Consider the following 115,343-nt stretch of genomic DNA (forward strand, 5'->3'; position numbering starts at 1 on the left):
GTAGCTATGTGCGGACGGGATAAGTGCTGAAAGCATCTAAGCATGAAGCCCCCCTCAAGATGAGATTTCCCATAGCGTCAAGCTAGTAAGATCCCTGAAAGATGATCAGGTTGATAGGTCAGAGGTGGAAGCGTGGTGACATGTGGAGCTGACTGATACTAATCGATCGAGGACTTAACCATAACGAAAAGCGGAGGCGACTTTTCAACTTTGAGAGACGTTGGAGAGCCGGCACTGCAAATCCTGCCTTTTGGATTTGTAGGGACGGATCGAAACGGCCGAAAAGTTAGGAGCCGAAGCTAGACATGTCTTAAGGTGAACTCGTTTTTACTAAAACTTCTTCTGTATTATCTAGTTTTGAGGGAATGAAAAAAATAAATTTACCTCTTGAAAAATCTTAAAAAGACATTATAATAAAATAGTGTCTGATAAATAGTCTGGCAATAATGGCGAGAAGGTCACACCCGTTCCCATACCGAACACGGAAGTTAAGCTTCTCAGCGCCGATGGTAGTTGGGGGCTGTCCCCCTGTGAGAGTAGGACGTTGCCAGGCTTTGTATAATGGAGGATTAGCTCAGCTGGGAGAGCATCTGCCTTACAAGCAGAGGGTCGGCGGTTCGATCCCGTCATCCTCCACCATGATTTTTTCATGAATGTGAAAAAAATCTCCAGTAGAGGGTCGGCGGTTCGATCCCGTCATCCTCCACCATGATTTTTTCATGAATGTGAAAAAAATCTCCAGTATATGCCGGTTTAGCTCAATTGGTAGAGCAACTGACTTGTAATCAGTAGGTTGGGGGTTCAAGTCCTCTAGCCGGCACCACCTTTATTTTTAGAGCCATTAGCTCAGTTGGTAGAGCATCTGACTTTTAATCAGAGGGTCGAAGGTTCGAGTCCTTCATGGCTCACCAGAGTTTTTTGCGGTAGCAAAATAACTTTCAATATTGCGGGTGTGGCGGAATTGGCAGACGCACCAGACTTAGGATCTGGCGCCGCAAGGCGTGGGGGTTCGACTCCCTTCACCCGCACCATTTAAGTTAAATATATGCGGAAGTAGTTCAGTGGTAGAACACCACCTTGCCAAGGTGGGGGTCGCGGGTTCGAATCCCGTCTTCCGCTCCACTCTTGCCGGGGTGGCGGAACTGGCAGACGCACAGGACTTAAAATCCTGCGGTAGGTGACTACCGTACCGGTTCGATTCCGGTCCTCGGCACCAAGTTTTTTGCGCAAGCAAAATAACTTTCAATAATGCGCCCGTAGCTCAATTGGATAGAGCGTTTGACTACGGATCAAAAGGTTATGGGTTCGACTCCTTTCGGGCGCGCCATTATCGGGAAGGAAGTAGCTCAGCTTGGTAGAGCACTTGGTTTGGGACCAAGGGGTCGCAGGTTCGAATCCTGTCTTCCCGACCAGTATCTTTAACTATATTATGGGGTCTTAGCTCAGCTGGGAGAGCGCCTGCTTTGCACGCAGGAGGTCAGGGGTTCGATCCCCCTAGACTCCACTTATCTAATAATATTTTGGCGGTGTAGCTCAGCTGGCTAGAGCGTACGGTTCATACCCGTAAGGTCGGGGGTTCGATCCCCTCCGCCGCTACCAAAAGAGGGACCTTTAGCTCAGCTGGTTAGAGCAGACGGCTCATAACCGTCCGGTCGTAGGTTCGAGTCCTACAAGGTCCACCAATAGATTTGATATATTACGGAGGAATACCCAAGTCCGGCTGAAGGGATCGGTCTTGAAAACCGACAGGCGGGTTAAACCGCGCGGGGGTTCGAATCCCTCTTCCTCCGCCATATGATTTTATCTTCAGCATTTAGTTTTGGCTTTAATTTCTATTATCGCGGGGTGGAGCAGTCTGGTAGCTCGTCGGGCTCATAACCCGAAGGTCGCAGGTTCAAATCCTGCCTCCGCAATTTGGTCTGGTAGTTCAGTTGGTTAGAATGCCTGCCTGTCACGCAGGAGGTCGCGGGTTCGAGTCCCGTCCAGACCGCCATATGTTGGCTCAGTAGCTCAGTCGGTAGAGCAAAGGACTGAAAATCCTTGTGTCGGCGGTTCGATTCCGTCCTGAGCCACCATTTAAACTTTAGATTAACATGATTCCTTTTATGGCGGTTGTGGCGAAGTGGTTAACGCATCGGATTGTGGTTCCGACATTCGTGGGTTCGATTCCCATCAGCCGCCCCATAAAATGCGGGTGTAGTTTACTGGTAAAACCTCAGCCTTCCAAGCTGATGTAGTGGGTTCGATTCCCATCACCCGCTCCAAAATATGGGCCTATAGCTCAGCTGGTTAGAGCGCACGCCTGATAAGCGTGAGGTCGATGGTTCGAGTCCATTTAGGCCCACCATATTTCAATTGTTCCGCAGTAGCTCAGTGGTAGAGCTATCGGCTGTTAACCGATCGGTCGTAGGTTCGAGTCCTACCTGCGGAGCCATATAGAGAAGTACCCAAGTGGCTCAAGGGGCTCCCCTGCTAAGGGAGTAGGTCGGGTGACCGGCGCGAGGGTTCGAATCCCTTCTTCTCTGCCATAAAATTTAATTGGCCCCTTGGTCAAGCGGTTAAGACACCGCCCTTTCACGGCGGTAACACGGGTTCGAATCCCGTAGGGGTCATATTGTAAAGCTGATGATTAAGTTCATCAGCTTTTTTGTATTTTAGGGATCGTTTTGGAAAAATAATGGCGAATAAGCTTTTGGAAGATGTTTTGGTAAAAAGTCCATAAGGCTATCAATGCTGCATTTATAATGGGGCACTTTATTTTGCATCTTCCTTATAATACTTTCCAGTTCCCCCTGTTTATTTTCCGGTTTCAGCAAAATACTTTCCACTTAAGAAGATTTACTATCCAATTAGCTCAAAGTCCCGTAAAACTGGACTGTAAGCGACCAAACAGATGATTTATAAAGGATTTTCTGTATTAAATACAAAGTTAAATTGTGTTTTTAAATTTATTATCCACTTTTCCAAAAATACTTTCCGGTTCCGCTTGTTTACTTTCCAGTACTAATAAAATACTTTCCACTTAAAGTGATTTACTACCAACTTCCTCCAAATACTTTCCGCTTTCTACGTTTTACTTTCCGATTAAATTGATTTACTATCAAACTACCTTCAAAGGCACATAAAACCATAATATTGCCTGTGGAATAGGAGGGATTTAAGGAGGATTCACCATATGTATTACATATTTTAGTACAGGTTTTAACTTTACTTTCTTCTTCCCCGAAAATACTTTCCAGTTGCCATGATTTACTTTCCACCGACCTACCAAAACTTATCGTCCACCTTGATCCAAACCGATCCGCTCTCCAATAATATTTTCCTCAATATACCTTCCACTTCATCAATCAAAAAATGTAAACGTTGCCATGCAGAAACTTTTTTTAAGAGATTTCATCTGTTTTTGTCGAGGAACGTTATTTTCTTTGTCTGTTGCGGTCGAATTCCGTCGAAATAACAAGCAATATGGAGTTTGATAATAGTTATTGTCAGAAAACATAAAAAAGTATTTCAACGAAAATACAATAATTACAATTATAATTGTACTTTGTAATACATATTTTCAATGGAGATGAGAAAAGCCATGGCAGTGAATACATTTTTTCCTACTGACTATCAGTTGCATTTATTTCATGAAGGAAGCTTTTTTCAAAGTCACCAGCTTTTTGGCGCTCATATCTATAAAGATTCCGATAAAGTATATACACGGTTTTGCGTATGGGCCCCTAGGGCACAAGAGGTGAGGCTAGCTGGCGATTTTAATAATTGGAACGGTAAGGGATATGAACTACAAAAAGTGAATGATGATGGTGTCTGGATTCTCATAATGGACCAAGATCTTGAAGGACGCCTTTATAAGTACGAAATTATTACTGAAAATGGTGAGGTCATCAAAAAGGCTGATCCATATGCATTTTATTCAGAACTTCGTCCGAATACTGCATCAGTTGTTTATTCATTAGAAGGCTATATGTGGCAGGATGAACAGTGGATGAATCAGAGAAGGAAAAAAAACTTTCTATCAGAGCCTTCTGTTATCTATGAAGTTCATTTAGGGTCCTGGCTGAAGAAGCAGGATGAAGAATTTTTATCCTATAAAGAATTGGCAGCAGAACTTCTTCCCTATGTACTTGAACATGGGTTCACACATATTGAGTTATTACCCCTTGTTGAACATCCGCTCGATGCGTCTTGGGGGTATCAGGGTACAGGTTATTATTCTGTAACTTCAAGATATGGTAAACCGGAAGATTTCATGTATTTTGTTGACCAGTGCCACCAGCAAGGAATAGGAGTTATTCTTGACTGGGTACCAGGGCATTTTTGTAAAGATGCACATGGTTTATATCAGTTTGATGGTTCGCATCTATACTCTTATAGTCATGAACATGATCGGGAAAACCCGGTATGGGGGACAGCGAATTTTGATTTAGGAAAAGCTGAAGTGCAGAGCTTCCTTATTTCAAATGCCTTTTTTTGGATGACATACTACCATATTGATGGTTTTCGAATGGATGCGGTTGCCAATATCATTTATTGGCCGAATGCCGATGGAAAAATTGAAAACCCATATGGGATTGAATTTTTAAAGAAATTGAACAAAGAAATCCACGAATATGATCCATCCTTCTTGGTGATTGGAGAGGACTCAACTGATTTTCCTCGTGTCACCACACCGGTTTGTTATGGAGGATTAGGCTTCGATTATAAATGGAATATGGGCTGGATGAATGACATGCTTGAATATATGGAGACACCCCCTTATTCTCGTTCAAAAGTCCATTCAAATGTATCCTTTTCGCTTTTATATGCATTTTCAGAAAACTTCATGCTTCCATTCTCTCACGATGAAGTTGTCCACGGAAAAAAATCATTATTAGACAAAATGCCAGGTGATTATTGGGATAAGTTTGCACAATTACGACTTTTATTGGGCTATATGTACGCCCACCCTGGAAAGAAACTGTTATTTATGGGATTTGAACTGGGGCAATTTTCCGAATGGAAAGATAAAGAACAGCTTGATTGGAACTTGCTGGAGTATGACATGCATCAAAAAATGAATGTGTATGTTAAAGAATTAACAAAGTTTTACAAACGTTCAAAACCTCTTTTTGAATTAGACCATCTTCAGGACGGATTTGAATGGATTGATGTAGATAATCATCACCAATCAATCTTTTCTTTTATCCGAAAAGGCAAAAAGGTGGAAGAGTCATTAATTATTATTTGTAATTTTACAGGGGTTGGTTATGAAAATTATCGGATTGGTGTTCCGTCCCCTGGAGAATATCGGGAAATTTTTAATAATGATTATGAAATATTCGGCGGTGCCGGATGGATGAATAAAAAGAAAATCATCTCTAAAGAGGAGCCGTTTCATGGTAGGGGATACTCTGTTGAAGTGACCATTCCACCATATGGATTCCTCATTATTAGACCTGTTAAAAAACGAAAGGAGCGAAAAGGAAATGGGAAAGAAAAAGTGCGTAGCCATGCTATTGGCAGGAGGAAAAGGGAGCAGACTTAATTCTCTCACAAAGGACCTTGCAAAACCGGCTGTACCTTTTGGGGGGAAATACCGGATTATTGATTTTCCCTTAAGTAACTGCTCCAATTCCGGTATCGATACCGTTGGTGTTTTAACACAATATCAGCCATTACTGCTCAACTCGTATATAGGAATTGGCAGTGCCTGGGATCTTGACCGTAAGGATGGCGGTGTAACTGTTTTACCTCCATATAGTGAATCGTCTGAAGTGAAGTGGTACACAGGTACGGCTAGTGCTATTTATCAAAATTTAAATTATCTTAAACAATACCAGCCGGAATATGTGTTAATTCTTTCCGGAGATCACATTTATAAAATGAACTATGAAAGCATGCTTGAATATCATATTGAAAAAAGGGCGGATGTCACGATTTCCCTAATTGAAGTGCCATGGGCAGAAGCAAACCGCTTTGGCATTATGAGTACGAATGAGGATATGAGAATTACAGAGTTTGAGGAAAAGCCAAGCAGTCCTAAAAATAATCTTGCTTCCATGGGCATTTACATTTTTAGCTGGAATATACTGAAAGAATATTTGGAAATGGATGAAAGAAATCCTCATTCCAGTCATGACTTTGGAAAGGATGTTATTCCGTTATTACTAGATGAAAAGAAGAAACTTTTTGCCTACCCATTTAAAGGATACTGGAAAGATGTAGGTACGGTCCAAAGCCTTTGGGAGGCCAATATGGATTTATTAAATGATAAGTGTGAATTAGATTTATTCGATCTTGACTGGAGAATTTATTCAGTTAATCCGAATCAACCACCTCAATATATTGCTCCAAATGCCATCGTAAAAGAATCACTTATCAACGAGGGCTGCACCATTGAAGGGGAGATTGAAAAGTCAGTTCTTTTTCAAGGGGTAAGTGTGGGGCAAGGGACAATTATAAAAGAATCAGTCATTATGCCTGATGCAATTATTGGTAATAATGTTTTGATTGAAAAGGCAATTGTTCCAAGTGAAGTTACGGTTCCGGATGGAACAGTCATTCGTTCATATGAAGATGAAATTATTCTTGTGACAGAAGAAATGTTAAGTGGGCTATATCCTGCGTTTTAAATAATTAAGGAGGGAATAAGGTTTGAAAAGAAAGCTATTAGGAGTAATTGACGCAACAACCTATCATGAAGATTTAGAGGACTTAATCACACACCGCTCACTTGCAGCCCTTCCTTTTGGCGGGCGCTATCGAATAATTGATTTTATTCTTTCCAACATGGTTAATTCCGGAATCCGCAGCGTGGCGATTTTTCCGAAGCAACAATACCGATCATTAATGGACCATTTAGGTTCAGGAAAGAATTGGGATCTAAATCGAAAACGAGATGGACTGTTCTTTTTTCCTTCGCCCATTCTCGAAAATGATCAAAACAAAGTCGGTTCATTTGATCATTTTGCGGCTAATATGGACTATTTTTATCGCAGCACCCAAGAATACGCGATTATTGCTAATTGCTATACTGTTTTTAATATGAACTTTAAACCTCTTTTGGATTGGCATATCCGTTCAGGTTGTGATATCACAGAACTCCATCACAAAGATGGCCAGCCGATGGAGATTTACTTAGTAAAAACCTCCCTGCTTATGAAATTAATTGAAGCCAGAAATGAAACAGGGTATACCTGTATGAAAGACGTTGTTAGGGATATTTATCATGAATACACAGTTTGCCACCATGTATATGATGGATATGCAGTAATGATCGATTCATTCCAAAACTATTATTCTACGAGTATGGAAATGTTAAACCCGGCTGTTTGGAAGCAGTTATTTTTAAAAGACCTGCCAATTTTAACAAAGGTAAAGGATGAGCCGCCATCTAAATATATCAAAGGCTCAAGCGTAAAAAATACGATGATTGCCAATGGCTGCTTAATCAACGGTACAGTTGAAAATAGCATTATCTCCAGGGGCGTTAAAATTGGTAAAGGATCAGTTATTAAAAACTGTATTATCATGCAGAAGTGTCAAATCGAGGATAATTGTTACCTAGATTCGGTGATTTTAGATAAGGATGTCAAAGTTCAGGCTGGAACCCAATTAACGGGTACAGCTCAGAATCCATATGTTATTCGTAAAGGTACGAAACAAGGAGTGTTGATTAATTCGTGAAAGTTTTATTTACAGTTTCTGAGTGTGGTCCGTTTGTAAAATCTGGAGGGCTTGCAGATGTTGCTGGCTCTCTTCCAAAAGAATTAAAAAGTCTTGGTACAGATGTAAGAGTGATCCTTCCTAAATATGGTACAATTTCTGATGAATTTAAGAGGGAAATGAAAAAGATAAAGGAATTTACTGTTCCAGTAGGCTGGAGAAATCAATATTGCGGGATTGAAGAGCTGGTTTACCAAGGACTTACCTTTTATTTTGTCGATAATGAATATTATTTCAAACGAGAAAGCCTTTATGGTTTCTTTGATGATGGTGAAAGATTTGCTTTCTTTAACCGGGCTGTGTTAGAAGCCTTATCACACCTTAATTTCTTTCCAGATGTCCTCCACTGCCATGACTGGCATACAGCGATGATTCCTTTCCTTCTAAGAAAGGAATATTATCAACGAAAAGGGTACGGTAAAATCCGCACCGTCTTTACGATTCATAATCTTCAATTTCAGGGAATTTACCCAAATGAAGTATTAGAGGATTTATTTGGAATGGACCGAAAGGCTGTCGATTTGGGACAACTGGAGTTTTTCGGAAATGTTAATTTTATGAAAGCTGCTATTGTTGCCGCCGATAAAATTACGACAGTCAGTCCTACGTATAAGCAGGAAATACAAACACCAACCTATGGTGAAAAGTTGAACGGTCTCTTGAAAACAAGGGAAGAAGACCTTCTTGGAATCCTAAATGGGATTGATGAGGATTTTTATAATCCGGAAAAGGATCCATTTATTTATCAAACCTACACGGCCAATAATCATGAGAAAAAGTCTGTTAATAAACGCGAGATTCAAAAGCTCTTTGGACTGCCGCAGTCCTCTGGGACTCCGCTAATGGTGATGATTTCCCGACTTACGAAACAAAAAGGGCTTGACCTGGTTAAATGCGTCCTTAGGGAAATCCTGCAAGAGGATATACAATTAATTGTTCTTGGAACAGGCGATTACGAGTTTGAGGAATATTTTAGACAGGCTGCAAGGGTTTATCCTGAAAAGTTAAAGGTATATACCGGATTTAGTGAAGAACTGGCTCATAGGCTGTATGCTGGGGCAGACCTATTTTTAATGCCGTCACTATTTGAGCCGTGCGGGCTTGGTCAGATTATTGCCATGAAATACGGTGCCATCCCGATTGTCAGAGAAACTGGAGGGTTGAATGATACCGTTCAATCCTGGAATGAAACAACAGGTGAAGGAAACGGCTTCTCCTTCAGTCATTTTAATGCACATGATATGCTTTATACGATTCAGAGAGCCATTCATTTTTACCATAATCAGAATATATGGCCAAAGCTCGTAAAGAGGGCAATGGAGACGGATAATAGTTGGGCACAGTCAGCATTCAGATATAATCAACTCTATGCAGAGCTCATCTCAAGGAGTGAAACTCATGTTTTCTAATAAAACCGAGTTTAAAAGAACGTTTTTAAAAAGAGTTGAGATGGTGTGTGGGACTAGTTTTGCTGAGAGTACGGAGCAGGCTCATTTTCAGACCCTTGGAAATATGATTCGTGAATATGTCAGTAATGATTGGATTAAAACCAATGAACGATATCGAGAAACGAAGGGAAAGCAGGTTTACTATCTCTCTATCGAGTATCTTCTTGGAAAACTATTACGACAAAATTTAATCAATCTTGGGATCGAAAATGTGGTCCAGGAGGGGCTTGGGGAACTTGGGATTGATTTAAGCGAGTTAGAAGAGTTTGAAGCGGATGCAGGCTTGGGAAATGGTGGCTTAGGAAGGTTAGCCGCCTGTTTTTTAGATTCCCTCGCTTCGCTTAATCTCCCAGGTCATGGATATGGAATCCGTTATAAACACGGGTTGTTTGAACAAAAGATTGTCGACGGATACCAGGTTGAACTTCCGGAACAGTGGCTTCGGAGCGGGAACGTTTGGGAAATTCGTAAGGCAGATTTAGCAGTTAAAATTCCTTTTTGGGGGAAGGTAGAATCCAAAAACGAAAATGGCAGGCTTCTGTTTCAGCATTTGAATGCTGAAACCATTACTGCCGTGCCCCATGACATGCCGGTAGTCGGTTATAACACTGACACCGTCAATACATTAAGGCTATGGAACGCCGAGCCTTCACAATTTCCAATCCACCATGATATTTTAAGGTACAAAAGAGAAACAGAGTCTGTTTCGGAGTTTTTATATCCTGATGACACACATGATGAAGGAAAAATTTTACGACTAAAGCAGCAGTATTTTTTAGTTTCTGCGAGCCTGCAATCCATTATTAAGTCCTACCGCCAACAGCATGGAAATTTAGCCCAATTTCATGAGCATGTTTGCATCCATATCAATGATACGCATCCTGTTTTGGCTATTCCTGAATTGATGCGAATATTAATTGATGAGGAGTCATTTGACTGGGATGAGGCCTGGTATATTACCAGAAATACGATTTCCTATACCAATCATACCACCTTGACGGAGGCCTTAGAGAAATGGCCACTCAGGATTTTCCGCCCGCTGCTTCCACGGATTTATATGATTGTAGAAGAGATCAATGAACGGTTTTGCAAAGAACTTTGGGAACGGTATCCGGGTGATTGGGATCGCATCGGGAAGCTTGCGATTATCGCTGATGATCAGGTAAAAATGGCTCATTTAGCCATTGTCGGAAGCTTTAGTGTGAATGGTGTTGCTAAACTCCATACAGAAATTCTAAAAAATCGGGAAATGAGCCAGTTTTATCAATTGTTTCCGGAGAAATTCAACAATAAAACGAATGGAATTGCCCACCGGCGCTGGTTATTAAAGGCAAATCCAAAATTATCGAGCTTGATTACCGAAACGATTGGTACTAATTGGACACAGGCACCGAATGAATTAGTTCGGCTCAGCGAATATGAGAATAATACATCCTTCCTGGAACAGTTAGCGAGGATTAAAAAGGATAATAAAGAAAGACTTGCAGAAATCATCCATGATAAAACAGGAGTGGCAGTTGATACGAATTCTATTTTTGATGTGCAGGTGAAAAGACTTCATGCGTATAAGCGGCAGCTCCTCAATGTTTTACATATCATGTATCTTTATAACCAAATTAAAGAGGACTCAAGTTTTTCGATGGTTCCAAGGGTGTTTATCTTTGGTGCAAAAGCTTCACCAGGATACTATTACGCAAAGAAAATTATTAAATTAATTAATACGGTTGCTGAAAAGGTCAATCATGATCCAAAAATCGGTGATCGTATGAAGGTCATTTTTATGGAAAACTATCGTGTTTCATTGGCGGAGAAAATTTTTCCGGCTGCAGATGTGAGTGAACAAATTTCAACTGCGAGTAAAGAAGCATCGGGAACAGGAAATATGAAATTTATGATTAATGGAGCCCTTACAGTAGGGACACTGGACGGGGCTAATATTGAAATTCGTGAATTAGTAGGGGATTCCAATATCTTTACTTTTGGACTTACTGCCGATGAAGTATTGCATCATTACCAACATGGCGGCTACCAGTCCCTTGAATATTATCATCATGATTGGCGGATTCAGCAGGCCGTGGACCAGCTGGTTAATGGATTCTTTCCGGGAGTATATAATGAATTCGAACCGATATTCGATTCATTACTGGAGGAGAATGATCAATATTTTGTTTTAAAGGACTTTGCCTCCTATGTGGATATTCAAAAAGTAATTGGCAACACTTTTATGGACCCAATTAAGTGGCAAAAAATGAGTTTAGCGAACATTGCCAATGCCGGCTATTTTTCCAGCGACCGAACAATTCAAGAGTATGCAGATGATATTTGGGGAATTAAGTAGTAAAAAAGGGAGACCGATAAAAAAACGGCCTCCCTTTTATTTATGAGAAAAAGTGTCCAATAAAGATTCCAACTGCTAATAAAAATCCAAAGATTGTATTCGTTTGAGCTGTAGCTTTCATGGCCGGTGCCATTTGAATAGGCAGGGTGTTTTCGATAAATCCCTTTGTTGCTTTGATTGCTTTTGGTGCACTAATGATAACAATTGCCACCCAGGCAGGCGTGACTCCGGCAACAATCAGAGCGATCACCCAAAGATAAGAGAATGTAAACATCCCGGCAAGTAAATAAATGGCTCTTTTCTTTCCTAAAAGAATGGCAACCGTTTTTCGACCGTTTTTCTTATCTCCATCAAGGTCACGAATGTTATTGGATAGCATGATTTCACCGACAAGGACCATACTAGGAACAGAAACAAGAATACTAGTACTATTAACTGTACCGGTTTGAATAAAGAAGGAGATTAAAATAATTAACATTCCCATAAAGAAACCAGAAAAAATCTCTCCAAATGGAGTATAAGCAATTGGGAAAGGCCCTCCAGTATAAAAATATCCGATTGCCATACAAATCAATCCAACTAGAGCAAGCCACCAGCTGCTGTTTGCACAAATATATACTCCTAATAATAAAGCAATCCCATAAAAACCAAAGGCAAGATTTAAAACGGTTTTTGGTTTAATTCCATCACGGACAATTGTACCGCCAATTCCGACCGATTCCTCATTATCTAGTCCTCGTTTGAAATCAAAATACTCATTAAACATATTGGTTGCTGCCTGTATTAACAAGCTGGCAATCAGCATAGCAATAAAAAGTCCCACGTGAATTTTTTCATATTTAAGTGCTAGTGCTGTCCCAAGAAGGACCGGTACAAAAGATGCCGTTAGCGTATGGGGGCGGGTCATTTGCCACCAAACCTGAAAACCACGATTTGATTCCACAGCTGAACGCTGTAAATTTGGCTGCATATTTATTCTCTCCCTTTTAAAATTTTATCTATATTCCAAGCTTTATTTCTAATAGGACCAACAATCTTTCCAAATACTAAGTGTAAGAAAACAAAGAGTCAGTGTCAATGGAATTTTATTAGTACCCTAGCAGATAATACCTGTTTGCTTGAAAAGAAGGTTAAATAACATGAGGAAATCCCTAATTGTACTGTTTTTATACGAAAAAGAAATATTTACTATATAATAAGGAATGAAAAAGAAGGAAAAGACATGGATTTATTGACTTTTTTACAATGGGAGTAGTATGTTTAAATAGGCTTGAAAATGAATGGATAACAGCTTTTTCAGCTGTTTTGGAGGGATTTTTTTGGTTACCATTCACGAATTAGAATTAAAGGAAAGAGGGCTTTTGGCTCTTACAAGAGCTAAAAAACTTGGCCGGTCCATTTTAGTCAGTGAAGTTCATCAAATGGATTGGATGAACCCTTTTACATTTTTTATGCTGGGGAAGGAACGCTACCTGGGTGAACGGTTTTTCTGGAAGGACCCGACGGATGAAATGGTGATAGCAGGTATTGGAATATCAAAACAAATTCAGTCGGATCAGGCTACTGACCGCTTTTTTCATGTTGATAAAGAATGGCAGACTTTTTTAAAGGATAGCCTTATTTATAATCCATATTCACAATTGGGGATTGGTCCCGTCATGTTTGGCGGATTTTCCTTTGACCCTCACAAACCAAAAACAAATCTATGGTCAAAATACCCTGATTCACTGTTTCATATCCCAAAATACATGTTAAGTATTATAAAGGGTCAAACCTTTCTAACAACCAACATTGTTTGTACCCCAAATGATGATGAATCATTATTTACAAAGATTCTCGATGAGAGAACTCAGCTTTTACGTTCCAGCAATCAGAAGATCGAAACAAAGTCAGCAGACCTCCTTAAGACGAAAGAAATTTTTCCTGAATCGTGGAAAAAGTCCGTTGATAAAGTTGTAAAGGATTTAAAGACAGGCCCGTTAAAAAAGGTAGTTCTTGCCCGTGAACTCCGTCTGTTATTTAATGCCATGGTTGAACCGGAATCCGTATTAAACCGATTATCTGAGCAGCAACAGGATAGTTACCTCTTTGTGTTTGAATCCAATGGAGATTGCTTTATCGGGGCTACTCCTGAACGGCTGATAAAAAAACAGGATACTCATATTTTTTCGACTTGTCTTGCCGGATCGATTTCGAGAGGCCAGACTGAGGAAGAGGATGAATACTTAGGTGAAACCTTATTAAACGATAAGAAAAATCTAATTGAGCATGAGTATGTTGTGGAAATGATTAAGGAAGCTTTAGAGGAGTCGTGTGAAGAAATAATCCTTCCTGATAAGCCCCAATTAATGAAAATTAGGGATATTCAGCATCTATATACACCAGTTGTTGGAAGAGCTAAGAGCAATGCTGCTTTACTTCATATAGTTGAAAGGCTCCATCCAACACCAGCCCTTGGAGGACTTCCCAAAAAAGAAGCGGTTGAAAAAATCAGGGAAGTAGAAAAACTTGACCGGGGCTTTTATGCAGCACCACTTGGCTGGGTGGATTATCGCGAAAATGGAGAATTTGCTGTTGCCATTAGGTCTGGCCTTATTCAGGGAAAGGAAGTTTCCCTATTCGCCGGGTGCGGTGTTGTTGCCGATTCTGAATCAGAAAGTGAATATTTAGAGACGGATTTAAAATTTAGACCGATGCTTCGTGCTCTTGGAGGAAATTAATATGAGTCATCAAGAATCACTAACTGCCTATATTGCAGCATTTGTTTCAGAGCTTGTTCTCTCCGGCATAACAGATGTCGTAGTCAGTCCAGGCTCCCGTTCCACACCAATGGCTATGGTCATTGCGGAACACCCGGACTTAAAACTTCATATCCATGTAGATGAACGCTCAGCAGCGTTCTTTGCATTAGGGATTGCGAAGGCATCCAATCGCCCAGTAGCGATCCTGTGCACTTCAGGAACGGCCGCTGCAAATTATTATCCTGCAATAGTTGAGGCACGATATGCAAGGGTACCGTTACTCGTACTAACGGCTGATCGGCCGCATGAACTTCGAAATGTAGGTGCACCACAGGCGATTGATCAAATTCATTTATATGGTCATCATGTTAAGTGGTTTTCAGAGATGGCTTTACCTGAAAAAAGTGATGAAATGATTCGCTATGCAAGGACCGTCTGCGCCCGTGCAACAGCTATTGCGACACAAGCTCCAGCTGGCCCTGTCCATTTGAATTTTCCTTTTAGGGAGCCGTTAATACCAAAGTTAAATGATGAGCTGTTTCATGTCACGGAACGCCCGAATGGCTATGTAAACGTCGTTAACGGAGCTTTTACGATAGACGATGAACAATTTACGGCAATCGCCTCGTTGCTTGAGGATAAGGAGAAGGGAATTATTGTATGTGGAAATATAGGGGACAAGGATTTTGCAAAAAATGTGACAAAGCTGGCGGAAACCTTAAACTATCCCATTCTGGTTGACCCGTTATCACAGCTAAGAAGCGGTAAGCATAATCAGGAGCATATCATCGAAGCTTATGATACATTTTTACGGAATGAAGATGCGAAGAATAATCTAAAACCTGATGTTGTAATTCGTTTTGGAGCCATGCCCGTTTCTAAAGCGTTAACAATCTTCTTAAAAGAACATCATAATGCAGTGCAATTTGTAATTGATAGCGGTGGAGGCTGGCGTGACCCGGCAGCATTAACCACCAATATGATTTATTGTAATGAATCAACTTTTTGTGAAAAGTTAGCATCAAGTGTTACGAGAAAATCGACAACCTCATTCTTGGACAGATGGAAAAGCGTTAATCAACTGACAAAGGACCATATGGGAATGATAAGAGATACGACCGAGTTAAGTGAAGCGAAATTATTTTCCCAGTTGGCGGAAATGCTTCCGGAGGGTGCAACTTTATTTGTCGGAAATAGTATGCCTATAAGGGACTTGGATAGTTTTTTCCTTAATAATGATAAATCAATTACCATTATGGCAAATAGAGGTGCGAATGGAATTGATGGTACTGTTTCGACTGCTTTAGGTGCGGCTTTATATTCAAAACCGCTCTATCTTGTATTAGGAGATTTAACGTTTTTCCATGATTTAAATGGATTATTAGCGGCAAAGTTACATGAAATCGACATTCAAATTCTTGTTATTAATAATAATGGCGGAGGAATTTTCTCCTTTCTTCCACAATCGGAACATCCGACTCATTTTGAGCTGCTATTTGGAACGCCAATAGATCTTGATTTTGAATATGCGGTTAAGATGTATAACGGGAATTTTACTAGAATTAAGGATTGGGATCATTTCCATTCGCTTATGAATAATACCAAAACAACTGGTTTAAATGTATTTGAATTCGTGACAAGTAGAGAGAAAAACACGGAGGAACACCGCGAATTTTGGCGTTCTGTTTCCCAGGAAATATCAAATTTTGTCAAAGGTGAACATGAATGGACATAATGGTTGAAAATCTTCAGATTCATGTTCAAATATGCGGTACAGGTTTCCCATTACTTCTGCTACATGGGTTTACAGGAGATGCCTCCACATGGACTCCGTTTTGCTCTGTTTGGGGTGGACATTCTAAATTAATCATTCCTGATATCATAGGCCATGGCAAAACCCATATTAGTGAAGAATTAGACCGCTATACGATTGAGTCAGCTGCAGGGGATTTGAACTTAGTACTTGAACAGCTAGAAATAAATCAGATTGACATTCTTGGATATTCAATGGGAGGGAGACTTGCATTAACCTTTGCCATTCTTTATCCTAAAAAGGTAAGAAAGCTAATTTTGGAAAGTGCTTCACCTGGTCTTGAAACCGAAGAAGAACGGAATAACCGCTCTATGAGTGATTTTAAACTTGCTCGTTTTATAAAAGAAGAAGGAATTCAATCATTTGTTGATTATTGGGAGACAATCCCATTATTCGCAACGATGGAAAAACTTCCGGCTGAAACGAAGAAGTCAATTAGAAAAAAGCGTTTAAGCAACTCCCCGATTGGGCTTGCAAACAGTTTAATTGGAATGGGAACAGGCTCTCAGCCTTCTTGGTGGGAGAAGTTAAATCAGTTATCCTGTGAGGTTTTACTGCTTACTGGTGAAAAAGATGTTAAGTTTTGTCGGATTGCAGAAAAAATGATGAAAAAGCTAGAAAATGGCAATTGGATTGTTGTTCAAAAAAGTGGACATGCAATCCATGTGGAAGATGCTGAAAAGTTTGGTACAATAGTTAGTGACTATTTGTCGAATAAAAACTAAAGGAGGATCAACTTATGACAGTTGAATGGGTTGCAGGTCGCAAGTACGATGAAATTATTTATGAAACCTATAACGGGATTGCGAAAATCACCATTAACCGCCCGCATGTACATAATGCTTTTACACCAAAGACCGTAATGGAATTAATTGATGCTTTTGCTTATGCACGTGATGACTCAAATGTAGGTGTTATTGTTTTAACAGGTGCAGGAGATAAGGCGTTTTGTTCCGGGGGAGATCAGAGTGTCCGTGGACATGGAGGCTATGTGGGGGATGACCAAATTCCTCGTTTAAATGTCCTTGATCTTCAACGTCTAATCCGTGTCATTCCGAAACCAGTTATCGCAATGGTAAAGGGGTATGCAATTGGCGGAGGACATGTCTTACATGTTGTCTGTGATTTAACAATTGCAGCAGACAATGCTGTTTTCGGCCAAACAGGACCGAAAGTAGGAAGCTTTGATGCCGGATACGGTTCAGGCTATCTTGCTAGAATTATTGGACATAAAAAAGCCCGTGAAATTTGGTATTTATGCCGTCAATATAATGCGCAGGAAGCACTTGACATGGGTCTTGTTAACACGGTTGTTCCACTTGAGCAGGTAGAAGAAGAAACCATTAAATGGTGTGAAGAAATGTTAGAAAAGAGCCCAACAGCTCTTCGCTTTATAAAAGCTGCTATGAATGCGGATACCGATGGATTAGCTGGTCTTCAGCAATTTGCCGGCGATGCCACATTGCTATATTATACAACGGAAGAAGCGAAGGAAGGCCGCGATGCATTTAAAGAAAAACGTAAGCCTGGCTTCGATCAATTCCCGCGTTTCCCTTGATTTTATAAACAAATTTTCAAAACAGCTTGATGGCCTCCATCAAGCTGTTTTAATAGAAAGCGGAAATTTAAAAGTTGGTGATTACGATGCAAAATAATATGATGCCTAATTTTTTAAAGAATAGAGCATATTTAACACCTGACCGTGTAGCGGTTTATTTTGATACCAGGCAATTAACTTTTCATGAACTGTACGAACAATCCGTTGAAACAGCAGGCAAGCTTCAATGTCAAGGGGTTGGAAGGGGTAAATATGTGGGGGTTTTATTAAAAAACCACCTGGATACCATTGTGGTATTATTTGCACTTCAACTTCTCGGAGTTAGAGCAGTTATTCTCAATAACCGTTTAACCTCACCTGAAATCGTCTGGCAGCTAAAAGACTCCCAGGCAGCCTTATTGATAACGGAAAAAAGCTTTACCGATAAAGGACTTGAAATCAGAGATATACTTCCAACCCTTTTAAAAGAACAATTGGACAGCCTCCCAATGGAAACTCCCGATATACAAGCGGAAATTAATCTTGAAGATGTTTGTACGATCATGTACACCTCCGGGACAACAGGCAAACCAAAAGGAGTTATGCAGACATATGGAAATCATTGGTGGAGTTCAGTTGGGTCCGCCCTTAATCTCGGATTTAGCGATTCAGATTGCTGGCTTTGTTCGGTCCCTCTTTTTCATATCAGTGGTTATTCCATCCTCATGCGTAGTGTCATATATGGTATGCCAATCGTTCTTCATGAGAGCTTTGATGTTGAAAAAATAATAGAGGATTTTCATAGTAAGCAGGTTACCATTATGTCTGTTGTAGGAACTATGTTAACAAGAATAGTTGATTCTCTAGGCGAAGCAGGGTTGCCGGAATCATTCCGCTGTATGCTTCTTGGCGGAGGCCCCGCACCATTGCCATTACTTCAAGCCTGCGTGGCAAAAAATGTCCCGGTATTTCAGACATATGGAATGACAGAAACCTCCTCGCAAATTGTAACCTTGTCACCTGAGTATAGTATTTCAAAATTAGGTTCTGCGGGAAAACCGCTTTTTCCTTCACAAGTTCAGATTATTCGTGATGATGGTCGAAGAGCAATGGAAGGCGAAACAGGAGAAATTATCGTTAAAGGCCCTAATGTTACACCAGGTTATTTAAACCGCCCAGGAGCAATGCTAGACAGGATGCAGGATGGATGGTTTTCAACCGGTGACATTGGCTATTTGGACGATGAAGGCTTTTTATATGTTTTAGATCGCCGTTCAGATTTGATTATCTCAGGGGGGGAAAATGTTTACCCGGCTGAAATTGAATCAGTGCTCCTATCCCATCCTTTTGTTAAGGATGCTGGGGTAACAGGACAAGCGGACGAACGATGGGGTCAGGTACCTATTGCTTTTATTGTGAAAAAAGAGGGAAACTCTGTATCTGGAAATGAACTTGAACTATTTTGTATGGAGCGGTTAGCCAAATACAAAGTGCCAAAAGATTTTAAGTTTGTTGAAGAGCTCCCAAGAAATGCTTCCAACAAGCTGTTAAGAAGAAAGCTAAAAGGAGAACAGTAGCAATATTAAATAGAACCAGGCAGATCACAAATGCCTGGTTCTTTTCTTTACATTCCCTCTGCTTCAAAGGTTTTACAGTCTGTCTCTTGAGTATTATCTGCTGTTTTTCCTTTATGACTAACAACATATATTTGTTCAGCACTGCATTTATTTCCTTTTGCCCAATAAGTACAGTTATTAACTTCGCATAAAACATCTTGTGCCACTTTGTATCACTCCTTTTCATTTCGTAATACAGCTATAGCTTTTGATGTTTGATATTCAGCCATCCATGGGAGTAAAAGGAATTTTATTTAGATAAAGCTGTTTTTAAAGTCGCTAAATTTTTATTCATTAAAGTAAAATAGGTTTCTTTATTTTTAATATTATCTTCGGTTAAAATAGCCAAATTGTGGATGGGAAGTGCCTTTGCACCAATTTCATTTTTAACAATCTCTCCTAATTTGGAATGAACATTTTGTTCAAAAAGAATATAGTGTAATCCTTCACGGTCGGCCAATGAAATGATTTTTTCTAATTCCTTTTGTGTAGGTTCATTTGTTGTCGATAAACCGGAAATACTAATTTGCTTAATTCCATAACGAGTTTCCCAATAGCCAAATGCAGCATGGGTAACGATTATTTCTTTATGTGGTGCATTTTTTATCGTATCTTGATACTTTGTATTTAGATTATCCAATTGCTTTGCAAGCCTTTGGTAATTTTCATTGAATAATGCTTTATGCTGCGGCATTTTTTTAATTAATGAATTTTTAATGACTCCCGCCATTTCTTTAGAGTATATAGGGTCAAGCCATACATGGGGGTTTATATCACCATGTTGATGGCCATCTTCATCTGCTTCATCAGCATGTTGATCTTTTGGAAGTTGAAGCTGTTCAGCAGCTGCAACTAATGTAACATTCTCGTCCTGCAAGGTGGTTTTTGCCTTTTCTACAAATCCTTCAAGACCTAAACCAATATAGAAAAACAGGTCTGAATCTGCAAGGTTCATCATATCCTTTTGCGATGGTTCAAAGGTATGTTCATCCGCTCCAGGGGGATAAATGGTTTTTACATTTACGTATTTTCCGCCAATTTGTTCAGTAAAATACTGAAGTGGGAATACTGTTGTATATATGGTTAATTGCCCTTTCTTTTTTTGCACTTGGTCATTATTTGATGTACATCCTGACAAAAGCAAACTTAAAGGAACTAGGATTGAAAGAAAAAGAATAAATTTTTTCATAAAAACTCCTTTATTAATTTAATAAATCGGATTAATTACGATTTATATAAGAAAATTTTTTAAAAATTGCATGTATAATACGGAACGATTCCGATTTCCTTATGTATCTTACAAAAAAATAACCTTATTTGCAAGCAAAAAGTTTACTGCAGGAAGCAGAATTTATATAAGATAGAGAAAAGGAAATAGATACGAAAGGTAGATGGCTATGACAGGAAAGAAAATGTTAAATGATATTTTGGAATTTAATAAGCAATTTGTGGAAAATCGAGAATATGAAAAATATGAAACGACCAAATTTCCAAAAAAGAAAATGGTGGTCCTTACCTGTATGGACACCAGATTATTGGAATTATTGCCAAAAGCGCTGAATTTAAATAATGGGGACATCAAACTTGTCAAAAATGCAGGTGCGATTGTTTCCCATCCGTTTGGTAGTATTATGCGCAGCATCTTGATTGCAGTCTTTGAATTACAAGCAGATGAGGTAATGGTGATTGCCCACCATGATTGCGGCATGAGTGGACTAAAAGCAGGCCCGGTAATTGAAAGTATGAAAAAGCGGGGGATTTCAGAAGAAAAACTTCAGACATTAAAATATGCAGGGGTAGATTTTGAAGAGTGGCTGCATGGGTTTGATAACGTCCAAGAGAGTGTTGTTCACAGTGTAAATACCATTAAGTATCACCCGCTAATGCCAGAAGGCGTACCGGTTCATGGCCTCGTTATTGATCCAAAGACAGGAAAGCTTGATTTGATTGTCAACGGATACGAGGACTAATATCCTTTACCTCGTTCTTTTTTTTCAGGAACAGGATCGAAACCGCCAGGGTGAAAGGGATGACATTTTAAAATCCGTTTGATTGTCAGCAAGCCACCCTTTAAAGCTCCAAAGCGTTGAATGGCCTCCAAGCCATAATGGGAACAAGTGGGATAAAAACGGCAGGTTGGCGGTTTTAAAGGTGAGATCACCACTTGGTAGAAACGAATCAACCCAATAAATGTTTTTTTAAACATGCAGTTCACCTCTAGAGAATCAATATCTACAACATATCATAATTTTAAAGTAACGTCTAAAATGTTAATTTGAACTAAGTAGATGTAAAAACTCGGATTTTATAGTATGATAGGGAAGAAATATGTAAAGGAGTGGTATGAATGCCTTCAGTTGAAAGCTTTGATCTAGATCATAATGCTGTTAAAGCCCCGTATGTCCGCCACTGTGGTGTCCAAAAGGTAGGCAGCGACGGTGTTGTTAATAAATTTGATATCCGATTTTGCCAGCCAAATAAAGCGGCCATGAAACCAGATGCCATTCATTCTCTTGAACACCTGCTGGCACATAATATTCGTGAGGCTGCTGAAAAGTTTGATTTCAGCATTATTGATATCTCGCCTATGGGTTGTCAAACGGGGTATTACCTTGTTGTTAATGGAGAACCAACGGTAGATGAAATTATTGACCTTATTGAAGATACAATGAAAATTTCTCTTGAAGCAACAGAAGTTCCTGCAGCAACAGAAAGACAGTGTGGGCAGGCTAAACTACACAATTTAGAAGCGGCTAAAGAGTTAATGCGTGAATGGCTTAAAAACAATAAAGAAGAATTAAAGCAAGTATTTGCATAGACCCAAAAAACTCCTATTCAATCGAATAGGAATTTTTTTATGGCTTATTTTGTTCCTCTTCATGCTTGTTTTCTTTCTCTATATAAGGATTTTCTTCCAATGGGTCAACCGTATGTTTATATGAGTAGGCTTTAGATGTGGTAAGAACTGCAAGCAGTAAAACCACGATTACAATTACAATACATACTACGAATACTGTATACATTTTCTTTCCCCCTTCCCTAAACTATTGTAGCATGCCATCAACTTTTTTTTGTACAAAAAAAAGGAAATTGCCCAAAAGCAATTTCTCTTTATTCTATATGTAAAATTAATGTATATTACGAGGATAAAAGGTATGTGTCCGGTGCTGTCCATATTCTTCTTGTGCAAATTTGCCTTTTAAACTTTCGATTAAATATAAACCCATTAAATCGTAAAGCTCTTGTTTATCCATATCCTGGATTAATGCGAGTAAATCTTCTTGGGACATTTCCTCAAGAAAAGCGAAAGCCAGCATATCAATATCTTCTTCGTCACCAGTCAATTTATTCCGATACATTTCGTATAGTTCATCAACTAATTTCAAATTGTTCACCTCCTATGAGAATATTTTTACCCTAATCATTATTTTATCCCTTTTACACAATTAAAAATCTGTTACCTTAATTTTATGATAATTATACAGCATTCATTTCTAAAAAATGAACCAAAATTTAAAAAAGAATAAAATTCTCTTTTCGGAAAGTATTATTTGGGGTAGTTAGGAAAGGAGTAGTGTTTCACTACCCCTTTTTAGGTTGAAGTTATTTTTAAAAGAAAGCAGGTTCTGCCTTATTGATGAATAATTCCCTAACTTTTACATGGGAAGGAATCAATGGGTGGTTTTGAATAACGTTCACACTTGTATATACATTATCTTTAAATGTACCGCTGCCCTCGAGCCATTCCATTATACTATCAGCTGGATACTCTGGCTTGCAATGTTTAAAAAGATAATCAAATATTTGAATTTTGTTCTGAATTTCTTTGTTTTCGTTTATCTTTTTAACGATTGCCTCTAAGTTATTGTGATTATTTTCTGAAGCTGCCACAATAATTTCATTTACATTCTCCTGGTAAACAGAAAGGATGATGTCCCTCATTAAATCACCGAATGGCGAAATGGCTGGTTGGAAACACTGCAAAATTAAAAAGTTCTCAGGATCCATTTTGATATTTTCTTTAATAAGCCCTTCAATTTTTTGGTCCATTCCAATAACAAAAAGGATTTTTTTCTTTCCATCTATATACATTTCATTCACCTTCTCAAGATAATTTGTTCTCTAAATTATTAGAGAGCTTAAAAACCATGATTCGTTCTCCAGTACGTGTACTAATATCAGTGTAAAAACTAATGACTTCCTGACCCGTAATCGTAAAGATAATCTCCTTTAATTCTTCTATACCTGTTTCCACTAAACTATTTCGGGTCTTCTTAACGGATAGCAATCCCTCTTTGTCCTGACATAATGAATATTCAGCAGGAGATAAAATACCATGCAATACGACAAAAATCATATCCCGTAAGATATCTGATTTAACAGATACTGATCCACGTCCAAGATAACTTTTTTCCCAATGAGTTAAAGCTTTACTTATTTCAGCTTCAACCATTCCTTTTGACTTATCCATATTGGTTCCTGTTCCTTCTCTCTTTTTAAAAGTTACAAATAAATATGAAACATGATAATTGCTTAATGTGAGGGGAAGAGCTGTTATGACCAACTCTCCCAGTTTCCTTCTGGATCAATAGATGCAAGCCGAATCCACCCATTTTGTACTTTTTGATAGAATTCTTGACTCTGGTTAAGTGCTTTTTGCACATATTCTCTTGGCGCTTGAATTACCATTAGAAGTCTCAATGGAGCGTGATAGACCTCTTCATCAGAATGCATAACGGATTGCCATGGAAGTCCGGATAATAAGTCACTGGCATTCCCTTGCATCACTCCGATACCGGCAGTTACGGTTTGGGTTGCTTTATTTCCACTGCCATAATAATGCGGTGCAACAGTAGAGGCATAATACTGCAAGTTGATCCATTGGCAAACTGTTCCAGGACCATTAATGATCGCGGAGAGTAAATTACCATTTTTATCATTTTGCCATTTATAATTTTGCAGAAAAGTTCTTCCGTTCAAATTGCATTCCTTAGTTAGGTTTCGTTCTCCGATAATGAAGGAGGCATTGCGTGCCAGACCCCACTCTGGACGTACTTCACTCCAATCTTCTGCAAAGCGTTCTGCTTCTTTCTTCGGATTTTTGCAAGTTAAGTTGATATTTGGTAATTGTGGTATACGTTCAGCATTGGCTTTTTCACTAACTTTTAACAATATGGACTCTATTTGATCAAATGCTTCCTTAGCTGAATCCGTAAGTTCCGGAACATAAAGCCAATTCAATTTATCCAGTGTAGTAATATGTTCGGCGGCAGCAAAAACCGTATCAACCGGAATCGAAATTCCCTCCCTAGCGAGAGTTTGCCGAACCTTTGGAAGATTACACAAGGATGCAAGCACACGGGCATTGAATCCGCTAGAGGCTCCACCGCATGCACCACAGTCAAGTGCAGAGGCATAAGGATTGTTTGTGCTATGACTTCCATGGCCGCAAATAACCACTAATGGAGCGAAATAATCGGTAAATCCCATCATCTTCAGTGCTTGACGTACGTAGGACACTTTTTCCTCATCAGTAAATCCAACAGGTAACTCAGAATGTAAAGTATACTCACGTTCTAATGAGAGTTTGGTGGAAGGTTTTCGCAGCCAAGTTTTTCGAATCATGCGTAAAGCAGATCCGGCCCCTCTAGGAACAAAACTTCTTACTAACGTTTGTAAGCCCATCCATGGACCGCTAATCTCAGGCAGCAGCATGCTTGAAGGAAGGTTATGTTTCATTATCTTAAATGTTGAATTGAGTGAATGAGCAGCCTTCCTTCTTTGTTGATATTGCTTTAATTCCAGTTCAGATGAAGTTTCTTTAACTTTAAATTGCGGTTTAAACATAACCGGTAAAGAGTTATGGCTGTGATGACATCCAAGTTCAGAGGTTTCGATTGGCAAACCGAAAAAACCAGCAGCTCCCATTGTCTCAAATGGCCCCTCTTGTTCAAGGTTACGGCGAAAAGGCTCAGAGCGTACATCAATACAAAAGATAAATTGTGCCATTACAGGTTTTACATATTTTTCTGAATTCATTTGTTTCGATTCGATTATCTCTTTTAATTGATTTTCGTATGTTTTTTCCCATGCTTCTAACCAGAGGCGCTGGCGGACAACCCGATCAAAACGATGGGCAAGTGTGAAATGGGCTTTTAGTTCTGCTGTAGAAAACTGGGCTAATCTGTTGTATGGTATGCCACCCCACTGGTCCCAGGCTGCAGCCAACGGTTCTATTAAGACTTTATCCTCTATTTTTTTCTCAGGCAAGGGAAGATAAGGTTTAATCAAAGCATATTCCAGAGAAATTCGAACAGCCAAATATTCCTCAAGCAGTGAATTTTCCTGGGATGATTGCTGTGAGCGCCAAAGCATCATTCCCGCCCAGCCTGGAAGTGCAAGCAAATGAGCTTCAAGGTATTCCTGTATCTCATAAAAGGGAATTTCTAGCTTCAACAATGCCTTCATTAAAGCATCTTCAGCCTTTTCAGGTAAATCATTAAGTTCTTCACGTATAGAAGATTTTAATGCCGGGTCATATTTGACTAATTTCCGCCAAGCATGATAGAAACCATCTTCCCGATTCGGCATTGACAAAACAGCCTGAGATTCATCAAGAAATAATTTACACCACTTAATCATGTGGCGATTGAGATCTTTCGCTGTTCCTTCATTTCCGAGTTGTTCCAAGTATTGACTAAACGTTTTAATGGCATGTTTTTCGGCAAACTGATGCTTAAAATGACTTAGTTTTTTTTCGAACCTTCTAAACTCCTGTGTTTGTGGAAGCTTGGAAGGAGGTTGGTCCATTAAAAGTGCAGTGCGACAGAAGCGTTCTGCAACATCACGCGGGACTTCTAAAGATTGTGAATCCAGCCAATTATGTAGCACAATATCGAGAAATTCCTGTTCAATTTCACCCCGTTTACGTGCCGACTTTAATATAGATTCTGTCGGATAAATTTCCACATCACAAACATCCTTGAGCCGGCGAGCGACTTTCTCAAATGGTTGCTGTTCTAATCCCATCCACGGATTTCGCGCAGCAAACGTATTGATTGGTCCAAGGGGTGTAATGACTTCAGTGGCTGATTTCACCAAATCGTTAAGATGCTGGGGATGAGATTCCTTTTCTAAACTGGATGAATGTGCCAATGTTAAGATAGTATTCACCGTAAATTTCCTCCTTGAGACAGTAATCTTGTCAGATACTTTGGATGGCTTTCAAAGAATTTATTTTTCGGTTCACTTAACCGTAAGAGCCACAGATAAATGACAGCAAAGGCCGCAGATGAACGATAATGAAACAGTAATAAACCAAGAGCACTGCAAACTAGCACAAAAATCAGAAGTATAAGGGTTGCAAGGGCAGGAGGCTGTGTTCCAGTTCCAATTTGAACGGTTTCCTCTAACAATCTATAAAAGGCGGTATGCACGAAGTGGAAAACAATACCTGCTCCTGCAAATAGTATAAATCCTGCTACTCGCCCGACCTTACCGTTTGCATGGGCAACAAGCTGTTTCCAGGCTAGTAAGACAGACCATCCTAAAATGATAGCGCTCATTAATTGATATCCGTCTTTAGGGGAAGTTAACCAAAAGACAGCACCCAGGAACAATCCTAAAACACCCCCACTAATTGTCCATAACCAAGATGAAGGTTGTGTTGTCTTGATGATTGATTTACGGTGTTGCACCGCAGCCCCAGCCTGAAGGAAAAGGGTGGCCTTGAATAGACCGTGTAACACAGCGTGAATGATGGCTGCCCAATAAGCCCCTAATGCACATTGAATCAGCATGAAGCCCATCTGTGCGATCGTAGAGCCTACGAGTTGTCGTTTATAGTCAACCTGGACCAGCATTATTCCCGTACCCATTAAAACTGAAAAACTCGATAATGCTAACAGAACCACCTGAGCCACATCTCCACTAAAAAATGGTGTAAATCGGGTTAACATAATTCCACCGGCATTTACAATCCCTGCATGCATTACAGCAGAAATAGGTGTTGGCGCAATAACTGAATCTAATAGCCAGCGGTGGAAAGGCCATTGTGCGGCTGGAATCATAACAGCCACGATTACAAGCAAGCATATACAGGTTTTTTCCCATGAATCAAGTTGCTCAAGACTATTCTCTGAAAGGATCTTTGACAATTGCCACTGTCCTGTTGCCTGTCTAATCCAGAGAAAAGCTGACAATAAGATGATCCAACCAAGGGCGAAAAGACGACCGGAGAGCCTAGAAGCATTTCGGGCAATTTGCCACTCTTTTTTTAATCCGATAAGAAGGGTTAATCCCAGAAGTGTCGCTCCCCAGCAAAGTAATAATAGTCGGGTATCATTACTTAGCCAGGCAAGAGAATCGGCGGCCGTAGTCATGGTAAGCAGTGCAAAATACTTCCGGTATGAATGTTCGCCAAGTAAATAATGAACGGAGTAACGCTGCACAATAAAACTAATCGTAAAGACAAAACATGCAAGCAGCCACGATAATGAATCAAGATGCCACGGGCCGAAATTTACTTCTCCATTTCTAAAAACTAGGGCCATTAGTGCGGAAATCGCGGGCAATATAAGAATTGCAGTATGAACACGTACAAAATTCAAGGGAATTTTCGGATTTAATAGCAACATGGAGCTGAGTACAGAAAGTGCAACCATGAGAAAAAAAATCGTCGGCAGTAAAATCATTTGCATCAATTTCCTCTCTACCTAACATTTTTTTAAACAAAAAAACCGACAATTTATCAATGTATAATAGGTTTGTAATCAAACCATTATACGCTGAAAATTGTCGGTTTACTTTTAACTAGCCTATTTTAGGCTTTTTACTAGTCTACCTTTTTATATAATTGTTCCTTCCTTGTCAAAAAGGAAGCATATTCCGATTTAACCTATTCCATTTTTCATAAAATTATAGATTTCCTTTTTCATATGGTCATTAATAAATGATGAACCTAATGCTAAAGGAAAATGAGTTTTATATATTAATAGAATAAGTTTTATATGGTAATAATGTTACTACTCATTAAACATTCTGTCAAATTGAATACAAACCGATGAAATAAAAAGAATAAAATGTATCACTTTGCGGAAAATGATAATTAGTGTTAAGAAAATTGGGCTGCCTCCGAAATTTCAGAGGAAATGGCCAGGAAAAAGGGGCTGACTGCATGGATGGACAGAAGAAAACCTATTATATAGATGTTGGAACAGGGCATATAACACAAAGTGCCCGGAGCTCAACATGGAGCTATAAAATTCAAGCAACGGATGAAGAAATTACTGAGCTGCGTGAATTATTTGATCAAAACTATTCAACGGAATGGGATAATTTTATCCGCGCCCATATCCCCTATGTTGAATATCACCATGATCGTGAAAACGACCGGTATGATAGTACGATTCAACAGGTTTATGGAAAAATTTATAAACTCGGTGATGAAGAAGCAAGGAATCATATTGAAACAATGAATATCCTGCCAAAAAGTGAATAATAAAAGGAAATCCTTATCCATTTAAGATAAGGATTTTTTGTTTCCCGATTATTGATTATAATAAAAGAATCAACGGTAATAGGCGGTAATGAGATGATAGAGTTTATTGATCAAAATGGGAATCAAGTTGAGTTATTATTTTCTGAAAAAAATTTTCCCGAAAAGGCAAAGCACGTACTGGTTATTTGTCAATATAAAGATTCCTGGTTATTGACGTGTCATAAAAAACGTGGTCTTGAATTCCCTGGGGGGAAAATGGAGGAAGGAGAAACACTGGAAGATACGGCGCGTCGTGAGGTTTATGAAGAAACAGGGGCTATTCTTGGGGATTTAAGGCGAATCGGGGAATACAGGGTAATCGACCCAAAAGGTCCTTTTGTAAAGGCAATTTTTTGGGGAATCGTGAGCACGTTAAACAAAACGAATTCCTATAACGAAACCAATGGTCCTGTTCTTGTGAAAGGGGATCTTTTAAAGCTCCGGTTTGGTGACGAATACAGCTTTATTATGAAAGATCGAGTCGTGGAGGAATGCCTTCAACTTCAAAGTAGAAAAGAATAGCGGCATTGGAAATGATTACTGCTATTCTTTTGTTTTTATCGAAAATTTTGAATTTTCCCTAATAACTGAATTGACAAAGAAACTAGTTTATGAGAATATAATTTTGTGAATCCGCTTTCAATTATTTAATTTTTCGAAAACAATTGAATATCTTACGGTTGATTGTATTGGGAGAGAGTAACGAATGTTGCCGCCGAAGGAGCAAATTCCATAAAAGCCTTGGAATAAATCTCTCAGGTAATAAGGACCAGTACATGACGTAGCTCTGGAGAGTGCATATTTCTTTAAATGCCACCAAAGGGGATCTGCTTTTTTGGCAGGAAACTTTCAGGTAAAAGGACAGAGAAGGTAGTAAAAATGCCTTCTTCTGTCCTTTTTTGTTGTCAAAAAGGGGGTAAAGGAAATAGGGTTGATTTACTGAAACATGATGAGGGTGTATTCACGGTTTGAAAAAATTAGGAAATGAGGGGAAGCAATGCAAGAACAAAAATTAGATAGGGGTTTAAAGAACAGACATGTTCAACTAATCGCCATTGGCGGGGCAATTGGAACGGGGTTATTTCTTGGGGCAGGAAAATCTATTCATTTGGCAGGACCTTCGATTTTATTTGCTTATATGATTACAGGTGTCATTTGCTTTTTAATTATGCGTGCACTTGGCGAACTACTCTTAACTAATTTGAACTATCATTCATTTGTTGACTTTGTTAGAGACTATTTAGGTAATATGGCAGCTTTTATCACTGGTTGGACCTATTGGTTTTGCTGGATCTCGATTGCCATGGCTGACTTAACAGCGGTTGGTCTCTATACCCAATATTGGTTTCCGAATGTACCACAGTGGATGCCAGGATTAATTGCTCTTGTTATTCTGTTAGTAATGAACCTTACAACTGTTAAACTTTTTGGTGAAATGGAATTTTGGTTCGCATTAATTAAAGTAATTGCCATCTTGGCACTAATTTTCATCGGGCTTGTCATGATTATAAAAGGCTTTTCCACAAATTCCGGGCCATCCAGTTTCAAGAACTTGTGGAGCCATGGCGGCATGTTTCCAAATGGAATAAATGGATTTATACTCTCATTCCAAATGGTCGTGTTTGCATTTACAGGGATTGAACTAGTAGGACTTACAGCGGGTGAAACAAAAGACCCGGAAAAAGTAATCCCAAAAGCCATCAATAATATTCCAATCCGTGTTTTTATTTTCTACCTTGGCGCACTATTTGTCATTATGAGTATTTATCCTTGGAATGCCATAAATCCGACAAAAAGCCCATTTGTCCAGGTCTTCGTAGCGGTCGGTATCGCAGCTGCTGCCGGTATTGTTAATTTTGTCGTTCTTACATCCGCAGCTTCAGCATGTAACAGCGCTGTCTTCAGCACAAGCCGGATGGTTTACTCACTAGCCAAGGATAATAATGCACCTGTACCATTCGCAAAACTTACTTCACGAAAAATACCTTCAAATGCATTATTCTTTTCAACCGTTGTCATTCTCATTGCCGTAATTTTAAACTATATCATGCCGGAAGGAGTATTTACACTAATTACAAGTATTTCTACGGTATGTTTCATCTTTATTTGGGGAATTACTGTCATCAGCCATTTAAAATACCGTAAAGTAAGGCCGGATTTGGCAAGAGTAAATAAATTTAAGTTGCCGTTTTATCCTGTTTCCAATTACTTAATCCTTGCTTTTCTTGCATTCGTTCTTGTCGTCCTTGGGCTAGCGGAAGATACGCGTGTTGCCTTGTTCGTAACTCCTGTTTGGTTTATTATGCTAATTGCAATTTATAAGGTACGGAATCAAAAGGAAAATCATACAGATCCAGTGAATCAAGAAAAGATTGCAGAAAATTAATAGAATTATCTTAATTACTTTTTATTGTTATCGCTTTCAAAAAATTTTAAAAAAAGCTTGACGTGAATTATGTTAGCGATTATTCTGAAAATAATAATAAATAGAGCGGATGACGGTTGTGGGAGAGTGCAATTTAACACGCCACCGAAGGAGCAAGTTCCAAAAAGACCCTTGGAATAAATCTCTCAGGTAGATGGAACCATGACTGGACGCAACTCTGGAGAGCGCATAAAAAATTATGCCACCAAAGGGGAAGGTTCTTTTCGTAAAAGAGCTAAACTCTCAGGTAAAAGGACAGAGAAGGGTAGAGCAATCTTTATGCTACCCTTTTCTGTCCTTTTTTGCGTGCAAAAAAGTGAGTGTTTCTATCAGTTTACTTGGAAATAAAAATCTTCGGGGATAAGGAAGATATTCCATGTTTGAAACATCAAAGGGTAGTTGAACCATTAAAAGGAGGACTAGAAATGGGATTACAACAAAATGATTCAACTATTTTTGAAGCAATTAAGAAAGAGCAGGAACGCCAGCATCAAACATTGGAGTTAATCGCTTCTGAAAACTTCGTAAGCCAAGATGTATTAGAAGCAATGGGAAGTGTGATGACGAATAAATATGCTGAAGGCTACCCAGGGAAGCGTTACTATGGTGGGTGTGAATTTGTTGATATAGCAGAAAATACAGCGATTGATCGCCTAACAAAGCTGTTTGGCGCAAAATATGCAAATGTTCAGCCACACTCAGGTGCACAAGCAAATTTTGCAGTATTCTACGCATTGTTGCAGCCCGGTGATAAGGTCATGGGGATGAACCTTTCACATGGCGGGCACTTAACTCATGGAAGCCCTGTCAGTGTTTCAGGAAAATGGTTTGAAATTGTCTCCTATGGTGTGAGAGAGGACACTCAATTGATTGACTATGATGAACTGGAAGTGATTGCAAAAAGAGAAAAACCGAAATTAATAATTGCGGGGGCAAGTGCTTACCCAAGAGAAATTGATTTTGCGCGCTTTAGACAAATTGCTGACAAAGTTGGTGCAAAATTCATGGTTGACATGGCTCATATTGCGGGACTTGTTGCAGCCGGTCTTCATCCTTCACCAATTCCATTTGCCGATGTTGTAACAAGCACTACGCATAAAACGCTCCGAGGTCCGCGCGGCGGAATAATTTTAACCAATGATGAAGACATCATAAAGGCCATTAATAAATCAGTGTTCCCAGGGATACAAGGCGGTCCCCTCATGCACATCATTGCGGCCAAGGCGGTTGCTTTCAATGAAGCACTGCAGCCAAGCTTTAAGGAATATGCAAAACAGGTGATTGAAAATGCAGCAACACTTGGAGAAACATTAAAAAATGAAGGTGCTGCCCTTGTTTCTGGGGGAACGGATAATCATATCGTTCTTTTGGATTTACGTCCGTGGAATTTAACTGGAAAAGAAGCAGAAAAATTATTAGAAGAAGCGGGGATTACCGTAAATAAAAATACGATTCCATATGACCCGGAAAAACCGTTTGTTACGAGCGGAATCCGGATGGGAACTGCAGCTCTGACAACGCGCGGAATGAAGCAGGAAGAAATGGTGGAAATCGGGAAAGTCATTGCCGCTGTTCTGAAGAGTAAAGGGGACAAAGTCGTGCTTGAGAAAGCAAAGGAAACAACAAAAACGATTTGTGGCGCCTATCCGTTATTTCAGCAAGCTGTAACAGTGTAAGAAAGGGGCAAATTGGGATGGAATTTCAGAGTTGTTTTGACATTATCGGTCCGATTATGGTGGGACCATCGAGTTCTCATACAGCTGGAGTCGTATCAATCGGAAAATTTATCTACGAATTGTTAGGAGATTGTCCAGAAGAAGCAAATATTGTATTTTATGATTCATTTGCCGAAACCTATCAAGGTCATGGAACAGATAAGGCACTTCTTGGAGGATTACTTGGGATGGATACGGATGATTCGCGAATTAAATCTTCATCGGATTGGGCTAAAAAACATGGCATGCAGTACCAATTTGATTTTGCAGAAAACTGTGAGTATTACGACCATCCAAATATTGCAATTGTAACAGCAAGGTGCGGTGATTATGTTGTTAAAGTTGGCGGTGTTTCTCTCGGCGGCGGCTTATCCAAGATCTTTATGATTGACGAGAAGATGGTTGATATTCGATTGAGTGCAGGTGATGATTTTGCCACCCTTGCTCGTGATTACCAACCCATCAGGAAAGAGCTTATGGAGGCAATATGATGGGAATTCAGTCTATGAGAGAACTAGTTGAAGCTTGTGAAAAAGAACAAAAAACCATAGGCGAAATGATGTTGATACTGGAAGCAGAAAAATCAGGGAGAGACAAAGAAACCATTATTGGCATGATGAGAGAGCGACTAATCAAAATGAAAGAAGCTGTCGACAGCGGCATCAAAGATGACTCAGCTGCACCAAGTGGGATTTCCGGCGGGGATGCTGTGAAAATGTATGATTACATGAGTCAGGGCAAGGCCCTCTCCGGAAATTATATAAGTAATGCAATGGCCTTTTCATTGGCAACCTCTGAAGGTAATGCCCGGATGGGGGTCATAGTAGCAACGCCAACTGCCGGAGCAGCCGGCATTTTACCTGGAGTTTTGTTTTCGCTTCATAAAAATGATGGTACGCCTCTTATAGATTTAGTTATGGGCTTGTTTACGGCAAGTATGCTTGGTTTGGTTATTGCAAACCGTTCATTCATTTCAGGAGCAGCTGGAGGGTGCCAGGCTGAGGTAGGATCGGCAACAGCCATGGCTGCCGGAACAATCGTTGAGCTAAAAGGAGGAACACCACAACAAGCCGTGAATGCCACTGCCATTGCCATGAAATCACTTTTAGGTTTGGTTTGTGACCCGGTAGCAGGACTTGTTGAAGTGCCATGCATTAAACGGAATGTAATTGGGACTTCCATTGCATTTTCAGCAGCGGATATGGCCCTTGCTGGGATTGAAAGCCGGATTCCTTGTGATGAAGTCATTGAAGCGATGTATAGGGTTGGAAAAGATATGCCTAGGACACTCCGGGAAACAGCTCTTGGAGGACTGGCAACGACAGAAACAGGTAAACAGGTAAAGGAACGGCTATTTTGCAGGAAATAATAGGAGGTATAACAATGGGGATCGATACAGCATTAAAGCAAACACCACTTTTTGAAACTTATGGTAAGCATGGTGCGAAGGTTATTGACTTTGGAGGATGGGCACTACCAGTTCAGTTTTCCAGTATTTTAGATGAGCATGAGGCAGTCCGAACAAATGCAGGACTTTTTGATGTCTCACATATGGGTGAAGTACTTGTTGAGGGAAAAGATGCAGAGAGTTACATTAACTACTTAGTTACAAACGATGTAACAAAGCTTAGCATCAATCAAGCACAATATACCGCAATGTGCTACCCAGACGGCGGAACGGTCGATGATTTATTAGTATATAAATTAGACAATGAAAAATATTTACTCGTCATTAATGCGGCGAACATCGAGAAAGATTTTGACTGGATGAAGCAACAGGCAAAAGGGGAGATGAGGCTCCAGAATATTTCGAATGAGATCGCTCAGCTTGCTATTCAAGGTCCAAAGGCTGAAAGTATCGTTCAAAAATTAACTGACATTAATTTATCAGAAATTGGCGCATTTAAATTTGCTCAACATGTCAATCTAGACGGGGTAACGGATGTACTTGTATCTCGCACGGGTTATACAGGAGAAGATGGTTTTGAACTATATTTAGCTGCTGATCAAGCGGAAACCCTTTGGGAAAAACTTTTAGAAGCAGGAAGTGAGGACGGCTTAAAGCCATGTGGACTGGGAGCACGTGACACACTTCGTTTAGAAGCACGTCTGGCACTTTATGGTCAAGAACTGTTAAGTGATATCAGTCCGCTTGAAGCAGGAATTGGCTTTGCCGTAAAACTAAAAAAAGAATCCGATTTTATTGGGAAGGCTGCACTTATCGCTCAAAAAGAATCCGGTTTAAAACGAAAGCTTGTAGGGATTGAAGTCACTGGACGAGGGATCCCACGTCACGGTTATAAGGTAGTTTCAGAAGGAGGAGAGGAAATCGGTGTTGTTACATCTGGAACCCAATCACCCTCTTTAAAGAAAAGCGTTGGACTTGTTCTAATTTCTGCGAAACAAGCTGAAGTGGGGACACCATTAAAAGTGGAAATTCGTAACAAGATGATTGATGCCGTTGTTGTGAAAACACCATTTTATAAAAGAGGTTAATAGAGTAATAAAGATACTCTGGTAAACTCTCAAATTGGCAGCAGGCAGATGTCTGATCCACAAACATACTTAAAAATGATTTTTAAAACTTATTAAATTCTAATTAACAATTGAAGGGAAGAAAATATGATGACACAAGCAATTGCAACTTTACTATATAGCAAGGAACATGAGTGGGTTTTAAAGTTAGACGGAAATCGAGTACGAATTGGAATTTCTGATTATGCACAAAAACAGTTAGGAGATATCGTATTTGTCGAAAATCCCCAAGTGGATGATGAAGTAACAGCGGATGAATCAATGGGAACAATCGAATCGGTAAAAGCCGTTTCTGAAATTTTCGCTCCAGTATCAGGTACAGTAGTCCGGATCAACGAAGAGTTAGAAGATGCTCCTCAGACAATTAACGAACATCCATTCAGCAAAGGCTGGTTGGTAGAAGTGGAAATGTCAGTTCCTGAAGAGCTTGAATCCCTTTTAAATGAAGATGAGTACAAAGCATTTATCAATGAAGAAGGAGAGGAATAAGATGGCGAATACTTATAGATATCTCCCTGATACGGAACAAGATAAAAAGGAAATGCTCGATTTCTTAGGAATGTCTTCCATTGAAGAATTATTTGAAGATATTCCATCTGAACTTCGTTTAAAAGGTGAATTAACTATTCCAGAAGCGGATCCAGAACCTATTTTAATGAAGAAAATGAACCAACTTGCTGCAAGTAATTTAAATGCAAATCAATATCCAACTTTTCTAGGTGCGGGTACATATGATCATTATATCCCAAGTGTTGTTGATCACATGATTTCACGTTCAGAATTTTATACAGCTTATACACCATATCAACCAGAAATCAGCCAAGGGGAATTACAAGCAATTTTTGAATTCCAAACGATGGTTTGTGAGCTGACAGGAATGGATGTGGCCAACTCCTCCATGTACGATGGCTTTACATCACTTGCAGAAGCTGCCTCACTTGCTGTTGCTTCTACAAAACGTTCAAAAGTAGTTATTTCAAAAGCTGTTCATCCTGAATCACGTGCAATTTTAAACACGGTTGCAAAGGGTCAAGAATATTCAGTTGAAGAAGTAAGTCTTGATTCAGATGTAACAGACTTAGAACAACTAAAAGCACAAGTAGATAAAGGCACGGCTGCTGTTATTGTTCAATATCCAAACTTCTTTGGTTCTATTGAAGATTTAACAGAAATTAAGAAAATTGCTGATGAGGTTGGTGCTCTTTTCATCGTAAGTTCAAACCCGCTTGCATTAGCCCTATTACAATCACCAGGTAAACTTGGAGCAGATATTGTTGTCGGGGATATGCAGCCACTTGGTGTTCCGATGTCCTTTGGCGGCCCGCATTGCGGATATTTTGCTGTTAAACAAAAATATATGCGTAAAATTCCGGGTCGTATTGTAGGACAAACTCATGACCAACAAGGAAGACGCGGCTTTGTATTAACCTTGCAAGCTCGCGAGCAGCATATTCGCCGTGATAAAGCGACTTCTAATATTTGTTCAAACCAAGCACTAAATGCTCTAGCCTCTTCTATTTGCATGTCAGCATTGGGAAAGAATGGTGTCCGTGAAATGGCACAGCAAAATATTGAGAAAGCTGACTACATGGCAAAGTCTCTTCAAAACAAAGGGTTTAACGTTTTAAACAAATCAGCATTCTTCAATGAATTTGTTGTAGAACTACCACTCCCAATTAAAGAAGTTAACACTAGGCTTCTTGAATCAGGGCTCATTGGTGGTTATGACTTAGGACTTGATTACGGATTTGACAATCAAATGCTGATTGCGGTAACAGAACAACGTTCAAAAGAAGAGATAGACAAATTTGTAGAAGCATTGGGGGCTGTTGTAAATGGTTGAATATAATGATCTAATTTTTGAAATTAGTCGTTCAGGTCGTGTAGGTTACAGCCTACCGAAAAGTGATGTTAAAAGTGTTGATTTACAAGATAAATTTCCAAAACATTTAATTCGTGATGAAGCAGCGGAACTACCTGAAGTATCTGAGCTTCAACTTGTTCGTCACTATACTGCACTTTCAAATAAAAACCACGGGATTGATAATGGATTCTATCCTCTTGGATCTTGTACGATGAAATATAATCCGAAAATTAACGAAGATGTGGCACGTCTAACTGGTTTAAGCCGTATTCACCCATATCAACCAAGCGAAACTGTACAAGGTGCATTAGAGCTTTTATATAATCTACAAGAAGAGTTAGCTGTAATCACTGGTATGGATGCAGTAACATTACAGCCTTCTGCAGGTGCTCAAGGTGAATGGACTGGATTAATGATGGTGAAAGCTTACCATGAGCAAAAAGGTGAAGTTAGAAAGAAAGTTCTTGTTCCAGACTCCGCTCATGGTACAAATCCTGCTAGTGCGAGCGTTGCAGGATTTAAGACAGTAACGATTCCATCAAACGAAAATGGATTAGTTAACTTAGAAGAATTAAAGAAACATGTTGATAGTGAAACCGCTGCATTAATGTTAACAAACCCTAATACACTTGGTTTATTTGAACAAGAAATCGCTGAAATTGCTGCTGTAGTTCATGAAGCAGGCGGATTACTATACTATGATGGTGCGAATGCCAATGCGATTTTAGGAAAAACAACTCCAGGATCAATGGGCTTCGATATCGTGCATTTAAATCTTCACAAAACATTTACTGGTCCACACGGTGGTGGAGGTCCTGGTGCAGGTCCTGTTGGTGTTAAGGAATTCCTCCTTCCTTACTTACCTGTACCACGCGTTGAAAAAGACGGCGATAAATTTGTGTTGAATTCAAATTATCCATTATCTATTGGCCGTGTAAAAGGCTATCATGGAAACTTTGGAATTTTGGTTCGTGCATACACTTATATTCGTACATTGGGACCAGTAGGATTGCGTGAAGTTTCTGAAGGGGCTGTCCTTCATGCGAACTATCTTCGTAAAAGACTAGAGCCTTATTTTGATTCACCATATTCACAAATTTGCAAGCATGAATTTGTATTATCCGGTTCAAGACAGAAGAAGTTGGGGGTCAGAACACTTGATATGGCCAAACGTCTGCTTGATTTTGGATATCATCCGCCAACCATCTACTTCCCGCTAAATGTTGAGGAATGTTTGATGATCGAACCAACAGAAACAGAATCAAAGGAAACAATGGATGCATTTGCTGATGTGATGATTCAAATCGCCAAAGAGGTAGAAGAAAACCCAGGTATTGTATTAGAAGCACCACATACAACGGTGATTGGCCGATTGGATGAAGTTCAGGCGGCAAGACAACCGATTTTACGTTATAAAAAAGAGGAATCAGCAGTAAAAGAAAAAGAACCTGTAAACGTATAAAGAAACCTTCCATCTGTGCGGGAATGCTCCGCACAGATAATTTTCAAGTTTAGCAGATTATGTTCCGGTCATAGGAGTGAATAAGATGGCAACTGAGTATGTACGTAAACCAGAATGGCTTAAGATAAAATTAAATACGAATGAGCAGTATACCGGCTTAAAATCGATGATGCGTGAAAAAAAGCTTCATACCGTCTGTGAAGAAGCAAAATGTCCGAACATTCATGAATGCTGGGCATCACGAAAAACGGCAACCTTTATGATTTTAGGAAGTGTATGTACACGGGCCTGTCGATTCTGTGCCGTTCAAACAGGACTACCAACAGAGCTTGATTGGGAAGAGCCGGAACGCGTAGCAGAATCAGTGGAGCTGATGGGATTAAAGCATGCCGTGATTACGGCTGTTGCCCGTGATGATTTAAAAGATGGGGGAGCCGGGGTTTTTGCAGAAACGGTCAGAGCAGTCAGACATCGTAATCCATTTTGCAGCATTGAAGTCCTTCCTTCTGATATGAATGGTAAATATGAAAATTTAAAAACGTTAATGGATGCAAAGCCTGATATTTTAAATCACAATATTGAGACAGTGAAACGTTTATCACCAAAAATACGTGCCCGGGCTACATACGAACGTTCCCTTGAGTTCTTGCGGCGCGCTAAAGAAATGAATCCTGCTATTCCAACAAAATCAAGCATTATGATCGGACTTGGAGAAACACAAGAGGAAATTATCGAAACGATGGATGATCTTCGCACAAACAATGTGGACATTATGACCATTGGACAGTATTTGCAGCCTACTAAACATCATTTAAAAGTCCAAAAATATTGGAGTCCGCAAGAATTTGAAGAATTAAAAATAATTGCGATGTCAAAAGGTTTTAGTCATTGCGAAGCCGGGCCGCTCGTTCGCTCCTCCTATCATGCAGATGAACAGGTCAATGCAGCAAAAGTGAATGTGCAATAAGGGCAAATAGGAGAAAAGGAGAGGCATCCAATGAATTTAAAAGTAACTGAAGCGGCGATGGACAAACTGAAAGAGCTGATTGAGACGGAAGGAAATAGTCCCCGGATTGATGCCGACGTAACAGGGGGATGCGGGATGTCCGTTAAGTTTTCAATTGTTTTTGATGAACCGCGTCGAAACGATTTATGCATTGAGATGGATGGGCTACAAATTCGGCTGGATCGTTTTACTAAACGCTATTTAGATGAAGAAATAGAAATTGATTATCAAGTTGAACAAGGGTTTCTAGTTGGGGACAGCTTTACCTCAAGTGCGTGCGCCATTGAAATCGATTAATGGGAAGCTGATTGTGTCTTAAAAGGCAAGGAGCATCCCCTAATTTTTATTACTTTTAATCTAAGTTTTCCAGTAGGTATTATAGGTATTTTTGTTTGGAAAGGAGAAACGAAATGACAAAAGAATATGACGTGGTTATTATCGGCGGTGGACCTGGAGGATACGTTGCAGCTATTCGTGCCTCTCAATTGGGTTTAACAGTAGCAGTTGTTGAAAAAGGGAAACTTGGCGGAACATGCCTTCATGCAGGATGTATCCCAACCAAAGCATTATTAAGAAGTGCAGAATTATATTCTCAAACAAAAAATGCAGAGCGGTTTGGTGTCATTGCCCCTGAAATTGGGCTTGATTTTTCAAAGGTACAAGCCCGGAAAGAAGAAATTCAGGACCGCCTATACAAGGGGATCCAGCATTTAGTGCAAAAAGGAAAAATCGATGTTTATGATGGAAAAGGCAGTATCTTGGAATCAAAAGATGTATTAGTTGAATTAAACAATGATGGCGGAGAAATCATTATAAGCCCGCGGAATATTTTAATTGCGACAGGTTCCCGGCCAAGAACATTTTATGGCTTGGAGGCAGATGAAAAGTATGTGATGACATCAGATGAAGCCTTAGCAATGGAAACACTTCCAAATTCCATCATAATTGTTGGCGGTGGGGTGATTGGAATTGAATGGGCATCGATGCTTGTGGACTTCGGTACACAGGTTACTGTGCTTGAATATGCCGATCGTATTTTACCGACAGAAGATAAAGATGTTTCAAAGGAAATCCAGCGCTTACTAAAGAAAAAAGGCGTAAAAATCATTACAGGGGCAAAAGTTCTACCAGAAACACTTGAAAAAGGTGATGGTGTTTCGATAAAGGCAGAGCATAAAGGGAAGGAAATTTCATTTTCTGCCGATAAACTTTTAGTTTCCGTAGGGAGATTACCAAACACAGAAGGAATTGGACTTGAAAAAACGGACATTGAAATGAATGGAATTTTTATCAAAACAAATGATTCCTATCAAACAAAAGAACCGAACATATACGCAATTGGTGATGTTATTGGCGGCTTACAGCTTGCTCATGTCGCTTCACATGAAGGAATCATTGCTGTTGAACATATAGCAGGAGAAAGTCCTAATGCACTTGACCCAACTCTTGTTTCAAAATGTGTTTACTGCAGTCCTGAAGTCGCAAGTGTTGGACTAACAGAAGATGAAGCAAAGGAAAAAGGATTTCAAGTAAAAACCGGTAAATTCTCATTTCGTGCAATCGGTAAGGCACTCGTTTTTGGTGAATCAGACGGTTTTGTCAAACTTGTTGTTGAAGAAGGAACCAATAAACTGTTAGGTGCTCATATGGTGGGTCCTCATGTAACGGATATGATCACCGAGTTTGGTCTTGCCCGTGTATTAAATGCGACTGCAATGGATATTGCCCATACCATCCATCCACATCCTACATTAGCCGAAGCAATCGGTGAAGCAGCCTTAGCGGTAGATGGAAAGGCCATTCATGCATAAAGGAAGGTGGGAGAGGAAATGATCACAAAGTTAAAGCTGAATCGTGCGGTACTATTAATTTCTTGTCCAGAAAAGCCAGGTATTATCTCAACCGTAACGAATTTTTTATTAGAACACAAAGCGAATATTGTCCATTTTGATCAACATACAACAGACCCGCACTCTGGTATATTTTTCATGCGGATTGAGTTTGATTTGGAAGAATTTGATTCTGCATTTGAAAAACTTGAACATGATCTTCATATGATAGGGGAGGAGCATGCCTTAGATTGGCAGTTAAGCACGAATAAAAAAAGGAAGCGAATGGCTATCTTTGTTTCCAAAGCAGATCATTGTCTCACCGAGCTTCTTTGGAGGTGGAAATCAAAGGAAATCCCGGTGGACATCCCTTTGGTAATTAGTAATCATCCTGATTTAAAAGAGGAAGTTGAAAGTTATGGCATCCCTTTTTATCATATTCCAATGTCTCATGAGACAAAAGAAGAGGCCGAACATAAAGCATTAGAACTAATAGACGGGAAAGTAGATTTTATTGTATTGGCAAGGTATATGCAAATTCTTTCCCCGAATTTTATTTCTCATTTCCCGAATCAAATCATTAACATCCATCACTCTTTCTTACCGGCATTTGTTGGTGCAAATCCCTACGTGAGAGCATTTAACAGAGGTGTGAAGTTAATCGGGGCAACTGCTCACTATGTAACGAATGATCTTGATGAAGGACCAATCATTGAACAAGATGTACAGCGCATTAATCATCGTTTTACAGTAGAGGACCTAAAGACGGCTGGGCGCCATGTGGAAAAAAGGGTTCTAGCTGAAGCGGTTTCCTGGCATGTCGAAGATAAAGTTCTGGTTCATGGCAATAAAACGATTGTATTTGCATGAGAGGCATGAAAAAACTAAAAAGAATAGCGATATTTTTTCGCTATTCTTTAATCAGTTTTTTCTCAATATAGTCTACTAACTGGTACATAATAGTTGCTAAGACGGCAACAACAAGGAGTGACAGCATCACTAATGTAAAATTAAATACCTGGAAGCCGTAAATAATTAAATACCCTAGCCCTTTAGCTGATACAAGATATTCTCCTACAATTACTCCTACCCATGATAATCCGACATTTACCTTTAAAGTTGAGATAATCGTTGGAAAACTAGCCGGCAGAATCGCTTCTTTAAAGCATTGAAAACGAGTGGCACCAAATGTTTGTAGAACTTTTATATAGTTCGGATCAACTTCGCGAAAGGATGTATAAATTACAATGGTTGTCACTATAACAGATATGATGACTCCCATAGCAATAATCGAAGGATAACCCGGACCTAAAGCGACAATTAAAATTGGACCAAGGGCAACTTTTGGCAACGCATTTAAGATTACTAGATATGGATCGAAAATTTTTGAAATCATCGGGGACCACCATAATATTGCAGCCATAATAGTACCCAGTAATGTCCCTAAAATAAAACCGAAAATGGTTTCAGTTAATGTGACCATCGTGTTATCAAGCAATGTTCCATCTTGAATTTTATCCCAAAATAATAACCCGATTTTGGAAGGGGAACTAAAAATAAGCGGGTCAACCCAATGGAGTCTGCTTGCAACTTCCCAACCTATAAAAAATAAGAGGAAAATTAACAACTGATAAAATCTTACCCATCTATTTTCAACCTTTAAAAAGTGCAGGTATTCCTGGTGAAGCTGTTTTACTTTATGAGGATTCAAGTGACTCCAACTCCTTCCATACCATCTCAAATAAGCTGGAATATAATTCGTGGTTTCGGGCTTCAAGTGGTGATAAATCTTTTAGCTCATTTGGAATTTGAAAAGTTTGATGGAGTTTACCAGGTCTTGCTGAAAACAAAAATACCCGATCACTCATGGCTATGGCCTCACCAATATCATGTGTAACAAGGATAGCTGTTTTGTTTAACTCTGTTAATGTGTTAGAGACTAAATCCTCTAATTTTAATTTTGTTTGATAATCAAGTGCTGAAAAGGGTTCATCAAGCATCAATAACTTAGGCTCTGTTGCTAATGTTCGAACGAGTGCAGCACGCTGCCGCATTCCCCCAGATAATTGTTTTGGCAGTTGTTTCTCCACACCTTTTAGACCGATTTGATTTAAAAGCTGTAATGTTTTCGTTTTCGACTTTTCATTCAGCTGGTTTGATAATTTAAGTCCCAAAAGGACATTTTCCTCAATTGTTTTCCAAGGAAACAGGTAATCCTGCTGAAGCATGTAGCCAATTTCATTGTTGTTCGAGGATATAGGCTTATTTTCGAGAAGCACCGTCCCTTGGGTTGGTTTAAGTAACCCTGCAATAATCGATAGAAGCGTTGTTTTTCCACAGCCGCTTGGGCCGAGAAAGGAGACAAATTCCCCTTCCTCGATTTTTAAAGAAACATCGGAGAGGGCCGTGGTCACAGAGTTTTTTGTCAAATAGGTATGATGGATTTCATTAATGGTTAAGAAACTCATCGGACCGCCTCCTAAAGTAGTTTTAAGAAAATTTAGTGCCTTGATGTTATTTATTTTTGAATAACTTTTTCTGCAACGCTTGTATTCACTAATGTTTTGTAATCAACTTGCTTTGGCAGTTCGCCGGCTTCTTTCATAATGTTTTGGAGATTGTTCCATTCTTCTTCATCGAGAATTGGATCTGTAGCAAAGGACCCTTGATTTTTATAACGATCAACCACCATTTTGATAATTTCAAAGTCAGTATCTTGGAAGTAAGGCTGAACGGCCTTAGCGATTTCTTCTGTACTATGTGTTTTCACCCATTGTTGTGCTTTATAAATGGCTCTCGTGAATTTTTCAACTGTTGCATTATGCTTCTTCATATAGCTTTGCTTTGCCATAAAGGTGGTATAGGGAACATGACCTGATTCCGTGCCGAACGAAGCGATGATATGACCTTTTCCTTCTTTTTCAAAAATACTGGCGGTTGGCTCGAATAATTGGACAAAATCACCGGTCCCAGAGGCAAAAGCACTAGAAATATTTGCGAAGTCAATGTTTTGAATTAAATTTAAATCCTTATGTGGATCGATTCCGTGTTTCTTTAAAACAAACTCCCCAACCATTTGCGGCATACCGCCTTTACGCTGGCCTAAGAAGGTTTTTCCTTTCAGCATATCCCATGAAAAGTTGTCAATTTTTTCTCTGGAAACAAGAAATGTTCCATCTGTTTGCGTTAATTGAGCAAAGTTAATCACCGGATCCTCTGCTCCTTGGGCATAAACGTAAATGGAAGTTTCTGAACCGACAAGTGCAATATCTGTTCCACCGGACAGCAATGCCGTCATCGTTTTGTCGCCACCGAAAGTAGTGGTCAGTTTTACATCCAATCCCTCAGCTTTGAAAAACCCTTTTTCCAAGGCAACATATTCAGGGGCATAAAAAATCGACCGGGTTACTTCAGCTAACCGAACCTTTTCCAGTTTTTTTGTCTTCGTAGTATCATTATTGCAGGCTGCAAGTGAGAACATAAGAATAGCAATGAGAAGTGTTGAGAAACTGAATTTTAACCATTTTTTCATATTAAACCTCCTAATCTTCAAAAGATCTGGGCTGCTTTTTGCCTACGATATCGTATGAAGAGGGAAAAAATGTGTGAATGCCCAGTTACAAAATTTTTTTAAAAAAGGGAGTGGTTAGGGTGAATGTAGAAACAGGGAAAATCATTGAAATGGATCGGTTTCCTTCCCCAAATCCGAATGTTGAGCTAAATCTGGTTACCTACCTTTCCAATGGATTAAAAGTGAAAGGTATGCTGGCAGTGCCGAAATATGAAAAAACAAATGAAGGCTTTTTATATTTACGCGGCGGGATTAAAAATGTTGGAAGAGTTAGACCAGCCAGAATTGCTCAGTTTGCAGCGGAAGGGTTTATTGTTTTTGCACCATTTTACCGGGGAAATCAGGGTGGAGAAGGGAATGAGGATTTTGCCGGTGAAGACAGGGAGGATGCATTTTCAGCTTTTTTGCTGTTAAAATCCCTTCCACAGGTTCAACATATTCATATTTTTGGCTTTTCACGAGGCGGGGTGATGGCGCTATTAACAGGAATTCAATTTCCAGAGGCAGCATCCCTTGTAACATGGGGAGGGGTAAGTGATATGGCCTTGACCTATATGGAGCGCACTGATTTGCGTAGAATGATGAAAAGAGTGATTGGCGGTACACCCGAAAAATTTCCTGAGCGGTATGAGGAACGGACTCCCTTATTTAAAATGGAGGCGTTAGAAGCACCTGTTTTAATTATCCATGGAGTGAATGATCATAATGTTTCGGTTGAACACGCATTTCGTCTTGAACGGAGGCTGAAAGCTGTAAACAAATCTGTTGAGGCATGGTATTTTGAGTCTTACACCCATTACTTTCCTCCGGGGGTAAATCGAAAAATTGTCCAAGATTTAACGAATTGGATGAAAAGGCAAATCAAAAGATGATAGAATGGAAGTAACCAATTAGCAGAGGAGTGGGTCATATGGGCATGCCTCTTGAGTTAAACACGATGATAGTAACAAAAGGAAATGAAAAGCGGGTAGAAGAAAATCTGTTCTATTTAGTAAAAGAAGGATACAGGCTCTATCCAATTGATATTCCGATTGAGGTTCGTAAAACGATACAAAGTGATTCTAATGGAACAGCGGTCATTCGGAAAGTGGAATGGCAGGAGAAAACGACTAAAATTACGTACCAATTAATTTCATTGAATTCAACGAATTAAGCAGGGGGTATTAGACTCCTGCTTTTTCTTTTATTAAAATCAGTTCGCAGATAAAAACGTGTTTATCGCAGAAGCATGATCCAGTAACGCAGATAAATGTTTCCTTATCGCAGATAAAAGTACGTTTACCGCAGATAAACCTAAATCAAGATAAAAAAAGAGATGCCAAACATTTGCGAGTGGCACCTCTTTTTTCATATTATGCGATTGGTCCGCCTTTTTCTTCGATATCGCTTGCGGCAGATGAAAACTTTTTGAAGTTTTGACGGAATTGTTCAGCTAATTCTTTTGCTTTCAGTTCATATGCATGTGCGTCTGACCATGTTTTGTTCGGTTGAAGCACCTCGTCTGGAACTCCTGCAATGTGAAGCGGGATATGCAGACCAAAGATTTTATCCTGAACAGTTTCAACATGATTTAATTCACCTTCAAGAGCTGCCTGAACCATTGCTCTTGTATAGGAAAGCTTCATTCTGTTGCCAACGCCATATTCTCCACCAGTCCAGCCTGTGTTTACAAGGAAAACATTTGCACCGTGTTCAAGGATTTTCTCACCAAGCATCTCTGCATAACGTTTTGCAGGCAGCGGCAGGAATGGCGCCCCAAAGCATGTTGAGAATGTAGCCTGTGGTGAAGTGATTCCACGTTCTGTACCGGCAAGCTTCGATGTATAACCGCTCAAGAAATGGTACATTGCTTGTTCCTTTGTTAATTTAGCGATTGGAGGCAGTACGCCAAATGCATCAGCCGTTAAAAAGACGATTGTATTTGGATGCCCAGCGATGCTTGGCTCAATAATGTTATCAATCGCTTGAATTGGGTAAGCTGCACGTGTATTTTCTGTTAATGTGTTATCATCATAGTCAGGAATTCTTGTTTCAGGATTCGTAATGACATTTTCTAACACAGTTCCAAAACGAATGGCATCAAAGATTTGCGGTTCTTTTTCACGAGTAAGACTAATGGTCTTTGCATAGCAGCCGCCTTCAATATTAAAAACTCCATTGGAAGACCAGCCATGTTCATCATCACCAATTAATTTGCGATTTGGATCTGCAGATAGTGTTGTTTTACCTGTTCCAGATAGACCGAAGAATAAAGCGACATCACCTTCTTGGCCAACATTGGCAGAACAGTGCATGGAAAGGATATTGTTTTCAGGCAGTAAATAATTCATGACAGAGAAAATGGACTTTTTCATTTCTCCCGCATATTCTGTACCACCGATTAAGACAGTGCGGCGTTCAAAAGAAATAATAATAAATGTTTCGGATTTTGTCCCATCAACAGCCGGATTTGCTTTAAAATTTGGTGCGGAAATAACGGTAAAGCCCGTTTCGTGTGCTAATAACTCTTCTGCATTAGGACGAATAAATAATTGATGGGCAAATAGGTTATGCCACGCATATTCATTAACCACTTGGATTGGCAGGCGAGATTTTTTATCTGCCCCGGCGAATCCTTTAAAAACATAGATTTCTTCTTTTGTCTTTAAATAGTCAAGCACTTTATTGTAAAGGTTTGTGAATGCTTCTTCAGAAATAGGCTGATTGTTTCCCCAATCAATTTTATCCTTTGTAGATCCTTCAGCAACAATAAATTTGTCGTGAGGAGAACGTCCAGTATATTTACCAGTTGCTACACTGATAGCACCTGATGAGGTTAAAGTTCCTTCATTACGGCTTAATACTTTCTCTACCAATTGCGGAACGGATAGTTGGATTTGAACATTTTTTTCATCTAATAATTGATTTAATTCATTAGGGATATGAAGAGAATTCATTTGGATGGGACCTTCCTTTTTAGTTTTTTTAGCAGGGACTGCATCTTGATAAAAAGTATAACACATTTAATTTATTAGTCTATACTAATTCGAAAAATAACTAACATTTTATACATTATTCATAAATTAATGCGTTTATTTAGGCAAAATGTTCATTAATATTATTTTTTACAAAAAATGATTTTTTCGCTGATTTTTATTGTTGGTTTATTTTTGAAAAATTGATTGACATCCTTCGACATGGTAGGTTAAGATTTAAAATTGAACGGATACTCTCTTATCCCGAGCTGGTGGAGGGACAGGCCCAATGAAACCCAGCAACCTGCTATTTTCAGGAAAGCAGTCGACAAAAGGATAATCCTTTTTAAACTGGTCATTTTCTAAGCAAAGGTGCTAAACCTGAAGCAAGGCTAGACCTTGAACGATAAGAGTGAAAGGCGCGGAAACAGTATGCTCTTGACCTTTCCTCAAATGGAAAGGTTTTTTGTTTTGGTGCAGTAATCTTTTATTTCTACCCTTGAAAATGTACAATGGGCTTGTTTTTCTCATAAAATGCCCGTATTTATTTCATACTACTAAGGGAATGAGTACCGTATCAGCCCGAGGTTAAATGGAAAAGGTTTAAAAGCCTACACAGATAACCTCATATAATAAATTTAGGAGGAATTCAGATTGTCAACAAAACGTCGTTTGTTTACTTCTGAATCAGTAACCGAAGGTCATCCGGATAAAATCTGTGACCAAATTTCTGATTCCATTTTAGATGCCATTTTAGCAAAGGATGCTAATGCACGTGTTGCAGCTGAAACTTCAGTTACAACGGGATTAGTCCTTGTTGCCGGTGAAATCACCACTTCTACTTATGTGGACATTCCAAAAATCGTTCGTGAAACCATTAAAGGAATTGGTTATAACCGTGCAAAATATGGCTTCGACTCCGAAACCTGTGCGGTATTAACCTCAATTGATGAACAATCACCTGACATTGCGATGGGAGTTGATCAGGCACTTGAAGCCCGTGAAGGTCAGATGTCTGATGAACAAATTGAAGCAATTGGCGCAGGAGACCAAGGTTTAATGTTTGGGTTTGCTTGTAATGAGACAAAAGAACTTATGCCGCTTCCAATCGCACTTGCTCATAAGCTAGCACGCCGTTTAACTGAAGTTCGTAAAGAGGAAATTCTTCCATACCTTCGTCCAGACGGAAAAACTCAAGTAACGGTTGAATATGATGAAAATGATAAACCAGTTCGGATTGATACAATCGTAATTTCAACCCAGCATCATCCTGAAATTGCTCTTGAGCAAATTCAGCGCAATTTAAAGGAATATGTAATTAATCCGGTTGTACCAAAAGAACTAATTGATGAAAATACAAAATACTTCATTAACCCTACTGGCCGTTTCGTTATTGGCGGACCTCAAGGGGATGCAGGTTTAACTGGCCGTAAAATTATCGTTGATACGTATGGCGGCTATGCTCGTCATGGCGGCGGTGCATTCTCCGGTAAGGATCCTACAAAGGTTGACCGTTCTGCTGCCTATGCAGCGCGTTATGTAGCAAAAAATATCGTTGCTGCAGGACTTGCTGAAAAATGTGAAGTACAGCTTGCATATGCTATTGGTGTAGCAAGACCGGTATCCATTTCTGTAGATACCTTTGGAACAGGTAAGGTAAACGAAGAGATTTTGGTTGAATTAGTAAGTAAAAACTTTGATCTTCGACCTGCAGGCATTATCAATATGCTTGACCTTCGCCGTCCAATTTACAAACAAACAGCAGCTTACGGACATTTCGGACGTACAGATGTTGACCTTCCTTGGGAGCGTACAGACAAAGCTGACGCCCTTCGCGAACAAGCAAATCAATAAACATTTTAAGGAAAGAGAGTTACATAACCCTGTAACTCTCTTTTTTTTCGTCACATACATAAACGGTTAGAAGAATAGGATGTTTAAGTCATCCTAAACAGGTGAAAACTGGATAATATCTATTTTTAAAATGAAGCAGGTGAGATACGATGTGCGGATTTATTGGCTGTGTCCATGATCAGCCAAAGGTTTATCGGGATGAACAAAAACAACAATTTAAAACGATGAATGATATTATTACCCATCGTGGACCTGACGATGATGGCTTTTATCATGATGAATATGTTCAATTTGGGTTCCGCCGCTTAAGTATCATTGATATTGAAAGTGGGCACCAGCCATTAACATTTGAAAATGAACGTTATTGGATTATTTTTAATGGTGAAGTATATAACTATGTTGAATTACGTGAAGAGCTTTTAATAGAAGGAATAGAATTTACCACAAGTTCTGACACGGAGGTCATTGTCGCTCTTTACAGTCATTTAAAAGAGCAAGCTGTTGAAAAACTTCGTGGTATGTTTGCCTTTATTATTTGGGACAAACAGGAACAGCGGCTTTTTGGAGCACGGGATCCCTTTGGCATTAAACCATTTTTCTATTTTGAAGAGAATGGAAAAACCTTCTTTGCTTCCGAGAAAAAGAGCATTTTGCTTGCACGTAAAAATGAGGTTCTGAATTATAATGCCTTGCAGCACTACTTTACCTATCAATTTGTCCCCGAACCGGAAACCTTATCAGAAGGAATTAAAAAATTAGAACCTGGACATTTTTTCACAAAAAAAATTGGCACTTCGATGGAAATCAAAAGGTACTGGAAAGCGCAGTTTCATCCTATTACCCGATCGGAATCGGATGTGATAAAAGAAATCAGGGATGTACTAACTGAATCGGTAAAAATTCATATGCGTAGTGATGTTCCAGTCGGTTCCTTCCTATCAGGAGGAATTGATTCGTCTATTATTGTTTCATTAGCAAAGGAATTTCACCCGGCAATTAAGACGTTTTCAGTCGGTTTTGAACGAAATGGATTCAGTGAAATTGATGTTGCCAAGGAAACGGCAGACAAACTTGGGGTTGAAAATATCAGTTATGTGATTCCACCTGAGGAGTATATGGCTGAACTCCCAAAAATCATGTGGCATATGGATGATCCGCTTGCCGACCCGGCCTGTGTTCCTCTTTATTTCGTAGCCCGTGAAGCACGGAAGCATGTGACGGTGGTTCTCTCCGGTGAAGGAGCGGATGAACTTTTTGGCGGATATAATATATACCGGGAACCGCAATCCCTGGAAGTTTTTAATAAAGTCCCAAGAGCGGTGAAATTATTTTTAAAATGGATGGCCTCCGTTATGCCGGAAGGTACAAAAGGGAAAAGCTTTATTGAACGCGGGGTAACTCCAATGGAGGAACGCTATATTGGGAATGCCAAAATGTTTACGGAAGAACAGAAGCGGGAGTTGCTGAATGTTTATCAAGAAGGTTTGAATTATACGGAGATTACTAAACCTTTTTATCAAGAATCATTTGGGTATGCCCCTGTTAACCGCATGCAGTTCATTGATATTCATACATGGCTGCGGGGAGATATTTTATTGAAGGCCGATAAAATGACGATGGCCCATTCCTTAGAGTTGCGTGTTCCCTTTTTAGACAAGTCGGTTTTTGCAGTTGCTTCCAAAATACCTGATAGTCTAAAAACAGCAAATGGAACGACAAAGTATATTTTAAGAAAAGCAGTAGAGGGTATTGTGCCGGATCATGTGTTAGATCGAAAAAAGCTGGGGTTTCCTGTGCCGATTCGCCACTGGCTGAAGGATGAAATGAATGAATGGGCGAAATCTACTATCCGTGAAAGCGGGACCGATCATTTAATCAATAAAAGCTATTTATTGAAGTTATTGGATGAGCATTGTCAGGGTAAAGGGGATTACAGCCGGAAAATTTGGACCGTGCTTATGTTCATGATTTGGCATCAGGTATACATTGAGGAAAAGTACTCATTTCAGAGGGAGTTTGCAAGAGAGCCGGAAGTATTAAAAAACTAAGGGACTTACCATCATCCCTTAGTTTTTTGTTTGCAGTGATTTATAATACTGACCCTTTTCTGCGTATTCCCGAATGATTCTTTCCATGTCTTTAATATCTTCAGCATTTAATTCACGAATGACCTTTGCCGGTCTGCCAAATGCCAATGTATTTGGAGGAATTTTTTTACCTTGCGGGACAAGACTGCCAGCACCAATAAATGCACCCTCTCCAATTTCGGCTTGATCGAGAATAATGGAACCCATCCCGATTAATGCCTTTTTTCGAATAATACAACTATGTAAAATGACTTGATGACCAACGGTTACTTCATCTTCTAAAATGAGCGGATTATTTGGACTTTGGTGCAGGACGGAATTGTCTTGTATGTTTACCTTATTACCAATAATGGTAGGTGCTACGTCCCCGCGGATGGATGTGTTAAACCATATCCCCGATTCTTCTCCGATGGTAACATCGCCGGTGATGGTGACATAGTCAGCGATAAATGCTGAATCAGCAATTTGTGGGTATTTATTTTTAAAAGGATAAATCATTCATTTTTTCCCCTTTCTAGGTGATGGTTTTATTTTAACTAAAACGAGGAAGAAATAAAAAGTATTTGAACGTCTCTCATTAAATGCATGTCATTTTTGTAACTTATGTTAAAATAATATAATAATTATGACTAGGGTTCTAATATTTTGTCTATTGTTTCGTTCTAGCACGGAGCGCTTGCGGTTTCTAAGGAGGAAGGAAAATGTGGAAGTGGGAAGCAGAAGGGGAGGCTAAGGCGGTTATTGTGATGGTTCATGGGGCAATGGAACATCATCGCCGCTACGGTTGGCTGATTGAAATGTGGAGAACATCTGGCTTTCATGTCATCATGGCCGATCTTCCCGGTCAAGGCATGACCACTAGAACCCGCAGGGGCCACATTGATTCCTTTGATGAATACATACTAGAAGTGAAGGACTGGGTTCAGGCTGCCTATCGCTACAATCTGCCTGTATTTTTACTTGGTCACAGCATGGGCGGTTTAATTTCGATTCGGCTCATGCAGGAGGAGAGAATGAATCTAGCCGGTGTGATTCTTTCTTCCCCTTGCCTTGGCCTTGTCCAAAAGCCATCCAAGTTTTTAGAGTTTCTCTCGTATGGTTTGAATTTTGTTTTCCCTTCCTTTCGAATCAATTCTGGTTTAACGGTGGAAATGGCGACAAGGAATCTGGATGTAAGGGAAGCCGATGTAAATGATACTCTATATGTGACAAAGGTTTCTGTCAGATGGTATCGTGAATTAACGACAGCAATGAAACTTGGTTTTTTGAATATGGAAAAAACGCATGATGTACCTATCCTTGTAATGCAGGGTGGGGATGATAAAATTGTCAATAAAAAAGCGGTAAAAGATTGGTTTAACCATGCTCCATTTTCAGAAAAAAGATTTAAGGAATGGCCAAAATTGTACCATGAGATTTTTAACGAGCCTGAGCGGGAAGAGGTTTTTGAATACGCAAAAGACTTTGTTACCAGTCAGTTGAAAGCAATTGGGTATATTGTATAAAAAAGAGGTGGAATGATGAGTTTTTCGATGATGCCAATCAATCTAATGTCAAACGTATACCGTAAAATCATTCCGGCTGTACACCAAGAATTAGGCTACTGGAAAAAACGCGCAGAAAATATTCCAAATTCGGAGTTGCGAACCCAGGCACTTGCAAGTATAGAGCATAAAACGTTTCACTGTGAAGGCGGTGCTATTCTGGCTCTGACTGCCAATCAGCATTATAAAAAGGCTGTTAAGTTTATTGTTGCTTATCAAACCATTAGCGATTATTTGGACAATCTTTGTGATCGTAGTACATCCCTTGATCCAAACGATTTTGCCGCCCTTCACGAATCCATGGCAGATGCACTATCAATAGAAGCAACAAGGAAAAATTATTATCGCCTTCGTGAAGACCAGGATGATGATGATTATTTAAATGATTTGGCAGCAACATGTCGGTCGGTATTAAACGAAATGGGAAATTATGAGTTAATTAAAAAATACCTTCTAGAGCTTTGCCGCTATTATTGTGATCTGCAAATTCACAAGCATGTGGTAAAAGAAGAGCGGGTACCTAGGTTGGAAAATTGGTTTAATCTTTATAAAAATCAACTTCCAGACATGGAATGGTATGAGTTTTCTGCCTGCTCCGGTTCTACTCTTGGAATATTTTGCCTCATTTCCTATGCGATGCGGGAAGATTTCCAGGAGAAGGATGCGGAAAATATCCGTAAAGGTTATTTTCCTTATATACAAGGGTTGCATATTTTATTAGATTATTTTATTGATCAAGAGGAAGATATTGAGGGCGGAGATTTGAATTTTTGTTTCTATTATGAAAATCAGGAAAAGCTCTTTAAAAGGTTGAAACACTTTGTTTTAGAAGCTGACCGTCATACAGAATACCTTCCTCACAAGAAATTCCACCAGTTGATTAATCGCGGTTTGTTAGGGATTTATTTATCGGATCGAAAAGTAAGAAAACAAAAGAATGTTCGGAAATTAGCAAAGGAAATCATAAAAACTGGCGGAATCATTAGCTACTTCTTTTTTATCAATGGACTGGCTTATCGTTCTTTTCAAAAATGGGTGCCATCATTTGCTACAAGATTGATAAAGTAAAAAACCAGGCTTTTTCAAACCTGGTTTTTAACGTTTTTCAATCGCCACAATAAATGGCGGATGATTTTGTTGGTTGATAAATTGATACATTAGGACATGAGCAGACTTTTGGGCGAGTGTTTGGCAATACTCTAGTACCGCATCACGCTCAAATGCACCTTCAGAATGACCATGATAAATGACAAGAATAATGATTCCTTCAGGCTCCATTATGTCTAAAAGCTGCTCAACTGCTGCAATAGTCGTTCCAGGTTTTGTGACAACCGTTTTATCGCTGCCTGGTAGATATCCAAGGTTAAAAATTGCTCCTGTTATTTTTCCATAATCAGCAGCGGGAATTTTTTGTTTGATTTTCTCGTGTCCGTCATGAAAAAGTGTTACCCGTTCGAGCATGTTATGCTCGGACAGCCGTTGTTTACTTGCTCCTATGGCTTCTTCTTGAATATCAAAACCATATACTTTCCCATTTTCGCCGACAAGCTCCGCTAAAAATAGGCTATCGTGTCCGTTCCCAAGTGTTGCATCAACAGCAATATCGCCAGGTTTTACAGCTTTTGCTAGTAACTGTTTTGCGAAAGGAAGAATCCGCTCTAATTTCATTGGATATTCCCCTTTTGAAAAAATTTCCCCTGCCAGCTGTTTCTTCTTTTTAGTTCGGCATCAATTGCATTCAAAACTTCCCATTTATTTACACTCCACATTGGTCCAACCATTAAGTCAATTGGTCCATCACCGGTAATGCGATGGACAATCATTTCGGGTGGTAATATTTCTAATTGGTCGCATACTAGGCTTACATAGTTTTCTTGGGAAAGAAACTCTAGCATGCCTTTTTCATATTGTTTTACCATTGGTGTCCCTTTTAAAAGGTGAAGTAAATGAATTTTAATCCCTTGAACATCTAGTTTTGCGACCTCACGGGCAGTCTCCATCATCATTTCATTCGTTTCAAGCGGCAGACCGTTAATAATATGAGAGCAAATGCGAATCCCATGTTTTCTTAATTTGTTAACTCCCTCAACATAGCATTGAAAATCATGGGCGCGGTTAATTAACATAGCTGTCCGTTCATGAACAGTCTGTAAACCAAGCTCGACCCAAAGATAGGTTCTTTCATTTAATTCAGCCAGATATTCAACCACATCATCTGGTAGACAGTCCGGGCGGGTGGCAATCGACAGCCCAACAACGCCTTCCTGCTTGAGAACCGATTCATACTTCTCACGAAGAACTTCAACAGGTGCATGGGTATTCGTGAACGCTTGGAAATAGGCCATATATTTTCCGTCTTTCCATTTTGTATGCATTTTTTCTTTTATTTCAAGAAATTGGGTTTCTAATGTCTCGGCGCGGTTTCCGGCGAAGTCACCAGAACCTGAAGCACTGCAAAAGGTACAGCCTCCATGGGCTACAGTACCATCACGGTTTGGGCAATCGAAGCCGCCATCTAATGCCACTTTAAAAACCTTGTGGCCGAATTGCTGGCGAAGATGATAATTCCACGTATGGTAACGTTTATCATCTAATGCATATGGAAAAGGTTTCGTTTCAATCATTCGAAAACCTCCTTATTAAAAATTTTTACAAAGAAGCACATAAAATAAATTTTATCATGAAGTATTGGCTTATCCAAATGGATTTTATTTGCTGTTATAGGAAAAGAAATCGAGAACAAAATAAGGATTGAAGCGGTGCGCTTCAGGGTTCACAGCAATAGGAAAGGGGTTCTAAGATGGCTACTCGTGATTCAATGAGTCATTTAATTCAGCAATGTGAGGATGCTATTCGATTTGCCCAGGATCAATATCGGGAAGGCAGCCTTCAACAACATTATAATAACGATGATTATACGAATGCCCTACAAGGACTAGAACAAACCTATCAGGATGTTTGTAAAATGGCACAATTTGCAAATGGACAACAAAGGGAGCAGCTGCACAGAATGAGACTACAGCTGCAACAGATTCAAAATACAATGATTTTACAGGGGCCTTATCAAAATACACAAATTCTTGAGTAACCAATGAGGAGGAAACTTTGGTGAAAAAACGGTCGAAACAGCAAAATCCGGAACAAAAAACAAGGAATGGCATCAATAATAACGATTTAGAGTTAGGTCAGGATGTTGATTTAGTAAAACAGGCAAAAAAGAAATATGAAGAGACAGGCGGTCAACCAGTAAAATCGAAATTTCATCAAGAAAAGGAACAATCTTCTTAATACGCTGTTCACCCTCAACAAATTGTTGGGGGTTTTTTATATTTGATTTTTCAGTCGAAGTAAGGCAATGAAAAAGGATTGCGCGTTAGGTAAAAGTACACTACACTTATGTAGGGTTTCGAAATATTTATATGTAAAGGGGAATTTTCATGCCGCGTGCATTATGGCTGTTAATTATCGGGATGGCAGTGAATTCAACTGGCTCTTCTTTTTTATGGCCTTTAAATACAATCTATATCCATAACCATTTGGGGAAAAGTTTAGCAATGGCCGGGCTGGTTCTTATGTTAAATAGCGGAGCGAGCGTCATTGGTAATTTAATAGGAGGAAGTTTTTTCGATAAATTTGGTGGGTTTAAATCGATTTTAATCGGGATTTTTATCTCCCTTTTTGCGGTGGCAGGACTTTCTATTTGGCATGATTGGCCAGAATATGTAATTTTTCTAACCATCATTGGACTCGGAACGGGAATTATCTTCCCGTCCATGTACGCCATGGCAGGCTCTGTCTGGGTAGAAGGGGGACGTAAATCCTTTAATGCATTATATGTGGCGCAAAATCTGGGGGTTGCGATCGGGGCCGCTCTTGGTGGAGTTGTTGCCGATTACTCCTTCCAATTGATTTTCCTTGCTAACACTTTGATGTATATCATCTTTTTGCTGATTGCGGTATTTGGTTATAGGGGAATTCATGTTGTTCCTATTCAGAAGGCGAAAAAGCTTCAGGAACATACTGCTATTAAAAACAAAAGAAACTTACAGGCCTTGTTGATACTTTGTTCAGGGTATTTACTTTGCTGGGCGGGTTATGTTCAATGGACAACAACAATCGCCTCGTATACTCAGCAAATCCATATTTCTTTATCACAGTATAGCTTTTTATGGACAATTAATGGGGCGCTCATTGTCCTGGGACAGCCAATTTTAAATAGTATATTAAAACGCTGGGTTACTTCGTTAAAGATACAGATGGTGACTGGAATCATTATTTTTATTATTTCCTTTGTCGTAGCAGGTAATTCCGATGCTTTTCCAGGGTTTCTTGCAGGAATGATTATTTTAACAATCGGTGAAATGTTTATATGGCCCGCGGTCCCGACGGTTGCATTTACTTTGGCCCCTAAGGGCCGTGAAGGATTTTACCAAGGGATTGTAAACAGTACCGCCACAGGAGGAAGAATGCTCGGACCCTTCCTAGGCGGAATACTCGTCGACCTATACAGCATGTCCGCATTGTTTACAATATCAATTGCCCTATTCATGGTTGCCATCGTCGCAACCCTAATCTATGACCGCACAACGGTGACAGGCACCGTTCGTGGACAAATCTAAGGATTTGTCCGTGTGCAGTGGACAAAGTGGTTAAAAAACCGCTTTGTCCATTTTTATGTTTAAAAGAGAAGGAATGCGGCAATTCTGAATTTAGGCTTTTGTTATCTTGCAAATTGCCGGGAAATTTTATACAATATCCGTATATCTTTATATTAAAAGACATGGATTAGGAATAGTAATGGTTCCTGCCCGTTTAGAGAGTTGACGGCTGGTGAAAGTCAATCGGGTACATCATGAACTCGCCTAGGAGTTGCAGGCACGAAAGAATAGTAATGTTTGCCGTTTACCGCGTTAAGGATAATGAAGCGAGTGTTTTAACACTAATGTGGGTGGTACCGCGGGAAGATACATACAATCCTCTCGTCCCTGTTTAGGGATGAGAGTTTTTTTATTTTTAAGGAGGAAAATCTTATGAGTTTCGATCATCAACAAATCGAAAAGAAGTGGCAAAAGAAGTGGGAAGAGGAGAAGACATTCAAAACAAGCGAAGAGTATGATAAACGAAAATTCTATGCGCTTGATATGTTTCCATATCCTTCCGGTGCCGGACTTCATGTTGGACACCCTGAAGGCTATACAGCAACAGATATTCTTTCACGTACGAAACGGATGCAGGGCTATAATGTTCTTCACCCAATGGGCTGGGATGCCTTTGGTTTACCTGCAGAACAATATGCATTGGATACCGGAAATGACCCGGCAGAATTCACCGAACAGAATATTAACACGTTCCGCAGACAAATTAAATCACTAGGTTTTTCTTACGATTGGGACCGTGAAGTAAACACAACTGATCCTGAATATTATAAATGGACCCAGTGGATTTTCTTGAAATTATGGGAAAAGGGTCTTGCTTATATTGATGAAGTGGCGGTTAACTGGTGTCCGGCACTTGGAACCGTATTAGCAAATGAAGAAGTCATCGATGGAAAAAGCGAACGCGGCGGACACCCGGTAGAACGCCGTCCAATGAAGCAATGGATGTTGAAAATTACTGCCTATGCTGACCGTTTGCTTGAAGACCTTGAAGAGCTTGATTGGCCGGAAAGTTTGAAAGAAATGCAGCGCAATTGGATTGGCCGCTCTGAAGGTGCTGAAGTCACCTTCCAAATCGATGGACATGATGATACCTTCACAGTGTTCACAACAAGACCTGATACACTATATGGAGCAACTTATGCGGTGCTTGCCCCTGAACATGCTTTTGTTGAAAAAATTACAACCGCTGAGCAACGTTCAGCAGTGGAGGCTTATTTAGATAAAGTAAAAACCAAAAGCGATCTTGAGCGGACAGATCTTGCAAAAGAGAAAACAGGTGTATTTACAGGTGCTTATGCTATAAATCCAGTAAATGGTGAAAAAATGCCAATCTGGATTGCTGATTATGTGTTAGTAAGCTATGGAACTGGTGCAATTATGGCGGTTCCGGCACATGATGAACGTGACTATGAATTCGCAAAGCAATTCGATCTTCCTATTAAGCAGGTTGTTGCTGGCGGAAGTATTGAAAACGAAGCATACACAGGCGACGGGGAACATATTAACTCTGAATTCTTAAATGGTTTAGATAAAACAGAAGCAATTCAAAAGATGATTGCTTGGCTTGAAGAAAAAGGAATTGGCACTAAGAAAGTAACCTTCCGTTTACGTGACTGGTTATTCAGCCGCCAGCGTTACTGGGGTGAACCAATTCCAATTATCCATTGGGAAGATGGCGTAATGACCGCTGTGCCGGAAGAAGAGCTTCCGTTAATGCTACCAAAAACAACGGAAATACGACCTTCTGGAACAGGTGAATCACCACTTGCTAATATCGATGACTGGGTAAATGTAGTTGATCCAGAAACCGGTAAAAAAGGCCGTCGTGAAACCAATACGATGCCGCAATGGGCAGGCAGCTGCTGGTACTATTTACGCTATATTGATCCAAAAAATAATCAGGCACTTGCTGCTGAAGAAAAATTAAAGCATTGGCTTCCGGTTGATACCTATATTGGCGGTGCGGAGCATGCGGTGCTTCACTTACTTTACGCTCGTTTTTGGCATAAGTTTTTATTTGATATTGGTGTTGTGCCAACGAAGGAACCATTCCAAAAGCTATTTAATCAAGGAATGATTTTAGGCGAAAATAACGAAAAAATGAGTAAATCTAAAGGAAATGTCGTCAATCCGGATGATATCGTGGATAGCCATGGTGCTGATACGCTTCGCTTATATGAAATGTTCATGGGACCTCTTGATGCCTCAATTGCATGGTCAACGAATGGCCTTGACGGTTCACGACGCTTCCTAGACCGGATTTGGCGTTTATTAGTGGAAGAGAATGGCGAAGTAAATCCGAAGATCCAGCCAAATGAGGAAGCCGCTAATTTGGAGAAAATCTATCATCAAACTGTAAAAAAAGTTACAGAGGATTATGAAGGCTTACGTTTTAATACGGCTATTTCACAAATGATGGTATTTATCAATGAAGCTTATAAATCAACGGTCCTTCCAAAGGATTATATGGAGGGCTTTGTGAAATTACTTTCACCAGTCTGCCCGCATATTGCAGAAGAGCTTTGGGAAAAGTTAGGCCACAGTGGTACAATTTCCTATGAAACATGGCCAGCATACGATGAGGCAAAGCTTGTCGATGAAGAAGTTGAAATTGTCATCCAAGTAAATGGCAAAGTGAAAACAAAGCTAAAGGTACCAACAGATGCGAGTAAAGAAGCGTTAGAAGGTATCGCCATGGACGATGACCGGGTGAAGGAACAAATCGAAGGAAAAACTGTTCGCAAGGTTATAACGGTTCCGGGTAAGCTAGTCAATATCGTGGCAAACTAATACAATTGAACATCCTCCAGCAAAAAGCTGGAGGATGCTTTCTGAAAGGATGGTAAATATGGAAGAGATTAAGATTATTACTCCAGAAGAATTGAAGTCAAAGCTTGAGCAAGGGGAAAAGCTGGAGCTTGTTGACGTAAGGGAAGATGAAGAGGTTGCTGAGGGAATGATTCCGGGTGCAAAGCATATCCGGATGGGAGATATCCCGGCCAACCTTGATTATTTCGATAAGGATAAAGAATATATCTTTATCTGCCGCTCAAGCCGCCGTAGTGAAAATGTCTGCTACTACTTGCAGGAACAAGGCTATAAAGTTCGCAATATGATTGGCGGTATGATGAACTGGACGGGTGAAACCAAATAAACGATTCCACAAGTGGAATCGTTTTTTCTTTTACCTAGCATTTCCCTCAAAAATTCCTCCTCTCCAAATTTTCCCCTCCTGATCAATGAGTACTGCTTGGGTTCTTTTTTCGCGGATAAAACTCTTTCCATCCATATCTCCTAATAAAAGAACGGTCTTTGCCCATACATCCGCTTCAACAGCGGTGGGAGCGGTAACGGTCGCTGAAACAATTTTGCTCTCAGACGGCTGCCCGGTTCTAGGATCTATCAAATGATGCTGCCACTCTCCGTTTAACTTCCACCTTCTTTTCATGGAAGTTGAGGTTGCAACCGCACCGCTTTCAATCTGAATGGAAGAGAGGAGGTTGGTAGGATCAAATGGACTCTCGATCCCAATATTTAATGACCGTGGCAATGCTCCAAAAATACGAATATCACCGCCGACATTAATAAAGCCAAATCCTATTTTTTCTAACAATTCTGCTGCCCGGTCAATCACCCAGCCCTTTGCAATTCCGCCTAAATCAATTTTTGAAAAAAGAATGGCTGATTGCTGATCCTTTTCTAAAACAAAGGGTTTATTATTATGAATTACATTCTGGGAAAGGCTGGATAATTTAAATAATTGTCCTTTAATATGCTCAATTGATTTTACATAACCACTGCTTTCAAGAGAAGTTAATACTCCCGGATTGAAAACACCACAAGTTTCAAGAAAAAAGTGTTCAGCATCTATTAGTATCGAAAACATTTCAGGAGAAACGGTTACTTGTTTCCCTATTTGTTTATTTAATTGGGATAATTCGCTATCCTCTTTAAACCGGCTGCAGGTGTACTCGATTAAATCAAAAAGCTTATAGATCGGCATCAAATCATTCGCAAACATTTCTTGGTTAATCGAGATTTTCACCATCGTACTCATGGAGTTAAATTGATATTGATACATCAGGTACCACCCGTTGTTGTGTCAAAGCCATCTTGATGCCCAAATGAATGACTGCCGCCAGAAAATTGATCTTGATTTTGCTGAAAAGAATCATCGCTGTTCCCTTGCCCGTATTGCGATGCTTGATCATCATCAAAACTAAAATTTGAACTCGAATTGGAATCTCCAGATGACTGATTTCCACTGGAATCAAGATTATTTTGTGCTTGTTTATTTGTATTTTGATTAGCCGGAGAGTTTTGACTCACTGCTGCTTGATGATTATTTCCATTTGATAGTCCGAGATAGGATACCATCCCTGCGACTAATGCCAAGCTTCCAAAGCTGACGCCCCACGAGATTCTTTGTTTTTTATCCAATTTTTTGTCTCCTTTCCTTCTTTCTGATAGTAGTTTAAAAGCCGAACCTTAAATTATTCTTAAATTTTTTTGGGTGTTGATTTTTAAAATTCTGAAAATAAGGAAATAATGATAGGAAAAAAACAAAGGGAGAGAGTAAAGTGATTCAGGTTAAACTGTTTGACCGGGAGCATGAAAAGGATTTGGAAAAGGAAATGAATCGTTTTTTAAAAGGTTTAGATGAAAAAAGTCTGCTGGATATAAAATACAATGTTGCGGCATTGACAGAGGATGAAGAGGAGGAACAAATTTATTGTTTTTCTGCGATGATTATATATAGATCCTGACAATTATTTGTCAGGATCTAGTTTTTGCAGAAAGTGCGGCATTTGTACCGGCGAGCCTTCCAGTTACAAGTGCAGAGGTAATATTATAACCTCCTGTATATCCATGTATATCAAGTATTTCTCCACAAAAATATAAGCCATTCATCATTTTAGAGCCCATCGTTTGCGGCTCAATTTCTTTTACAGAAACTCCGCCGCCGGTGACAAATGCTTTTTCAAGTGGCAGGGTGCCATTCACTTTAAAGGTAAATTGCTTGCAGCTTTTTGCGAAACTACGAATTTTTTCATGAGAAACAATCCCACACTGTGCAGCAGGATCTATCCCATTGTTCTCCAGTAAAAATAGAAGGTATCGCTCTGGAAACATCCCTTTTAAGGTGTTTTTGATACTCTTCTTTGGTTCATTTTTTACGAGCCTGCTAATTTCTTGAAAAAGTGCCTCCTCTTTTTTGTCAGGGAGGACATCTAGGCTCATCGTTACCTCTTTTAAATTCCACTTCTTCATCGCTTTGACAACAAATTGGCTACAGCGTAAAACAGCTGGGCCGCTTACCCCAAAATGAGTAAAAATCATATCCATTCGATGAGATATAATTGGTTTGCTTTTTGGATTTAAAACACTTAATTCAATATCTCTTAGGGACAGTCCCTGAAGAGCTTTCTTTTGGATAAACGCTTCGCTTGAAGTGACAGGTACTTCTGTCGGGAACAACTCGGTCACTTTGTGCCCGGCTTTTTCTGCCCATGCGTATCCATCCCCGGTTGACCCGGTATGGGGAACAGATTTTCCACCTACCGCAATTACAACCGATTTTGCGGTTAGTTTTTGACCATCCCTCAGTGTGACGCCTGAAACCTGCCCGTTTTCATAGAGGACATCCTTTACGGCCGTATTTTTAAAAACCCGGACCTTCAGTTCTTCTAATTTTTGCAAAAGAGCATCTACAACCGATTGAGCCTTATTCGACGCTGGAAACATCCGCCCGTGATCTTCCTCTTTTAAGGCTATCCCGAGTTTTTCAAAAAAAGCAATAATATCCTCATTACTAAAAATGGAAAACGCACTATATAAAAATTTTCCATTCCCTGGAATATGCTTTATAATTTCATCAACAGGGAGCCGGTTTGTCACATTGCACCGTCCTCCCCCTGAAATAGCAAGCTTTCGGCCAAGCTTGTCTCCTTTATCAATCAAAAGAACTCTTGCACCCTTTTCACCGGCGGCTATTGCTGCCATCAGGCCTGACGGACCACCGCCAATGACTATACAATCAAATTCCATTCTCTCACCACTTTATTTTCCTAGAAATTTTTGGTTAAACTATTGAAATACATTGTTTTATTATAAACCTTACCATTTTTTCTGAAAAGAAAACGGAAAGTCAATATTTCAAAAAAATTTAATATGGTTGCTAGTAGCGTGAAAGGGAAAACAGTTGTAAACTACTATAGTATGCAAAAAAGTCGAATTAACTTTGAGAAAGAACATATTTTAAAATTTTAACATGAATACTGTCTAGCTCCAGCGCCTAGCCCCTCGAGGTCGCTTCGGTCCAGTTGATGAAGTCAAAGAACGACTTCACCGTCTGGCCCTCCAGCGCTTGTCGGGGCTGAACAAGGCGCTTACGCTTTTCGAAGTAGGAAGGGATTCTATGTCGTCTAAGCTTTTAAGAGGAACGTTTATATTAACCTTTGGAACGATTTTATCAAAGGTTCTTGGCTTATTCTATGTCATACCTTTTTATCAAATTGTCGGGTCTTCGGGAACAGCCCTTTATCAATACTCGTATGTTCCTTATACGATTTTTATCAGTATTGCAACAGCTGGGGTACCGCTTGCCGTTTCAAAGTTCATTTCCAAATACAATGCCCTTGAAGAATACGCTGTTGGCCGTAAGTTATTTAAATCGGGATTAGTGATTATGCTGTCGACCGGATTTGTCTCATTCTTAATCCTCTATTTTTCTGCCCCGCTTTTCGCAGAAATGATGTTTACGAAAAATGAGGATGTTGGCTCAAGTCTAAAAGATATCACAACGGTTATTAGGGCAGTCAGCTTTGCCTTGATCGTCGTTCCGTTTATGAGTTTAATCCGCGGATTTTTCCAAGGCCATCAATCGATGGGGCCTTCCGCCGTTTCGCAGGTAATTGAGCAAATTGTCAGGATTGCCTTTACACTTGCAGGTGCATATGTGGTCTTGCATTGGTTAAATGGCAGCACCGTGCAAGCGGTCAGTGTCGCAACCTTTGCTGCCTTTGTTGGAGCTATCGGAAGCCTATTGATGTTATTTTGGTATTGGTATAAGAGAAAACATTATTTGGATGAACTTCTTATCCATGATAAAGGAACCATCAATATCTCATTAAAAGAAATTTATAAAGAAATTGTGCTTTACGCAGCCCCATTTGTATTTGTAGGAATCAACAATCCGTTATTCCAGGCGATCGACCAATTTACCTTTTACCGTGCATTAGGGGCAACGGAATTTGCTAAATCAGCCTTCTCTATTTTAAACTTTGAGTCTCATAAGATTGTTATTATTCCAGTATCACTGGCAACTGGATTTTCGTTGGCACTTGTCCCAAGTATCACGAAAGCATTCGTTGAAAAAGACCGAAGTGGATTGAATCGCCAATTAAATCAAGCATTTCAGGTACTTCTTTATTTAACTTTACCGGCAGCCATTGGACTTTCTTTACTGGCTGAACCTGTTTATACCGTATTTTATGAGCATAAAATGCTAGGTGTTGAAGTGTTAAGGGCATACGCCCCTGTGGCGATCTTGTTTTCCTTGTATTATGTAACGGCCTCCATTTTACAAGGGATTAATGAACAACGCTTTACGGTTTTAACCTTGCTGGTAGGATTATTGATAAAATTATCATTAAATATTCCACTGATACAAAAGTGGGGACCACAAGGGGCAGTACTTGCCACTACTCTTGGGTACATGGCAGCCATCTCCGTCAATTTATTTGTGATAAAAAAATTTATAGGGTTTCAGTATCGGCTTGTTTTTCGGAGAAGCTTACTAATCTTCATTTTTGCCGGCTGTATGTGGGCAGGTTGTGAAATCGTTTATCGATTATTGACGTTATTCCTATCACCTGCTTCTAAAGGGCAATCTCTTATTATTATTGTCATTACGGCAGCAGTAGGAGCAGCAGTCTATTTTTATCTTGGTTTAAAATCAGGATTGATTAACCTGTTATTTGGGGACCGCGTTGACCGGATAAAGCAAAAGCTCCATATAAGAGTTTAAATACCTTCTCAAAAGGGGTGTAAGCGATGAGAATTGATAAAATGCTGGCGAATCTTGGATATGGGAGCCGTAAAGAAGTAAAACAGCTTCTAAAAAGCGGTGCCGTAAAGGTGAACGATGTTGTTGTAAAAGATGCCAAACAGCATGTGGAGCCTCATCTAGAAACCGTGACACTAAACGGTGAAGTAATTGAATATAAAGAGTTTATTTATTTGATGATGAACAAACCGCAAGGGGTTTTATCAGCTACTGAGGATAATTCCTGTGAAACGGTTATTGACCTATTGGAGCTTGAGGATCAAGTGTATGAGCCCTTTCCTGTCGGCAGGCTGGACAAGGATACGGAAGGTTTGCTATTGATTACGAATGATGGTCAGTTGGCCCATCGCTTACTTGCTCCTAAAAAGCATGTCCCAAAGACTTACTTTGCGGTAATTGACCAAGAGGTAACGGAGGAAGATGTCCGTGCTTTTGGAAATGGGGTCACACTTGATGATGGCTATAAAACAAAGCCAGGCGAGTTGAAAATTTTAAAATCAGGGCTTCGTTCTGATATTGAACTTACGATTACCGAAGGGAAATTCCATCAAGTTAAAAGAATGTTCGAAGCAGTTGGGAAAAAAGTCGTATACCTTCAGCGAATTTCGATGGGACCGCTGGCTCTGGATGAGACACTCGAACTTGGCGAATATCGCGAACTAACGGATGAAGAAGTGGAGTTATTGATGGAGTTTCAAGTGAAATAGAATAAAGCATGGAAAAAGCAGCCAGGCGTATGGCTGCTTTTTCCATTGGTTGCTAATCTTTTTGATTTTCGTAAACCGAATAACCGCCGATATTTTTAATCCATAGCTTTGCATTTTTTCCATCCTGATCTGCAATCCATAAGTCTTCCTCAGCAGATGCAATATCTTTTTTCCGCAACCAAGTTACCTTGCTGACAGAAGGAATATAAACCGGGCTGTAATCCCCCAAGCCTGCTGGTGGATGAGTAATCTGAGTCTGCTTCTGGTCATTAATATTGATAAAAAATAAGGATGGATCGGGGCGTTTGCTTGCTTCGTTTGACCACTCTTTTTCCTTCACTCTAGAAACGTAAAGTGTATTGTCATCTTTCCATCCAAATCCTAATTCAGCAAAATTCACAGGGGTCAGACTGAGGGTATTGTAGGCTGGAAGTTCCGTGACCTTCAAGTTTTTATTTTTGAAACCAAAAACAATTCTTCCACCACCTGCAATATAACCGATTAAATCTTTATGTAATGCCCACTGTGGAGGATCCACTCCAAGGATAACCTCATCTAAGACCTCGAAATTCTTTCCATCTGAAGAAATAACACAAACCATATTACTGTCCATTGACCAAGACGCTGTTGGCCCCACAATAAAAGAAATCCACTTGCCATCAGGAGAAAACTGAAAATCAGTTCCATCAATTGCAATAATACTGACATTGCCTTTCTTCAATTCCTTTGGGATTGTATAGAATGGTTTAACATTATTCGTTAAGCTTGTCATCTTTTTCAAATTCTTTTCCAAATTGATTTTAAAAAGAATAGGATTTGTCCACCCATCAGGCCTTAATGATGCACTAGAAGAGGTAATGAAAGAGCGTCCGTCCGGAAACCAATTATAGTCTCGGACCCCTAATGCAATGTTATAAAAATGATTAAGATCCGATACATTTAGAACACCGCCGCTTTGAAAGGCTACCAAATTTTCTATTGGAGACCATTTCGGGTTCGTCCCATTTAAAGTGATTCGTTTGTGTATTTTTGTTTCGGTATTGTAAACCCAAATTTCTGTAGTGTATTCTGGTGTTTGGTTTTTTTTCGACTCGGCTTGGTACAAAACCCATTTTCCATCATGCGACCATTGTGGGGCATAGGGATATATGCTTGGTTTTTTTGTTATTTTCTCCTTTCTTCCATTCATCATGATCCATACAAAGCCATCTTTGATATAGGCCATTTTTATATGACTCTCAATTGGTTCTGCCTTTGCAAATGTTGGCAGCAGCAAAAATAAAATAAATACTATGGAAATTTGTTTTTTCATTCTTTCACCTCATCTTCAATTATTTTCCACAATTAAGGGAGAATTATGTTGAAAAAAACAAATGAACAATATTTGCAAATAACATGATTAAACAGTGGGTAATCTATAAATATTTACTTGGGATTTTTGAAAAGGGGGAAAGTATACCATGAAGCTAACACATGAGCAGCGGATTGAGTTACATGGCTTTAATAACCTGACAAAATCACTTAGCTTTAATATGTATGATATTTGTTATACAAGAACGAAAGAAGAACGTGAGGCCTATTTGCAATATATTGATGAGGAGTACAGTGCGGACCGATTAACCAAAATGTTAAAGCATGTTTCAGACATCATTGGAGCCCATGTCTTAAATATTGCCAGTCAAGATTTTGAGCCGGCTGGAGCAAGTGTGACTCTCTTAGTATCAGAAGGTCCTGTTGAGCACGCGCCATCTGAGTCCTTTGAGGAATCTCCTGGGCCGTTGCCGGAATCAGTCGTCATGCAGTTGGATAAAAGTCATATTACCGTTCATACATACCCGGAATATCATCCAGATGAAGGCATTAGTACCTTTAGGGCAGATATTGATGTTTCTACCTGCGGAGAAATTTCACCGCTTAAGGCACTGCATTATTTAATCCGGTCGTTTGAAACAGATGTGATGATTGTTGATTATCGTGTGCGCGGATTTACTAGGGATAAAAGTGGACATAAGTTATTTATTGATCATGAAATCAGTTCGATTCAAAATTATATTCCTGAAGATGTTGGCGAAATGTTTGATATGATTGATGTAAATGTTTACCAAGAGCATATTTTCCACACAAAATGTAAGCTGCGGGAATTTGATTTAAATAATTACTTATTTGGTTACACAAAGGACAAATTATCCCCTGACGAACATATTGAAATCACCGAAAGAATTAAAATGGAAATGGACGAAATTTTTTATGGGAAAAATATAGTCCAATAACGAGTAAAGGGCATGGAGAATAATTCCAAGCCCCTTTTATTATGAAAATTACCCATTTAACAAATGATGAAGCATTCTCTCCTTGTTATCAAAAAATTGTTTCATCATTTTATAGTGATTGGTCTCTTCAAGAGGACATTCATGAATCCCTTCTTCTGTAAACTCAAAAATTTTCGCATTAGGATATGCCATGATTATTGGAGAATGGGTTGCAATAATAAATTGTGAATGATCTTTAACTAGGTCATGAATTCTTGTTAGCATCGACATTTGCCTCAGCGGTGAAAGGGCTGCCTCAGGTTCATCCAATAGATAAACCCCATTTCCACGAAACCGATGAAGGAACGTGGCGAAGAAGGCCTCTCCGTGAGATTGTTCATGCAATGAGACTCCCCCAAAAGAATCGATGACTCGAGGACCGCTGCCTTCCCGATCTAATTCCTCAATATTTGAAGCAACATTATAAAAACTTTCTGCCCGCAGGAAAAAACCATCACTCGGTCGATTAACTCCTTTTATAACCCTCATATAATCCCCAAGTGGTGAGTGAGAATCATAGGTTGAAAAATTGAAGTTAAGGGATCCTCCTTCTGGATTAAATCCTAATGCAAGGGCAATTGCTTCAAGCAAGGTTGACTTTCCCATCCCATTCTCCCCAATGAGAAAAGTTACATTTGGGTGGAATTCTAATTCATCCAACGATCTAAGACTGGGCAGATTAAATGGATATTTTTTGAAGGAAGGAACGTGACTCCTCTTTAATTGGACGCATCGTAAATATTGATTATTTATCATAAATATACCTCAAGAGGAAATTTTACTTTGATTGTATCAGAAATTTCTACTTCTCTTAAATGAAACTTTTTCCAAAATTTAACGTAATATTGGTAGATAGAAAAAGTTACGAGGAGTGGCAGAATGAACAAGGATTCACTTTATTTTAAAGATAATTTTTTTTCGTCTGGCAGGACGGAGGTTTATAATAGTTTAAAAGAGAAGGTAGGGGAGTTGGATCTCAAGAGCGCCTTTTCTTCTAGTATTGACGTAATAGATGGGAATGGGAAAAAGATTATTAGTGGTAGATTTGGATTTTTTAGCAATAAGTGGAGAATTTCAGACGGCAGCGAGCAAGAAATGGGGATCCTTAAACAAAAGCTAACCTTCCTGGCTAAAAAATATGAATATAATGCCTTTGATCGAGGTGTTTATATAATTGAAGCAGAGGCTTTCTCTCGTACATATGAAGTATTTGATGAGCGATCGAACCCAATAGCCAAATTTGAAAAAGTAAGCGGATTCTTTGCCTCCCCAGCTTTTCAATTAACTAATTTTAACGAGAATCTCCGTTCAGAGGAATTAATTGCGATTATAATGGGAGTCAATGCCATTCAAAAAAGAAGAAGAAGTAATGGAGCAGCGGCTGGCAGTCCGGGAAATTAATTTTATAAAGTTTTTAATAAATCCATTTTTGAATGAAACAAGTCTTTTAAGGTGACTTTACTATTGTAGAGTTGCTGTTTTTATATAAAAATAATTGACATGAAACCAAAGGGTGTTATATATTTTAAATGCGAAACCAAATGGTTTCTTATTTGTTTGCATAAATCTATTATTAAAACCTGAACATTTTGAGGAGGACTTTTTAAAATGACGAATGAAACACTACAAGATATCAGATATACAGAAATCTACAATGCTCCCATTGATAAAGTATGGGCCGCTGTTGCAACTTCAGAAGGGCTTGCTGCATGGTTCATGCCGAACGATATGGAACCGGTAGAAGGCCATGAATTTCATTTGAATGCCGGACAGTTTGGAATGTCCCCTTGTAAGGTTACACTAGTCGACCCGCCTAATCGTCTTTCTTTTAATTGGGGAAAGGATTGGACCCTTACATTTGAATTAAAAGAGTTGGAGGGAAAAACTGAATTCACCTTAATCCATGGCGGCTGGGATGCGAATAAGGTTACTGAATTTGGTGCACCGCATACTCCAATCCGTGAAAATATGAACCAAGGCTGGGCAGGTCTTGTTAAAAAATTACAAGGATATGTTGAAGCATAAATGGAAGCTTCTTCGGCCAAACATGATGTCTTTCAAGCCATCGCTGACCCAACTCGCCGAAGGCTGCTAAAACTTTTAAGCCAGCAGGAAATGCCTGTTAAAGATATAAGCAATCAATTTCCAATTAGCCGTACCGCCGTTTCCAAGCACTTAAGAGTATTAGCTGATGCAGGTCTGGTTAAGGAGCGAAAGGTCGGAAGAGAAACACGGTACAAGCTTGAACCTGAGCCATTATATGAATTAAAGGACTGGCTCCAATATTTTGAAATCTTTTGGGAAAACAAACTTTCGGCGCTCAAGCGTCTTGTGGAAACCGATGAGCCGGACCACATTCATATATCGGGACCTACAAAGGTAATCGAGACTGAAGAATAGAAAAAAGTGATACCCTCACAAATGGGTATCACTTTTTGGTTTAATATGAAGCGTCCACTATCTTTTTAGAGTGCTAGATGGCTTTTTATTGCTAATTCATTTTTCGAACTGTAAATGAAAGAACAATCAAAATTCCCATGATGACCAAACAAACAGTTGATCCAATAAGATTATTTGAATTTAACAGAAACCCAATAAAAATGACACTTAAAGAAACAATCGCAAAAATAGTAGTGAATGGGAATCCAATTACCCTAAAAAACGGTTTGCTTTTATAATGTGGTCTAAGCTTTAACTGAGCTGCACAGATACTAATCCAAATTAACATCACTGTAAACCCTGGAATCGTCATTAAGTAACTAATTACCTGGTCTGGGGTGATATAGGCTAAAAATATTCCGACTAAAATCCATGCACTTGTAATCAAAATCCCTGCAATCGGGGTTCCATTTTTAGAAATTTTTAATAGACTTTTCGGTGCTACACCGCTTTGTGCCATTGAAAATAAGGTTCTTGATGTAGCATAAATACCGGAATTGGCTGCTGAAAGAACTGCCGTTAAGAGCACAAAGTTCATAATATGTGCGGCACCTGGAAGCCCGGTAATACTCAATACCTGGACAAAGGGACTATCTACGCCTGATACCTTGTTCCATGGTATCATCCCGCAAATGATAAGGATTGGGAAGATATAAAAGATAATGACTCGCCATACTGCCCCTTTAATGATCTTTGGCAAAACTTTTTCAGTATCTTTTGTTTCCGTAACAGCAACCCCAATTAATTCTGCTCCGCCATAGGAAAACATTACAACTAGGAAGGCGCTGGCCACACCGTGAAAACCGTGCGGGAAAAAACCGCCATATGCCGTATAATTGGACAGCGGGTCGTGAATCGAGCTTGGGATTATTCCTACTAGGATTAATACACCCAAGATAATAAAAGCCGTTAAAGCTAAAATTTTGATTCCTGCAAACCAAAATTCAAGCTCTCCATAGTATTTAACTTGAAATAAATTAATTCCCACAATCAATAATCCACAAAAAAGACTTAACAGCCATAATGGTGCAGAAGGGAACCAGAATTGCAGGAAACTTCCCGCAGCGAGCAACTCAACAACGGTAACAATGATCCAGTTAATCCAATAGAGCCAACCAACAATGAACGAAACTTTGAATCCAAATGCTTTATTAACCAAAAGCTGTACGTTTAAGTTTGGATAGGAAACTGCCATTTCCCCTAATGCTGCCATAATGATTAACAATAATATTCCGCCAATAAAATAGGTTAATACAACACCGGGACCAGCGATATTTAATGTGTCTGAACTTCCTTTGAAAATTCCGGTCCCAATCATTCCAGCTAAGGCAATAAGCTGAACATGACGCGGTAATAACCCTCTTTTTAATCCTTGGTGATTTTTTTCCAAAATGCTCCTACCCTTCTATATACCACGAGTGTTCTTTTGTGCTTAAACGCTTTTATGCGTTAAAGTTTTTTTATATTAATATAATATATTTTAAAAGTTTATAAATCAAGTATAGTCTGATATCTTTGCCATAATGATAAATAATTTCGCTTAAAGAATTTTTTTGCCTGAAGGAAACTTTTTAGATTTCACGAATAAAATAATAGTAAAATTGGAGGGTGATAGAAATGTATTCGACCCCGCGTATCCATAAAAAAATCTTAAAATATTCTTTCCTTTTTAAAATGCTGGGCATTATAAATGACCAGGAATTTAAAGCAATAACGGGTGTGGATTTTTTACATGCTGACGGTAAAAGGTAAGTGGCTGAATTTTTACTAGTAATGACTTATTTTAAAAAGGGCAAAAAAAATAGCACGCGAACTTATCGCATGCTATTTTTTCATTATTTTGTTATTCATTAATAAACTGTTTAAGAAGAAATCTTTACTTTCTTTTCTGTGGTGGTCCATTTTCCGCGGCTTGGGCTTATAACCAAGTCATTATAGGCTAAGACATTTAAATCTCGTTGTATGGTGCGAGGAGTGATACCAAATTCCTCTACAAGTTCCTGCGTTGTCACAGTGCCATTATTGCGAATAAACATGTAGATACATTTGATGCGGTTTAACATCCGGTTAGTTGAAGGTTTCAAAGAACCACTCCCTATCCTTTTTTCAAACCTATGGCGAATTCCCTCTACCGACAGCCTCTTTGAAGAAGTACTCTTCAAGAATATGTAGTTTCTTTTCCGCAGACATCTCCTTTGCATGGACGTTTAGTGGACACTTAGATGTCATACATCTAACCTTATTGTACCCACAATTTCTGAAAATTTCCACCATTATACATCATTTTACAAATAATCTTTTTATTTATAGATAGTGGTTACTCTCCCTCCTTTAAATTCTCTTAGTATAGAATATGGGGAATCAAGCTAGAAATATGATAAATTAATTGAATTTTTTGTAAATTATTTATAGCAAGTCTGTTTTTAACTTGTCTGTTGATTTCCGCTCCAATCAACATTGTTACAACATTCAACAAGACTTTTAATATAGCCAATAATTAAAAATAATAATGGATTTCGATTTTGTTATGAAAATTGGTAAGATATTTGCAATAATAATATTGTCTTTATGTATCATATTTGCTTTAGGAGGCATTTGAATTGACAAAGATTGATTGGATTATTGAGGTGGAAAAAAGAAAAGAGGCACTGCTCACAGATGCACAGGGATTATTACATATTAAAAGCTTATTAGATGAAGAAAATGCTACGCAGGATGCCCCGCTAGGTAAAGGGGTGAAAGAGGCATTAGATTACATGCTGACTCTAGGGGAGAAGGATGGGTTTAACCCTAAAAATGTTGGGAATCTAGCTGGACACCTGGAGTTTGGAGAGGGGAGGAATTTGCTGGGAATTCTCTGCCATGTCGATGTTGTTCCAGAGGGGGACGGCTGGACAAGTAATCCCTATGCAGCTGAAGTGCGAGATGGAAGAATCTATGCAAGGGGAGCGATTGATGATAAAGGGCCGACAATAGCAGCTTATTATGCCATGAAAATTGTGAAGGAACTTGGTCTGCCGTTGAAGAAACGGGTACGAATGATTATTGGAACGGATGAAGAAAGCAATTGGCGCTGTGTGAAACATTATTTTCAGCATGAAGAAATGCCTTCTCTTGGATTCGCTCCGGATGCTGACTTTCCGATTATTAACGCAGAAAAGGGAATTTCCGACTTTGATATGGTTCAAAAAGGAACGGATCAGGTTAATACAGATGCAAATGTTGAAGTTCAAACCTTTCTTTCAGGGAAAAGATATAATATGGTTCCTGATCATGCAAAGGCAGTGATTCAGATTAAGGAGAATCAGGCAGAGATCATTGAAATGTTTACAAATTTTATGAACCAATATAAACTCGATCATCACTATTCAGAAGAAAATCAAAAGCTCACTTTAGAAGTAAAGGGAATTTCTGCTCATGGAATGGAGCCAAGAAACGGTAAAAATGCCGGCCTATTCTTATCAGAGTTTCTTTCAAAGCTCAATTTAGATCGAAAAGCAGCCCAATATTTTCAATTTGTTTCCCGTTATTTTTTTGATGATTCAAGGGGAGTTCATTTAGGAGTTGCTTTTTCAGATAATATTTCAGGAGAATTAACCATCAATCCTGGTAAGTTCTCTTATACAAAAGAGTCCGGTGGGACAATTGGAATGACGTGCAGATACCCTGTCACCAACAAGATGGAAGCAACAAAAGAAAAATTAGACGCACTGTTGATAAACGAAGGTTTTACGATTGAAAACTTTTCAGATTCTAAACCGCATCATGTTGATGAAAAGGATTTCTTGATTCAGACGTTAAAGAAGGTTTATGAAGAGCAAACGGGTGAGAAAGCGGAACTGCTGGCAATTGGCGGTGGAACCTATGCGCGTTCTCTTAAGTCAGGTGTAGCCTTTGGGCCATTATTTCCGGGAAGACCGGATGTAGCCCACCAAAAGGATGAATATATTGATCTTGAGGATTTATTCAAAGCCACAGCCATCTACGCACAAGCAATCTATGAACTGGCAAAAGAAGAATAAAGCAAAAAAAGTAAAGACGTGTCAGCAAACCCCTGCTGCACGTCTTTTTTTAAGGCTTTGAAAAAGGACAATCTTGAATTGGTGAGGAAGGTGAGCATCCTGGAGCGGAAATCAACAACCAAGTTTAACACGGCCTTTTTTAAAAGTATTTATTATAAATAAATTCTTTAACAATGTAAAAAATATCGGAAACCTTTGAATTTTGTATTAGATACAAATGGAGGCAAATCGACTAAAATTAAGTAAAGGAAGGATTTAGAAATGAATCATCAAACTCATTTTTTTTACGCTGTTCCAATTCCAAAAGAAATAAAATTAATCATGAAAGACCATTGTGAAAAATTAAAACAGTCCCTTCCTTTCAACCGCTGGGTTCATCATGAAGATTTACATATTACTTTAGCCTTTTTAGGATTTGCACCTTCAGATCAACTTGAAAAATCAATAGAAAACGTTAGGAAAGAACTAAGGGGAACATCTTCTTTTTCACTGCAAATCAACCAACTTGGAACTTTTGGACGTAAAGAATCCCCCCGTATCTTTTGGGCGGATACGATAAAAAGTGATGAACTTCAGTTGGTAAGAAGAAAAGCATTTACAGCATGTGAAAATTCAGGTTTTCAGCTTGAAACAAAACCGTTTCGTCCTCATATCACCCTTGCAAGGAAATGGACAGGGGATGAACCTTTTCATCATGATAAACTTGATGTTTGGCAGGAACTACAGCCGAAACCACTTGTTTTTATAGCGAATGAAGTGGTTTTATTTCAAACCCATATAGAGAAAACACCAAAATATGAAGTAAAGGAAATTTTCCCTCTAATAAAATAAAAAGGTTGATTCGGTATGAAGACCATCTACTTTATTATTAATCCCAAGGCTGGAAGCGGGACCTGTAAAAAAATCTGGAGGAAGATTGAGAGCCAATTAAAGGTCGAACAAATACCCTATATAGCGTTTTTTACGAATTCCCCGGGACATGCAAAAACACTTGCATTACAAATTGCGGAGCGTGTCGAGGAGCACACCATCATCGTTGCACTTGGCGGTGATGGAACCGTGCATGAAGTGATGAATGGAGTTGTAAACTATAATAATATTACTCTTGGATTTATTCCTGGAGGATCAGGAAATGATTTTTCGAGAGGATTTGAAATTCCCTCTAAACCGAAGCAAGCCCTTAATGCACTACTCCGTTTAATGCAAAATGAAGCAAGCGTTGATATTGGGAAAATCGATAGGGGGGATCAATCAACTTGCTATTTTATAAACAATATGGGTGTTGGATTTGATGCGCTGATTTCATATGATGTGAATCGTTCAAAGATTAAATCCGTCTTAAATAGCCTATCCTTGGGAAGGTTAGTATATGTTAATTTTTTATTGATTAAACTTTTTAAGTATAAACGTTCAACAATTCGTTTATCAATTGATGGTAAAACGCATATATTTGAACATACATGGTTTGTCACAGTTTCGAATCAGCCCTTTTATGGCGGCGGAATGCAGATTGCACCAGATGCCAAGCCGAATGATGGCGTTTTTGATATTACGGTTGTCCATCAATTATCAAGGCTGAAACTGTTATTAGTTTTTATTAGTGTTTTTTGGGGAAAACATGTTCTTTTTAAGGAAGTAAAAATGCTTAAGGGCAAGAAAATTTCTATTCAATCATCAGCCCCCCTTTTTGCCCATGCTGACGGTGAGTTTATTGGTTATACTCCATTAAAGATACAGCTCAAATCAAAGGCATTAAAAATTCTTACAGGAAAACAAAATTTACAAGAATTTGGTTTGAAAGAGAGGGATTCGAATGATTTCCAGTGAACGAAATTTTCTTGCCTACTTAGATGAGATGAAGATCATTGCGATTCTTCTTCCTCTTTCATATCACCAAGGTAAGTCTGCAACATTTTCGATAAGTGATGGAATTAAGACACAGCCTCTAAAGATACTCGAGAAAAGACAAATTGAAAATAATAATAAATATGTTTGTCAGCTTGCAGATGAAATTAGTTTTGGAAAAGTATACTGGATAATGGATGAGCACGGTGGTAAAACAGACCTACAAATAGGTGCAGTAATTCGTACAGAATTATTCGATAAAAAATATTATTACGATGGAGATGACCTTGGGGCAAAATGTACGGAAACTTATACTCAATTTAAACTATGGGCACCGACTGCTACCCAAGTGAAAGTCAAACTACGGCAGCCTCAAGGTCCATATGCTGAAATTGTAAAAATGAAGCGACAGGATAGAGGGGTTTGGTCTGCAGTAGTCCATCGCGACTTAGACTATCATCACTATACTTTTCTCGTCCTTGTGAATCAAGTATGGCAGGAAGCTGCTGACCCCTATGCTACAGCTGTTTCGGTTAATGGGGAGCGGGGAGTAATCGTTAAGTTGGAAAAAACGGCGAGACCGAAAATCCCCTTGCCTGAATTGGAGAGTCCAGTCGATGCGATCATTTATGAAACACATATCAGGGATTTTACCATCCATCCCAATAGTGGAGTAAAGCACAAAGGGCTTTATCTTGGTGCAGGTGAATTTGATACAAAAAGAAAAGAAGGAGACGTGACAGGTCTCTCTTATTTAAAAGATTTAGGAATAACTCATATTGAATTTTTACCCTTTCATGATTTTGCCGGGGTAAATGAATTAGAAGCAAAAAAGGAATATAACTGGGGCTATAACCCTGTACATTTTAATGCCCCTGATGGAAGCTATGCTACCGACCCAACTGATCCCTATTCCAGAATTAAGGAACTAAAGCAATTAATTGATCAAGTTCATTATAAAGGTTTAAAGGTAATAATGGATGTCGTATATAATCATGTGTACAGTCGCGAAAACTCCCCATTTGAAAAAATAGTACCGGGCTATTATTTCCGTCATAATGAATTTGGGATGCCGTCAAACGGTACAGGAGTTGGAAATGATATTGCATCAGAAAGAAAAATGGTAAGAAAGTTTATTCTAGATTCCATTCGTTTCTGGCTGGAAGAATACCATATTGATGGTTTTCGTTTTGACTTAATGGGAATTCTTGATGTGCAAACCATGTCCGAAGTAAGAAAGATGTGTGATCGATTGGCAAAGGGGATCTTGTTAATTGGCGAGGGTTGGAATTTAAATACGCCCCTTCCGCTTGATAAAAAGGCGATTATTCAAAACCAGTCTAAACTTCCCACTATTGCTCAATTTAATGATAAATTCCGGGATACGATTAAAGGGAGTACCTTTAATTTATTTGATAAAGGATATGCCTTTGGAAATGAACATCACTATGAGGCAGCAGCTGATTTAATTGCCGGCAGTGTTGGAGTTGTGAAAAAGGAAAACAAGTTATTTAATGAGCCCTCTCAAACAGTCAATTATGTGGAATGCCACGATAATCATACAATGTGGGATAAACTATTGGCATGCTATCAAACGGAAGATGAATCCATTCGAATAAAATATCATTTGCTTGCAACAGCATGTGTGATTGTGTCACAGGGAGTTCCTTTTCTTCATAGCGGCCAGGAATTCTTTCGCACGAAGCATGGTGAAGGGAATAGCTATCGATCACCTGATTCTATAAACCAACTGGATTGGAATCGAAAATGCCGTTATATAAATAATGTTCAATATATAAAAGGTTTAATAGACATTCGAAAAAAGTTATCCTGTTTCAGATTACGCACCGCCGAGGAAATCCGCGCATCCATGAAACAAAGTCCCCTTCACGATCCGCTCATCACCTTTGTCTATCAAAATAAAAATGGAGAATATCGTGAAGTCTTTCTTGCCATAAATCCAAGAAAAAGTGAAGAAATAATCAACCTTCCAGAAGGAGAATGGTACGTGTTAGCTGACCATAATGAGGCTGGGATTTCTATGAGCAAAACGATTTCTGGGGGAGAAGTAAAAATTCAACCTATCAGTATAAATATTTTTGCGAAAAAATAGATTCTTTAGATTTACTTGACGAAAAAAGCTCTTTGGGGATAAAATTTATTAAGATGGCTATTGTGTGAAATGATATCAATAGCTTTTTTTATTTTTATTATTTAGTATAAAATCTCCTTAAATTTTAAAGCTGTGAAGTATTACAGGGAAAGAAAGAACCTTCCAGCAGCAAGGATTTTACTTCGGAATAAAATGGGCTAGTACCCCATTAGAACGGTCATAATTGAAGGTGAACAATTTTGGAACATTTACTTGGACAAGAATGGGAAATTGTCCCGGCTGGTGGAGCGACTGGAGAAGCTTTTGTTGCCCAGTATCAGGATCAAAAGCTTTTTCTGAAACGTAATTCCTCTCCATTTCTTGCGGTCTTATCTGCTGAAGGCATTGTCCCGAAGCTTGTTTGGACAAAACGATTGGAAAATGGTGATGTGATAACAGCACAGCAATGGCTTTCTGGAAGAGAACTTAAGCCGGCTGAAATGGATCAAGAAGTCGTCGCAAAGCTTCTGAAGAAAATTCATCGCTCAGAGCCAATGCTAGGCATGTTAAGCCGCCTGGAAAAAACGGCAATGTCTCCTGAAACGATTTTTCAATCCGTGCAATCACAATTAGATTCAGAGGTCCTGGGATTACCGGAAGTGCAAAAAACGATGGACTTTTTAAAAGAAGAAGTATCAAATATTTATAGCGAGGAAAAGGTTGTTTGCCATGGTGATGTTAATCATAACAACTGGCTGCTCGATGAAAACAACCAGTTGTACTTGATTGATTGGGACGGTGCCATGATTGCTGACCCTGCTATTGATTTAGGATTATTACTTTATTGGTATATTTCCGAAGAAAGCTGGGACCAATGGTTAGCGATGTATGGAAAATTGTTAACAGATGATTTAAGACTGAGAATGAAATGGTATGTGGCCATTCAAACGATATCTTCCATACAATGGCATAAAAATAAAAGTAGATTTCAGGAAATGGATAAGTGGGTTAAGTTTTTAAATGTCATTCTTTAATTAAGAGAATTGATCAATATTACTAACCCACCCGGATAGGTTCTCTTGGTTTGAAAGGATATGCTGGTCTAAATCAGCAGTCTGAGCTCCATTTTGGCTGTATTGATACACTTCCTGCAAAATGCTTTTTACATTTTGATCGACTTGTGTATTAACCATAAGGGATTTTACTAAACGTTCCAATTGTTCACATTCAGCAACAGATCCACAGCAATCTGTTTGATGATTGCTTAATATATCTTTTAGTAACGTAACTTGGTCTTGGTGACTTAATGGCATAGCGTAACACCCTTTCAAGTGATAATAAGTAGAATTCACAGTTAGGTTGTGAATTCTTTTTTTGTTTATACATTGCATCTAAGTTACTTGATTTCCAAAAGATTCGCCTTGCACTTATGGATCATCGCATGTTAAAGTTTGAACGAAAATATTTTTAGGAGTGTAATAATGAGACTTCGAAATAAGCCTTGGGCAAAGGAGAAAATAGAGCAGCACCCACAATATATAGTTCCCAATCCTGAAGATTTTAAAGGAAGATGGAAGGAAGCATTTGTGAAAGATCAGCCGCTTCACATCGAAATTGGAACAGGCAAAGGCCGTTTTATTACAGAAATGGCGAAGGCTCACCCTGACATTAATTATATGGGGATTGAGGTATACGACAGCGTGATTGTTGCGGCTTTAGATCGCTTAATTGAAGCGGATTTACCGAACCTTAAGCTATTAAATGTTAATGCAGAGGATTTAGAAAAATACTTTGCAAAAAACGATGTGGCTCGCGTGTATTTGAATTTTTCCGATCCATGGCCAAAAGTACGTCATGAAAAAAGAAGATTAATGTATAAAGACTTTTTGAAAAAGTATGAGGACATGTTAGTCGATGGTGGGGAAATTCATTTTAAAACGGATAATCAAGGTTTATTTGAATATTCGTTAAGGAGCTTTTCGGAATACGGTTTATTGTTGAAATATGTCAGTCTTGACCTCCATAACAGTGATTATGAAGGGAATATCATGACAGAATATGAACAAAAATTCTCTGAAAAAGGCAACCGCATATACCGCTCAGAAGTAAAATATCAAAATGAAGGATAGGACAGTTCTTTATAGGGCTGTCTTTTTTGTTTTCCTGAATTATCAGACAATGGTAAAATGAAGGAAGAGGAGGAGAGGTCCGTGGAAAAATTACAAATTGGAAGGGTAACGCTTACATGGCTTACCGGAGGAGTTACAAACTTAGATGGCGGTGCGATGTTTGGTGTTGTTCCAAAAATATTGTGGGATAGAAAGTATCCGGCTAACGAAAAAAACCAAATTGAATGTCCGACAGATCCGTTATTAATCCAAATGAATGGGATGAACATATTAGTTGAGACCGGAATCGGAAAAGGAAAATTAACAGAAAAACAATTGCGGAATTTTGGAGTAACAAAAGAGTCGGAATTGGATTCATCTCTTGAAAAAGAAGGACTAAAGCCGGAAGAGATTGATTATGTTCTTATGACTCATTTGCATTTTGATCATGCAGGCGGTCTTACGAAACTTGTTGATGGTGAATATGTTTCAGCTTTTCCAAATGCGAAAATTATCACGTCTAAAATCGAATGGGATGAGATGCGTGCCCCTAATATTCGCTCCAAAAATACATATTGGAAGGAAAATTGGCAGGCAATTGAAAAACAGGTCATACCCTTTGATGAAAAGTGGAGCTTAGGTTCCCTGACCTTGATTCATACCGGCGGGCATAGTAATGGACATTCGATTTTACTCATTGAAGATGGCGATGAGGTTGCCATTCATATGGCGGATTTACTAGCAACTCATGCCCATCAAAATGCGCTATGGGTAATGGCCTATGATGATTACCCAATGGATTCGATTGCCGCCAAAGAAAAATGGCTGCCATATGCCCTTGAGAAAAATGCCTGGTTTACCTTTTATCATGATGCCTTTTATCGTGCAGTTAAATGGGGTGCAGACGGACAAATAACGGATGCCATTAAAAGAAGCTAAAAAAATGGGGCGTACCTATCGTGGTACGGCCCGTTTTTATTCTATTTACTTGGTAACATGAACGTCTATGACCGTTCCCGTTTTAGCATCAGCGACAAATTCATATTGCTCGGCTGTACCCTCGTTATTTTTGGATATGCCGCCTTTATATACTTGATATAGGATTTGTTGCTTTTGGTAGGGCACAGCTTCCATATGTATCCATGACCCGTTGATGTCTCCGTTTTGTTTAAACTGTTTTTTTACACTTTCTAATACCCGCTCAGGTGAAACTGTTGAATTTTTTGAAATAATTTCTCTTACTGCTAAACTGCTTATTGCTCCAGCCGCCGCACCAATGATAAATGATTTCCAGTTCATACCTTCTGTACCTCCGAAATATGATTTAGAAAAGAAAACGTTTCGGTTAAGAATTCTCCTTTTAGTATATCGTATTTAATGGTCTGAACATAATATAACCATTGGCGATTTGAAATGTTGGTCATCAAGGAAATGATTCTGTAAAATAAATATATACATAAATAAATTTTAAGGAGTTTGAAAATGAACGAACAAACATTAAAGCTTTTTCAAACCTTGACAGAGCTTCCCGGCGCTCCTGGAAATGAACATCTTGTGAGAAATTTTATGCGGGAACAATTAACACCTTATGCGGATGAAATTATCCAAGATAACCTTGGAAGTATTTTCGGTGTGAAAAGGAGTAATGAAAGTGGTCCAATCGTAATGGTAGCAGGACATATGGATGAAGTGGGTTTTATGGTTACTTCCATTACCGATAACGGAATGATTCGTTTCCAAACACTTGGAGGCTGGTGGAGCCAGGTTCTTTTAGCACAGCGGGTTCAAATTATGACGAAAAATGGCCCGGTTATTGGCGTCGTGGGCTCAATTCCTCCTCATTTACTTGATGATTCAAAGAAAAATAAACCGATGGAAATCAAGAATATGCTGATTGACATTGGTGCGGATGACCGTGAGGATGCGAAGCGGATTGGCATCAAGCCAGGTCAGGCAATTTTACCGATTTGTCCATTTACGCCAATGGCCAATGAGAAGAAAATTTTAGCGAAGGCTTGGGATAATCGTTATGGCTGCGGATTAGCGATTGAACTACTTCAGGCAGTAAAGGATGAAATTTTGCCAAATACTCTATATTCCGGAGCTACGGTCCAAGAAGAAGTAGGATTAAGAGGTGCACAGACTGCTGCCAATATGATTAATCCTGATATCTTTTTTGCACTAGATGCAAGCCCTGCTAATGATATGTCAGGGAAGAAGTCAGAATTTGGCCAGTTAGGAAAAGGGACCTTGCTGCGAATCCTTGATCGCTCAATGGTTACCCATCGTGGAATGAGAGAATTCGTCCTCGATATGGCTGAAACCCATAATATTCCGTATCAATATTTCGTGTCGCAAGGCGGTACAGATGCAGGAAGGGTTCACTTGTCCAATGAAGGTGTTCCAAGCGCAGTAATCGGTATATGCTCTCGCTACATCCATACCCATGCTTCGATTATTCATGTAGACGATTATGCCGCAGCAAAAGAATTATTAGTCAAACTTGTAAAAGCATGTGACAAATCAACGGTAGATTCTATAAAAGCAAATAGTTAAAAATTAAGAGGGGGCATTTGGATATGCCTCTTTTTAGCGAAAAAGGAGCGGCACCATGAAAATCATTATCGGAACCAAGAACCCTGCTAAAATTTCTGCAGTTAAAAATGTATTTGTTGAAACAGAAGCGGAGTTTCTCTCCTTAGATATCCCGTCAGAAGTAAGTGACCAGCCGTTTTCGGATGATGAAACGATTCAAGGAGCAATCAATCGGGCACAAGAGGCACTAGAACAAGGAAATGGTGATCTAGGTATTGGACTTGAAGGCGGCGTGCAAGAATCCGAACATGGGTTATTGATTGTAAATTGGGGGGCACTTGCTGCAAAAGGCAGAGAACCGATTATTGCTGGAGGAGCAAGAATTCTGCTCCCTGAAGAAGTTGCGGCACGTTTGAGGGCAGGAGAAGAATTAGGGCCAGTAATGGAGGATTTCTCCAACAAGGAAAATGTCCGTAAAAAAGAAGGGGCAATTGGAATTTTTACCAATGGATTCATTAAACGGGATGAAATGTTTACCCATATTGTGAAGCAGCTAGTTGGACAATACACCTATCAAATAAACAGGAAATAAAGAAACTTAGGAGGCAATGATAATGAAAAATTTAGAGTCTATGGAGCAATTTGAACAACTTCGGGATAAGGGAAAAACGATTTTTATGTTTTCAGCAAAATGGTGCGGGGATTGCCGTTTTATTGAACCGTTCCTCCATGAAATCGAAGAAAATTTTAAAGAATATACTTTTATTCATGTTGACCGCGATCAGTTTATTGATCTTTGCCAGCAGCTTGATGTATTTGGAATTCCGAGCTTTATTGGCTTTGAAAATGGCAAAGAACTCGGTCGCTTTGTTAGTAAGGATCGAAAAACCCAAGAGGAAATCGAAAATTTCATCAAGGGCCTAAAATAATTTCGTTTCTCTCTCCATCTCCTTTTGAGATGGAGTTTTTTCATGTTACAATAAGTGCGCATCTCCTTTGATATGGAGGGATAAGGATGAAAATGGATAGTAAAAAAATGCGAAAAGAATTAGAACAGCGATTGGCGGCTCCTGGTCGGAACTTTACGTTTGATCGTGATAAAGATCAGCTCCGAATCGAAAATTCTGCGGCTGGAAAAGGGATTACGGTTTCTTTATCTGGAATAATTGCTAATTGGCATACCAATAAAGAAAAAGCCATTGATGAAGTGGTTTATTATGTTGAAGAAGGCCTAAAGGCGATGGAAGGTAAAATCCAGTTAACAAACCACGAGAAAAATATTTTCCCTGTTATTCGGTCTACATCTTTTCCGGCTGAAGCAGAAGAGGGTGTCCCATTTTTAGTCGATGAGCATACAGCGGAGACGAAAATCTATTATGCCATTGATATGGGAAAAACGTATCGATTAATTGATTCACGTGTGCTGGAAAATGAGGGATGGGAAGTAAATCGGATAAGAGAAATTGCGTTATTTAATGCCAGATCCCTTCCAACCCCATTAAAGGAAGATCATGTTGCTGGAAATGTCTTTTATTTCCTTAACACAAATGATGGGTATGATGCCAGCAGGATTTTAAATAAAGGCTTTTTAAATGAGATGCAAAAGAAAGTTTCAGGAACAATGGTATTAGCTGTACCGCATCAGGATGTGCTGGTCATTGCAGATATTCGAAATGACAGAGGCTATGATGTTCTAGCACAATTAGCGATGAGCTTCTTTGCTAATGGCCATGTGCCCATCACGGCATTGTCATTTTTGTACGAGGATGGGGAACTAGAACCAATCTTTATTTTAGGAAAAAATAAGTGACAAAAATGAGGAAGGATCACAACAAAAAGTGGTCTTTTTTCATTTGTATTTTAAGAATTCCTACCTATTCCACTATATTTCGACTGATTTTTAGATTTCTTGTCGAAATATTATCAAATACTGCTAAAATAGAATAATAGATGAAAGTAGAAAGAGTGATAGTTTTGAGCTGGATCCAAAACTTTTTTCAAAGGTTTAAAAACGATGAGGAAGATGAAAATGATTACGAATATGAACTGAACCATTCTAGAATACATAATGAGATGAGAGACCTTCCCTCTTTAAAAAATAAGGAAGGCGGCAGGGATATCGATGCCCGTATTTCCTACCAATATCCAAAAGGGAAAATTCGTTTACCTATTATCCAGGATGAAAAGTCAATCGAAAATAAGGGTGCAGCTTCAAAGAAGCGAACAGAAAGACAGCAAAAAAGAAAAGATACAGAGCATTTTGAGGTTCAGCAAGAGAAAAAGGCAGCTCCTAAAATACAAAAGGAGCAGGAGCCAAAAAAAAGCAGACCTTTTCATCCAACCGAAATTCCATCCCCAGTTTTTGGATTTAAAAAACCTGTGAAGACCAACAATTCAATCCTTGTTGAGCACGAGCTTACTCATTTTATAAAAGAGGATACAGAATCACTCCAAAGCAGCCAAAAAATGATGGAAGAGATTCAAGTCTCACCGCAGGAACAAAATGAAAATCCTGTTATCCTGGTAACAGAACCCGGTCTGTTAGTTGAGGAGGTTAAAAAAGAGGAAAATTCAGGGCAGTCTGAGCCATCCTTAAATATTTCAGATTCTATAACGGATTGTGATCAAGAGATTCTTTCTGTTCAAGCGGTTGAACCTGAAAACTTACCACCACAAACAAGTGTAGAAACCGTTCAGGTGCATACGGAGAATCCAAGACCAAAGCAGTCCCATTTACCATTCAATGTCATGATGTTAAAGCAGGATAAGGAGAAATGGGAAGAAAGAAAAATACAAAGAAAAATGGGCATGGATTCCCGAATACCGCTGGAAATAAACAAGCCGGTAGAAACGGGTAAGGAAGTAAAAGTGGTTCATGAGGAATTGAAGGAAGTGCCAATTTTTCAAATAGATAATGCTGCACCAAAAAAAGAGGCATTCACTCATGATGAAATCGAGGCCCATAAAAAAGAGCCAACCACTCATGATGAACCGAAGGTCCATAAAGAGGAAGCAAACGCTCATAATGAACCCGAGGTCCATATAGAAGAGGCAACCACTTATGATAAAACTGTGGCTCATGAAGAAGTGGCTATCTCAGAAGCGGATATCTATCAATTTCCTGAATTTTCTTTGTTGAGTCCACCAGTAGTAGTTGAAAAAGATACAGAGTGGATTCAAAACCAGGAAAATTTATTAAACCAAACCTTACAAAATTTTAACGTTGGAGCAAAGGTGGTTAATGTAACACAGGGTCCAGCCGTTACACGCTTTGAGGTTCAGCCTGAGCCGGGTGTCAAGGTAAATAAAATTACAAACCTTAGTGATGATATTAAATTAAGCCTTGCTGCTAGAGATATCCGGATTGAGGCTCCTATCCCGGGAAAGCATACGATTGGTATTGAAGTTCCTAATCAAAAGTCACGGCCGGTCTTCATAAATGAAATTATCCAAAGTAATGTTTTTAAGGAATCCGGCTCGCCCTTAACGGCTGTCTTAGGGCTCGATATTTCAGGAAAACCGATTGTAACTGATTTGAAAAAAATGCCGCACGGTTTAATTGCCGGAGCTACGGGGTCGGGAAAAAGTGTTTGTATTAACACAATCCTTGTTAGTTTATTATTTAAAGCTAGTCCTGAAGATTTAAAGTTATTGCTGATTGATCCCAAAATGGTTGAATTAGCCCCTTATAATCGAATCCCACATTTGGTCAGCCCGGTTATAACGGATGTAAAAGCGGCAACAGCTGCGTTAAAATGGGCTGTTGAGGAAATGGAAAGACGCTACGAGCTTTTTGCCCATACAGGTGTCCGAGATATCAACCGCTTTAATGAACTAGCAATGGAACATAAGAGATATTCCGACAAGCTGCCGTTCATTGTCATTATTATTGATGAGTTGGCTGATTTAATGATGATGTCACCGGCAGATGTGGAGGAAGCAATTTGCCGAATTGCCCAAAAGGCTAGAGCATGTGGAATCCATTTAATCGTGGCTACCCAAAGACCTTCTGTAGACGTTATTACAGGGCTCATCAAAGCAAATATTCCAACACGAATTGCTTTTTCCGTTTCATCACAAATTGATTCGCGAACAATCATTGACATAAGCGGGGCGGAAAAATTGCTTGGACGGGGGGATATGCTCTTTTTAGAAAATGGTTCATCGAAGCCTGTCCGTTTACAAGGTACATTTGTTTCTGATGAAGAAATTGACCTTGTTGTTGCCCATGTAAGAGAGCAGCAGGAACCGGATTATTTATTTGAACAGGAAGAACTTTTAAAGAAGGCGCAAGTGACAGAGGAGGAGGATGAACTTTTTTATGAAGCCTGCGAGTTTATCATTGACCATGGCACGGCCTCAACCTCTAGTTTGCAACGCCGTTTTAAAATCGGGTACAACCGTGCAGCAAGATTAATGGATATGCTTGAAGCAAATGGGTTTATTTCCAGTGCAAATGGAAGTAAACCGCGTGAGGTTTTAATTACGGCATCGGATTTAGAAGCCTATTATGAGGCGAATGCAAATGGATAACTCAATACTCTTTGAATTCGAAAATGAAATATTTGAAATAAAAGTAAATAGTTCTTAAATAGTTTTTAAGAACGAAGAGTGTTATAATATTTAAATGTGATTACAATGAGAATATAGTTAAATTAGCAAATAAGTTAAGATGTCATATACTGTTTTACAGATAGACGTTTGTTGGAGGTTCTTTAGATGACTATTTACCATTTTGTAGGTATTAAGGGGTCTGGAATGAGTGCGTTGGCACAGGTTCTGCACGATATGAATTTTGAAGTGCAAGGCTCCGATGTCGAAAAGCACTTTTTCACTCAGGTAGCCCTTGAGCAATCAGGAATAAAGATCCTTCCCTTTCAAAAAGAAAATATTAAACCGGGAATGACCATTATTGCAGGAAATGCCTTTCCTGATACCCACGAAGAAATTCAAGAGGCGATGAAGCTGGGACTTCCGATTGTCCGTTATCATCGGTTCTTGGGAGATTTTATGCAAAACTTTACGAGTATTGCGATTACAGGTGCCCATGGAAAGACGTCCACAACTGGGTTGCTTGCTCATGTTATGGAAGGGGCCAAACCTACATCGTTTTTAATTGGCGATGGTACAGGGAAAGGGCAGGAAGGCGCTGAATATTTTGTTTTCGAAGCATGCGAATACAGAAGGCACTTTTTATCGTACTTCCCTGATTATGCAATCATGACTAATATAGACTTTGACCATCCTGATTATTTTGCCAATATTGATGATGTTTTCTCTGCTTTCCAAGAGATGGCCATACAGGTAAAGAAGGGAATTTTTGCATACGGTGATGATGAGCAGCTTCAAAAAATCCAAGCAAAGGTTCCTGTATTGTTTTATGGTTTTGAAGAAGAGAATGACTATCAAGCAAAAAATCTTGTGAAAACAACAGATGGAACCAGCTTCGATGTGTTTATCCGGAATACTTTTTATGATTCCTTTACGATTCCAACTTTCGGTGACCATAGTGTCTTAAATTCTCTTGCTGTCATTGCCCTTTGCCACTACGAAGAAATTGATGTGTCTATTGTGAAGGAGCAATTAAGCACGTTCCAGGGAGTAAAAAGAAGATTCTCGGAAAAAAGAATTGGTTCACAAATTTTAATTGATGATTATGCACACCATCCTACTGAAATTAAAGCAACAATTGAAGCGGCTAAACAAAAATATCCAGATCGTCCGTTGATTACCGTTTTCCAGCCGCATACCTTTACAAGGACGCAGGCGTTTCTTGAAGATTTTGCTGAAAGCTTACGCAAGGCGGATAAGGCCTATTTATGCGAAATTTTTGGCTCTGCACGTGAAAACCACGGAAAGCTTACAATCAAGGATCTTCAGGACAAAATAGAGGGAGCGGAGATTCTTTCAGAAGAGAATACATCTGTCCTTAAAAATTTTGATAATGGTGTTATTATTTTTATGGGTGCAGGAGATATTCAAAAATTTCAAGAGTCCTATGAAAAGCAATTATCTTAAAAAAAGGATGCCAGGCACTACCTGGCATCCTTTATCTTTATTTTAAATGATCTGGGTTTAATTTTTCTAATTCGGGGATGACGAAAAGACCGTCCTTGCGAATCAAGACATCATCAAAGTAAATTTCGCCTCCGCCATATTCAGGACGTTGAATATTGACCATATCCCAATGAATATTTGAATGGTTCCCATTAAAGGCATCGTCATAACATTGACCAGGTGTAAAATGGAAGCTTCCTGCAATTTTTTCATCAAATAAAATATCCTGCATTGGATTTAAAATGAATGGATTTACGCCAATGGCAAATTCCCCGATATAGCGTGCTCCCTCATCCGTATCAAAAACTTTATTGATTCGTTCTGAATCATTTGCTTCTGCTTCAACAATTTTTCCATCCTTGAAGGTTAATTTAACATTTTCAAACGTAAACCCTTGATAGGGGGATGGGGTATTATAAGAAATTACACCGTTTACAGAGTCACGTACGGGAGCTGTATATACCTCTCCATCCGGAATGTTTAATCTTCCTGCACATTTAATGGCCGGGATATCTTTTATGGAGAAGCTAAGATCTGTTCCCGGTCCGGTTAAACGAACTTTGTCAGTACGGTTCATAAGTTCAACAAGGCTGTCCATTGCCTCATCCATCTTTCCGTAATCCAAGTTACAGACATTAAAGTAAAAATCTTCAAATCCTTCAGTGCTCATTTTAGCTAATTGAGCCATAGAGGATGTTGGATAACGAAGCACAACCCATTTTGTTTTTGGCACCCGAATGTCACGGTGGACTTTCTTGCCAATTGTATTTCCGTGAATCTTCATTTTTTCATCTGGTACGTCTGCATGCTCATTTATGTTATTGCCGGAACGCAGTCCTATGTATGCATCCATTTGACTCATTACATTGGCCTCAAATTCAGCCATTAGATTAAATTGTTCTTCTTGTGCACCGAGTAATAAAGAGCGGTCCACTTGATGATCTTTTAAAAGAACAAATGGGAAGCCTCCTGCTTCATAAGCTTCTTTTACTAAAGCGGTTACAAGTTCGCGCTGCAAGCCGAAATTTTCAATTAGTACCTTTTCGCCTTTTTGAAGCTGAACAGAATAGTTGATTAAATTTTTTGCAAGTTTCTCAATCCGTGGATCCTTCATTTTATACGCCTCCGAAAAGAAAATTCTTATACTACCTCTCTATTTTACCCGAATATGGTTGAATGTTGAAAAATAACGATTTTTTATAAATCTGATGGCAGGAAAACAAGACAAAAATATTGAAGTAGTATAGAATGTTGATGAGGTTTATACCCAACATCGTTGGGTAATACATAATGGTAGAATTAAGCGGAGGTGCCACGATGATTATTATTTTATACTTAAGTGTTGCATTGATTGCAATCGCCTTTTTAGTACTTGTGATTTATGTTTCCAAAATGCTTAAGTCGTTAAGGGAGACATTGAAAAGCGTTTCGAAAACTCTTGAAGGGCTCGAAACACAGCTTGAAGGAGTAACAACAGAAACAACTGCACTTTTACAAAAAACAAATGCTCTTGCTGATGACATGAAATATAAGTCAGAAAGCTTAAATAGTGTTGTGGATGCTGTAAAAGATGTTGGTACAACAGTGAGTAAGTTTAATGGAACCTTACAGAACATTACCCATTCCTTTGATAAGCAAGTTGAAGAAAGTAAAGAAAAGGTTTCTCAAGTTATTCAATGGAGTAATGTAATCCTTGAACTTAAGGATAAGTGGAAGGCAAAAAAACAAGAAAAAGATAGAAATATCCCAAGTGAAAGCGTGAGAGTTAGGTCAAGATAATAGAGGTTAACTCAAGGAGGGCGTTTTTTATGTCTAATAAAGATAATGAAACACGAGAAACGAGCCAAAAAAGAAACGAAGATTCGGGTAATAGTTTTTTACTTGGGGCTTTAATAGGCGGAATGGTTGGTGCGGCTGCTGCACTGTTTTTTGCACCAAAAGCAGGGAAGGATTTGCGAAACAAACTAAGTAACCAAACGGGTTTTCTAATGGAAAAAACCGCAGATTTGCGGGGAAATATGATAAACAAAAGCAGCCAGCTTGCTTCTAAGACAACATCGATCACACAGGGCATCGTTCAACAATCAAGTGATCTTTTAAGCAAAACAAAAATCAAACCGATGGCAAGGGAAGAAAAAGAGGACAAGTCAGATGTCATTTATATTCCCATTCAAACCCACCAACAAAAAAATGTAAGCATAAAGACAGAGGCACCACTAAACAACGAGGATATCAAGAGAAAACTAGACGAAGCAAAAAAAGCTTTGGAAGAAGAAGAGTTAAAAGTTAAGCACTAAGAAGTTTGAAATGCTTAAACTGATTATTTGTGATAGAAACGGTGAAGTGATAAAATGACTTCACCGTTTATTTTTTAGGAGGGAATCAGAATGGTTGATAAAATAGAAACACAAGAACAGTTTGAAGCATTACTGGAAAAAGAAGAGAAATTTCTTCTTTTAAAACATAGTTTAACATGTCCGGTTAGTCAGGCAGCCTATCAGGAATATCAAAAATTTGCTGATAATGAAAATAGCATTCCTGCTTACTTTTTAGCTGTACAGGATTCACGCCCATTATCAAATGAAATTGCAGAGAAATTTAATATTAAGCATGAATCACCACAGGCTATTCTTTTTACAAATGGGGAGCCACGCTGGAATGCCTCGCATTGGAAAATTACCAAGCGTTCATTGACAGATGCAGTGGGTGAAAATAAGTAGCATTTAAAGGCATCCATAATATGGGTGCTTTCGTTTTAAAAAATGTACAATTTTTCTATAATCATCACATAATTCAAATATCAACATATTTTAATTTAATATCCCTTTAAAACACTTTAGCGCTTAAAAGCGTTTAATCAATAAAGAAAAAAGTGATGACAAAAATAATTTTTTCCTTTATAATAAAGCCTAATTATTGAAAAAACAGAAAATTTATTTCAATAGAATCTTTTAAATCGTAGGACACCGTTCAGTATTTATGAATATAAATATCTGATTGGCAATGAAAGGACGGGGAAAATATTGAGCACAAATGAATTGGATCACTTAAGATCACGTGTGGATGAGTTAAACTTGGAATTGTTGAGGTTAATTAATGAAAGAGCTCGACTCGTCCAAGAGATTGGGCAAGTAAAGGGGAACCAGGGAGTTTACCGTTACGATCCAGTCCGTGAAAGAAAAATGTTGGAGGTTATTAAGGAGCATAATGATGGTCCTTTTGAAAATTCAACAATTGATCATATTTTTAAAGAAATTTTTAAAGCTGGGTTAGACCTGCAAAAAGATGATCATAGTAAAGCATTATTAGTATCGAGAAAGAAAAAGCCTGAAGATACAATTGTTACGTTAAAGGGTGAAAATATTGGAGACGGTAAACCGCACTTCGTTTTTGGTCCTTGTGCAGTTGAATCTTATGAGCAAGTTGCAACGGTAGCAAAAGCAATGAAGGAAAAAGGACTAAAACTTCTTCGTGGCGGTGCATATAAGCCAAGAACCTCTCCATATGATTTCCAAGGTTTAGGCGTTGAAGGCTTAAAAATTTTAAAACGTGTTGCAACTGAATTCGATATGGCTGTAATCAGTGAAATTGTAAACCCTGCGGATATTGAAATGGCAGCTGAGTACCTTGATGTGATTCAAATTGGTGCCCGTAATATGCAAAACTTTGAATTATTAAAAGCAGCTGGAGCTATAAAGAAACCTGTATTATTAAAAAGAGGACTTGCAGCGACCATTGAAGAATTTATCAATGCTGCAGAATACATTATGGCACAAGGAAACGGACAAATTATTCTTTGCGAACGTGGTATTCGCACTTACGAGCGTGCAACAAGAAATACATTAGATATTTCTGCAGTACCAATTTTGAAACAAGAGACACATTTACCGGTTATGGTCGACGTAACACACTCCACCGGAAGAAGAGATTTATTGCTTCCTGCAGCTAAGGCGGCGATTGCAATTGGAGCTGATGGAGTTATGGCTGAAGTTCATCCAGATCCAGCCGTAGCATTATCCGACGCCCAACAGCAAATGAACCTTGAACAATTTGACAATTTTTACAATGAGTTACTAGCATCACACTTTGTTCGGATTTAAATTTAATAGTAATTATTTCCAAAAAACCTTCTGCAAACTTGTGCAGGAGGTTTTTTTACTTAAAATTTCCGAAAATAGAGGAATCTCATTGCGGCTTCTACGTTCTTGTCGTATCATTAAATAGATAATTAAGATTGTTTATTATATCACAAATTAGAATAGCGGAAATGATAGACTAAGCTAAGGAAAAAGAAAATGACTAGGCTTTGTTAAACTGCTATAAAATAAAGAAAAATAATGTATCGTTTTAAGGAGAGTGTTGAGCGTGAATGTGACGATTTATGATGTTGCCCGGGAAGCAAATGTTTCGATGGCAACCGTTTCACGTGTTGTGAATGGGAATCCCAATGTTAAACCGGTTACCCGTAAAAAAGTATTAGAGGTAATTGAACGGCTTGGATACCGTCCGAATGCTGTTGCAAGAGGATTAGCAAGTAAAAAAACCACTACTGTAGGTGTCATTATCCCGGATATATCAAATATTTTTTATGCTGAATTAGCACGCGGTATTGAAGATATTGCAACAATGTACAAATACAATATTATCTTAAGTAACTCTGACCAAAATAAAGATAAAGAATTACACTTGTTTAATACGATGCTTGGGAAACAAGTGGATGGCATAATTTTTATGGGAGGAAATATTACTTCTGAACATGTAGAGGAATTTGAGAAATCACCTGTCCCTATTGTGCTTGCCGGCTCTATGGAAGAAACCGAAACGATTCCTTCCGTGAATATTAATTATGAACAAGCTGCTTATGATTCGGTTAAAGAATTTATCGATAAAGGCCACAAGAATATTGCCTTTGTCGTTGGTCCATTATATGAACTGGAGAATAAGGTAAAAGGGTATCAAAGAGCGCTTGAGGATGCCGGGATTCCATTTAACGAAGAATTGGTTGTTGAAGGAGATTACACATACGATTCCGGAATTGAAGCCTTTGAAAAGTTATTGGAAGCACAAGAACGGCCAACTGCCATTTTAGTGGCATCTGATGAAATGGCACTTGGGGTTGTCCATGGTGCTCAGGATAAGGGGTACAATATACCTGAAGACTTTGAGGTCATTACCTCGGATAATACAAGATTGGCCCTTATGGTACGTCCGCAACTAACAACTGTTATTCAGCCATTATATGATATCGGTGCAGTGGCAATGCGTCTTTTGACTAAATATATGAATAAAGAAAAAGTGGAGCGACATACTGTTGTACTTCCACACCGAATTGAACATCGTCAATCAACAAAATAAATTAAAAGGGCTATCTGCAGATAGCCCTTTTACTATTAGCTGGATTGACTCTTTTGCTGATTTCGAATCGGATATAAAGCCTTTTCAAGCGTCTGTAAATTTTTTTCAGTAATTTCTGCCTTTCTTGGAATCGGTAAATAGAGATTGTCTGGATCGTCCCATTCTCTTGGTAATTCAACAGGGGAGTCCTTCTGCCAGAAGTGGACCCATTCTTCAGGTAAATTACCATAGCAATTGGAGTTTTCAGTCATCTCGAGCCAAATAAGGGCCCATGCGCGTGGCACCACTCTCCAGATGTCATACCCGCCGCCGCCAACAGCAATCCAGCGGCCATTACAATATTGATGGGCAATTTCATGGGCAAGCTTTGGTATTTCGCGATAGATTTTCATCGTAGCGGATAAATGTGTCAATGGATCAAAGTAATGAGCATCTGCCCCATTTTGGGTGAGAATAACATCTGGCTTAAAGAAATCGGCCACTTCCCTCATTGCATGTGAATAGGTGTGAAGCCATGATTCATCTTCGGTAAAGGCATCAACAGGGATGTTAAACGAATAGCCATAACCTTTACCTTGGCCGCGTTCATTTACGTTTCCTGTTCCGGGAAATAAATATCTGCCTGTTTCATGGATAGACAGGGTACATACATTAGGGTCATCATAAAAAGACCATTGGACTCCATCCCCATGATGAGCATCCGTATCGACATATAAAACGCGTGCATTATATTTTTGCTGCAGGTATTTAATCGCTACAGAGCTGTCATTATAAATGCAAAACCCGGAAGCTTTTCCACGAAACCCGTGGTGAAGCCCCCCTCCAAGGTGAACTGCATGAACTGCTTGTCCTGTCATTACCTGGTCAACTGCAGTCAATGTTCCGCCAACTAGTAATGAGCTTGCCTCATGCATATTTGGAAAAATTGGAGTGTCCTCGGTTCCTAAACCATAGTTTTCTGCTATTTCAATAGGTAGTTGATCATGACCAGCCTTAAATACGGCGTCAATGTAATTTGGATCATGAATAAGGCTGAGATCCCCTAAGGTAGCCGGTCTGGGTAAGATAATTTGCTTTTCATCCAGTGCATTTAATTTTTTGAGTAAATCTACTGTTAATTTAAGCCGAAACTGATTAAAAGGATGATGGCTGCTGAATTTATAATTCAGCAGTTCTTCTGAAAAAACAAATGAGCATTTATCTGTCATAGTGAAATCCCCGGAAGATTTGGCCATAGAACATGGTGTCCTGCTTTTTTTAAATCTTCAATTAGCCCCGTTGGGTTCATCATTTGCACGCGAATAACGAGTATTTTAAATTGATCATCCTTTTTGTCTGGGTAAACAAGCACACTAAGAATATTTGCGTTACGTTTTCGTATTATACTAGAAATTTCACTAAGCATTCCTGTTATATTCGGGACCTTTATTTCAATTTGCGACCCGGGCTGATGGGCACCGGTTAATTCCACCATTGTTCTTAGCAGGTCTGTTTCTGTGATAATTCCAACGAGTTTTTGATCATTGATGATGGGAAGGCAGCTGATTTTATGTTCATAAAATAGACCTGCCACCTCTTCTACAAAATCAAGCGGATGACCTGTAATCACATTTTTTTTCATTATCGTCACAACTGGTTTTTGTAAGTCCTCCAAGTGTTCATTGGCATGAAATATAGAGGGCATTGCATCACGGATATCCACGACTGTAACTAACCCTACTAAATGATTATCGGAGTCGATAATGGGAACATGGCGAATTTTTTTTGATTCCATTAGACGTAAGGCATCCTTAATCGAATCTGTTGGAAAAAGTGTTGCAACGTTTGGTTTCATGATTTCTTCAACGATCATTGGAAAATCCCCCTTCACTTCCTTAACAAAAATCAGGTGAATAACTAATTAATACATAAACCGATTCATAAAGCGCAGGCGGTCAAATTTTTGGATGGATTCGTTATCTATCCTTTTGCCAATTTTGACCATTAAGCAATTTGCAGGATGGGAACAAATTTCGGGATCATCAGTTGCATACCATTCAAGTCCACCGGCATTCATCATTTTCTCCATAACCTTTCGATATTCCCATACATTCAGACCCGTTCCTTTTAGATCCCAGTGCCAATAATATTCAGTCGTAATCGTAATATAATCTTCCATCGCATCATCCATCATTGCCACGATTATGAGATTTTTACCAACAGCACAGCCCCTAAATTGAGGAATGACTTCAATGGCACCTAATTCTATTAAATTATCCATTTTTCCTTCAGACCATCTTTCAAGAGGGTCTGGATAGAGGAATGTAACATAGCCAACAATTGTATGGTGAGATCTGGCGATAATAATTCTTCCTTCAGTAAGATCGGCAATTCCCACTAATGCTTGGTGTTGCTGACTGGGCGGGCGAAAGGCGGTAAGATCCTCATGAAATTCATAACCTGCCAGTTTTTCTGCTGAGATTGGTCCTTCTATAATTAAATTTCCGTGAGGGGTCTTTACTTCTTTTGCATTGTACGTTTTCTTATGTTCCATTTATTCACCACCAGGAAAAGTGTTTCATTTATTAATTCTATTATACAAAAAATCTATTAAGTAAAAGCGATTTCACAAAATTTTTGAACTTTTACTATAAATATGAGAAATTTAAAAAACAACTTATAGAAAAAATATTTTTAAAAAATTGAGAATAGTCTCTATTTGTAATATAATTATCTCAATAAAACTTAAGGGGGAGAATTAGATGAGAGTGGAAGCGCTGCCAGTAGTACAGGGAGAGTATAACCTACCAAATTATGAAGAATGGTATAAGAATTTTAACTGGGAAGAAGCTGAAAAGGAATTTTCTTGGCACGAAACAGGATTGGTAAATATGGCTTACGAGGCGATTGACCGTCATGTAAAAACCTTCCGGAAGAACAAAATTGCTCTTTATTATCGTGATGGAGTAAGAGACGAGAAGTATACATTTAAAGAAATGAAAGAACTGTCAAATAAGGCAGGCAATGTTTTGAAAACCTATGGTGATGTCGAAAAAGGCGACCGTGTATTTATTTTCATGCCTCGCTCTCCAGAGCTTTATTTCACTGTTTTAGGTGCGATTAAATTAGGAGCGATCGTTGGTCCGTTATTTGAAGCATTTATGGAGGGGGCCGTCAGAGACCGTCTTCAGGACAGTGGTGCTAAGGTACTTGTTACCACTCCGGAATTGCTCGATCGTATTCCTGTCAGTGAATTACCTGATTTAAAGCATATTTTTGTAATCGGTAAAAATGTAGATGAGCAGGGGCCGGTTATTGACTTCTTGAAAAAATTTGAAGAAGCAGAGAAAGAGTTAAGAATTGAATGGGTTGAAAGAACGGATGGCATGATTCTACACTATACTTCCGGTTCTACTGGGAAACCTAAAGGAGTTTTGCATGTACATAATGCAATGGTTCAGCATTACCAAACAGCGAAATGGGTTCTTGATTTAAAAGAAGACGATGTTTACTGGTGTACAGCGGACCCTGGCTGGGTTACAGGAACCTCTTATGGTATATTCGGACCATGGTTAACAGGAACCTCTAATGTCATAGTTGGCGGACGTTTCAGCCCTGAATCCTGGTATCAAATGATTGAGGATTTTGGTGTTACAGTTTGGTATAGTGCCCCAACTGCTTTCCGGATGTTAATGGGAGCCGGCGATGAACTTGTGAAAAAATATAATCTTAGCTCACTCCGTCATGTTTTAAGTGTAGGGGAGCCGCTAAATCCTGAAGTGGTAAAATGGGGAGCAAAGGTATTTAATAAACGAATTCATGATAACTGGTGGATGACGGAAACAGGGGCACAGCTGATTTCAAATTACCCATGTATGCCGATTAAACCAGGATCAATGGGGAAACCGATTCCGGGAGTAACCGCGGCAATCGTTGATGACCAAGGAAACGAATTGCCACCTTACCGTATGGGCAATCTTGCGATTAAAAAAGGCTGGCCTTCCATGATGTACACAATTTGGAATAACCCAGAAAAGTACGAGTCCTATTTTATGCCTGGTGACTGGTATGTTTCAGGCGATTCAGCCTATATGGATGAAGAAGGGTATTTCTGGTTCCAGGGACGTATTGATGATGTGATCATGACTTCCGGTGAACGTGTTGGTCCTTTCGAGGTGGAAAGCAAGCTTGTTGAGCACCCAGCAGTGGCGGAAGCAGGCGTTATTGGAAAGCCGGACCCAGTTCGTGGGGAAATTATTAAGGCCTTTATCGCCTTAAGAGATGGCTTTGAAGAAACGGAAGAATTGAAAGAGGAAATTAGACAGTTTGTGAAAAAGGGTCTTGCAGCGCATGCGGCACCTAGAGAGATTGATTTCCGTGATAAGCTTCCAAAAACTAGAAGCGGTAAAATTATGAGACGTGTTTTAAAGGCATGGGAGCTTAACCTGCCTACTGGTGACCTTTCAACAATGGAAGATTAAAAAGTAGAAAAAACCGCACTGATTTTATTTCGTAAAGGGTTCTTTTTTGAGGTGTTTTTCTTAAAATACTTGCCGAAATGAGAGTAGTATTGGATTGGCATCGTTAGTGGTATATAAAAAGTAAAACTCGCCAATTGGCGAGTTTCTTTATTAGGGATAGAAAACTTTGTTTATATATATAAAACCTCATTATGAGATAAAACTCACTCCCTTTTAAATAAGATGTTTTGTCCTTAATTGAGTAACCAGCGAAAGTAAAATAAGCACAGATTTTTCGGTTAAATGCAAAATGGAGCTCGTTTCGGGGTATATAAGGGAAGGTTTTCCGGTTATGCAAAGCAAAATCTCCCATTTTTGATTTTTTCGAGTCAATAGTCGGAATTCCTTCGTCTATTTGACCTATATTTAATAATAAATTCTAATTAAGCGAAATTTTTCCGTCTATTTTTCAGATCGGGTGCTTAACCTGATCCCCCAGCCGATAAGTGTGGACCTCTTGATTCTAGATGCGGGAATCAGCAGCTTTTTATCGACCAGCTTATAAAAGTCAATAAAATTGGTACTCAAAACGGCACTGCAAATGAAAGAAGTTTTGATCCTCTTTGTTAATTGTACAATACTTATGTCCATCATAATAATGATGTTAATTGCTATGTCAAAGTTAATAGAATTTCGTTGAAACCTTGATAAATAAAGAAAAAGACGTATGCCAATTCATACGTCAATTCTTGTGTCTTTTAATAACAAAGCACCCGAAAACAGAACCCTTTTAATATTATTTCGGAGCAGTTTTTTTCTGTTCATTTTGTTCTTGATCTTTATTATTATCGCTTCCGCCAATCTCAACCAAATTAGAGGGTGGGGATTCCTTTCCGGCTATATCGACTGCCGTAACATAATAGGTTCCGCTTGAGACCGAAAGAGAAAGGCTTGATCCGCTTTTAATACTGGCTATCTTCAATTTTAAAAGCCCTGCGTGATAAACTCGGTAGCCAATGACATCATTTTCCGGAGATGATGACCAAGCTAGTGTATTTGCGTCAGCTCTTAGCCTAACGGATCCCGGAGTCTTGCCGTTATCAACAATCTTAGCGGTTGGGACAAGAATATGCGCCCAACGGCTTCTGTTTGGAATGAGCTGGCTTGGATTATGAAAGTTCCTTCCAACCATTCGGGCAATGAAATCAGGATTTAAGACAAGACCTCTTTGAGCAAATTCTACAGGTGTTGAATCCAATGCTAAATACTTTCTGTCGCCAATCGTAACATATTTGCCGGCAACTAAACTATCATCCACTTTTGTTGGGACATATTTAGCATTGAAGTAGTCACTCTCAACCAAGCCTGCATTTACACAAGCTGCAGATGGCAGGAGACCTGATACTGCGCAGTAAGAGCGTCTAACAATTCCGTTTGGCATTTTAAATTGCTTTTTCGGAGCAATTAAGGACGGCTTGATCTTATAGGCAGAATTGATTAAATCAACCCAAAGATTGTTTGTCCGCTGACTATACGACATATATCCGTAAGATTGAAGGGATTTTGGCGTATCATAACCCGTCCAGATTCCAAACGTTACATTCGGATTGGTTCCAACCAGCCATGAGTCTTTGTAATCGACTCCTGTCCCTGTTTTTCCTGCCCAGTCTGTTCGAAATTTAAGACGGTAATTAATGCCTGCAGCCGTACCCATTCGCATAACATCACGCATCATATCTAATGTTAAATAAGCAGTCTGAGGTGTGAAAACCTTAACAGGTTTAACCTGATGCTGATAAATCACTTTCCCATTCTTATCGACGATCTTGTCAATCATATAGGCGTCGATAAATTTCCCGCCATTTGCAAAAGTTGTAAAAGCATTCGTATTTTCTTCAACTGTTACTCCGTTGCTTAAAGAACCAATGGCCGTTGAAAGGTTCGTATAATCTTCACTTCTAAGTGAAGAAAAACCCATTTTTTCCAGGTATTTAGCTGGCCGTTGATTAACAATGTCCCTGTATAACTTTACAGCAGGCACGTTATAAGACCATGCCAGGGCGTATCTTGCAGAGACTAAGCCACTATATCTCATGTCATAGTTATGGGGCCATGGGCTGCTGCTTGCCGGGTTAAGGCTCAAAGCAACATCGGGTAAAGTTGTCCCGGGGGCAGCCTTTCCCATTTCAATTGCTGGTCCATAAACAAGGAGCGGTTTCATGGTCGAACCATTTTGACGAATTGCGTTGGTAGCGTGATTAAGCTGCTGTTTATCATAATCTCTTCCGCCAACAAAGCTTATGATTTTACCAGTTTTATTTTCAATCAGGATAGCCCCAACTTCCACCGGCTCCATGACGGTTTTGACCTTACCTGTCTCCGGATCCTTCTTTTCTTCCGGTTTATCAGGTCCATAATATGGATATCGATCCTTAACTTTTTGCATGGCGTCATACATTTTTTTGTTAATGGTTGTGTGAATCTCATAGCCATTTTGTTTTAAATCATGACTGGCTAAAGTCTGGTACTTGTATTGGAGATTGCTGTCTTTCTTTAATTCTTTTTCACTGATTCCGTCCTTTTGGGCCAAAACCGTAGCAAGAACATCGATTGAACGTTTTTCAATTTCAAATGTCAGCCATGGATATTTTTCCAAAGGATTTGGACGCGGTGGTGTAAAATCTTTTGTAATGTCATAGGCCGCCGCTTCAGCATATTGCTTTTTGTTAATGTAACCGCCATCATACATCCTTTTTAAAACGGTTTTCATCCGGTTGATTCCCGGTTCCAGATTTTCTTTCACTTTTCCGTCTCTTGTAAAAGGGGTGTATCCGAAGGGGCTTTGCGGTAACCCTGCGATAAAGGCTGCTTCTGGTAATGTGAGCTTGTTTGCGCTTTTCCCGAAGATACCTTTTGCTGCTGCCTGTACCCCCGCAATATTTCGTCCGGATGAATTTCGACCGAATGTTGAAACATTTAGGTAGGCCTCAAGAATTTCCTTTTTGGAGAAAAATTTTTCTAAACGAAGGGCAAGTAAGATTTCATTTGCTTTCCTTTGAAAAGAAACCTCATTGGTTAAAATTTGGTTCTTAATAAGCTGCTGAGTTAATGTACTGCCGCCAGATTGAACTGCTGAATTGGTGACTTCCTGAAATAGGGCGCGAAAAACGGCTTTTGGAACCACACCATGATGCTTGTAAAAATACTCGTCCTCTGTTGAAATGACGGCTTTTACAAGGTAATCAGAGACCTGATCCAAATTTACTTCTTCACGTTCAAGATCTGATCTTAGTTTTCCAAGGTAAACATTATCAGCAAAATAGAGGTCAGAAGTCTCAGTATAATTATAAATATCTTTTTTCAAACTACTGTAAGAGCGGACAGGTTCATCCTTCACAAGTGAGGCAAAGTATCCTGCACCAACACCGGTAGCAAAGGAGCCTCCTAGGATAATTACAGTTAAAAAGATTAGAAAAAGATTCCAAACTACAGAATATGTAATTCGAGCACTCTTTACTGTTTTTTTATGTGTAATCAAGTTTAGGGATGATTTTAAAGCTTCCATCCAAGCCTGCAGTCTTTCTTTCATTAAGAGCATCACCTCGACTTAAATCACATACATTATAGCATATACATGTTCAAAAAAATGACAAAGTTCTACATTTATCTTAATTTTCCAATTCAAGTTTGACAAAAGTTATGGAAATGTGGTAAAAAAGGTATAATCAATTTTATAATTTTAAAGCTGTGAAAGGAATCAACAGTAGATTTTCTATCCCTGTTTGTAGAGAGTCAGCGGAGGGTGAAAGCTGATACATATAGAAAATTGAATTACGTCCTGGAGCTTTCTCTGTGAAGATTGGAGTAGCAGAGAACGGATAAGCCGTTAATTTTTTGAGGTGGAGGAAGTTTTTTCCTCAAGCCGGGTGGTACCGCGTATTTATACGTCCCTGCATGTTTGCAGGGGCGTTTTTTATTTTCTTTTAGGAGGCTATTTGAATGAATTTATTAGAGGATTTGGCATGGCGGGGAATTATCTATCAGCAAACTGATGAAGAAGGTTTAAAAGATATTTTATCAAGTGAAAAAATTTCATTATATTGTGGCGCAGACCCAACAGCAGACAGCTTGCATATTGGCCACTTAGTTCCGTTTTTAACACTTAGAAGATTTCAGCAACACGGGCATCGTCCGATTGTGCTAGTCGGTGGGGCCACGGGTTTAATCGGTGATCCTAGTGGTAAAAGTGAAGAGCGTAACTTGCAAACATTAGAAGCTGTACAAAAAAATGTTGAAGGCATTCAAAAGCAATTAGCAGCGATTTTTGAGTTTGACGGAGAAAATGGAGCCATTATGGTCAATAACTATGACTGGGCAGGTTCTATGGATATCGTATCGTTTTTACGTGATATCGGGAAACATATCGGTGTAAACTACATGTTGGCGAAAGATACTATTGCGAATAGACTTGAAACAGGGATTTCTTTTACCGAATTTACTTATACGATTTTACAAGCGATGGATTTCAACCATTTATATGAGCACCATAATTGTAAATTACAAATTGGCGGAAGTGATCAGTGGGGGAACATTACCTCCGGGCTGGAATTGATCCGTAAAATGCAGCCTGAAGGCTCAAAAGCATTTGGATTGACAATTCCATTAGTAACAAAAGCGGATGGTACAAAATTTGGTAAAACCGAAGGCGGTGCCGTTTGGCTGGACCCTGAAAAAACAACACCATATGAATTTTATCAGTTCTGGATCAATTCAGCTGATGCGGATGTGGTTAAATACTTGAAATACTTTACTTTCCTGTCCCATGAGGAAATTGAGCAACTAGAAAAGTCGGTAAAAGAAGAACCTCATTTACGCAAGGCGCAAAAGGCCTTGGCTGAAGAAATGACTCGATTAATTCATGGTGAAGAGTCATTGCAGCAGGCAATTAAAATCACCCAGGCGTTGTTTAGTGGTAATGTGAAAGAGCTTTCTGCTGCAGAAATTAGACAAGGATTTAAAGATGTTCCTTCATTTGATGCATCTGGTTTTGAAGGGAATCTCGTTGACCTGCTTGTGGAAGCAGCGATTTCACCATCAAAACGTCAGGCGCGTGAAGACATAACAAATGGAGCGGTGTCTGTTAACGGTGAACGGATTACAGATGCTTCGTACTCCCTAGCTGAAAATGACCGGATTGAAGGTCAATTTACCATTATCAGAAGAGGAAAGAAGAAATATACATTAATTAAATACTAAAATAATGGGGCTCTTGGAGAATTTCCGAGGGCTCTTTTGTTTGAGTTTTTGATGGGAGCCTTTGAGCGACAAAATGGAGGTGGAACAGGTGGAGAGTGTCGCCAATAAGCGGTATAGGCGACAAAATAGAGGCGGACGAGGTGGAAAGTGTCGCCAATAAGCTGCATAGGCGACAAAATAGAGGTGGAAGAGGTGGAAAGTGTCGCCAATAGGCTGCATAGGCGACAAAATAGAGGTGGAAGAGATGGGAAGTGTCGCCAATAAGCTGCATAGGCGACAAAATGGAGGGGATAGAGGTGGAAAGTGTCGCCAATACTGTGTTAAGAAAATAAATCTGTAACTAAATAGTAACAGCAGATTAAATTAAATCGTCTAATATAATAGGAGAAAGACGGAGGTGAGGCATTTGCGGTTATTGTTGCATGCTTTTTTTATCATTGTACTAGCACTTGTTACATTTTTCGGTTTAGGACCGGTTCTGTTAGCGGATGGAAGTTCTACAGAAAGAATCATTACAGCAATCATTGTGTTAATTTTATATGTAATCATTGTCTTTTGTTATCGAAAATCTCTTCAATCGGTTAAAAATAGAAAATAAGAAACCCCTGAGCAAATCAATTGCTCAGGGGTTTCTTTTTTACAGAGATTAACGTGAGTAGAACTCAACGATAAGAGTTTCGTTAATTTCAGCTGGTAATTCAGAACGCTCTGGTAAGCGAGTGAAAGTACCTTCTAACTTATCAGCATCGAAAGTTAAGAAATCAGGAACGAAGTTGTTTACTTCAATTGCTTCTTTCACAACGTCAAGATTGCGTGACTTTTCACGAAGGGTGATAGTTTGTCCAGCAGTTAAACGATATGATGGGATATCAACGCGTGAACCATCAACAAGGATATGACCATGGTTAACTAACTGACGTGCAGCACGACGAGTACGTGCTAAACCTAAACGGTAAACAACGTTATCAAGGCGTGATTCAAGAAGAATCATGAAGTTTTCACCGTGTACGCCGCCTAATTTACCAGCTTTGTCGAATAGGTTGCGGAATTGACGCTCATTTACTCCATACATATGACGAAGTTTTTGCTTTTCTTGTAATTGCAAACCATATTCAGAAAGCTTTTTGCGTTGGTTAGGACCATGTTGTCCTGGAGCGTAAGGACGCTTATCTAATTCTTTACCTGTGCCGCTTAGAGAGATTCCAAGACGACGGGATAATTTCCAGCTAGGGCCGGTATAACGAGCCATGAGAGACTCCTCCTTCGTGTTTTTATTTTGGTAAAATAAAAACGGTTATGAAACAACGATGATAGCCATTTTGTTTTCAGATACCTTCGCCCTAGCAGCAGAGGGTTACAAGATACCCCATCATTTGAATAAAGTGTTCAAGTGAGGAACAAAATGAACGATTAAAGTGTTCACATAAGCTGCAATATTTTACACAAGGAGTATTATATAATTTTAATTACTAATAAGTCAAGAATATTTTGTTATAATAATGCATATCCAAAATTTGAAGTCTTTATAAAAGTTAGAAAAAATTCAAAAAAGTAATTAAAAAGGCGATGGATTTTCACTATAATAAAGTGAGGGTGTATATATTTGGAATTAGATTGGGAAAATTGGGTGAACTAATAATGGACGCGTACGGTGATCATGTAACCATACAAAATGAAGAAAATAGATATAAGCGGTTATTTCATATAACTGAAAAATTCCATTCTTTAATGGATAAGGAATCTCTATTACGAGAAATAATTGTTTCTCTCGAACAGTTGTATCCCTCATTTTCCTGCTATTTGCTTCTTTCTCAAGATTATCACAACCAAAACGAATTGCCCATCATTGATCTGGAATATGATAGTGAAAATATTATAGCCATGGAGGCTTACGTTTCAGGGAATACCAAAATGGAAAATTCTCTTGAAGAGAGGCGCTCTATCCTTTATGCGCCGTTAAAAGGGAAACAAGGGGTTTATGGAGTTCTGCAGATCATTGCTCCTAACATCCTTGTATTTCCAAAAGATGAAATTGAATTTATCACTTTACTGGCAAATGCGGCTGGCGGTGCATTGGAAAATACCAAGCTTTATCAGCAGTCCAGGCAGGTTATTTCCGATTTACAGTTAATTAATGAAACAACACATCGTTTAAATTCAAAGCTCAGGCTAAAAGATATGATTAGCTATATGACAAATCAAATTAAGCATTCCTTCCAAGCAAAGGAAGCAGGTTTTTTCTTGCTGACAGACAATTTGATTAATAGTAAACTACTGCCAGGATCTACCCCATTCTTTTACACGAAACAAGCATATCCATATATTGAATACATAAAAAATAAAATACTGATGGAAAAAGAGGCCCTTTTTTTCGGAGATATAAACATTCCTAGTATTAATGGAATAAAGTGTTTTCGTTCCATAATGGCGGTTCCAATGATCCAAAGAGGGAAATTTAAAGGTTTTAGTATTGTTATGAATCAAGAACCCTATTTCTTTTCATTTGAAGCCTTTAAGCTTCTGCAATCGCTGATTCATCATTCCGCACTGGCGCTTTCCAATTCGATGCTTAGGGAGGAATTGGAGAGAATGATTATTACAGATCATTTAACGAAACTTCATTCGCGTAATTATCTTGATGAAAAGATCCAATTGTCAATGAAAGAGGACGAGCAAGGGACATTCATTCTGATTGATATTGATAATTTTAAGAACATAAATGATACGTATGGACACCAGGTTGGTGATGAAGTATTGGTTCAAGTGGCCAATATTATTCGTGGAAATATTCGCGATCATGACGTTGGAGCTCGCTGGGGTGGTGAGGAAATGGCCATCTACCTTCCTAATGTGACATTAGAGACAGGGGTGGCAATCGCTGAGCGCTTAGTAAAAGCTGTGGCTGAATGCTCTGTCCCATCAATTACCGTATCTTGCGGTGTATCTTATTGGCATAAGGACATGCTTGATTCCTATAACTATTTATTTAAAAGGGCCGACGAGTCCCTCTACACAGCAAAAGGGACAGGGAAAAATAAAGTCATTAATCAAAATGATCGCATAAAAGCAAGTTAAGGCATCCATGGATTCATGGGTGCCTGAATCCATATAGGTTAATATTTTGTTTACGTACTTTATCTACATTAGCTTCATATTCTATAGGAATGGAAGCGGTTTCAAAATAGGAGGGGGAAAATTGGAGGATAAAAACTTACGCTTTGAAACAGAGGTCATTCATTCAGGTTATGTTTCAGATGAACATCAGGGGAGTCTCGTTCCACCCTTGTATCAAACATCAACCTTTACCTTTTCCACTGCTAAGCAAGGGGAAAAACGGTTTTCCGGAGAGGAAGAAGGCTTTATTTATTCACGTTTAGGGAATCCAACTGTAAAAATACTTGAAGAACGGTTGGCAATACTTGAAAAGGGGGATACTGCTTTAGCCTTTTCATCCGGAATGGCAGCTGTTTCTGCTGCATTAATGGCTTTAACGAAAACAGGTGACCACATTCTATGTTCACAAGGTGTCTATGGCTGTACCTTTGGATTCCTGCAACTCTTGAAAGAAAAATATGGGATTGAACATGATTTCTCCTCAATGGATTCAATAGAAATGGTGGAAAAAGCGATCCTACCAAACACCGCATGCATTTATATTGAAACACCAATAAACCCTACAATGAAACTGGTTGATTTAGGGCAGGTGGCTAAAATTGCGAATGAAAAAGGCATACCGGTGGTGGTGGATAATACATTTTGTTCTCCTTATTTACAAACCCCGCTTACCCATGGCTGTAATGTCGTCATCCATAGTGCGACAAAATATATTTGCGGACATGGCGATGTCCTTGCTGGTATCGTCGTTGGTAAAAAAGAATGGATTCAAAAGGTTTCAAGAACAACGCAAAAAGATATTGGAGGAATTATTTCACCCTTTGATGCGTGGCTTTTGCTAAGGGGATTAAAAACCTTACCAATTCGAATCGATCGTCATTGTGACAATACAGATAAAATCTTTCAGTTTTTAAGAAATCATCCCAAAATTGATGCGATCTATTACCCTGGTGATGCCGAGCACCCGGACTATCAAATTATGAAAAAACAAATGAAAAAGCCTGGGGGCCTTATTTCTTTTTCTATAAGAGGTACAAAGGAAACAGCACAGCGGTTGATGGATGAGCTAAACTTAATTAAAATTGCTGTTAGTCTTGGGGATGCAGAAACCTTAATCCAGCATCCGGCTTCGATGACACATGCAGTTGTCCCGGAAGAAGAAAGACGAAAAATGGGGATAACGGAAAATTTACTCCGGCTTTCAGTAGGGCTTGAAGCCTGGGAGGATATTATCGACGACCTTGAACAGGCCCTAGAAAAGATATAATAATAAAAAGCAAGGAAGAGGAAAGACTCTTCCTTGCTTTTTAGATTAAATATGCTGGACTAAAATTTCAACAAACTCTTCTAATTTCTGCTGATCAAGTTCGTCGAAGCGGTTTGTTTCTGGCGAATCAATATCCAAAACACCAAGTAATTGTCCATTTTTTAACAATGGGATAACAATTTCAGATTGTGATGCAGCATCACAGGCAATATGGCCTGGAAACTGATTTACATCTTCTACTCTGACTGTTTCCTTTAACTTTGCTGAGGTGCCGCAAACGCCTTTTCCAACAGGAATTCGAACACAGGCAGGGAGCCCTTGAAAGGGTCCTAATACAAGTTCTTTCTTCTCATCCATTAAATAAAACCCGACCCAGTTGGTACGGTCAAGAAATTGGTTTAACAAGGAGCAGGCATTACTAAGATTCGCAATTTGATTTTTCTCATCATGAATCAAGGCATGCAATTGTTTTTTTACAAGTTCATAATTTTCCTCACGACTGCCCGTATACATTTCGACGTTAAACATGTTTTTTCACCTATTTTTCGTTAGTTTTTTATATTATTTTAGCAAATTACCGTGAAACAAGGTAGAAATTGTCGACTTTTTAATAAAGGAATAAGCGGCAAAATAAAGAAACATTAGGTAAGGAGTTAAAAGTTCGATCCACTTTCGAGGGGGAAAGACATGAAAAAAAATATAAAGGAAGCAATTATTGAAGCAGCGATTAAATTATTTAATTCAAATGGATACTCTGGTACATCAATCAGAGATATTGCAGGCTATGCGAATGTAAACTCTGCAACGGTTGCTTACTATTTTGAAAATAAGCTCGGTCTTTTAGAATATTGCTTTACGCACTTTTATGAACAATACCTCGGGATCATGGAAGAGGAATATGCCCTGGTGGGACTCGGTGCCAAAGATTGCCTAAAACGAATGACTGCCAAATTGCTCCATTATCAATGTGATAATATTCATTTAGCAAATGTTGTGTACCGTGAAATGTCATTGGATTCACAAATCGTTAGAGAAATAATGTCCACTTATAATCTTAAAGAAAAATATTATTTTCAAAAAATATTTGAAAAAGGGATGGAATGGAAGGAATTCCAGCCTCACTCTATTCCTTATTTGATTATTCAGCTTAAGGGTTTACTAATGATGCCATTTATGAATTCTCATTATCTAAGAGAAGTAATGTATATTTTTCCAAATGAACGTTTCTTTGAGCAAAAATATTTAAATGAAATGTACAATTGGATTGAAAATACCCTTTGTAATGGTGTTGAAGTAAAGAAAGAGGCTATTTTATGATGAGCCTCTATTTTTTTGATTTCTTTTGCAAAAAAATTGAAAATTATAGTCAAAAATTGTCGTTTACATGGTATCATAAATACATTGAATTGAACATATCGTGCTATTTTTATATAAACTAACACCTAAAGAGAACTTGAAACGATGTTTTCCGGAACAGGAGGCTTACATGTGAAGTATTTCATAGGATTTTTTATCCTTATGCTAGCTTTATTTGTATTAGGATATCTAATAAAGAAAAAGTATTTTAAAGAAATGGATCGGTTAGAAGCGTGGAAAATCGATTTGTTGAATCGTCCAATTTTAGAAGAAATGTCCAAGGTCAAGCAGCTTAATATGACGGGGCAAACAGAAGAACTGTTCGAAAATTGGCGTAACCAATGGGATGATATTGTTACAGTAAAGCTCCCGAAACTAGAGGAAATGTTATTTGATGCGGAAGAATACATAGACCGCTACCGATTTAACAAGGCGAAAACAGTTCAACGTTCAATCAATGATACCTTGCAGGAAACCGAAAATCAGATCACGAAAATATTGGAAGAATTGCATGAACTAGTCGGCAGCGAGGAAAAAAACCGGGTTGAAATTGAACAATTAAAAGAATTATACCGGGAAACAAAAAAAGTACTTCTTGCCCACCGGCATACCTTCAGCAAGGCTGAAAAAAGTCTGGAAAAGCAATTGGAAGAGATCACGAAGAAGTTCCAAGAGTTTGATGAAAAAACAGAGAATGGAAACTACCTTGAGGCCCGCGAAATTGTTTTAACAATCAGCAGCCATTTAGGGACCATTAAAAATGCGATGGAGCTTATTCCACAGCTGTTAATTGAAGTTCAATCCATCCTCCCGGCACAACTTTCCGATGTCCAAGATGGGTTTAAGGAAATGGCTCAGCAGGGCTATTACCTAGAGCATATTCAGTTGGAAAATGAAATTAAGCAATTAGAAGAAAAGCTTTCAGAAGCAATTCGCTTGATTGAGGAAACGGACTTAGATAAAGCAGTTGAAGGTGTAAAAGAAACCAAGGATCGAGTGGATATCCTTTTTGATTTACTTGAGAAAGAGGTACATGCTAAGCACTTTATCATTAAAAATGAGAAAATTACCTATGATCTTCTGATAGAAGCACAGGAAGAAAACGACCATCTTGTTGATGAAGTGTCGAATGTCCAGCAAACCTATCATTTAAAAGAATATGATTTTGAAACACAAAGACATTTGGAAAAAGAGCTTTTAGCAGTGTTTAAGCATTATGAAATCCTAGTCGAAAAATTAAAAATTAATGAAACAGCTCAGACCAAGATAAGTGAAGAATTAAATGAGATAAAGGAACAGCTTGAAAACATCAGAGAAGAGCAACAGCAGTTTGCAAATAATCTTCAATCCTTACGTAAGGATGAGATTGAGGCAAGGGATACGGTTAGAGAACTGACAAAAAAAGTGGGGGAAGCCGTTCGGCTTGTTTCCAAAAGTAATATACCTGGATTGCCCGAGGATTATAAATATTTGTATGAGGACACCAATGAGAGCATACAAAATGTGAAGCTGCAGCTTGAGGAAAAACCGCTAAATATTTCTGCCCTTAATCAATATTTAGAAATTGCAGTTTTAACGGTTGAAAAACTTACTCATTCTACATTGGAATTAATTGAAAATGCGATGCTGGCAGAAAAGGCTATTCAATATGGAAACCGGTACCGCAGCAAATTCCCTTCCGTTGCAAAGGGATTAATGGATGCAGAACAAGCTTTCAGGCATTATGAATATCAAGAGGCATTGGAACAGGTCGCAGCATCATTAGAAGGGGTTGACCCTGGAGCCTTAAAGAAAATCAAAGCAGCAACTGCAAATGACTAAAAAAGATAAGCAAAAAACCGAATCAGCACCGGCTGTTCGGTTTTTTGCTTTTGTTAAACAGAAATTTCACTTGCACCATCTTTCTAAAATGAAGCAATATATGATAAGATTATTTTTTGCATAAGGGTTTTCGGATTCGTTAGGGGGAAAATCATGATTTATTTTGACAATAGTGCGACAACTAAACCATATAAAGAGGTTCTCGATTCATTTTTGACGGTTTCAAGTGAATACTTTGGAAACCCATCCTCACTAAACGCATTAGGTGGACAAGCTGAGAAACTTTTAACAAAGGCAAGGGAACAGGTGGCAAATCTTTTATCTGTAAAGCAAACAGAGATACTGTTTACATCAGGAGGAACCGAAAGTAATAATTTAGCGATTAAAGGTGCTGCCTATATTCATAAAAATAAGGGCCGCCATTTAATTACGACAAGTATTGAGCATGCCTCTGTCAGACAATCATTTGAGCAGCTGGAGCAGGATGGATTTGAAGTAACATACCTTCCAGTTGATTCAACCGGTCGGATTCAACTAGAAGACCTAAAAAAGGCAATCAGGAAAGACACCATCCTCATTTCGGTTATGCAGGTCAATAATGAAGTTGGGACCATCCAGCCAATAAAGGAAATCGGAGAATGTTTAAAAAGCCATCCTAATATTTTGTTCCACGTAGACGCTGTTCAAGGTGTCGGAAAAGTCCCGTTATCATTACATGAAAACAGAGTCGATCTATGTTCTTTTTCCGCCCATAAATTTCACGCCTTGAAAGGGACTGGTGTTTTATATGTTCGGGATGGTGTACGATTGTCCCCATTATTCGCTGGAGGAGGCCAAGAGCGGAAACTCCGCAGCGGTACAGAAAACGTTGCAGGGGCTGTTGCCCTATCTAAGGCGTTACGAATGGTATTGGCGGAAGAAAAAAACGGGATCGAGAGAATGAAAAAAATTCGGGAAATCCTAAGGAGTGGGATAAGTGAATTAGAAGAAGTTCAAATTCATACGCCCATTGAGCATGCCGCTCCACATATTTTAAATTTTTCCATTAAAGGAATAAAATCTGAAGTTCTGATTCATGCACTAGAGGAAAAAGAAATCTATGTTTCCACCACAAGTGCATGCTCATCTAAGAAGAAATCCTCAAGTGCAACATTGCTTGCTATGGGGGTTCCGGATGAACTGGCTGAAAGTGCAATACGAATTAGTCTCTCCTTTAATAATACAGAAAATGAAGCCATTGATGCTCTTTCAGCAATGCAAGAAGCTTCTGAACATTTACGAAAGGTAATGAAATAATATGAATTATGATCGAATAGTCATTCGCTATGGAGAATTGTCAACGAAAGGCCGCAATCGTAATAAATTCGTTGGTAAATTAAGAAAAAGTGTTAAATTGGCCCTTTCCGCTTTTCCAAAAATAAAAGTGGAAGCAACACATGATCGTATGTATGTTTTATTAAACGGTGAAGATGTCCAAGAAATTAAAATGATTTTAAGAAAAATATTTGGGATCCAAACATTTAGTCCGGCTGTTAAGGTAGAGAGTGATTTGCAGAAAATGAAAGAAGCTGCTCTTGAATTGGTTGGTTCAATTTATCAAGCAGGTCAAACCTTTAAAGTTACCGCGAAAAGATCAGATAAAACTTTTGAATTGGATACGGACGGAATCAACCAACTATTTGGTGCTTATCTGCTGTCAAACATTCCTGGTCTAAAAGTAAATGTGAAAAAGCCGGATATTAATTTATTAATTGAGGTTCGTAAAGAGGCTGTTTATCTTTCATGTGAAACAATAAAAGGGGCCGGGGGATACCCAGCGGGCTCCGGTGGTAAAGCGATGTTAATGCTGTCAGGTGGAATCGACAGCCCTGTTGCTGGTTTTATGGCCATGAGGAGAGGTCTTGAGATTGAGGCCGTTCACTTCTTCAGTCCGCCGTTTACAAGTGAACGGGCTAAGGAAAAGGTGATTGACCTTGCTAAAAAGCTAGCTGAAGTGTATGGTCAAATGACGCTTCATATTGTTCCGTTTACGGATGTACAACAGGCAATACGTGAACAGGTGCCTGAAAACTACACGATGACATCCACAAGAAGATTCATGCTTAAGATTACCGATAAAATTAGAGAAAAGCGGGAAGGGCTTGCCATTATTACGGGCGAAAGCCTTGGCCAAGTGGCTAGTCAAACACTTGAAAGCATGTTTACTATTAATGAGGTTACCAATACACCCATCATACGACCGCTTGTAACGATGGACAAAACCGAGATTATTAAAATCGCTCAAGAATTCGATACCCTCGAGATTTCG

General features: G+C 39.0%; 104 protein-coding genes, 21 tRNA genes, 2 rRNA genes, 3 riboswitches and 2 other annotated features (1 of these 132 running past the window's edge). Of the genes, 94 read left to right on the top strand and 33 right to left on the bottom strand.

Annotated features, from left to right (window positions below):
* From M028_RS0100005 to M028_RS0100160, 28 genes are all read left to right on the top strand, one after another.
* Positions 1-182 (top strand): 23S ribosomal RNA (locus M028_RS0100005); the annotation flags it as partial.
* Positions 183-436: 254 nt separating this feature from the next.
* Positions 437-553 (top strand): 5S ribosomal RNA (gene rrf, locus M028_RS0100010).
* A 10-nt stretch (positions 554-563) separates the two neighbouring features.
* Positions 564-639: transfer RNA gene (locus tag M028_RS0100015), tRNA-Val, on the top strand.
* Positions 640-747: 108 nt separating this feature from the next.
* Positions 748-823, top strand: a tRNA-Thr gene (locus M028_RS0100020).
* 12 nt (positions 824-835) lie between these two features.
* Positions 836-911: transfer RNA gene (locus tag M028_RS0100025), tRNA-Lys, on the top strand.
* Positions 912-946: 35 nt separating this feature from the next.
* Positions 947-1,031, top strand: a tRNA-Leu gene (locus tag M028_RS0100030).
* Positions 1,032-1,047: 16 nt separating this feature from the next.
* Positions 1,048-1,122: transfer RNA gene (locus M028_RS0100035), tRNA-Gly, on the top strand.
* Positions 1,123-1,127: 5 nt separating this feature from the next.
* Positions 1,128-1,216 (top strand) — tRNA-Leu (locus M028_RS0100040).
* Positions 1,217-1,250: 34 nt separating this feature from the next.
* Positions 1,251-1,327: transfer RNA gene (locus M028_RS0100045), tRNA-Arg, on the top strand.
* Positions 1,328-1,331: 4 nt separating this feature from the next.
* Positions 1,332-1,412, top strand: a tRNA-Pro gene (locus M028_RS0100050).
* Positions 1,413-1,431: 19 nt separating this feature from the next.
* A tRNA-Ala gene (locus M028_RS0100055) sits at positions 1,432-1,504 on the top strand.
* A gap of 18 nt (positions 1,505-1,522) precedes the next feature.
* Positions 1,523-1,599, top strand: a tRNA-Met gene (locus M028_RS0100060).
* A 6-nt stretch (positions 1,600-1,605) separates the two neighbouring features.
* Positions 1,606-1,682, top strand: a tRNA-Ile gene (locus M028_RS0100065).
* Between the two features lie 18 nt (positions 1,683-1,700).
* Positions 1,701-1,793, top strand: a tRNA-Ser gene (locus tag M028_RS0100070).
* A 46-nt stretch (positions 1,794-1,839) separates the two neighbouring features.
* Positions 1,840-1,913, top strand: a tRNA-Met gene (locus tag M028_RS0100075).
* Between the two features lie 3 nt (positions 1,914-1,916).
* Positions 1,917-1,993: transfer RNA gene (locus M028_RS0100080), tRNA-Asp, on the top strand.
* A gap of 6 nt (positions 1,994-1,999) precedes the next feature.
* Positions 2,000-2,075: transfer RNA gene (locus M028_RS0100085), tRNA-Phe, on the top strand.
* A gap of 33 nt (positions 2,076-2,108) precedes the next feature.
* Positions 2,109-2,184 (top strand) — tRNA-His (locus M028_RS0100090).
* 6 nt (positions 2,185-2,190) lie between these two features.
* Positions 2,191-2,264 (top strand) — tRNA-Gly (locus tag M028_RS0100095).
* 6 nt (positions 2,265-2,270) lie between these two features.
* Positions 2,271-2,347: transfer RNA gene (locus tag M028_RS0100100), tRNA-Ile, on the top strand.
* A gap of 12 nt (positions 2,348-2,359) precedes the next feature.
* Positions 2,360-2,434: transfer RNA gene (locus M028_RS0100105), tRNA-Asn, on the top strand.
* A 3-nt stretch (positions 2,435-2,437) separates the two neighbouring features.
* Positions 2,438-2,528, top strand: a tRNA-Ser gene (locus tag M028_RS0100110).
* Between the two features lie 12 nt (positions 2,529-2,540).
* Positions 2,541-2,612: transfer RNA gene (locus tag M028_RS0100115), tRNA-Glu, on the top strand.
* A 971-nt stretch (positions 2,613-3,583) separates the two neighbouring features.
* Positions 3,584-5,530 carry a 1,4-alpha-glucan branching protein GlgB gene (glgB, locus tag M028_RS0100140; protein WP_026572083.1) on the top strand — a complete coding sequence of 649 codons (1,947 nt, stop codon included), beginning with the start codon at positions 3,584-3,586 and terminating at the stop codon, positions 5,528-5,530.
* Entirely contained in the window at positions 5,472-6,617 is a 1,146-nt protein-coding gene (locus M028_RS0100145; protein WP_026572084.1) for a glucose-1-phosphate adenylyltransferase, read from the top strand. Before glgB ends, M028_RS0100145 begins: the two co-directional genes overlap by 59 nt.
* A gap of 22 nt (positions 6,618-6,639) precedes the next feature.
* Entirely contained in the window at positions 6,640-7,671 is a 1,032-nt protein-coding gene (locus M028_RS0100150; RefSeq protein ID WP_026572085.1) for a sugar phosphate nucleotidyltransferase, read from the top strand.
* Positions 7,668-9,119 (top strand): glycogen synthase GlgA, encoded by a 1,452-nt coding sequence (gene glgA, locus M028_RS0100155; RefSeq protein WP_026572086.1) that lies wholly within the window; start codon positions 7,668-7,670, stop codon positions 9,117-9,119. Before M028_RS0100150 ends, glgA begins: the two co-directional genes overlap by 4 nt.
* The gene (locus tag M028_RS0100160) at positions 9,109-11,496 is read left to right on the top strand and encodes a glycogen/starch/alpha-glucan phosphorylase (RefSeq protein ID WP_026572087.1); all 2,388 of its coding nucleotides are present in this window, start codon (positions 9,109-9,111) and stop codon (positions 11,494-11,496) included. Before glgA ends, M028_RS0100160 begins: the two co-directional genes overlap by 11 nt.
* 40 nt (positions 11,497-11,536) lie before the next feature.
* Here the strand turns inward: M028_RS0100160 and M028_RS0100165 are convergent, their stop codons facing one another.
* On the bottom strand, positions 11,537-12,466 hold the full coding sequence (locus tag M028_RS0100165; RefSeq protein WP_026572088.1) for a 1,4-dihydroxy-2-naphthoate polyprenyltransferase: 930 nt from the start codon (positions 12,464-12,466) through the stop codon (positions 11,537-11,539).
* Positions 12,467-12,815: 349 nt separating this feature from the next.
* On the opposite strand from M028_RS0100165, the gene M028_RS0100170 reads away from it, so the two are divergent.
* From M028_RS0100170 to M028_RS0100190, 5 genes are all read left to right on the top strand, one after another.
* Positions 12,816-14,216: an isochorismate synthase gene (locus M028_RS0100170; RefSeq protein WP_026572089.1), complete on the top strand. Its 1,401-nt coding sequence runs from the start codon at positions 12,816-12,818 to the stop codon at positions 14,214-14,216.
* Position 14,217: 1 nt separating this feature from the next.
* Positions 14,218-15,972, top strand: coding sequence for a 2-succinyl-5-enolpyruvyl-6-hydroxy-3-cyclohexene-1-carboxylic-acid synthase (gene menD, locus M028_RS0100175; protein WP_026572090.1), 1,755 nt, complete (start codon positions 14,218-14,220; stop codon positions 15,970-15,972).
* Complete coding sequence (gene menH, locus M028_RS0100180; protein ID WP_026572091.1) at positions 15,963-16,775, top strand: 2-succinyl-6-hydroxy-2,4-cyclohexadiene-1-carboxylate synthase; 813 nt, start codon at positions 15,963-15,965, stop codon at positions 16,773-16,775. Before menD ends, menH begins: the two co-directional genes overlap by 10 nt.
* Positions 16,776-16,789: 14 nt before the next feature.
* Positions 16,790-17,608 carry a 1,4-dihydroxy-2-naphthoyl-CoA synthase gene (gene menB / locus M028_RS0100185; RefSeq protein WP_026572092.1) on the top strand — a complete coding sequence of 273 codons (819 nt, stop codon included), beginning with the start codon at positions 16,790-16,792 and terminating at the stop codon, positions 17,606-17,608.
* An 86-nt stretch (positions 17,609-17,694) separates the two neighbouring features.
* Positions 17,695-19,164, top strand: a complete 1,470-nt coding sequence (locus tag M028_RS0100190) for an o-succinylbenzoate--CoA ligase (protein WP_026572093.1) — start codon at positions 17,695-17,697, stop codon at positions 19,162-19,164.
* Positions 19,165-19,211: 47 nt separating this feature from the next.
* Here the strand turns inward: M028_RS0100190 and M028_RS31760 are convergent, their stop codons facing one another.
* Positions 19,212-19,370, bottom strand: coding sequence for a DUF1540 domain-containing protein (locus M028_RS31760; protein WP_081810608.1), 159 nt, complete (start codon positions 19,368-19,370; stop codon positions 19,212-19,214).
* Between the two features lie 83 nt (positions 19,371-19,453).
* On the bottom strand, positions 19,454-20,392 hold the full coding sequence (locus tag M028_RS0100200) for a metal ABC transporter solute-binding protein, Zn/Mn family (protein WP_035423573.1): 939 nt from the start codon (positions 20,390-20,392) through the stop codon (positions 19,454-19,456).
* 208 nt (positions 20,393-20,600) lie between these two features.
* Between M028_RS0100200 and M028_RS0100205 the strand changes: the two genes are divergently transcribed.
* Positions 20,601-21,173, top strand: coding sequence for a beta-class carbonic anhydrase (locus tag M028_RS0100205; RefSeq protein WP_081810609.1), 573 nt, complete (start codon positions 20,601-20,603; stop codon positions 21,171-21,173).
* Here the strand turns inward: M028_RS0100205 and yidD are convergent.
* A complete protein-coding gene (yidD, locus tag M028_RS0100210; RefSeq protein ID WP_026572096.1) occupies positions 21,170-21,409 on the bottom strand; it encodes a membrane protein insertion efficiency factor YidD in 240 nt (79 codons plus the stop codon). The two genes, M028_RS0100205 and yidD, sit on opposite strands and share 4 nt — an antisense overlap.
* 141 nt (positions 21,410-21,550) lie before the next feature.
* On the opposite strand from yidD, the gene M028_RS0100215 reads away from it, so the two are divergent.
* Positions 21,551-22,021: an S-ribosylhomocysteine lyase gene (locus M028_RS0100215; protein ID WP_026572097.1), complete on the top strand. Its 471-nt coding sequence runs from the start codon at positions 21,551-21,553 to the stop codon at positions 22,019-22,021.
* 37 nt (positions 22,022-22,058) lie between these two features.
* Here the strand turns inward: M028_RS0100215 and ytzI are convergent, their stop codons facing one another.
* The 6 genes from ytzI to M028_RS0100245 all read right to left on the bottom strand — a co-directional run bounded on the left by ytzI (position 22,059) and on the right by M028_RS0100245 (position 27,902).
* Complete coding sequence (ytzI, locus tag M028_RS31765; protein WP_081810610.1) at positions 22,059-22,226, bottom strand: YtzI protein; 168 nt, start codon at positions 22,224-22,226, stop codon at positions 22,059-22,061.
* A gap of 105 nt (positions 22,227-22,331) precedes the next feature.
* Positions 22,332-22,589 carry a DUF6154 family protein gene (locus M028_RS0100225; protein WP_026572098.1) on the bottom strand — a complete coding sequence of 86 codons (258 nt, stop codon included), beginning with the start codon at positions 22,587-22,589 and terminating at the stop codon, positions 22,332-22,334.
* 223 nt (positions 22,590-22,812) lie between these two features.
* Positions 22,813-23,295: a hypothetical protein gene (locus tag M028_RS29170; protein WP_051590875.1), complete on the bottom strand. Its 483-nt coding sequence runs from the start codon at positions 23,293-23,295 to the stop codon at positions 22,813-22,815.
* A gap of 13 nt (positions 23,296-23,308) precedes the next feature.
* Positions 23,309-23,674, bottom strand: coding sequence for a DUF2294 domain-containing protein (locus M028_RS0100235; protein WP_026572099.1), 366 nt, complete (start codon positions 23,672-23,674; stop codon positions 23,309-23,311).
* 83 nt (positions 23,675-23,757) lie between these two features.
* The gene (locus M028_RS0100240; RefSeq protein ID WP_026572100.1) at positions 23,758-26,376 is read right to left on the bottom strand and encodes a putative inorganic carbon transporter subunit DabA; all 2,619 of its coding nucleotides are present in this window, start codon (positions 26,374-26,376) and stop codon (positions 23,758-23,760) included.
* Positions 26,373-27,902, bottom strand: coding sequence for an NADH dehydrogenase subunit 5 (locus M028_RS0100245; protein WP_155925389.1), 1,530 nt, complete (start codon positions 27,900-27,902; stop codon positions 26,373-26,375). Before M028_RS0100245 ends, M028_RS0100240 begins: the two co-directional genes overlap by 4 nt.
* Positions 27,903-28,378: 476 nt before the next feature.
* Between M028_RS0100245 and M028_RS0100250 the strand changes: the two genes are divergently transcribed.
* From M028_RS0100250 to purU, 14 genes are all read left to right on the top strand, one after another.
* Positions 28,379-28,702 (top strand): hypothetical protein, encoded by a 324-nt coding sequence (locus M028_RS0100250; protein WP_026572102.1) that lies wholly within the window; start codon positions 28,379-28,381, stop codon positions 28,700-28,702.
* A gap of 93 nt (positions 28,703-28,795) precedes the next feature.
* The gene (gene ytkD, locus M028_RS0100255; RefSeq protein ID WP_026572103.1) at positions 28,796-29,263 is read left to right on the top strand and encodes an RNA deprotection pyrophosphohydrolase; all 468 of its coding nucleotides are present in this window, start codon (positions 28,796-28,798) and stop codon (positions 29,261-29,263) included.
* A 158-nt stretch (positions 29,264-29,421) separates the two neighbouring features.
* Positions 29,422-29,523, top strand: a riboswitch (glycine riboswitch).
* Positions 29,524-29,738: 215 nt separating this feature from the next.
* Entirely contained in the window at positions 29,739-31,127 is a 1,389-nt protein-coding gene (locus tag M028_RS0100265; protein ID WP_026572104.1) for an amino acid permease, read from the top strand.
* 207 nt (positions 31,128-31,334) lie between these two features.
* A riboswitch (glycine riboswitch) is annotated at positions 31,335-31,435 on the top strand.
* Positions 31,436-31,591: 156 nt separating this feature from the next.
* The gene (glyA, locus tag M028_RS0100275) at positions 31,592-32,842 is read left to right on the top strand and encodes a serine hydroxymethyltransferase (protein WP_026572106.1); all 1,251 of its coding nucleotides are present in this window, start codon (positions 31,592-31,594) and stop codon (positions 32,840-32,842) included.
* A 17-nt stretch (positions 32,843-32,859) separates the two neighbouring features.
* Entirely contained in the window at positions 32,860-33,372 is a 513-nt protein-coding gene (locus M028_RS0100280; protein ID WP_026572107.1) for a serine dehydratase beta chain, read from the top strand.
* Positions 33,372-34,250 (top strand): L-serine ammonia-lyase, iron-sulfur-dependent, subunit alpha, encoded by an 879-nt coding sequence (sdaAA, locus tag M028_RS0100285; RefSeq protein WP_035423574.1) that lies wholly within the window; start codon positions 33,372-33,374, stop codon positions 34,248-34,250. Before M028_RS0100280 ends, sdaAA begins: the two co-directional genes overlap by 1 nt.
* Positions 34,251-34,264: 14 nt before the next feature.
* On the top strand, positions 34,265-35,377 hold the full coding sequence (gene gcvT / locus M028_RS0100290; RefSeq protein WP_026572109.1) for a glycine cleavage system aminomethyltransferase GcvT: 1,113 nt from the start codon (positions 34,265-34,267) through the stop codon (positions 35,375-35,377).
* Between the two features lie 129 nt (positions 35,378-35,506).
* Positions 35,507-35,905, top strand: coding sequence for a glycine cleavage system protein GcvH (gene gcvH, locus M028_RS0100295; RefSeq protein WP_026572110.1), 399 nt, complete (start codon positions 35,507-35,509; stop codon positions 35,903-35,905).
* A gap of 1 nt (position 35,906) precedes the next feature.
* Positions 35,907-37,259: an aminomethyl-transferring glycine dehydrogenase subunit GcvPA gene (gcvPA, locus tag M028_RS0100300; RefSeq protein WP_026572111.1), complete on the top strand. Its 1,353-nt coding sequence runs from the start codon at positions 35,907-35,909 to the stop codon at positions 37,257-37,259.
* Positions 37,252-38,742: an aminomethyl-transferring glycine dehydrogenase subunit GcvPB gene (gene gcvPB / locus M028_RS0100305; RefSeq protein WP_026572112.1), complete on the top strand. Its 1,491-nt coding sequence runs from the start codon at positions 37,252-37,254 to the stop codon at positions 38,740-38,742. Before gcvPA ends, gcvPB begins: the two co-directional genes overlap by 8 nt.
* A gap of 85 nt (positions 38,743-38,827) precedes the next feature.
* Positions 38,828-39,709 (top strand): lipoyl synthase, encoded by an 882-nt coding sequence (lipA, locus tag M028_RS0100310; RefSeq protein WP_026572113.1) that lies wholly within the window; start codon positions 38,828-38,830, stop codon positions 39,707-39,709.
* Positions 39,710-39,739: 30 nt separating this feature from the next.
* A complete protein-coding gene (locus M028_RS0100315; RefSeq protein WP_026572114.1) occupies positions 39,740-40,045 on the top strand; it encodes an iron-sulfur cluster biosynthesis family protein in 306 nt (101 codons plus the stop codon).
* Positions 40,046-40,158: 113 nt separating this feature from the next.
* Complete coding sequence (gene lpdA / locus M028_RS0100320) at positions 40,159-41,559, top strand: dihydrolipoyl dehydrogenase (RefSeq protein WP_026572115.1); 1,401 nt, start codon at positions 40,159-40,161, stop codon at positions 41,557-41,559.
* Between the two features lie 18 nt (positions 41,560-41,577).
* Positions 41,578-42,447 (top strand): formyltetrahydrofolate deformylase, encoded by an 870-nt coding sequence (gene purU / locus M028_RS0100325; protein ID WP_026572116.1) that lies wholly within the window; start codon positions 41,578-41,580, stop codon positions 42,445-42,447.
* A 40-nt stretch (positions 42,448-42,487) separates the two neighbouring features.
* Here purU and M028_RS0100330 read toward each other — a convergent pair whose 3' ends face one another.
* The 3 genes from M028_RS0100330 to M028_RS0100340 are packed head-to-tail and all read right to left on the bottom strand — an operon-like array spanning position 42,488 to position 45,109.
* A complete protein-coding gene (locus M028_RS0100330; protein WP_026572117.1) occupies positions 42,488-43,288 on the bottom strand; it encodes an ABC transporter permease in 801 nt (266 codons plus the stop codon).
* The gene (locus M028_RS0100335) at positions 43,275-44,045 is read right to left on the bottom strand and encodes an ABC transporter ATP-binding protein (protein ID WP_026572118.1); all 771 of its coding nucleotides are present in this window, start codon (positions 44,043-44,045) and stop codon (positions 43,275-43,277) included. The genes M028_RS0100330 and M028_RS0100335 overlap by 14 nt, the downstream gene beginning before the upstream one ends.
* Positions 44,046-44,095: 50 nt before the next feature.
* Entirely contained in the window at positions 44,096-45,109 is a 1,014-nt protein-coding gene (locus M028_RS0100340; protein WP_026572119.1) for an ABC transporter substrate-binding protein, read from the bottom strand.
* Positions 45,110-45,258: 149 nt separating this feature from the next.
* Between M028_RS0100340 and M028_RS0100345 the strand changes: the two genes are divergently transcribed.
* A complete protein-coding gene (locus tag M028_RS0100345) occupies positions 45,259-46,020 on the top strand; it encodes a prolyl oligopeptidase family serine peptidase (protein WP_035423628.1) in 762 nt (253 codons plus the stop codon).
* A gap of 38 nt (positions 46,021-46,058) precedes the next feature.
* Complete coding sequence (locus M028_RS0100350; protein ID WP_026572121.1) at positions 46,059-46,301, top strand: DUF2584 domain-containing protein; 243 nt, start codon at positions 46,059-46,061, stop codon at positions 46,299-46,301.
* Positions 46,302-46,500: 199 nt separating this feature from the next.
* Here M028_RS0100350 and pckA read toward each other — a convergent pair whose 3' ends face one another.
* Complete coding sequence (pckA, locus tag M028_RS0100355; RefSeq protein WP_026572122.1) at positions 46,501-48,084, bottom strand: phosphoenolpyruvate carboxykinase (ATP); 1,584 nt, start codon at positions 48,082-48,084, stop codon at positions 46,501-46,503.
* Positions 48,085-48,358: 274 nt separating this feature from the next.
* Positions 48,359-48,515, top strand: a riboswitch (SAM riboswitch).
* 241 nt (positions 48,516-48,756) lie between these two features.
* Between pckA and metK the strand changes: the two genes are divergently transcribed.
* Positions 48,757-49,956 (top strand): methionine adenosyltransferase, encoded by a 1,200-nt coding sequence (metK, locus tag M028_RS0100360; protein WP_026572123.1) that lies wholly within the window; start codon positions 48,757-48,759, stop codon positions 49,954-49,956.
* A 149-nt stretch (positions 49,957-50,105) separates the two neighbouring features.
* Complete coding sequence (gene asnB / locus M028_RS0100365; RefSeq protein ID WP_026572124.1) at positions 50,106-52,004, top strand: asparagine synthase (glutamine-hydrolyzing); 1,899 nt, start codon at positions 50,106-50,108, stop codon at positions 52,002-52,004.
* An 18-nt stretch (positions 52,005-52,022) separates the two neighbouring features.
* Here the strand turns inward: asnB and M028_RS0100370 are convergent, their stop codons facing one another.
* The gene (locus M028_RS0100370; RefSeq protein WP_026572125.1) at positions 52,023-52,541 is read right to left on the bottom strand and encodes a gamma carbonic anhydrase; all 519 of its coding nucleotides are present in this window, start codon (positions 52,539-52,541) and stop codon (positions 52,023-52,025) included.
* A 203-nt stretch (positions 52,542-52,744) separates the two neighbouring features.
* On the opposite strand from M028_RS0100370, the gene M028_RS0100375 reads away from it, so the two are divergent.
* Positions 52,745-53,548, top strand: coding sequence for an alpha/beta hydrolase (locus M028_RS0100375; protein ID WP_026572126.1), 804 nt, complete (start codon positions 52,745-52,747; stop codon positions 53,546-53,548).
* A gap of 15 nt (positions 53,549-53,563) precedes the next feature.
* On the top strand, positions 53,564-54,655 hold the full coding sequence (locus M028_RS0100380) for a tetraprenyl-beta-curcumene synthase family protein (protein WP_026572127.1): 1,092 nt from the start codon (positions 53,564-53,566) through the stop codon (positions 54,653-54,655).
* Between the two features lie 27 nt (positions 54,656-54,682).
* On the opposite strand, the gene M028_RS0100385 is transcribed toward M028_RS0100380, so the two are convergent.
* Positions 54,683-55,255 (bottom strand): tRNA (mnm(5)s(2)U34)-methyltransferase, encoded by a 573-nt coding sequence (locus tag M028_RS0100385; protein ID WP_026572128.1) that lies wholly within the window; start codon positions 55,253-55,255, stop codon positions 54,683-54,685.
* A complete protein-coding gene (locus tag M028_RS0100390; protein WP_026572129.1) occupies positions 55,252-56,211 on the bottom strand; it encodes a TIGR01212 family radical SAM protein in 960 nt (319 codons plus the stop codon). Before M028_RS0100390 ends, M028_RS0100385 begins: the two co-directional genes overlap by 4 nt.
* Positions 56,212-56,387: 176 nt before the next feature.
* Between M028_RS0100390 and M028_RS0100395 the strand changes: the two genes are divergently transcribed.
* The 5 genes from M028_RS0100395 to M028_RS0100420 all read left to right on the top strand — a co-directional run bounded on the left by M028_RS0100395 (position 56,388) and on the right by M028_RS0100420 (position 61,399).
* Positions 56,388-56,675, top strand: a complete 288-nt coding sequence (locus M028_RS0100395) for a YtzC family protein (protein ID WP_026572130.1) — start codon at positions 56,388-56,390, stop codon at positions 56,673-56,675.
* A 20-nt stretch (positions 56,676-56,695) separates the two neighbouring features.
* A complete protein-coding gene (locus M028_RS0100400; RefSeq protein WP_026572131.1) occupies positions 56,696-56,875 on the top strand; it encodes a hypothetical protein in 180 nt (59 codons plus the stop codon).
* A gap of 149 nt (positions 56,876-57,024) precedes the next feature.
* Positions 57,025-58,206: an MDR family MFS transporter gene (locus tag M028_RS0100410; RefSeq protein ID WP_026572132.1), complete on the top strand. Its 1,182-nt coding sequence runs from the start codon at positions 57,025-57,027 to the stop codon at positions 58,204-58,206.
* Between the two features lie 153 nt (positions 58,207-58,359).
* Positions 58,360-58,577: a binding site (T-box leader), on the top strand.
* A 40-nt stretch (positions 58,578-58,617) separates the two neighbouring features.
* Complete coding sequence (gene leuS, locus M028_RS0100415) at positions 58,618-61,035, top strand: leucine--tRNA ligase (protein WP_026572133.1); 2,418 nt, start codon at positions 58,618-58,620, stop codon at positions 61,033-61,035.
* Positions 61,036-61,093: 58 nt separating this feature from the next.
* Positions 61,094-61,399 carry a rhodanese-like domain-containing protein gene (locus M028_RS0100420; RefSeq protein WP_026572134.1) on the top strand — a complete coding sequence of 102 codons (306 nt, stop codon included), beginning with the start codon at positions 61,094-61,096 and terminating at the stop codon, positions 61,397-61,399.
* Between the two features lie 30 nt (positions 61,400-61,429).
* Here M028_RS0100420 and M028_RS0100425 read toward each other — a convergent pair whose 3' ends face one another.
* Positions 61,430-62,326: an FAD:protein FMN transferase gene (locus M028_RS0100425; RefSeq protein WP_026572135.1), complete on the bottom strand. Its 897-nt coding sequence runs from the start codon at positions 62,324-62,326 to the stop codon at positions 61,430-61,432.
* A complete protein-coding gene (locus M028_RS0100430) occupies positions 62,326-62,685 on the bottom strand; it encodes a hypothetical protein (RefSeq protein WP_026572136.1) in 360 nt (119 codons plus the stop codon). The genes M028_RS0100425 and M028_RS0100430 overlap by 1 nt, the downstream gene beginning before the upstream one ends.
* 140 nt (positions 62,686-62,825) lie before the next feature.
* Between M028_RS0100430 and M028_RS0100435 the strand changes: the two genes are divergently transcribed.
* Positions 62,826-63,011 (top strand): sporulation protein Cse60, encoded by a 186-nt coding sequence (locus M028_RS0100435; RefSeq protein ID WP_026572137.1) that lies wholly within the window; start codon positions 62,826-62,828, stop codon positions 63,009-63,011.
* A 10-nt stretch (positions 63,012-63,021) separates the two neighbouring features.
* Here M028_RS0100435 and M028_RS0100440 read toward each other — a convergent pair whose 3' ends face one another.
* Positions 63,022-64,293: an NAD(P)/FAD-dependent oxidoreductase gene (locus M028_RS0100440; RefSeq protein WP_026572138.1), complete on the bottom strand. Its 1,272-nt coding sequence runs from the start codon at positions 64,291-64,293 to the stop codon at positions 63,022-63,024.
* Between the two features lie 370 nt (positions 64,294-64,663).
* On the opposite strand from M028_RS0100440, the gene M028_RS0100445 reads away from it, so the two are divergent.
* Together M028_RS0100445 and M028_RS0100450 are read left to right on the top strand one after the other, a co-directional pair.
* Positions 64,664-66,274, top strand: a complete 1,611-nt coding sequence (locus M028_RS0100445; RefSeq protein ID WP_026572139.1) for a putative polysaccharide biosynthesis protein — start codon at positions 64,664-64,666, stop codon at positions 66,272-66,274.
* Positions 66,275-66,300: 26 nt separating this feature from the next.
* Positions 66,301-67,020 (top strand): pseudouridine synthase, encoded by a 720-nt coding sequence (locus M028_RS0100450; RefSeq protein WP_026572140.1) that lies wholly within the window; start codon positions 66,301-66,303, stop codon positions 67,018-67,020.
* Between the two features lie 52 nt (positions 67,021-67,072).
* On the opposite strand, the gene M028_RS0100455 is transcribed toward M028_RS0100450, so the two are convergent.
* Positions 67,073-68,332 (bottom strand): TolB family protein, encoded by a 1,260-nt coding sequence (locus M028_RS0100455; protein ID WP_026572141.1) that lies wholly within the window; start codon positions 68,330-68,332, stop codon positions 67,073-67,075.
* A gap of 148 nt (positions 68,333-68,480) precedes the next feature.
* Here M028_RS0100455 and speD point away from each other — a divergent pair, with 148 nt between their 5' ends.
* On the top strand, positions 68,481-69,290 hold the full coding sequence (gene speD, locus M028_RS0100460) for an adenosylmethionine decarboxylase (protein ID WP_026572142.1): 810 nt from the start codon (positions 68,481-68,483) through the stop codon (positions 69,288-69,290).
* 48 nt (positions 69,291-69,338) lie between these two features.
* On the opposite strand, the gene M028_RS0100465 is transcribed toward speD, so the two are convergent.
* Positions 69,339-70,085: an AAA family ATPase gene (locus M028_RS0100465; protein WP_197031354.1), complete on the bottom strand. Its 747-nt coding sequence runs from the start codon at positions 70,083-70,085 to the stop codon at positions 69,339-69,341.
* Between the two features lie 123 nt (positions 70,086-70,208).
* On the opposite strand from M028_RS0100465, the gene M028_RS0100470 reads away from it, so the two are divergent.
* The 3 genes from M028_RS0100470 (at position 70,209) to M028_RS0100480 (ending at position 71,729) form a co-directional block, all read left to right on the top strand.
* Positions 70,209-70,730: a hypothetical protein gene (locus tag M028_RS0100470; RefSeq protein ID WP_026572144.1), complete on the top strand. Its 522-nt coding sequence runs from the start codon at positions 70,209-70,211 to the stop codon at positions 70,728-70,730.
* Positions 70,731-70,937: 207 nt separating this feature from the next.
* Complete coding sequence (locus tag M028_RS0100475; RefSeq protein WP_026572145.1) at positions 70,938-71,354, top strand: SRPBCC family protein; 417 nt, start codon at positions 70,938-70,940, stop codon at positions 71,352-71,354.
* Positions 71,355-71,729, top strand: a complete 375-nt coding sequence (locus M028_RS0100480) for an ArsR/SmtB family transcription factor (protein WP_026572146.1) — start codon at positions 71,355-71,357, stop codon at positions 71,727-71,729.
* Between the two features lie 91 nt (positions 71,730-71,820).
* Here the strand turns inward: M028_RS0100480 and M028_RS0100485 are convergent, their stop codons facing one another.
* Together M028_RS0100485 and M028_RS0100495 are read right to left on the bottom strand one after the other, a co-directional pair.
* Complete coding sequence (locus M028_RS0100485; protein ID WP_026572147.1) at positions 71,821-73,158, bottom strand: amino acid permease; 1,338 nt, start codon at positions 73,156-73,158, stop codon at positions 71,821-71,823.
* Between the two features lie 472 nt (positions 73,159-73,630).
* The gene (locus M028_RS0100495; protein WP_026572148.1) at positions 73,631-73,852 is read right to left on the bottom strand and encodes a DeoR family transcriptional regulator; all 222 of its coding nucleotides are present in this window, start codon (positions 73,850-73,852) and stop codon (positions 73,631-73,633) included.
* 516 nt (positions 73,853-74,368) lie between these two features.
* Here M028_RS0100495 and pepV point away from each other — a divergent pair.
* The 5 genes from pepV to M028_RS0100520 all read left to right on the top strand — a co-directional run bounded on the left by pepV (position 74,369) and on the right by M028_RS0100520 (position 80,761).
* The gene (gene pepV / locus M028_RS0100500; RefSeq protein WP_026572149.1) at positions 74,369-75,790 is read left to right on the top strand and encodes a dipeptidase PepV; all 1,422 of its coding nucleotides are present in this window, start codon (positions 74,369-74,371) and stop codon (positions 75,788-75,790) included.
* 261 nt (positions 75,791-76,051) lie between these two features.
* The gene (gene thpR / locus M028_RS0100505) at positions 76,052-76,621 is read left to right on the top strand and encodes an RNA 2',3'-cyclic phosphodiesterase (RefSeq protein WP_026572150.1); all 570 of its coding nucleotides are present in this window, start codon (positions 76,052-76,054) and stop codon (positions 76,619-76,621) included.
* 15 nt (positions 76,622-76,636) lie between these two features.
* Positions 76,637-77,617, top strand: coding sequence for a diacylglycerol/lipid kinase family protein (locus tag M028_RS0100510; RefSeq protein ID WP_026572151.1), 981 nt, complete (start codon positions 76,637-76,639; stop codon positions 77,615-77,617).
* The gene (gene pulA, locus M028_RS0100515) at positions 77,604-79,748 is read left to right on the top strand and encodes a type I pullulanase (protein ID WP_026572152.1); all 2,145 of its coding nucleotides are present in this window, start codon (positions 77,604-77,606) and stop codon (positions 79,746-79,748) included. The genes M028_RS0100510 and pulA overlap by 14 nt, the downstream gene beginning before the upstream one ends.
* Before the next feature lie 239 nt (positions 79,749-79,987).
* Positions 79,988-80,761 (top strand): phosphotransferase family protein, encoded by a 774-nt coding sequence (locus M028_RS0100520; protein WP_026572153.1) that lies wholly within the window; start codon positions 79,988-79,990, stop codon positions 80,759-80,761.
* Here M028_RS0100520 and M028_RS0100525 read toward each other — a convergent pair whose 3' ends face one another.
* A complete protein-coding gene (locus tag M028_RS0100525; RefSeq protein WP_026572154.1) occupies positions 80,762-81,040 on the bottom strand; it encodes a YtzH-like family protein in 279 nt (92 codons plus the stop codon). It abuts the gene before it with no gap.
* 168 nt (positions 81,041-81,208) lie between these two features.
* On the opposite strand from M028_RS0100525, the gene trmB reads away from it, so the two are divergent.
* On the top strand, positions 81,209-81,856 hold the full coding sequence (gene trmB, locus M028_RS0100530; RefSeq protein WP_026572155.1) for a tRNA (guanosine(46)-N7)-methyltransferase TrmB: 648 nt from the start codon (positions 81,209-81,211) through the stop codon (positions 81,854-81,856).
* A gap of 81 nt (positions 81,857-81,937) precedes the next feature.
* Complete coding sequence (locus M028_RS0100535) at positions 81,938-82,774, top strand: YtnP family quorum-quenching lactonase (RefSeq protein WP_026572156.1); 837 nt, start codon at positions 81,938-81,940, stop codon at positions 82,772-82,774.
* A 45-nt stretch (positions 82,775-82,819) separates the two neighbouring features.
* Here the strand turns inward: M028_RS0100535 and M028_RS0100540 are convergent, their stop codons facing one another.
* Positions 82,820-83,134, bottom strand: coding sequence for a PepSY domain-containing protein (locus tag M028_RS0100540; protein WP_026572157.1), 315 nt, complete (start codon positions 83,132-83,134; stop codon positions 82,820-82,822).
* 183 nt (positions 83,135-83,317) lie between these two features.
* Between M028_RS0100540 and M028_RS0100545 the strand changes: the two genes are divergently transcribed.
* The 6 genes from M028_RS0100545 to murC all read left to right on the top strand — a co-directional run bounded on the left by M028_RS0100545 (position 83,318) and on the right by murC (position 90,388).
* Positions 83,318-84,391, top strand: coding sequence for a M42 family metallopeptidase (locus M028_RS0100545; RefSeq protein WP_026572158.1), 1,074 nt, complete (start codon positions 83,318-83,320; stop codon positions 84,389-84,391).
* Positions 84,392-84,446: 55 nt separating this feature from the next.
* Positions 84,447-84,962 carry a DUF84 family protein gene (locus tag M028_RS0100550; RefSeq protein WP_026572159.1) on the top strand — a complete coding sequence of 172 codons (516 nt, stop codon included), beginning with the start codon at positions 84,447-84,449 and terminating at the stop codon, positions 84,960-84,962.
* Positions 84,963-84,984: 22 nt separating this feature from the next.
* On the top strand, positions 84,985-85,299 hold the full coding sequence (locus M028_RS0100555; RefSeq protein WP_026572160.1) for a thioredoxin family protein: 315 nt from the start codon (positions 84,985-84,987) through the stop codon (positions 85,297-85,299).
* An 86-nt stretch (positions 85,300-85,385) separates the two neighbouring features.
* Complete coding sequence (locus M028_RS0100560; protein WP_035423579.1) at positions 85,386-86,180, top strand: DUF1444 domain-containing protein; 795 nt, start codon at positions 85,386-85,388, stop codon at positions 86,178-86,180.
* Positions 86,181-86,344: 164 nt separating this feature from the next.
* A complete protein-coding gene (locus M028_RS0100565) occupies positions 86,345-88,903 on the top strand; it encodes a DNA translocase FtsK (RefSeq protein ID WP_026572162.1) in 2,559 nt (852 codons plus the stop codon).
* Between the two features lie 186 nt (positions 88,904-89,089).
* On the top strand, positions 89,090-90,388 hold the full coding sequence (gene murC, locus M028_RS0100570; RefSeq protein WP_026572163.1) for a UDP-N-acetylmuramate--L-alanine ligase: 1,299 nt from the start codon (positions 89,090-89,092) through the stop codon (positions 90,386-90,388).
* Positions 90,389-90,425: 37 nt separating this feature from the next.
* Here the strand turns inward: murC and M028_RS0100575 are convergent, their stop codons facing one another.
* On the bottom strand, positions 90,426-91,541 hold the full coding sequence (locus M028_RS0100575; protein ID WP_026572164.1) for an aminopeptidase: 1,116 nt from the start codon (positions 91,539-91,541) through the stop codon (positions 90,426-90,428).
* A 203-nt stretch (positions 91,542-91,744) separates the two neighbouring features.
* Here M028_RS0100575 and M028_RS0100580 point away from each other — a divergent pair, with 203 nt between their 5' ends.
* The 5 genes from M028_RS0100580 (at position 91,745) to ccpA (ending at position 95,782) form a co-directional block, all read left to right on the top strand.
* Complete coding sequence (locus tag M028_RS0100580; RefSeq protein WP_026572165.1) at positions 91,745-92,206, top strand: DUF948 domain-containing protein; 462 nt, start codon at positions 91,745-91,747, stop codon at positions 92,204-92,206.
* 29 nt (positions 92,207-92,235) lie between these two features.
* Entirely contained in the window at positions 92,236-92,724 is a 489-nt protein-coding gene (locus M028_RS0100585) for a YtxH domain-containing protein (protein ID WP_026572166.1), read from the top strand.
* Positions 92,725-92,814: 90 nt separating this feature from the next.
* A complete protein-coding gene (ytxJ, locus tag M028_RS0100590; protein WP_026572167.1) occupies positions 92,815-93,147 on the top strand; it encodes a bacillithiol system redox-active protein YtxJ in 333 nt (110 codons plus the stop codon).
* A gap of 303 nt (positions 93,148-93,450) precedes the next feature.
* Positions 93,451-94,527 carry a bifunctional 3-deoxy-7-phosphoheptulonate synthase/chorismate mutase gene (locus M028_RS0100595; RefSeq protein WP_026572168.1) on the top strand — a complete coding sequence of 359 codons (1,077 nt, stop codon included), beginning with the start codon at positions 93,451-93,453 and terminating at the stop codon, positions 94,525-94,527.
* Between the two features lie 265 nt (positions 94,528-94,792).
* Positions 94,793-95,782: a catabolite control protein A gene (gene ccpA / locus M028_RS0100600; protein WP_026572169.1), complete on the top strand. Its 990-nt coding sequence runs from the start codon at positions 94,793-94,795 to the stop codon at positions 95,780-95,782.
* Positions 95,783-95,817: 35 nt separating this feature from the next.
* Here ccpA and M028_RS0100605 read toward each other — a convergent pair whose 3' ends face one another.
* The 3 genes from M028_RS0100605 to M028_RS0100615 are packed head-to-tail and all read right to left on the bottom strand — an operon-like array spanning position 95,818 to position 98,315.
* Positions 95,818-96,990: an acetoin utilization protein AcuC gene (locus tag M028_RS0100605; RefSeq protein ID WP_026572170.1), complete on the bottom strand. Its 1,173-nt coding sequence runs from the start codon at positions 96,988-96,990 to the stop codon at positions 95,818-95,820.
* The gene (locus tag M028_RS0100610) at positions 96,987-97,634 is read right to left on the bottom strand and encodes an acetoin utilization AcuB family protein (protein ID WP_026572171.1); all 648 of its coding nucleotides are present in this window, start codon (positions 97,632-97,634) and stop codon (positions 96,987-96,989) included. The genes M028_RS0100605 and M028_RS0100610 overlap by 4 nt, the downstream gene beginning before the upstream one ends.
* Before the next feature lie 48 nt (positions 97,635-97,682).
* Positions 97,683-98,315 (bottom strand): hypothetical protein, encoded by a 633-nt coding sequence (locus tag M028_RS0100615; RefSeq protein WP_026572172.1) that lies wholly within the window; start codon positions 98,313-98,315, stop codon positions 97,683-97,685.
* A gap of 208 nt (positions 98,316-98,523) precedes the next feature.
* Between M028_RS0100615 and acsA the strand changes: the two genes are divergently transcribed.
* Positions 98,524-100,242 (top strand): acetate--CoA ligase, encoded by a 1,719-nt coding sequence (gene acsA, locus M028_RS0100620; RefSeq protein WP_026572173.1) that lies wholly within the window; start codon positions 98,524-98,526, stop codon positions 100,240-100,242.
* A gap of 775 nt (positions 100,243-101,017) precedes the next feature.
* On the opposite strand, the gene M028_RS29175 is transcribed toward acsA, so the two are convergent.
* Entirely contained in the window at positions 101,018-103,810 is a 2,793-nt protein-coding gene (locus M028_RS29175) for a transglycosylase domain-containing protein (protein ID WP_051590877.1), read from the bottom strand.
* 149 nt (positions 103,811-103,959) lie between these two features.
* Positions 103,960-104,176 (top strand) — a binding site (T-box leader).
* 44 nt (positions 104,177-104,220) lie between these two features.
* Here M028_RS29175 and tyrS point away from each other — a divergent pair.
* The gene (gene tyrS / locus M028_RS0100630) at positions 104,221-105,477 is read left to right on the top strand and encodes a tyrosine--tRNA ligase (RefSeq protein ID WP_026572174.1); all 1,257 of its coding nucleotides are present in this window, start codon (positions 104,221-104,223) and stop codon (positions 105,475-105,477) included.
* A 406-nt stretch (positions 105,478-105,883) separates the two neighbouring features.
* Positions 105,884-106,075 carry a DUF6954 family protein gene (locus tag M028_RS0100640; protein WP_026572175.1) on the top strand — a complete coding sequence of 64 codons (192 nt, stop codon included), beginning with the start codon at positions 105,884-105,886 and terminating at the stop codon, positions 106,073-106,075.
* Positions 106,076-106,123: 48 nt separating this feature from the next.
* Here M028_RS0100640 and rpsD read toward each other — a convergent pair whose 3' ends face one another.
* Complete coding sequence (gene rpsD / locus M028_RS0100645) at positions 106,124-106,726, bottom strand: 30S ribosomal protein S4 (RefSeq protein ID WP_026572176.1); 603 nt, start codon at positions 106,724-106,726, stop codon at positions 106,124-106,126.
* Positions 106,727-107,115: 389 nt separating this feature from the next.
* Between rpsD and M028_RS29180 the strand changes: the two genes are divergently transcribed.
* Positions 107,116-108,552: a sensor domain-containing diguanylate cyclase gene (locus M028_RS29180; protein WP_051590878.1), complete on the top strand. Its 1,437-nt coding sequence runs from the start codon at positions 107,116-107,118 to the stop codon at positions 108,550-108,552.
* Positions 108,553-108,673: 121 nt separating this feature from the next.
* A complete protein-coding gene (gene megL / locus M028_RS0100655; protein ID WP_026572177.1) occupies positions 108,674-109,858 on the top strand; it encodes a methionine gamma-lyase in 1,185 nt (394 codons plus the stop codon).
* 45 nt (positions 109,859-109,903) lie between these two features.
* Here the strand turns inward: megL and M028_RS0100660 are convergent, their stop codons facing one another.
* Positions 109,904-110,386 (bottom strand): GAF domain-containing protein, encoded by a 483-nt coding sequence (locus M028_RS0100660; RefSeq protein ID WP_026572178.1) that lies wholly within the window; start codon positions 110,384-110,386, stop codon positions 109,904-109,906.
* A gap of 159 nt (positions 110,387-110,545) precedes the next feature.
* On the opposite strand from M028_RS0100660, the gene refZ reads away from it, so the two are divergent.
* The 4 genes from refZ to thiI form a co-directional block, all read left to right on the top strand.
* Positions 110,546-111,175, top strand: coding sequence for a forespore capture DNA-binding protein RefZ (gene refZ / locus M028_RS0100665; RefSeq protein ID WP_026572179.1), 630 nt, complete (start codon positions 110,546-110,548; stop codon positions 111,173-111,175).
* A gap of 171 nt (positions 111,176-111,346) precedes the next feature.
* Positions 111,347-113,035, top strand: coding sequence for a septation ring formation regulator EzrA (gene ezrA, locus M028_RS0100670; RefSeq protein WP_026572180.1), 1,689 nt, complete (start codon positions 111,347-111,349; stop codon positions 113,033-113,035).
* Between the two features lie 153 nt (positions 113,036-113,188).
* Entirely contained in the window at positions 113,189-114,331 is a 1,143-nt protein-coding gene (locus M028_RS0100680; RefSeq protein WP_026572181.1) for a cysteine desulfurase family protein, read from the top strand.
* Between the two features lies 1 nt (position 114,332).
* Positions 114,333-115,343, top strand: the 5' portion of a protein-coding gene (thiI, locus tag M028_RS0100685) for a tRNA uracil 4-sulfurtransferase ThiI (protein ID WP_026572182.1). Its footprint extends 198 nt past the window's final position; the window shows 1,011 of its 1,209 coding nt (coding positions 1-1,011); the start codon lies at positions 114,333-114,335; the stop codon falls past the right edge of the window.

It is taken from the genome of Bacillus sp. UNC438CL73TsuS30 (assembly GCF_000482325.1).
Taxonomy (GTDB): domain Bacteria; phylum Bacillota; class Bacilli; order Bacillales; family Cytobacillaceae; genus Neobacillus.

What these genes read in the sequence shown, in the direction of transcription:
- glgB (WP_026572083.1), top strand. Translation starts at nt 3,584, where the DNA reads ATGGCAGTGAATACATTTTTTCCTACTGACTATCAGTTGCATTTATTT.
- M028_RS0100145 (WP_026572084.1), top strand. Translation starts at nt 5,472, where the DNA reads ATGGGAAAGAAAAAGTGCGTAGCCATGCTATTGGCAGGAGGAAAAGGG.
- M028_RS0100160 (WP_026572087.1), top strand. Translation starts at nt 9,109, where the DNA reads ATGTTTTCTAATAAAACCGAGTTTAAAAGAACGTTTTTAAAAAGAGTT.
- M028_RS0100165 (WP_026572088.1), bottom strand. Translation starts at nt 12,466, where the DNA reads ATGCAGCCAAATTTACAGCGTTCAGCTGTGGAATCAAATCGTGGTTTT.
- menD (WP_026572090.1), top strand. Translation starts at nt 14,218, where the DNA reads ATGAGTCATCAAGAATCACTAACTGCCTATATTGCAGCATTTGTTTCA.
- menH (WP_026572091.1), top strand. Translation starts at nt 15,963, where the DNA reads ATGGACATAATGGTTGAAAATCTTCAGATTCATGTTCAAATATGCGGT.
- menB (WP_026572092.1), top strand. Translation starts at nt 16,790, where the DNA reads ATGACAGTTGAATGGGTTGCAGGTCGCAAGTACGATGAAATTATTTAT.
- M028_RS0100190 (WP_026572093.1), top strand. Translation starts at nt 17,695, where the DNA reads ATGCAAAATAATATGATGCCTAATTTTTTAAAGAATAGAGCATATTTA.
- M028_RS0100200 (WP_035423573.1), bottom strand. Translation starts at nt 20,392, where the DNA reads ATGAAAAAATTTATTCTTTTTCTTTCAATCCTAGTTCCTTTAAGTTTG.
- M028_RS0100205 (WP_081810609.1), top strand. Translation starts at nt 20,601, where the DNA reads ATGACAGGAAAGAAAATGTTAAATGATATTTTGGAATTTAATAAGCAA.
- yidD (WP_026572096.1), bottom strand. Translation starts at nt 21,409, where the DNA reads ATGTTTAAAAAAACATTTATTGGGTTGATTCGTTTCTACCAAGTGGTG.
- M028_RS0100215 (WP_026572097.1), top strand. Translation starts at nt 21,551, where the DNA reads ATGCCTTCAGTTGAAAGCTTTGATCTAGATCATAATGCTGTTAAAGCC.
- ytzI (WP_081810610.1), bottom strand. Translation starts at nt 22,226, where the DNA reads ATGTATACAGTATTCGTAGTATGTATTGTAATTGTAATCGTGGTTTTA.
- M028_RS29170 (WP_051590875.1), bottom strand. Translation starts at nt 23,295, where the DNA reads ATGTATATAGATGGAAAGAAAAAAATCCTTTTTGTTATTGGAATGGAC.
- M028_RS0100235 (WP_026572099.1), bottom strand. Translation starts at nt 23,674, where the DNA reads ATGGATAAGTCAAAAGGAATGGTTGAAGCTGAAATAAGTAAAGCTTTA.
- M028_RS0100245 (WP_155925389.1), bottom strand. Translation starts at nt 27,902, where the DNA reads ATGCAAATGATTTTACTGCCGACGATTTTTTTTCTCATGGTTGCACTT.
- M028_RS0100250 (WP_026572102.1), top strand. Translation starts at nt 28,379, where the DNA reads ATGGATGGACAGAAGAAAACCTATTATATAGATGTTGGAACAGGGCAT.
- ytkD (WP_026572103.1), top strand. Translation starts at nt 28,796, where the DNA reads ATGATAGAGTTTATTGATCAAAATGGGAATCAAGTTGAGTTATTATTT.
- M028_RS0100265 (WP_026572104.1), top strand. Translation starts at nt 29,739, where the DNA reads ATGCAAGAACAAAAATTAGATAGGGGTTTAAAGAACAGACATGTTCAA.
- glyA (WP_026572106.1), top strand. Translation starts at nt 31,592, where the DNA reads ATGGGATTACAACAAAATGATTCAACTATTTTTGAAGCAATTAAGAAA.
- M028_RS0100280 (WP_026572107.1), top strand. Translation starts at nt 32,860, where the DNA reads ATGGAATTTCAGAGTTGTTTTGACATTATCGGTCCGATTATGGTGGGA.
- sdaAA (WP_035423574.1), top strand. Translation starts at nt 33,372, where the DNA reads ATGGGAATTCAGTCTATGAGAGAACTAGTTGAAGCTTGTGAAAAAGAA.
- gcvT (WP_026572109.1), top strand. Translation starts at nt 34,265, where the DNA reads ATGGGGATCGATACAGCATTAAAGCAAACACCACTTTTTGAAACTTAT.
- gcvH (WP_026572110.1), top strand. Translation starts at nt 35,507, where the DNA reads ATGACACAAGCAATTGCAACTTTACTATATAGCAAGGAACATGAGTGG.
- gcvPA (WP_026572111.1), top strand. Translation starts at nt 35,907, where the DNA reads ATGGCGAATACTTATAGATATCTCCCTGATACGGAACAAGATAAAAAG.
- gcvPB (WP_026572112.1), top strand. Translation starts at nt 37,252, where the DNA reads ATGGTTGAATATAATGATCTAATTTTTGAAATTAGTCGTTCAGGTCGT.
- lipA (WP_026572113.1), top strand. Translation starts at nt 38,828, where the DNA reads ATGGCAACTGAGTATGTACGTAAACCAGAATGGCTTAAGATAAAATTA.
- M028_RS0100315 (WP_026572114.1), top strand. Translation starts at nt 39,740, where the DNA reads ATGAATTTAAAAGTAACTGAAGCGGCGATGGACAAACTGAAAGAGCTG.
- lpdA (WP_026572115.1), top strand. Translation starts at nt 40,159, where the DNA reads ATGACAAAAGAATATGACGTGGTTATTATCGGCGGTGGACCTGGAGGA.
- purU (WP_026572116.1), top strand. Translation starts at nt 41,578, where the DNA reads ATGATCACAAAGTTAAAGCTGAATCGTGCGGTACTATTAATTTCTTGT.
- M028_RS0100335 (WP_026572118.1), bottom strand. Translation starts at nt 44,045, where the DNA reads ATGAGTTTCTTAACCATTAATGAAATCCATCATACCTATTTGACAAAA.
- M028_RS0100340 (WP_026572119.1), bottom strand. Translation starts at nt 45,109, where the DNA reads ATGAAAAAATGGTTAAAATTCAGTTTCTCAACACTTCTCATTGCTATT.
- M028_RS0100345 (WP_035423628.1), top strand. Translation starts at nt 45,259, where the DNA reads ATGGATCGGTTTCCTTCCCCAAATCCGAATGTTGAGCTAAATCTGGTT.
- M028_RS0100350 (WP_026572121.1), top strand. Translation starts at nt 46,059, where the DNA reads ATGGGCATGCCTCTTGAGTTAAACACGATGATAGTAACAAAAGGAAAT.
- pckA (WP_026572122.1), bottom strand. Translation starts at nt 48,084, where the DNA reads ATGAATTCTCTTCATATCCCTAATGAATTAAATCAATTATTAGATGAA.
- asnB (WP_026572124.1), top strand. Translation starts at nt 50,106, where the DNA reads ATGTGCGGATTTATTGGCTGTGTCCATGATCAGCCAAAGGTTTATCGG.
- M028_RS0100370 (WP_026572125.1), bottom strand. Translation starts at nt 52,541, where the DNA reads ATGATTTATCCTTTTAAAAATAAATACCCACAAATTGCTGATTCAGCA.
- M028_RS0100375 (WP_026572126.1), top strand. Translation starts at nt 52,745, where the DNA reads ATGTGGAAGTGGGAAGCAGAAGGGGAGGCTAAGGCGGTTATTGTGATG.
- M028_RS0100380 (WP_026572127.1), top strand. Translation starts at nt 53,564, where the DNA reads ATGAGTTTTTCGATGATGCCAATCAATCTAATGTCAAACGTATACCGT.
- M028_RS0100385 (WP_026572128.1), bottom strand. Translation starts at nt 55,255, where the DNA reads ATGAAATTAGAGCGGATTCTTCCTTTCGCAAAACAGTTACTAGCAAAA.
- M028_RS0100390 (WP_026572129.1), bottom strand. Translation starts at nt 56,211, where the DNA reads ATGATTGAAACGAAACCTTTTCCATATGCATTAGATGATAAACGTTAC.
- M028_RS0100395 (WP_026572130.1), top strand. Translation starts at nt 56,388, where the DNA reads ATGGCTACTCGTGATTCAATGAGTCATTTAATTCAGCAATGTGAGGAT.
- M028_RS0100410 (WP_026572132.1), top strand. Translation starts at nt 57,025, where the DNA reads ATGCCGCGTGCATTATGGCTGTTAATTATCGGGATGGCAGTGAATTCA.
- leuS (WP_026572133.1), top strand. Translation starts at nt 58,618, where the DNA reads ATGAGTTTCGATCATCAACAAATCGAAAAGAAGTGGCAAAAGAAGTGG.
- M028_RS0100420 (WP_026572134.1), top strand. Translation starts at nt 61,094, where the DNA reads ATGGAAGAGATTAAGATTATTACTCCAGAAGAATTGAAGTCAAAGCTT.
- M028_RS0100425 (WP_026572135.1), bottom strand. Translation starts at nt 62,326, where the DNA reads ATGTATCAATATCAATTTAACTCCATGAGTACGATGGTGAAAATCTCG.
- M028_RS0100440 (WP_026572138.1), bottom strand. Translation starts at nt 64,293, where the DNA reads ATGGAATTTGATTGTATAGTCATTGGCGGTGGTCCGTCAGGCCTGATG.
- M028_RS0100445 (WP_026572139.1), top strand. Translation starts at nt 64,664, where the DNA reads ATGTCGTCTAAGCTTTTAAGAGGAACGTTTATATTAACCTTTGGAACG.
- M028_RS0100450 (WP_026572140.1), top strand. Translation starts at nt 66,301, where the DNA reads ATGAGAATTGATAAAATGCTGGCGAATCTTGGATATGGGAGCCGTAAA.
- M028_RS0100455 (WP_026572141.1), bottom strand. Translation starts at nt 68,332, where the DNA reads ATGAAAAAACAAATTTCCATAGTATTTATTTTATTTTTGCTGCTGCCA.
- speD (WP_026572142.1), top strand. Translation starts at nt 68,481, where the DNA reads ATGAAGCTAACACATGAGCAGCGGATTGAGTTACATGGCTTTAATAAC.
- M028_RS0100465 (WP_197031354.1), bottom strand. Translation starts at nt 70,085, where the DNA reads ATGATAAATAATCAATATTTACGATGCGTCCAATTAAAGAGGAGTCAC.
- M028_RS0100470 (WP_026572144.1), top strand. Translation starts at nt 70,209, where the DNA reads ATGAACAAGGATTCACTTTATTTTAAAGATAATTTTTTTTCGTCTGGC.
- M028_RS0100475 (WP_026572145.1), top strand. Translation starts at nt 70,938, where the DNA reads ATGACGAATGAAACACTACAAGATATCAGATATACAGAAATCTACAAT.
- M028_RS0100480 (WP_026572146.1), top strand. Translation starts at nt 71,355, where the DNA reads ATGGAAGCTTCTTCGGCCAAACATGATGTCTTTCAAGCCATCGCTGAC.
- thpR (WP_026572150.1), top strand. Translation starts at nt 76,052, where the DNA reads ATGAATCATCAAACTCATTTTTTTTACGCTGTTCCAATTCCAAAAGAA.
- M028_RS0100510 (WP_026572151.1), top strand. Translation starts at nt 76,637, where the DNA reads ATGAAGACCATCTACTTTATTATTAATCCCAAGGCTGGAAGCGGGACC.
- pulA (WP_026572152.1), top strand. Translation starts at nt 77,604, where the DNA reads ATGATTTCCAGTGAACGAAATTTTCTTGCCTACTTAGATGAGATGAAG.
- M028_RS0100525 (WP_026572154.1), bottom strand. Translation starts at nt 81,040, where the DNA reads ATGCCATTAAGTCACCAAGACCAAGTTACGTTACTAAAAGATATATTA.
- trmB (WP_026572155.1), top strand. Translation starts at nt 81,209, where the DNA reads ATGAGACTTCGAAATAAGCCTTGGGCAAAGGAGAAAATAGAGCAGCAC.
- M028_RS0100540 (WP_026572157.1), bottom strand. Translation starts at nt 83,134, where the DNA reads ATGAACTGGAAATCATTTATCATTGGTGCGGCGGCTGGAGCAATAAGC.
- M028_RS0100545 (WP_026572158.1), top strand. Translation starts at nt 83,318, where the DNA reads ATGAACGAACAAACATTAAAGCTTTTTCAAACCTTGACAGAGCTTCCC.
- M028_RS0100550 (WP_026572159.1), top strand. Translation starts at nt 84,447, where the DNA reads ATGAAAATCATTATCGGAACCAAGAACCCTGCTAAAATTTCTGCAGTT.
- M028_RS0100555 (WP_026572160.1), top strand. Translation starts at nt 84,985, where the DNA reads ATGAAAAATTTAGAGTCTATGGAGCAATTTGAACAACTTCGGGATAAG.
- M028_RS0100560 (WP_035423579.1), top strand. Translation starts at nt 85,386, where the DNA reads ATGAAAATGGATAGTAAAAAAATGCGAAAAGAATTAGAACAGCGATTG.
- murC (WP_026572163.1), top strand. Translation starts at nt 89,090, where the DNA reads ATGACTATTTACCATTTTGTAGGTATTAAGGGGTCTGGAATGAGTGCG.
- M028_RS0100575 (WP_026572164.1), bottom strand. Translation starts at nt 91,541, where the DNA reads ATGAAGGATCCACGGATTGAGAAACTTGCAAAAAATTTAATCAACTAT.
- M028_RS0100580 (WP_026572165.1), top strand. Translation starts at nt 91,745, where the DNA reads ATGATTATTATTTTATACTTAAGTGTTGCATTGATTGCAATCGCCTTT.
- M028_RS0100585 (WP_026572166.1), top strand. Translation starts at nt 92,236, where the DNA reads ATGTCTAATAAAGATAATGAAACACGAGAAACGAGCCAAAAAAGAAAC.
- ytxJ (WP_026572167.1), top strand. Translation starts at nt 92,815, where the DNA reads ATGGTTGATAAAATAGAAACACAAGAACAGTTTGAAGCATTACTGGAA.
- M028_RS0100605 (WP_026572170.1), bottom strand. Translation starts at nt 96,990, where the DNA reads ATGACAGATAAATGCTCATTTGTTTTTTCAGAAGAACTGCTGAATTAT.
- M028_RS0100610 (WP_026572171.1), bottom strand. Translation starts at nt 97,634, where the DNA reads ATGATCGTTGAAGAAATCATGAAACCAAACGTTGCAACACTTTTTCCA.
- M028_RS0100615 (WP_026572172.1), bottom strand. Translation starts at nt 98,315, where the DNA reads ATGGAACATAAGAAAACGTACAATGCAAAAGAAGTAAAGACCCCTCAC.
- acsA (WP_026572173.1), top strand. Translation starts at nt 98,524, where the DNA reads ATGAGAGTGGAAGCGCTGCCAGTAGTACAGGGAGAGTATAACCTACCA.
- M028_RS29175 (WP_051590877.1), bottom strand. Translation starts at nt 103,810, where the DNA reads ATGAAAGAAAGACTGCAGGCTTGGATGGAAGCTTTAAAATCATCCCTA.
- tyrS (WP_026572174.1), top strand. Translation starts at nt 104,221, where the DNA reads ATGAATTTATTAGAGGATTTGGCATGGCGGGGAATTATCTATCAGCAA.
- rpsD (WP_026572176.1), bottom strand. Translation starts at nt 106,726, where the DNA reads ATGGCTCGTTATACCGGCCCTAGCTGGAAATTATCCCGTCGTCTTGGA.
- M028_RS29180 (WP_051590878.1), top strand. Translation starts at nt 107,116, where the DNA reads ATGGACGCGTACGGTGATCATGTAACCATACAAAATGAAGAAAATAGA.
- M028_RS0100660 (WP_026572178.1), bottom strand. Translation starts at nt 110,386, where the DNA reads ATGTTTAACGTCGAAATGTATACGGGCAGTCGTGAGGAAAATTATGAA.
- refZ (WP_026572179.1), top strand. Translation starts at nt 110,546, where the DNA reads ATGAAAAAAAATATAAAGGAAGCAATTATTGAAGCAGCGATTAAATTA.
- M028_RS0100680 (WP_026572181.1), top strand. Translation starts at nt 113,189, where the DNA reads ATGATTTATTTTGACAATAGTGCGACAACTAAACCATATAAAGAGGTT.